Here is a 115,343-nt window from a genome sequence, read left to right on the forward strand (position 1 = left end):
GCATGCCGACTCCATTTCGGAGCTGCTGGCACTGCTCGAGCCGAAAGATGCCGATATGTAGAAACATGCAGGTTCGGCAAAAAGCGCGAGCCTCCGGTACCGACACCGGAGAATCCTACATAGGACAGCACGGATTTAAACCTTTTTTAAACGAAACCATCCGCTCGTTTTAACCTTGATCCGTTATCATACAAATAATTGCGATAACAAGGAGCGAGCGTGCGTATGAGAGTTCTGGAAATGTTGTGGGTTGCAGCCTGCGTTGCGATGCTGATAATACTGTTGAGCCGTGACACAATAAATCGGAAGGCTGGCGCGATCGTCGGCATCGCTGGCGGTTTGCTGTTCGCCGTGCAGCTGCTGGTCGAGGGATACAGGTGGCAGATGATTCCGGCCTACATCGTCACCGCGTTGCTCTTTGTGTTGGTTCTGTTCAGACGCCGAACGGTCAAGAAACCGCTGCGGTACACGATATGGGGCCTTTCGGTCGTTTTGCTGGGCGGATCGGCTGCCTTATCGGCACTGCTGCCGGTTTTCCATTTACCGACGCCCTCGGGCGAGTTCAGGGTGGGAACGGATACGCTCCATTTCGTTGATGCGGACCGGGAAGAAACGTTTACCGAACAAAAAGGCGACAAACGTGAGCTTATCGTTCAGGTATGGTATCCGGCCGCAGCGTCTGGCCAAGGCGCCGAGAAAGCTACGTTGTTTCCGAAGGATAAAAGGCTCTTTCACACCTATATGCAAGCATATTCCGAATATCTGGGCCTTCCCGCGGCCGCGTTAGACTATTGGAAATACAGCCGGGCCAACGCTAACGGCCATGCCGATTTGCGGCTGGCGAAGAATCCGTATCCGGTGGTGCTGTTGTCGCACGGCATGGGGGTCGGCAGAATTTTGCATTCGTCCCAGGCCGAACATCTTGCCAGCCACGGCTATATCGTATTTGCCATCGATCATACGTACAGCACGGCCGCCACCGCATTTCCCGATGGGCGCGTAACCGGTTTTCTTACGGAACAATCCCAGGAGCGATTATTCGAGGACAGCCGCACTATTTTGAAGGTGTGGAATGAGGATATCGCCTTTGTCACGGATCAGTTGGAGAGGCTTCAATCAGGCGCCGTCGCCAGCAAGTTTAAAGGAGCCTTAGATCTGGACAACATCGGCATGATGGGCCATTCCTTCGGCGGGGCTGCAGCCTTTGAAGCCGTTTATTCCAACCCGCGGATCAAAGCCGGCGTGAATATGGACGGAACGCTATTCATAACGAAGGACCGGGACGACATGGAGAAACCGTTTATGTTCATGGAATCGGAGGATTTTATGAAGGTGAACGAACAGCAGGCGAAGTATCGCCAAACCCCGGCTACGGAAGCCGAGCTCCAAGCACTGGGGTTAACGCGAGAACAATTCGACATGATTCTGGCGAATCGGGAATTGGAACTGAAGCTGATGGATCGCTTATCTCAACAGGGACTAGGACGGACCCTTTATATCGAAGGCGCAGGACACTATAATTTCACCGATCTTCAGCTGTACTCTCCGCTTACCCGCCTGACCGGCATGACCGGAAGCATGAATGGATCTAGGGGAGCCGAAATCGTCAACCGCTACGTGCTGGAATTCTTTAATCAGCATTTGCGCGGAATGGAGAGTAAGCTTCTAACCGGTCCCTCGGAGGAATATCCGGAAGTGAAGTATCCGGACCGGGTGTTTCTGGAAGGCTAGATTGCCTTACGCCCTATACGTACCTGATATGTCCTTCTTGTTGTTCATAACCAGCCCATATTTCCTTACGATCCACGAGTCAATCAGATCATTCACCGCTTGTTGACTTATGCGAACAGCCGGCTTCTGCTCCTGCATAGCGTCTGCGGCTTGTATCGAGAAACGAAGCGGCTTGGTCATTTTTTTCATGGATGCTGCCATTTCTTCGAAAAAAACATACGTCAACGGCCGGTGTCCCCGAATATCCTCATACAGATAATACTTTCCTCGTTCATCCTCTGCATCGATTCGAATTCCCTTTGGAAGGGAGAGCAAGATATAGGGTAATTCATCTTCTGCCCACTGACCCCGGTAGGGGAATGAGACACCTTCATTTCTGACAAAGAATCCGGAGCTTTCATCCCCCTCAGCAATCGAAATAGAATAGACAAAGAAAGGGTGGTAATCGGGCCGGTCCTGCGCCGTATAATACTGATAATAGGTACGATACGCCTCAAGCACCTGATCCAGATCATGCGGGGTCATGGCATGGTTCGTACGATGAAATTTGGCCTGTTTTTGCTCAAAGCGTGCCAACATTTGGTTGAATTCTTCCGGCGTTATTAAAAATTTCAGTTTATAAAATCCGCTGTTTTTCAATCTCTCCATTCATCTCACCGCCTGATATCGTTTTATCCCGAGGTTTAGATGCGTGCATGAAAAGTAACCCGGGTTCCTTCGCCTAACCTGCTCTGAATATGAAGCCCTGTTCCGAAGTGCCGTTTTAATCGCTGGTCCGTATTGATCAATCCGACCCCGGACTGATGATTTGCTGTTCTCTCTAGGATTCGCTGCAATTGAGCTTCATCCATCCCGATCCCATCGTCCTGAACGATTATCTCGGCATGCGTGGCATGGACGGAAATTCGAATATGTATGGTTCCCCCATAAGTGCGCTTCATGACGCCATGCCTTATCGCATTTTCGACCAAGGGCTGGATCGAAAGGAACGGAATTTGCAAGGCTCCGCAGTCGTCTACCTCCCAAACCACCTGCAGCCGATCTTCAAACCGAACCTGCTCAATATAAAGATACGAGCGCACCAGGCTCAGCTCCTCCTCGATCGGTACAAGTCCAGCCGTGTCTTGGAATCTGAATTTATATCTCAGAAAGTTGCTGAACTCCTCAAGCAGATTCCGCATCTTGTCCAAATCAACGTCGCTTAGGGCCGTCACCGCATTTAAAGCATTGAATAAAAAATGAGGCTGGATTTGCGCTTGCAGCCATGCCGCTTCCAGTCGGAGCTGCTCCCGGACCGTTTGTTTAATCGTCGTTAAGGCCTCAATCCTCGACCTGATTTCCAAGGCCTCCACCGGCTTGGTCACATAATCGTTAGCCCCCGCCAGAAACCCGCTTTGGATGTCTTTCGGTTGGCTTCTTGCAGTAAGCAGCAGCACAGGGAGCTCCGTGAGCGTAAACCGCTCGCGAATCCTCCGCGTCAGCTCATACCCGGACATCTGCGGCATCATAATATCGGAGATGACCAAATCCCACTCCTTCGCATCCAGTACAGCCAACGCTTCTTTACCGCTTGTTGCCATCGTCACCTCGTATTCGTCCGGCGGCAGTATGGCTTCAAGCACCTGAAGGTTGACGGGATCGTCGTCAACGATGAGCAATAGCGGTCGGTTACTTCTCCTTTCGGGTAGAGCTCCTTGTAACGCGGCTGGCGGGAAGATCTCCTCTTTTTGCAAACCGGCCCCAATGGTATCCTGCATCGGCATGGTCGGCAATGTTGGCGGTCCGTTAGAGTTCGAATCATGCTGCTCTTCCTCTGTTTCGAGCCCTGCCAGCTTTAACGAAAACGTAAATATCGAGCCCTCCCCTGGAACGGAGGCCACCTCAAGCGTACCCCGATGAAGCTCAATAAGCTGCTTGCTTATGCTTAGACCTAACCCAAAGCCGCCTTCGATCATGGTCTCGCTGGCGCTCGCCTGCTCATACGGAAGGAACAAGCGCCTCAGCATGGCTTCATCCATTCCGATCCCCGTGTCGGCAATTGCGATATAAGCTCTGTCATCCTCTGTAAAAGCTTGAATCGAAATATACCCTTCATTCGTATATTTTACGGCATTATGCAGCAGATTGAACACGACTTGAATCATCCGGTTCTCGTCCGCCAAGACGGGAGGGAAATCCTCCGGGATCTGATTGACGATGCTGACCGACTTCACTTCCGCGTTAAATTGCAGCATATCCATCACCCCCGTCACGATGGGCTGGATCGATACGGCCTTTTTCTGCAGCCTCGGATTGCCATCCCGCAGACTCATGACGTCCATCAAATCGTTTAATATTAGTGTTAGACGACGTCCGACGGTCAGAATCGTTTCAAGCTCTTTCACACTCCTGTCCTGCAGCAAAGGCCGTTCCCGGTTCAACACGGATTGCGACATGTTAAGCATGCTGTGCAGCGGATTTTTGAATTCATGGGACGTGTTCGCCAGGAATTGATCCTTATGGTCATTCACTCTTTGCAAGGTTGCGGCAATCTCTTTCGTGTTCGCATGCATCTTGAAATAACCCTTAAACCATACAGCGGCCAAGCATCCCATCGAAAGGATCAGGTCAAACGGATAATGGGCAACACTTAAGGCGCTTTCCCGCAAGAACAACGCCCACAGGAAATGATGGACCAACGCAACCATGGAAAAAAGCAACAGCAAATGGTCTTTAATTCCCTTCATTATGGTTTTGGTGATTGCAATAATCGTGATGACGGCCGTTACGCAGCCTAGCAGAAAATAAACCGGGAAAAGCATGATCACCTGAGACGGAGCCAAGAACAAGGTAATGCCGGCTGTTCCTAAGATCGTGACGGCATAAACGGGATGAACCCTGTTCCAATAAGAGAGTTCGCGATGATTCGTGCATTCCAGCAACGCATAGCATCCAATCATAAAGGCGGCGTTGGACAACCGAAAATCCCAATCGCTGCTGATGTATATGAATTGATGGAACAGCTTCTCATCCGTGCTCAATATGCTCGAAAGGGTTACGCAGAGGGTCAGCAAGGAAAAATACAGCAGCCTCTTTTCCCTATTCCCCAGTAAAAATAAAATGAGTGCATAAACGGAATGCATAAGGAAGATAACGGCTCCCAGTGTTTGCATCGAAACCGAGAGTTTCATTTCTTTGGCCACGGCTTCCTCTGAACCCAATTTAATGGATCTGGCTATGCCGCTGCTTCGGCTATCCACATAATTGGCCGCCTGAATCACTAATTCGATGACGCCGTTGCCGTCCGCCGTAAAGCTTGTAGTATACGGCAGGTTCTTCGCGGTATAGGCTTCCTTCGTGTCCGCCACCCGCCCGGATTTGGCAAGCAAACGTCCATTGACATATAATTCGGATGACGAACGTACGCTAGGCACGCGAATGCTATAATTCAGCTTCTCCTCGGGATTCACTAGAATACGCAGGCGATAGGAAGCAAATCCATATGGAGACGCTTTGCCATTACCATGCAGAGCTTGATTCCATCCCCCCGGAACCGCAATCAGCTTCGGCTTCGGCCCGCCTGATGCATCCTGCCCGCTCCCATCCAGCAGCCACTGCATGGGATAAAACTCCCACTCTCCGTCAAGCAACAGAATGCCGCCTTCTTCGGCATCCCATTCCCGCAAATCGAGATGCCCCTTCTTTATCGTCACCTGCTGTTGATCAGGGAACACTTCCACCCACAGCATGCGCATGCTCGATAGAATCACTATGAGTAATCCTATTAACCATAAAATGTGGCTCTTTTTTATTTGGTGACTTGGTGGGCTCTTTGCCAAGAGATATTCCTCTCCTAATCCACTTTAATGTAAGCATAGCTCCATTATTTACAATTGCAAACCCAAATGAAAGAACAACCATTGATGACTGCCATGCCATCAATGGTTGTTTGTTCTACTCATTATTTATCGGTCAGACCGGTCACTTTCAGCATTCTTGCCATCAATGCCGTCCTCAGCTTGTGTCATTTGCGCAGCATCCATATACTGTCCTACATCAGATTAACAACCCTATCTATACAAAATCTATACACGACACGCTGGCTCAGGGGCCTAAACGGCGCTTCTATGACGGATCGGGACGATATAAATAACCAAAAAAGAGTGTTCCCCCATGAAGGGAAACACTCTTTCTAGTCATCCGTACTATTTCAAGCCCAGCACTTCAACATCGTAAATCCGTGCAGCCGTGTCCCCGCCCTGTGTCGCCTTCTCGATCTGAAGACGCACGTACCGTGCGGAGGTAAGTTCGATGGCATGGCTGCTGATCCCTTGCGTGTTGTCTTTGACCGAGACGGCATCCTTCCACTCCTTGCCGTCCGAGCTTACTTGAATGGAGAAAGCCCGCGTGTTGAACGCGGCAGGCTCGCCTCCGGCTTCCGCGTGCTTGATCACGAATTCGCTGACTTTGTGCTCGGCTCCCAAGTCTACCGTCAGCCAGTGCGGCCCGTCTCCGACGGCACACCATTTGGTGGCGGCATTGCCGTCCACTGCAAATGGCGGCCCTTCCTTCTCGTTCACGAAGCTGGATGCGGACGCGCTTTTGCCAAGAGCAAGGTTGCCGACGCCATTCTCGGCTTCCTGTGTTACCGTGATGAGCTTCTTCTGGATCCGATCCTCGCCAACACTATTTTTAGCGGTCAGCGTGACCTCGTACGTTCCTTCCTCGGAATAGGTCACTTTAGGATGCTGGTCCGTACTGGACGCCGGCTGCCCGCCAGGGAAGCTCCAGCTCCAGGACTCCGTCACTTCCGAGGAAAGATCCGTGAATTGCACCGTTTCTCCCGGCGCAATCAGGGTTTTATCCGCCTTGAAGGCTGCCGTCGGCTTCGGATATTCCGGCCAGTCGAAGCTGGCGGATGCCGCCTTTCCTTGCTGGTAGTGGCGGTTTACCGGAATCACAACCATTTTGGTTGCCTCCTCCTTAAGCGAACGCTTCATTTCCGGTACGTAATAAACGGTATTTCCCGTCATGCCCATCAGTTCGTACTTGCCGTCCGGATGGATGCGATAAACCTGATAGTACAGTACGTCTTCATTCTGTTTCGGCGCTTCCCACGACAAGCGCGCATCACCATATATTCCATCGCGGAAATCATTCTCGATAACCTTCAAATCGGTTACCGCGTGCGGTTTCTTCGCCTTGTCGTTCACCTGCGTAACCGCCAGGCGGCCGATGTTGGCCCGATAATCCTCCTGATCCGCCGCGGACTCGAATTGAAGCGAGATTCCGGCAATCGTGCGGCCTTTATACTTGTTCAGCTTGACGCTTCCCTGCTTCCAATCCTGATTCGCGCCCGTGGCGGTCCACTTGCCAGGCTCGAAAAATTCGTACCGATCCGGCGCATCGGAAAATGCCAAGCCGATCTTCACCTTGGCGTCCTTGGCATTGTCGGCATACACGAGTGATACTTCCGTGGTCGCTTCCACCGGGATATTCGCCTTATACAGCTTGAGATGGGTGGAGGAGCCTTTGCTTACGGCACCCGCCACTTGAAGCGAGCTGCCGCCGTAATAGGACTTGCCGAAATCAAATCCCGGTTTCAGGGCCTCGCCTTTGCCGTTAGTCTCCGCGATCCATCGCCAGGTCGGCAAAATATCCTGCAGGCTCCGGTTGCTCCAATCGCGGCTTCGCATCACTTTGCCGTCCACCGCAAACAAATGGCCGTTGCCCGTATTGAAATGGGTGACGAATTCGGAGTCGGTCAGCACGGTTTTTGCAACGACATCATGGGCAATCCCTCTCCAGGTCCCTGCAGGCTGTGACGTGTTCGCTGGATTCATTCCGGGTCCCACCCAGAAAATCTGCTCCTTATTCATGTACTCCTCATGGGTTTCGGAGCTGTTGTACGCCCAATCCGGACGGTAAATGCCCAGGGAGGTCGTGGCTTTCTTCCCGTCCGGGAACAGAACCGGCCAATTGAACCTGCCTTCGTAGCCTTTCGCCTCCACGTCGATGCCGGCATATAGATCATACGGACTGCGGCCAAGCTCCGCCGCTTTGGCCGGGGAGTTCAAGAACGGAGTAATGTAATCGTATTGGCCGTTCTTCTCGTCTTTGAACTGCCAGCGGAAATCGATGAACATGTTGTCGGAAACCCGCTGATTTCCCTGTTGGAAGAACATTTCGTTCTTATCCGTCAGGGCCCCCTGCCACTTCACCGGTCCCTCCTTGATCATGGAATCGTACCAGATCACTTCCATGCCGGGTCCTTGGTTCTGCTGCAAGTAAGTCAGAAACTTAGCCATCTTGGCCGCATCTTCCGGCGTTCCGCCCTGCGTTTCCTGATTGATGAACCAGCCGTCGAATCCGTAGTACGCCGCTACCTCGATCAGCTTATCCGCAACCGGGAAAGAACCGTCCTCCCGCTGCTTTAACAGATCATGCAGCCACTGGATTTTGCCTCCGTGCTCGGTTTGCGGCAAGAAAACGGTTCCAAAAACAGGAACCCCATTCTTATGGGCCGCATCGATGACGTCGCTGCTTGGCGGAACGATTAATCCTTCGCCTGCGGAGCCGCCCCACATGACCAGCTTGTCGATGTACTGCCAATTGCTGAACGTATAGGTATGGAACTTCTCCGAGCCTTGCGAAGGAGCTCCGCTTGTGCTCGGATACATGGAAGCGATCGATAGCACCTTTACTTCTTCCTTGGCGTTGCCGTTTACTTTGCTTCCTTGGATGCGCTGATCCTCCAGCTTCACCGTTCCCCGGTTAAAACGGGCATCCTTGTCCTTGGACGGCGACCATTCCAGCAGCGTGTTCGGATACCAATACGACGAATGCGGCTGGGCCGCTTCGGCTTCTCCGGCAAAGCCCGTCAGGGATGCGGCAAGCAAAGCCGTGCTCATCCATGCCGCCATTCTGCGCTTCCACTGGGTTCTTGCGTAATAATCCGGTTTGATTCGTTTCATGGGAAAACCTCCTATTATTCGAAGATCATTTCGCTTACGGACATTGGAGCCTTTTTCGGTGAAGAAAGAAAGGACAGAGAGAAACGGCCGTAAGGAACAGCCGCTTCTACCCTTCATACCCTTTACGGATTACTTGTTTTGAGCCTTCCACTCATCGAACTGCTTTTGAGCTTCGGCGATCACTTTGTCGATGCCGGCATCCTGGAACTTTTGTTTAGCTTTCGGCAGATATTCTTCAGGATCGACGGAGCCGGTGTACAGCGCCGGAATAAATTCCTTGGCTACGTTCGTGATGGCCGCGACCTCCGTTTTGACCGGAGCCGTGTCGAAATTAAAGCCGAACGTAGGCGCCACTACGGCAGAGGTGTTGAATTTCTCGAATGCTTCCCATTTGTCCTTCGGCTCGCCTTCGTGAAGGTACGTCAGGAACATGTTGCCGAGCGCGAAACCAGGCATCGCGTAGTTCTCCTGCATGGCAGGCATATCCTCGATATACGGCTCTTCAAGCTTCTTGTAGTGCGTTCCTTCCAAGCCGTATTGAATCATGTTCCGGAGTTTCACGTCCGTGTTCAGCAGGTTCAGGAACATCATCGCCCGCTCCGAATTTTTGGAGTAAGAAGAAATGGCCATCATCGAACCTGCTGCGGAGCTGGTGTAAATGACAGGATCATGCATCGGTCTGGTCACGATGTCATAGCCCGCGTTTCTGGACCAGCCAAGCTCTGCGTATGGCTGCGTAATTTCGCGGTCCACGAGCCATTTGCCGGTTTTGATGTTGTCGATGCCGTCCAGCGTTGCAATGTCCTCACGCACATAGCCCGCTTTATAGTATTTGCGCATGGTCGTCAGCGCCGATTTCAATTCAGGCGAATCCAGCAAATTCACGAATTTAAAGTCCTCGGTGTCCAGATACATGCCGATCGGAATTTCATCGCCGAGCGGGTAGTCAAACGGCATGTACGGTTTAAAGCCTTTCGGTACGGCAAGCGGCGTAATTTCCGCAGGCTCGTTCTCTTTAATCGTTTTGAGAAGCGGTTCCAGATCTTCAAGCGTGGTCACCTTGGAAATGTCCAGGTTGTACTTATCCAGATACTTTTTGTTGAAGCGCCATACAAATTGCTGTGCCAGTTCCTTGTTGGCCGGGATGCCATAGTTGACGCCGTTAACCTTCGTTCCTTCCAGGAAACGGGGATCCAGTACTTCCTTAATGCCTTTTCCGTACTGATCGAGCAGTTCGTTCAGCGGCTTAAACGCGCCTTTTGCCGCATTTGGAAGGTAATCGAACGCCCACGAGCTGGTGAAGGCGATGTCGTAATTCTCGCCGGAGCTCGTAATCACCTGCATCCGCTGGCTGTAATCGCCCCAGTCGATCATGCTGATTTCGATCGTTGCATTGATTTTTTCCGTCAAATATTTATTGATTTCCTCTTGAACCATAGGCAGGTCTTTCTGATTTGGCCCAATCATGTACATTTTCAGTTTGACCGGATCCAGTTTGGAGGCATCAATGGTGCCGTCGCTTTGGACAGCCGCCTCTTCCTTCGCTGGTTCACTTGGCTTACTGCCGCCTTCCTTGCTGCCGCAGGCCGACAGTACAACGGTCAGCAGAAGCACGAGAGCAAGGGACAGTAAAGAAATCTTCTTCTTAAACATGAGTTTTTCCCCCTGTGTCACTTAATGGTTATTGCTATATTGATACCGCTTACACACCCGGGACATGAAAGCCGGATTTCTCCGGCAGTGTGCGCTTGCGGGTTCAACCTTATGAAATTATCCTTTGACCGAGCCTACGGTCAGACCCTGGACAAAATACCGCTGGAAGAACGGATACGCCATGACGATCGGCAGCGTGGCCAATACGACCATCGCCATCCTTACCGTCTCCGTCGGCAGGCCGGCGGCCACATCGAACGAGCCGATATTCTGCGCATTCTTCGTTAGGAAGTCCATGTTCTTCTCGATCTGCATGAGCATGAACTGCAGCGGTGGCGTCGCCTGCGGATTGTTATAGTACAGCAAGGCGTTAAACCAGTCGTTCCAGTAGCCCAATGAGCTGAACAAGCCGATGGTGGCGATCCCCGGCAGCGAGACCGGCAGGACGATACGGATAAAGGTCAGAAATTCGCCGGCGCCATCGATTTTGGCGGACTCGATAATCTCATCCGGAATCGTCGTTTGAAAAAAGGTCCTCATGACGATGATGGAGAACGCGCTCAAGGATAGCGGAAAGATCAGCGCCCAGATCGTGTTCTGCAGATGCAGGAACTGGGTCATCACGATATAACCCGGTACCATGCCGCCCGAGAACAACATGGTGAAGAACGCCAGAAAGCTGAAAAACCCTCTAAATTCAAAGTTTCGGCGGGACAAGGCATACGCATAGGTCGTAACCAGCGCCAGACTCACCAGCGTTCCCAGCACCGTGACCAGGAGCGTCAAGCCGAATGAGGACAGCAATTCGCTTCCCGTTTTGAAAATATACTCGTACGCGGCCGTGCTGAACTGGCTCGGCAGCAGCCTAAAGCCTTCCAGGACCAGCGTCTGTTCGTCCGTCAGGGAAATAATGATAACAAATAGGAACGGAAAGATACAGGAGAACGAGAAGAGCCCGATCACGATATTGAAAATCGTATTCCACAAAGGGGAGATGGCATTATAGTCTCTCTTCCTTGAACGCTTGGCCGACTGGCGGGCGGTTTGCGTTGATAGCTGCGACATTGAAGTTACACCTCCCTCGGATTAGAAGATCGCATGATCTTTTTCGATTTTTCGAACGATATAATTGGCAACCAGAATCAGAACCAGTCCGACAAACGATTGGTACAAGCCCGCTGCCGTGCTCATGCCGATGTCTCCCATGTTGATCAGACCGCGGTAGACGAAGGTATCGATGACGTTCGTAACCGGGTACAGCGCGCCCGAATCCTTCGGAAGCTGGTAGAACAATCCGAAATCGGAACGGAAGATGCCGCCGATCGCCAGTATGGTCAGGATGATCATGAGCGGCTTCAGCAGCGGAATGGTGATGTACCGCACCTGCTTCCACTTGCTGGCGCCGTCGATGACGGCCGCTTCATAATAAGACTTGTCGATCCCTGTGATAGCCGCAAGATAAATAACGCTGTTGTAGCCTACGCCTTTCCAGATGCCGACAAAAATGATGATGAAGGGCCAATACTTCGCTTCCGAATACCAGCTGATCGGCTCTCCTCCGAAATAGGTAATGATTTGGTTCAGCGTTCCTTTGTCCACGCTCAGAAAGGTGAACGCAAAATAACTGATGATGACCCACGACAAAAAATGCGGCAGAAACATACCGGTCTGATATACCTTGGCCGTCCGCTTGTTGACAAGCTCGCTTAGCATGATCGCAAACCCGACCGCAATGACCAGGCCCAGAATGATAAAGGCGAGGTTATAAAGAATCGTATTTCTCGTAATGATATAGGCATCATTGGTCGTAAACAGATACTCGAAGTTTTTGAATCCTACCCATTCGCTGTTGAACACGCTGGCGAAGAAACCGTCCGGGCTGATGCGGAAATCCTTAAACGCGAGCACGGTGCCGAACATGGGCAAGTATGCAAAGATCAGAAACCAAATGGTTCCGGGCAGTATCATCAGCAGCATGAACCGGTTGCGTATAACCTTTTTGATGAACCCCGACATGGGCACTCCTCCTCTTCCCTGTTAAATGTAAGTGATGCGACCGAAGCTTTAAAATGTCCCATGATCGTTGTCAATGCGGCTTTATCCAAGAGCCGGCCGTTATCTTCTCACTCGTCCTTTAACTACTTTTATTGTGCCAAGTAAGCGCTACCGCCCTCAAGTTGAAAAATACTAGAACGGGATGGATAAATTAAAGAATCCTTCACAAACAACAAGAAAAACAGGCCAAAGCGGATTCGCCTTGAGCCTGTCGCAAAGAGAAACGTTGGTGTTAGATCCGATACATGGACCTCATCTCGGTTGGAGATACGCCCGTATATTTTTTGAACTGCCTGTAAAAGTACGAGCTGTCCGTGTAACCTACGCTGAAAGCGATATCCGCCGTCTTCTGATCGGTATGCAGCAGGAGCTGCGTCGCTTTCTCGATGCGGTAATGGTTCAAATAATCCGAAAAGCTTGCGCCGACCTCCTGCTGAAAGAGCTGCCCCAAATAATTCGGATGCATCTGCAGCCGCTGGCTCAGCGTCTTCAAGGATAGCTCTTCCGGATAATGGTGCTGCACCTGCTCGACAAGGAACGATACATGGGGGCTGTACCCCTGTTCCGCTTCCTGCAGGCGCTGGAGGCTGCGCTCGACAATGCGCCATACATGGCTTCGGAGCCCCTGGAGCGTATTAATCCGGTGCATTGGCGTGAACACTTCGCTGTAGTCGGGGCTTTTCTCCACATCCTTTGCCGCTATCATCAATTGGACAGCCGCATTCATGCAGGCTCCCCTGGGTACCGTCTGCGCCCCGCTGCCGCCGTCAAGAACGGATTCGATGTAGGCCTGCAAGGACGAAACATCGCCTTCGATCAGCAGCTTCGCGAAGGCATCGGGGCGAACCGACGGCGAAGATGCCGGATCGGACTCCGGTTCCGCAGGCGGATGGTACAAGGTCTCTTCATCTCCTGCAATCAGGCGGGCGTTGAAGTGGCCTTTCGCTAGCCTGTAGCTCTCCTGAATATCTTTAAAATCATGGACAGCCGCATGACCTTCGGCGCACCACATGCGCAAGCCGGTCAACTGCCGCAGCTTGGCCATGGCTCCTCTCATCCCTTCCCGCGCAGCATCCTTCCGCTCCTTCATCGAGGCCGTCAAAACAACGATGTCGTCATCCGCATCGGGAAAACAAATGACCTCATGATCTCCCCCGAGCTCCTCCGAAAGAGCCCGGCAGCATTCATCCGCCAGGCTGGTCAGGCGATAGAGCTGCGATACCGAGCGCTCGTCGGATATGAGCCGCAGCACGTTAACCTGGTAAGACGGATAATGCAGCGGAATGCCGAGAAGTTCGGCTCTTTGCTTGAGCTCCGAGCTTTTGATTTCGCCACTCACCCATCGCTGCAAAATATTGCTGCGGAGAATCTTCCAATCCTCCTCGGAGCGAAACCGCTTCAGCTCCTCGCGTTCCCAATCGCCCCGAATATGCTTGATCGTCGCTTCCAGCTCCTCGATGTTGATCGGCTTCAGAATGTAATTTTGGATGCCGAGCGTGATCCCTATCTTCACATATTCGAATTCCTCATACCCGCTGAGCACAATGAACTTGGTGCGGGGATGCATGGCTTTCACCTTCTTAATGAGTTCAAGTCCGTTCATTCTTGGCATCATAATATCCGTGATCAGCAGATCCACAGGCTCTTCCCTCAATTTCTCCAGCGCCTGCAGCCCATCGTTGGCCGAACCGGACACGTGCAGATCGTATTCCTGCCAATCCACAATCGTGGCCAATCCCTGAGCAATCAAAGGCTCATCATCAACAAAAAACACGCTCCTCATGTCGTCTCCCCCTTGCGAAGCTTCGGTATTTCCATGCGAACCTCGGTTCCCTGCCCCTCCGTGCTGCGGATGGTCACTCCGTAATCGCTTCCGTAATTCAGAACGATCCGTTCATGCACGTTCATCAGCCCGATCGACCGGTAGCCCTTGTCGGGAGGCTGGAGAACCTTGTCCAGCGTCTGGCGGATCTGGATCAGCTTCTCCTCCGGTATGCCCGTTCCATTGTCCGAGACGGTAATCACGACCCGGTCCTCCGCCCCGTGGGCACGGACTGAAATTTTATTGTTGTCCTCAAGCGGACGGAATCCGTGAACGATATAGTTTTCCACGATCGGCTGGACGAGCAGCTTGATAATGCTGAGGTTTTGGATTTCCGGATCGACCTCGATTTCCGTCTCCAGTCGCCCTTCATAGCGGATGCGGAACAAGTCGAGGTAAACCGAGCACATATCGATCTCCTCTTCAACGGTAACCATCGTGCTCTTCTTCACCATGTTCTTGAACATGACCGACAGGCTGTATATCATTTGGCCCACTTCCTTCGCCCCCACGAAATACGCCTTCATGCGAATAGACTCCAGCGTATTGTATAGAAAATGGGGATTGATCTGCGACTGCAGGGCAACCAGCTCCGCGTTTTTTTGCTTGATTTCCGAGGTGTACATCTTATCGATATATTGCTCCAATCGGTCGCCCATGTCGTTGAACCGGCGGGAAATTTGCTGAAGCTCGTCTTCGCCGGACATCTGGATGCGCGTCGACAGATCGCCTTCGCCGATGCGGTTCATCGAGCGGATGATCCGCTGCACTTTTTTGGAGAATTTTCGAACGATCGTGAACGTAATCGCAAAGCTGGCCGCCATAAACACAAGCGTGACCAGGATCAGTCCGGTCCTCAAACTCTCCGTGTTCTCCTCGATCGAGGATTTCGACACGATTCCCACCACCGACAAGCCCGCATTCCCGACATTCAACATGTTCACCTTGGAGGGTTCATCCAGCTCCACCCAGTCTCCGGCCTTTTCCGGTTCCAAGTGGTAGGGATAGGTTTGACCGTAATACACATCCTCCGAGTCGTAAATCACGGTTCCCTGGGCGTTCAACACCATGATCCGGCCTTTGACCGAAGCTCTGCTCTCGAGCCAGGTCGATATTTGCCGGGCGTCGAACTCCACGTTCAACATGCCTACCCGTTCCAGGGTCCAAGGGTCCTTCAGCTCTCGCGAATAGGAATAGGACCTTGCACCGGAGCCTGCGGCTGAACCTGAAAGCTCGTTTAGCGGCATGGTATCCCAGCTGTGCTGCTCCCGGCGGGCGAACCAGTTCTCCCACTTGCTTTTGGAACCGGATTCATTATTCAGCTGCTGGTTGGTCCGGCTGATGTGCATATAAAAATCGTTCGGATAACTGTAGATGGACACGCTTTTGGCGCTGGGCTCCTGCTCCAGGTAATTCTTCAGCAGGGTATTGAAGGACCGCAAACGCTGCTCCCCCGTCTTTGTGTACAAATCCAGGCGGTATTTGAGGTAACTCTCATATTCGTTGTTCAAAAAATAGATCAGCTCGTCGCTCAGCGTGGCGTCGCCGTAAATCTGCTGGAATATATTCTGGATGCTCTCATACTGCCGGCTCAAATAGATATTCAGGACATGCGCGGATTTGAGATTCGCATCCGTCTGCTCACGGAGTATGCGCTGCGTTTGGTATTGATAGACCAAGGTCGCCGCAATCGCGAACAGCACGATCATGACGGCCGAATACAGCACGACGATTTTGTTGAACATCTTTCGCTTCAGATGGTTTAAATAAAATTGGCGCAGTCTGAAAATATGTAACACACCCTGTTCTATAATGGTCACTTCGGCACCCAGTGTACACCGTTTCCGTAAACCCGGCAATTGCATTCTGCAGCTCTGTGAACGAGCACTGCTGTACCAAGACGGCATGGATGGGCTGTGCCGGAAACGGCAGGCTGGATTCCGTTCGTCCCCACCGAACGTGTTGCAGAGTCGCTAGGCATGGGAGTGGATGTGCCGAATCCTTCAACTTGCCCGCATAGGAGATCCAGAGGCAAACAAGAGGTTTTGCTGAAGAGAACGCGCAGAACCGTATCGCAGGTTTTCGAGGATCCGTCGTTTATGAAAGAAGGCTTGGCATGTCGCTGCTTAGATAACGTCCACCTGCCGCGAAACTAGAGGAATGCCCTGCTGGATGTTGAATATCTATTAAGGATCCGTGTTAGCTACTGCCGTGTTCCTGATGAATGAAACCTTTACGAACCGAGGATATGACCGATGAAACTTCAATTCCTATATAACGAATATCTCAATCTGAAATTCAATAGAGGATTACCGTCCACTCCGATAGGCGGCTTTGAATACGGCCTTCTTGAGGACGGTGGCGCTGCATTATTCTTTGCCGAGCGTAACGATGAGGCTTTTGTGGAGTGGACGCATGAATTGCAGCCGAGGGACGCCCATTATGTTGCGAGTCCGGACTGGAAGCCTGTGCTGTCCGACTCTTTTAAACAGCTGGACGTCTATGATGAATTGGTATTCTATTATCTGCTGTTTACGATCAATGCAACGACGTCCATAGCCAAGATCAACCCGTACAATGCCATGAATGATTTCATGAAGAGCTATGGTTTCTTTCAGTTGTCTCAATTGAACGGTGTCACCGGCTTGAACGAGGAACAGAGGCTGCAATTAAGAGACTTTTTCTTCTTTTTCTACCTATACGCGCACCCGGTTAATGAGGAGACCCTCTACGCCTATTCATTCCGCGGGCAGGATTTGATCCATACCAAAACCAACATTCATGTTGAGCATTATGTAACTGCATATCACGATTACTACAGCGAGCATCTCGACAAGCACAAAGATCAAATATTCATTGCTCCCCGTGAAATCCAGGCATGCCAAGATCTTACGTTGGAGCTGTTAAGGTCCATCGAGGGCAAATCGGCCAAGCTGGAGATGCCACCGGAAGAAGGATTAGAGGCCCTATTGCGGCTGATCAATGACGTTGATGGTTTTATGCACATGCATTCGGTGGATAAAACGACGCTATTCGGGATCATGAGCGATTTCCTCTCGGACGCTCGCTCCACCCCTTACCGTGATCATTGCTTCCGTATGCTGCTTCAGAATTATACCTGTTATGTCCTTTATTTTGAGTTTGAGCAAATTCATCATTTGGTGGATTATTTTAAAGATACGCCGGTATGGTGCGAGAGAATGATTAATTCCCTTTTTACGGATGCTATCTTTATGCAGAAGATCCTGCGGCATCACCGGATCGAGATTGCTGATTATACCAACGTGATTGCGTTCTTTAATGAGGAAGCGCGGAGGATTTATTTGTAATCGCTGAGGGAGCATTTTATGGAGACCTTGATGAAATAAACTGCAGCAAAAGGAGCGAACGCCGGATGCGTTCGCTCCTTCTTATGTCTCCCTCCCTGCTCTCTCCTCCCACTTCGCCATCAAACCTTTCAAATCCTCGACAAAGAATCTTAGCAAATTGGGTCTTCTTCTAACGGCCAGCGGATGATAGGTAAAGCCAATCGGGATTCCTTCAAATTCATGCCAGCTCCCCCGCAACTCCTTGACGGTGGCATTCTCCTTCTGCGGGAATAATCCTTCGACTACGACATTGCCAAAGCCAAACAATACGAGCGGCTGCTTCTGAAGGAGCTGCGACTGCAAATGCGGAAGGCATGCCGCTCGGGTTGCAGGCTTATCATAAGCACGGGTTGGCCGGCGTTTCAGCAAATAGGTGACGTAAACCGAGTGGATATCCATGCCCGCTTCCCTCATGCCGAGTTGGAGGGTTTCCCGGGTCCCGCACAAGAACGGGTTACCCTCCCGATCCTCCCGGGCTCCCGGATTATCCAGGATCATCATCAGCGAGCCTTGCGGATTGCCTTCCCCCCAGATGACGCGATTCCGCTGTCTGCACAATTCGCAGCGTTCGCAATGCTGCATATCTTCGGGCGCTTGCTCTTCTGGCAAGATGACACAGGGATGATTCGTTTCCGTAGACATGCCATTTCTTCCTTTCTATCGCATGCAATGGTTCCATTATGCCCACCTGCCACCTAATGTAAAAACTTCCCTCGCGTATATTCGGTCAGGTCGCCAGCAGAACGAACACGGAATCCAGCGGGATCGGCCTTTATCTGTCTAAACAGTTAGTTGAGAAGATGAACGGGAAAATGGATGCAGCGTTACAAGACGGCTGGTTTATTCTTAACATCCATCTTCCCATCCATCGAAGTCACATACGATGAAGGTCCTCGTTCTAAACGTTATGCATGGTATGGTCCAAGGGTTGATTATCCGAGAACAAGTCCGGATTGTCCTTGAGCATTTCCGTTATGACATCCGCCACCGCGGTCGCATCGCATACCCGGACGACGGCATCGCCAAGATGCCCCTTATGCATCGCGCCCCGACTTTCCAGGACCTCATCGACCTTCCAAAAATGCTCCGACCACGACAACCCGCAATGTCTGCGGGAAGGCACCGGGATTTCCGTTCCATCCGGTAAAACCGTGTACAGCTTCTCATGGCCATCCGTTAACCTGCCCGGGATGTCCACCCACTCCTCGACTCCATGAATAAAGGTGTTGCGTTTTAAATCGACACCCACTAACAAAATCGTCGCCTTGCGGTCAAGCAGCTTGCCCCAAGCGGATCCTCTAGCGCATGGCGTGTCGAAACGATGGTCGTCGTTTGTGAACGGGATGGCATCCTGGCCCAGTGCCGCCACGGAATGCGTGGGGTGCAGCGAACGCACCACATCCGGACGTTTGCGAAAAAGCTCCGGCAGGATTCCGACGCAGGATGGAGATTGGTCTACGTAAAATTTCGGATTATCCGCATTGATATAAGACCACGTGTGGGTGGGCAGCACCAGCAGCCCCTCTTTCATATACGCTGTCAGCGCATCGAGGACCGTGTCCGCGCCGCCTTCGACCGGCCCCATGCTCTTCATGGAAGAATGGACCAGCAAGGTCCCTTTTCCGTCAATGCCCAGCTGCTCTAATTGCTTCATTAAGCTTTCCCATGTATGCATGTTCTTCTCCTCCCGGCCAGGATATCTAAACTGGCTGTCACTAATATTTTTCGATGATTTCCCAGTGCAGTTCCGCGGATGTATCTCCTTTTATAGGCATTTACATACGATACGTCCATGATATAGAGGACTGGGGATATTTGCAATGAATGCACGTTGGTTCTAACGTTCCAAGCTTTACCTCTTGTGCCTGATCGGTTACAAATACTTTCTTCTATACATCAAGGTAATCTGATCCGCAATGTATTCTGCGCTATGCTCGGTACCATCCTTAATCCACCACATAATAATCCCCAGAAGTGATGAGGCCACAATATCAACGGAGGCAACCCGACTTGTGGAATGGATGTTTCTTGCGTCTCTGCGTTGTTCTATCGTGTTTTTCAATAGGTTCGACAAGTGGGTTTTGAAGCCCGTATGCTCAACCAACACGACGAAAATTTTCCGGTATTCATAAAAATAATGTAAGTAACAGATTTATCTGAATCGACCACGTATATGTATTTGATGATTCGTACCATTGGCCTGCGGATCGGATTAAGCTTCATTACCATGCCGCTCAATACGGCCGGACTCAATGCGCTGCCCAAACACCTCGGTACGCACGGTACCGCGGTGAACAATACCGTTCGCCAAATAGCCGGCGCCATTGGTACTGCCGTTGTGATCACGATTTATACCGTGCAAGCAACCGGCCATGCAGCTGATGTGATGCAGAACAATCCTACAACGACTGCTGAGCTCCTTAAATCCCTTACTTCCATTTTAGGGGCAAGCGACGCCTATTCCTTCATGATGATCCTGGCCGTCATCGCGTTAGTTATCACATTATTCATGCCGATGAAAAGCAAAACCAGGATCGAACAAAAGCAAACGCTATAAACCAAAAAAAGCTCTTCGAAGCCCGCCCGCATACGAGAATCGAAGAGTCTTTCTTATTGGCTTCTCAGGGCATGCTCGATTCGCTTATCGGGCATGAACCAGATTACGGCAACAAGTACGAAAAAGAAGCCGGATATCCAAACACTCACATATGCGGTCAAGGCCGCCGTCAAGTAGAGTAAAGGAGAGAGTTTCCCCTTCCGATTTTTACCCATCGTTCCAACGAATGAGGAATCGCCGGAATGCTGGTTCATAATCATGCGCTGAAGCAGCCAGTACGAGAGCGCAGCTAGGAATAGAATGATACCGTACAGCGCCGTCGGTGTAGGCGCAAAATGGCTTTCCCCCATCCAAGCTGTCGTGAAAGGCACAAGGGATAGCCAGAATAGCAGCAGCAAGTTGAGCCACATCAACCTTCCGTTCATCGTTCGAACCATATGCAGCAGGTGATGATGATTGTTCCAGTAGATGCCGACATAGACGAAACTGAAAATATAACTAATTATTTTGGGGCCAAGCTCGACTAGAGCATGCCAGTCATGGCCTTCCGGCACTTTGAATTCCAGCACCATGATCGTAATAATAATGGCCAACACGCCATCGCTGAATGCTTCCATCCGATTTGCTTTCAAATCGTCTCACCTTTCCCCTCGCAACATATGTCTCTTATTCCATTATAGAGATCGTTTGTCCTGAGTCTACCTACTTTTCACCTGAATTTTCAGGTCGGCGAACAATAAAGAAAGGAACTGGTCATAGCGCGAAGTTACAAAAGCCATCCTTGAGGGACGGCCTTTTCAGAAGTCATTCAGTCTCTATTTCAGGACCGACTTGGATTTGTATCATGGGGTCTTCAACTTGCTCATATCCCGTGGAAGAAAATCAGCTCACGATCACGTCCGCATTCAGGATGGTTAGGATGATGATCAACACAAGAAACACAACGGGCGTCATCGTTTTGCCAATCGCATCTTTGACCCTTATATGCGCAAGTAACGCCACCAGCATCGTAATTCCAAGCCAAATGCCGCCCCAAACTATCGCATCCGCATTCCAATAACCAACAACGAGTACAGCAGCTCCAACTAACTGGATCAAACCCGTAACGATACGAAACCATTGGGGTATCTTCAGGTTGCTGAAAATATCAACCCAGTATTTAGCCCCTACGACCTTGGCAAAACCTGAAAAAACATAGTACAAAACCAACAAGCTTTGAAGAATGATCGACATTACGGCCATGCAGGTATCCTCCTTTAATTGGAAAAAAAATCTGCTTACTGAACAAATGGTAAAATACAACTTTATTTTCGTCAAGTACAATTTTATATTTGTTAAGTTAAATTTGACATCAATTCAGTAAGCGATTACGATAATATTATTAGATTGGTTACGGAGGTACAGCCAAAATGGGTGAAATACGCAATGCGGAACGCACGCAGAAAAAAATTCTCGAGGCTGCAAGAAGGGAGTTTTTCGACAAGGGGTTTAAAGGGTCGCGTATCGAGTCGATTGCAGAAAACGCCGGGGTGAAGAAGCAGCTGATCTATCATTACTTCAAAGGAAAAGCGGAATTACTCGAAGCCGTTTTGACTGATTCGGCGACCGGTGAGCCAGAGTGGGTCTCTCAGATCCCAGATAATCCGCTCCATATCGCCGAGCATCGATACAGGGTCAATAACCAGGTGAGAGCGGATTTTATTAAGTTCACCGCCTGGGAAGCACTTGAGCTGCGGGCAGAGCCGACGTCCTGGAATAAAGGCGGAGAGGTCGCCCTTCAATCCTATGCTGCTTATTGGAAGGATCAAAAGAAAAAGGGGGTTGTACCGCAAGAGCTTGAGCCTGAACTTCTAGCGCTGGCATTAACCGCTCTAACGACGTATCCCATTATCTTCAGCAATATTGCCAACATCATTACTGGAGTCGAGTCGACTGACCCCGAATTTCAAGCGAGATGGTCAACATTTCTTACCAAACTAAGTGAATATATTTTAACAAGTAGCGACTGAAGGTTGCGATATCCGGCTAATATCGGTTATATAGACTCTTCGAAGCCCGGCTTTAAGCGAGAGCATTCAATTTCGGTTATGCTCACGGCTCAGCTTGACGGAGAAATCAGCAAAGGAAGATCCGCCTTGATAGATAGGCGCTACAAGTCTCCACCGGTGTCTTCCGTTACCAAAATAAAAATCGCCGTCCGATTCCCCGGCAGGGATCGTGAACGGCGACCATTTTAGAGTCATCACATAGGTAGCAGTCATTTCGGTTAATGCCGATATCAAATTACAAAGCTAGTCGGCCAATTCCGCCAGCACCTTGCCAAGTCGGTCAAGCTGCTGTTCATTCGCTTCTACGCAGATGGGCTTAGCTTTTTCAAAATCCTCTTGTTTCTTGAAACGTTGACGGAAGGTGACTCTGGTCCGGCCATCGAAGACCTCGAAGGTAGCCGTCACCCGAAATTCGTGAACGTTTAGATGATCAATCACGACCCTCTCCGTCGGCACGAACTCAACAAAGACATTATGGTTGGGATAATCCACGCCATCCGGTCCGTGCATGGTGAATTTCCACGTACCTCCCGTCCTCATATCGCACTCGTGAAACGTATTGCTGAAGCCTTTGGGCCCCCACCATTTTGCTAATAAATCAGGGGTTGTCCATGCCCGATACACAAGCTCCTGCGGGACATCGTACTCGCGGGAAGCAATAAGCTCATTCTCACCTATGGTCATGTTCCTACCTCCACTTCTACTACCTTGCCCAGTGTGTCCAGCATGATGTTAGTCCCGTGTTCCCGTATTTCTGGCGTATCGTGTCCGTCAAAGAATGCACCCTGCTCTGTGTAAATCAACTTCGTACCGCCCTCCACCTTGATAAGCTCGACCGTTGTGATCGAGACGGAGACACGTACGTCACCTGAATCCAATGTGTACGTATAGACAATACGCTGCTCTGGAACAAGCTCCTGGTAGCTGGCATCGAAGGTAAAGACCGGCCCTTCCGGCGGCCCGCCGCGGCTGTACTCCCGTCCCCCAACCTGGAAATCGAAGATCTCCGGCTTCGAAAACCACTTGGCTTTAGCAATCGGGTCGGCCCATGCTTGATATACCCGCTCCGGTGTAGCCGCATAAATCCGTTCTACGACGAAGGTTCCATGCTTGACGAATCGTTCGTTCATTCATTCTCCTCCTTATGTTTCGAAATTCCATTCTCTTCGGCAAGAAAATCTCCCAACAGATCCAAATGTCGCTCCCAACCCGTTTGCCGCTCAATGACCGGTTTCTCAAATCTCATCTTCATCGCCTGCAGAAGGCTCGTGAAATCTTCAACCGTTAATTCCGCCTTGCCCTGCATAAGCTTGGATACGTATCTTAGCTGCTCCAATAGTTTCTGCTGCAGTTTAATCTGTTCTTTGATTTGGTCGATCTGCAGTTCCACGATCTCAAGCGGACTGATCTGCCCGCCATTCAAGGCCGATTTAATCTCTTCCAGAGATAATCCCAGCTCCTTAAGCGATAATATCTGGTGCAAACGCGACAAGTCCCATTCATTGTACAGCCTGTGGCCGGATTCCGTTTGTCCCGACGGAGAGAACAACCCGATTTGATCATAAAACCGCAGGGTTCGGACGGTAAGCCCCGTCAGCTTGGCGAGATCCCCGACCTTCCAATGTCTCTTCATGAACCATCTCCACTCTTTGGCGCTAGCTATGTACCGGTATCTCTATTGTAAAACATTACGTTACGTAAGGTTCAAGTGAAATCGTGACGCTCTGCCAGAATTTTTCGACGTCCTAATTTTGAATGGTCCAAGCTTATGACAATCCTCCAGAATAGAAACAGCCTTTGCTAATTCCCAGTGTTAGCAAAGGCTGTCTATCTCATTTTCTACTTCCCTTACTTGGACTCAATACGCCCCAGCGGGATGGCGCTCTCTTCCAGAGCTGCACAAGCTGCCGACCAGCTGGAATCTTCAAGGTCGAGCGTGTTGCGAAGGTAGGCCACGGTGAGCCGCTGGATCAAGGCAACTCGTTCCGGGCTCTCATCCGTCGTCTCCGCGACGCTATAACCGGAGATCCCGCCGAGCGAGTGCTCCGCCCCGAAGAGAGTGAGCAGGCTCTTGCGGCCCGGGCTCAGGAAGTACGGGTCGGTGAACCAGTCCGGCCCCCGAGTGGACAGTCTGGACTGGTCATGGTCCCCCGCCACCACGAGGGTCGGCGTGCTCATCTCCGCGAAGCTCGGATTCATGAAGGGGAAGTGCTCTGCCGCGAACGGACTCAAGTCAGCTCCACCCTTGCCAGTCGTGGCAAGCAGCACGCCCGCCTTGATGCGCGAGTCGGACATATCCTCTCCCGGCTCGCCGTTGTGATCGAGGACTCGCGCGCCGAGTAGCATGCTCGCCGTCTGGCCTCCCCAGGAGTGTCCGGCAGCGGCGATGCGGCTCCGATCGAGGCGCCCACTAAGACCGGGAACGGAAGCTTCGATAACATCAAGCTGATCGAGGATGCGTTTCAGGTCCTCGACTCGGAAACGCCAGATCCGTGGCGTACGGGGATCTTCAGGAGGAAGGTTCAGCGTCCTCGAGTCGAGATGAGTGGGTTGAATGACCACGAAGCCGTGAGCAGCCCAGTAGTCGGCCAATGGGCCGTAGCCGTCCAGCGACCAGCCAAAGCCGTGAGAGAACATAATAATAGGCAATTCACTTCCTGCGGCGGGCGCAGACACTCGCACTTGCAGATCCTCGCCGCGCCCTGGGGCTGATAGAACTACCGGTTTCACCGAGACGACCGGAGCAGATACACTAATGTTGATTTCCATAATAAATGTTCCTTTCTTGGAGAAAGATTGACCCAACCGTTGCTGGGAAGAAGCGGTCGAGCAGTTTCCTGAACTAACCGAATTCTCAGGTTGATGTATCAACCAAAGCAACGATAACACATTGTGGTTGACACGTCAACCATGATATGATGTTTCTATGGATAAGAACGAGCTGAACGAAGAAGAAATGCGAATATGGCACATGTGGAAAGGCTCCTTTCAGAGCATTTTCGGCCGGGTAATAAAAGAGATGTCTGAGCACACAGGACTATCAGAGGGTGATTATGGGGTATTGGATCGGTTAGACCTTTTGGGGAACGGAAGCCTTCGCCAACAGGAATTGGCCGACTCGATGAACTGGGATAAGAGTCGATTGTCACATCATCTGACGCGAATGGAAAAACGCAGACTTGTGATGAGGAAACCATTAGATACGGATCGTGGTGTCCAAGTCGTCATCACTCCCGCCGGAAAATCAGCATTGGATGATGCCCGTCCCATAGTCTCCAAGGCAATACGGAAATATTTCCTTGACCAATTAACGGATCAAGACATTGAGTCGATTACGAAGCTTGCGGAAAGGACAAAAACAGGGCCTTCAGCGTCTTGTGAAGCCCCGTCGACATGACCGCGTTTTTGAGATTATTCATGAAGGGATAAGTGGATCGGTACTCCACGAAAGAAAAGAACTCTCCAGGTTTGGAGGGTTCTTTCGTTTTTTATCCACATAACATACTTCGCCCATAAGCGATCTCAGTTATCGGAAAGAGGGCTGTTCAAAAAATAATACGTTCACTTGCGGATATAAATGAAAATGAGCCCGGCATCATTACCGGACTCATTTCATTCAACTGCCTAATACATATGGTGCCGTTCAAACGATCTCATGGCTTGCTCCGCCATGAAGGCAGGAGGGTGCGGCATCTGGTTTGCACTCCACCACTCCCCCGTTCCGATTAAGGCTGAAGAAGTGGAAGGAAGCGTGCCTTCAGAATCCATGCCTGGGTCGACTCTCTCCATATCGATTTGCTTCGGAGTCAAGGTTTTTAGCTCATAGGATGAAACCAAGCCGTCATACTCTGCGGTGATGATTACGGTTCCTTCCGAATTCGCCTTTACTACACCGCTAACGCTGATCTCCGCAATCCTTGGATCACTGCTTGTCTAGGTGACGTTTATCTCTACCTTTTCACGGCTTCCATCACTGTAAACGGCAGTAGTCACCGTTTGATCACTCTCTCCAACGGCCAGCGTATGCAGCCCCTCGAGCTCAAGCCCAATCAGGCGAACCGGCTCTTCTCCGTTGCCTTCTGATATCGATTGTAAAACAGGTCGTTTACCCATACCGTCCCATCTCCAAATCGCGTTAAAGTCCCACCCTAACCTGTCTGTATAGGTGGATGGAGTCTCTATTTCAGTTTCAGCTAAACCTAAGCCTTTAAGGGTTGTTAATGCTTCCTCAGCGACTCCTTCTTTATCAACCATCATGCCGTCAAATGCATAATTATTTTGGAGCGTGGCGGTGTGCCCCGCAAGAACTCGTCCCATCACCCGGTTCGCCATCGTTGGCGCCGTAACCGAAGGGCCCAGGGCAATGACATTTCTGACGACCGTATCATTGTATCCGTATCCAGTCACTCCGCCCGCATTGCTCGTCATCGCCCGAACGGTTCCAGACGCATACACGTTTTCTGTTAGGCTGCCCGAGTTCGTAATTCCGATTAGGCCGCCGGCCTGACTTACCTGAGCGGTTACATCCGCGGTAGAATAGCTGTTTCTTACGATGCCATTGGAATAGCCCACTAGGCCGCCGACTGTGCTGGAGCCTGTAATGGAGCCTGTTGAAAGACTATTCTCTATCTCGCCATTGTTCGTGTTGACGAGTATGCCTATTCTGCTCCCGCCAGTGACGCCGGCATCGATCATGGCTATATTTTTAATCACTCCGCCATTAAGATGGACTAAGCCGCCGCTCGAGGAATTAAAGTTGACTATTTTCTTCCCGTCGCCATCCAAAACACCGGTGAACGAAACATCTTTAAAAAGTGGCTCAGCCGGTTGTCCTGCGTAATCCAAATCATGGTCCAAAATATACTTTTCTGCCGGGAAGGCTTCCATAACATTCAGATCTTCAATGGACTTGATTCGGTAATAACCAGCTTCATTTCTTTCCAAAGGCACGACAGGCTCGCTTGCCTCTTCAGGGTTACTGCTCAATACCGGACGCTTTAAAGCATCATTCCACATCCAAACCGACTCAAAATCCCAGTTCAGTCGATCGGTATACGTGTTAGGGTCTTCAACCTGCTGCTGAGAAAGCCCCAAACCCTTTCTGTTGTCAGCAGCGGCAATACTCTCGCCTTCTTTTTCCACAATCATGCCATCGAACGCATAATTATTCTGAAGCGTTGCCGTATGCCCGGCAAGGACTCTTCCTACCACGCGGTTCGCCATCGTCGGCGTCACGACGGAAGGGTTAAGAGCAATCACGTTTCTAACAACCGTATCATTATAACCGTAGCCAGTCACTCCGCCTGCGTTGCTTCTAAGCGCCTGAACGGCTCCGGATGCATACACGTTTTCCGTTAAGCTGCCTGAGTTCGTAATTCCGATTAGACCGCCAGCTTGGTTCAGCTGGGCCGTTACATCTGCCGTAGAATAGCTGTTTCTCACGATGCCATTGGAATAACCCGCTAGACCGCCCACGGTACTGGAACCTTCGATTGAGCCCGTGACATAACTATTCTCTACCGTTCCGTTGTTTGTATTAACGAGTATGCCTATATTACTTCCGCCAGTGACGCTTGCATCTACCATAGCTATGTTTTTAATGGTTCCGCCATTGAGATGAAATAAGCCGCCATTTTCTGAATTAAAATTGGTTAAGGATTTATTGTTCCCATCAAACGTGCCAAGGAATGGCGTCGCTTTAAATAGAGGTTCAAATAGCCGCCCTTCAAAATCAAGATCATCCTCCAATATATAATTCTCATTTGGGAATTCGGATATCGTTTGTAATTCTTGAATCGAGCGAATGATGTAGTACCCCTCTTCATTCCGATCAAGCTTCGGTTTTGGGATATTGTCTTCGTTAATTTGCTCCAAATTACTTTGCAGTAACGGACGTTTGGCATCTTCGTTCCAGATCCAGATCGTATCAAAATCCCAACCGAGAGTCTCAATGAAAAAGGATGGCTTCGAGAATGCTTCTGCACCGACACCCTGTCCTTTCTCATTGTTCGGATCATTCGCCGTAACGTTCTCACTGCTAACAAACATATTTTCATCGGCGTAATTATTGACTAAAGTTGCCGTCTCCCCAGCTAGTACTCTGCCGACGATTCGATTCGATGCAGTACCTGTAACAATAGATGGATTTAATGCCATACTATTTCGAATAACTGTATTGTTATATCCGTATCCGCTGATGCCGCCAGCATTTGATTCTTCTGCTATTACGGCTCCGGTTGCATAGACCTGTTCTGTTGTACTCCCCCGGTTCGTAATCCCGATCAAGCCGCCGGCTTGCTTGCCTCGCGCATGGACTCGAGCTGTTGAATAACTGTTTCTAACGATACCGTTCGAGTAGCCCACAAGACCGCCAACCGTAGAATTGCCTCGAATAGATCCGGTACTGTAGTCATATTCCACGATCCCATCGTTCTGATCAACCAGGATCCCAATATTACTTCGACGAACATCAATGTCGGCATTGATGATTCCTACATTACGGATCGTCCCTTCATTAATAGCAAAGAGACCCGCTCCGCCCGAGGAGACCATAACGCCTGTAATCGTATGCCCTTGCCCATCAAACGTACCCGTGAATGGAGTGCCATTCACGCCAATGGCTTCAAAAAACATGCCCTTACCGTCAATGTCTTGAGCTAAAACAAAATGTTTGTCCGGGAACTCATGCATTTTATTGAGTCCACTGGCACTTTTGATTTGATAGGGGTTGCCTTCCGAACCATCGCCCAGCATGCCTTCTTTAGCTATTAACGGTTCCGTTAACGGCTCTTGATCGATTGGATTATTAACCACTCTTACGACGATCGTATGTTCATCGCCAAATGCAAGCGGGTTGTCAAATAAGATGATTTGTTCACGTCCGAGATGTTCTAGCGTTGCTTCTTGAATAACCGTTTCCAGCAGCTGTTCACCTGTATGATCCCGCTTTTCCCCGATAACGGTGACACGTTCAGGCGAGTTCGGATAATTCAGGACCCCGACGCCCTTCAAGACGTTATTTTCTATTATTGCGCTTGTTAAGTTCATATAATTTGCAGGTTGTTTAATCGTAAATGAATCAATTACAACACCGTCGCTGTTGTAGGCTTTCAACGTGAGAGATTGATCGTTTGATTCTAAAATAACACCTGTCTGCTTATTTTCATCATATACGATATGATCCCAGTCAAACGATTTGTTATCATAGAACGTTGGACCTGATGAACCAACTGTCACAAAGGTTGTACCTAGATTCATCGCTTCTTCCGATATATCTTTTACACCGTTTCGTATGGTTGTCCGTTTATACACATGATCATGACCGCCAATATACAGACTGACACCAAGCCGTTCAAAGGCTTGAGACAATTTCACTCTCATCATGTCCATACCGGTCTCATCACCTGATTGACCGCCATAATAAGGATAGTGCCCCATAACGATTTTCCACTTCTTGTCGGTTGCCCGCAAATCTTTTTCCAGCCATGACAGCTGCTTGTCGAAATCCACCACGGAATTCAGAACAGCAATGTGCATATCGCCATAATCAAACGAATAATTCGTTTCCCGATAACTGCCTTCGCCATTCTTCGGCAGGTTGAAAAACCCGGAGAATGGCCCGAATTTCCGCTCCGTCGCATGTTCACGATCCCCGACGATATGAGCAGATACTAGCCCCATATCGTTGTTGTAAATGTTGTTAAACACATCATTCCAAGCATTATGATTGCCGCCTAGTTCGACCAAGTCTCCGACTTGAATCACCGTCTGTCCGTTTGAATTCTTCTCCTGCAGAACGTCCAGCATATTGTTAAAGAGCTGGAAGCTTTCCGGATTTCGATCCGGAACTCCAAGATCGCCCATCACATACATCACAGCTTCCTCTGAAGCTGGTGCGGTCCTAAAGCTATAACTGTCGCTCCAAGGTCCAGTCGGCGACATTCCATACCGATAGTCATACGTAGTCCCTAAGCCGAGATCTGTTACATTCGCTTCATGAGCTGCAAGCACCCGATAGTTACTCTTGGCAAACGTATCACCATAGGCGACTTGAAAATAAGAGACTTCCGCTTGTACTACTTCCGCATTGTCCCACGTCGTCTCGGACTCAGGTTTGTACTGAACATACGACGTTTCTAATGCCTTATCCGTCACTACATTTATTCCTACTTCACGTTCATTCCCACCTACATTAACAATGGGTTGAAATTCATTGAAAATTTGTTCGGCATCCAGATTCTGCTGATCAACAAGGATTCGAATAAGTTCAACACGGGTATTTCCTTGAGCGTCGGTTGCTACATACTTAATGAAATACTCTCCATACATGTCGACCTTGAAATGCTGATTTAGAGCCGCTACTTCTCCCTTATCATTTAGAACGATGGCTTCCACCGATAAAGATTGACCGCTGTGATCTGTCGCCGAAGCGCCCAGCACTTCTATTTGATCCCCAAGCTTAATAGTATCCGGATATTGTCCATGAACCTTAATTTCAGGCGCATGCACCGTGCCCCTCGTTTCATCACCAATCCATATTGGAGCACTTATAGCCTCTTCACCGTCCACTTGGAAAGCTCTCACGAGGAAGTAGTCCCCATCTTTACTTGCTAAGGATACTTCCTGATTAAATTGATTGCTGGCAATATTGCCGTACTCCTTGATGATTTCACCGCTGTTTTTGTAAACAACGACTTTATCCAACACATCGTTAGCATCAGGGTCACTTATCTGTATCTTGAGATTAATTTTCTTTGTTTTGGCCGGAAGAATCGACCCCATCATCTGACCTTTGGCTGAAACCGCCATTTCTAAGTTGCGATCAAATGATACATAGGTGCGGTGGTTTCGCATCGCCTCGTAAAGACCTTCTCTAGTAAGCTTTTTTCCCCACATACCGGTCACATGGGGTTGAACCATTCCCCAATTTCCTTTGTGCTCGTCCCCGCCAAACACAGGAGAAACATGCCAGCCTCGATCTAATGCCTTGGTATAGATTGCAAAATCATTGGACGATTTGTATTCCATCAGATTAAGGTTTCTGTCAACTTCCCGGTTATAGTGTTTAAATTCATTGAAACTCCAATTTCCTGATGATCGTGGATGATTAAATTGCGCAATCGCATTCGGATCTTGGGCAAGTCTTGCGTAAAAGGTTGGCAGATCATATTTGATGTCGCTCCAGCCCCAAGTGCCATCCGCACCTACTCCATGTGTTCTTGCAAACCATGGGGCATTAAATAAATTGATATGGCCTGCTTCATCATACCAAGTCACTTCCGTACCCGGCAGCGTAATAAATTCGTTATCATGATTGTGAGCATCTGATTGCTCATGCAGCAGCTTGTATTCTTCTGAATAAGAGTCTTGAACATTCGTAATAAAGTCACTGCCCGTACTGATGTCATAGGTCACGTCGTGTTCCGTCACTGCAAAAAAATCAAAATCTGTATTACTTTTCACAAAATTATAAGCATCATTAGGCAGCAAGATCCCGTCACTGAGAGAAGTATGGGAATGCATATGACCTTTGAACAGTGAATTTCCTAAGTACTTAGCTCTATCTTTTTTAGAGACAACATTCTCTGTCTCTGAAGACGCCGCGAATACATTAATGCCGTAATAAAGACTAACAACCCCCGCAATCATACAAGCCATCACAATAAAAGGTAGCCTTCTTCTTTGGGACTTCACTCAAAATCCTCTCCTTTTTCGGCTTAAAGTGTCTGACTGATAAACAAACAGCCCCTAAACCAAAAAATGCAGTCTGAAGGCTGTTCTATCCTCTATCTTGTTAATCACAGTTGCAACAATGGCTTAATGATTGGTGCAAGCGACTGTGCCATGCGCAAAAACCCGAGGTCCGTTGGATGTGTTCCGTCAACCGTACAATCATTTACAACGAAATCATCGCCCAGCAGCTTAAAGCCGTCAACGAAATGGATATTACGGTCTCCTTCTGCCTGCCTCTGTTCCACATGCTCGATCTGAATCAGCCTGCGGCGATCATGAAGCCCCCTTCTCTCCATATAGAACTGGTCTTCCGCAGTGTAAATCCTAGAGACTACTAATATAGGAACTTCGGGATGCCGCTCTCTCAAAATTTGGATGAAGGCAGGCAGCGTTCGTGCAATGTTACCAGCCTCGCCCGTATTCCCTTCATAATCAAGAATGAATAGCGCCGGATCATCGATTTCCGACATGATATGCGCGAGCTCCGGCTCGCCCTTTCCATTCCCCGAGAAGCCAAGATTGACGAACTCCACCGGAATCATACGGCTGAGAATATTAGAATAAGCCATACCCGGCCGGGAGGCGCATCCCCCTTGCGTAATCGAAGTTCCATATATAATAACGGGTCTACTGCTTGCATAGGCAGGTGCATCGCTTATGACAGCATCCTTATCTACACCGATCCACACCTCTTCTACCCCTTGATAGAGCGGTAAATTTAAGGTGACGGCCACATCTTTTTGGGAATCCCACTGATAAAGCTGTGATTCATATTCACTTTCCGTTGGTTTGAATTTAGCCGTGGTGATAAAGCTCTGCTCTCCCGGCTCCCCAAGATAGCAGTCAACCCCGCACTGCCCTGTAGGCGGCATATGGTACATATTGGCCGGTCCGGCAAGGCGTACCCTTATGACCAGCCTTGAAGAATTCGTGCGAAAGCGAATTTGCCCGCCTGCCGTACAATAAGCAAGCGTATCAACCGCGGGAGGCAAGACCGCCTCGGAAGCCAAGGGCAGGCGTCTGTATATCCCATCCTGTGCAAGCCAAGGGAAGCCCGCGATGTGAAAGGGCGCTTCCAACGGAGAATGCCATCTCAACTCTTCGCCATTAGTTGTCTCCTGGTGTATAGTTCCGCCCAGTTGATCTAAGTTTATCTCTTTCGATTGAACGGTCATCTATTTCTACTCCCTCATTATATTTACTAGCAAAGCTGCGTTTACTCCATTTGGAATACATACTTCCGAATCGCCAGAGCAACGCCGTCCTCGTTGTTGGTAGCCGTGATTACGTCCGCTATGGATTTGATATGCTCCTCACCGTTGGCCATCGCCACACCGAGACCTGCCGCCTTCAGCAGCTTCGCGTCATTATCACTGTCCCCCATAGCAATGACATCGGACATCGAGAAGCCCAGCGTCTGACAAACCTCGCGCACTCCGCTTTCCTTTGTAATGCCTTTAACTGAAATCTCCATATTAGTAAGAGCCGAATGGGTAACCTCGAGCGTGCCCCAACTGAGCAGCTCTTCCTTAATTTCCGCAAGCTTCCGCTGATCATTGCTGCCAATGCCGAATTTCATCCAATCCCGTTCGAACATCTCCGGCGTCCATTCCTTGTCGCCCGTCAAGCTTTCCACGCTGTAGCCCCAGTACCACTCGCCCCGCTTGGCAGCAATGGCGTGCATATCGCGGACCGTGTCCCGAGGGAGGAAGACTCGCTTTTTAAGCCTGCCCGGTCCCTCCCAAACTTCTGCTCCATTGAGCAGCACCATGGGGGAATCGAGCCCAAGCTCATCCCAGAAGCCCTTGGCAGTTTGCAAGCCTCTCCCGGTGGAGAACATGACTTTAACACCCTGATCTACTGCATATTGAAGCCACTTTTTGGTCTCATCCGTAATGTGCTTTTCATCCGTCAGAAGCGTCCCGTCCAGATCCAATGCAATCAGCTTATATTTCGCCTTCACTTGCTCTGCAGTATTCATCCCTTCACCGCCCCCATGGTCGCGCCTTCCATAAGAAGTTTTTGGAATAAGATATAAATAATAATGGACGGTACCATCGCAATGGTTACACCGGCAAACAAAGTCACCCAATCCGCAGTAAACTCCATTTGCTTATTCGCAGAATACATTTGCACCGCAATGGGATATTTCTTGGGATCGCTCAAATAGATGAACGGCGCTAAGAAATTGTTATAGAACCCTAAGAACTTGAATACGCCAACGGTTACAATTCCCGGTGTAGACAAAGGAACGATAACACGCCAAAACTTTTGGAATAATGTAGCGCCATCCATCGTTGCGCTCTCTTCAAGCTCCATCGGCAGAGAGCTCATAAACCCTCCGAGCAGCATAAGATAGAACACGCTTTCACCCAAACTAGACAGAAGAATTAATCCGGTCAAGCTATTGGTCAAACTCAGTTCCCGCATAATGACATACTGGGGTACAAGCGCATTGATGCCCGGCAGGAACAGGGACAACATAATCAAGCCCCAAATCAATTTTCTGCCTTTGAACTGCATTCGAGTAAGCGCATAGGCGTTAATTGTCGTAAAGAAAAGCCCAAGCACCAGACTTCCGCCAACATAATAAAGGGTATTTAAGAGTGATTGCCCAAAACCGTATTGATTCCAAGCCTTCGAATAATTCTGCCATCTTAGTTCCGAAGGCAGCGCCCATATATCTTTAAAAAACTCAGGATTGCTTTTTAACGATTCATAGATAACCCAGACTAAAGGAAATAATATGGTCAGCGACCAAGCATAAAGCAGCACACGCCACACAACGTCCATAAACGTTCGTTTTTCCTTCAAACTTTATCCCTCCGAACTTCATATGGAAACTAATACTCGTAGCCTTTGTTCGGCACAAATTTATCGATTAACAGCTTTGCCGTTACTAATATGACGAACAGGATCATACCGACTGCGGAAGCGTAGCCGTAATTCCGATACTCTACGCCAAAAGCCAAGTTAAACATGTAGAGGCCGATGACATCCGTCGACCCGAATGGGCCCCCGTTTGTCATAATGAGGATGATTTCAAAACCCTTCATCGTGCCCACGACCAGGAACAAAGCGCTGACCCGAATAATTGGCGTAACAAGCGGCATTGTAATTTTAAACAAACGCGTCATATGTCCGGCCCCTTCAAGAATCGCCGCCTCGTACAATGACTTTGGAATCGCCAGCATCGCATTGGCAAAGATAATGACGTACAAGCCGACGCCGCCCCATACCCATGCCGGGATAATCGACGCAAGCGCCGTATTTTCATTGCCCAACCAATAGAAATTACCGGTATCAATGCCAATGAACTTTAGTAGCCCATTCAGCAAACCGTACGATCCGTCATAAATAAAAGCCCAGAGGAGCGCGACTACGACCGTAGATAAAACATTCGGAAAGAAAAACAATATCTTCAAAAACTTATTTTCTTTATACGATTTATTTGTAATTAAATAGGCAAGTATCAAAGAGATGATAATAACAAAGAAGGGCACCGTTATCATTAAAATCAAGTTGTGGGTAAGCGCGCGCCACACGTATTTATCTTGAAATGCGTTGACGAAATTGGACAACCCGACAAACGTTGCATCCGTAAACCCGTCCCAATTAAGCAGCGCATAATAAACGGATAAGATGTTCGGAAACAACGTGAAAAGCAAATATCCGCCAAAGGGAGGCACAATGGCTATGAACAGAAATATCCACTTCTGCGTATTCGCTTTATCAAGACCCAGTTTGCGCAGCACAGAGGGCCTTGGTGTCTTCACAGCGGTTAAATCAGACACGAGAGATCAACTCCTATCTTACTGGACGTGAAAATCCGACTTTTTGAACACGTACTATGTGAAGCCTAAGGGTCGCAGAAGTTAAAACGGAAGAGCGGAGATGAATCCTCCCCGCTCCATCACGTCTTATTTTTTCTTTTCAGCCTCTACAGCTTTCTTCAGCAGCTCTTCGGCTTGCTCCAGAATCGGTTTCGGATCCTGCATACCCATAGCAAATTTAACAATATTCTCATTCAATAATTTTTCCGCTTGAGCAAGATTCGGATCGGAAATACTGATAGACCGGCTTGCTTTATAAGTTTGAGCATTATTATCCGCAATGTACTTCAGAACAGATTGGGCGGAACTGGAAAGGTTAGCCGTTCTGGCAGGGTCTTCCGTCAAATCCTTGCGCATTGGCAAAGCGCCTGCCTTTTCAGCAGCAAATTGTTGATTTTCAAGCGTAACCATCCATGTGATCAATTCTTTGGCCCACTTTTTGTTAAGCTCCGGCTTAGCTGCCCAGATATAGTTGAAGTTTGAAGTTCCGCTTCGAATCCAAAGCGTTTGATTTGTGTTATCTCTGAAAGGAACAGCCATGAAGCCCCAATAGAAATCCTCGGGTGTTGCTTCCTTCATCTCATTCTCGACATGAGTCCCTGTCGATACCATCGCCGCTTGCCCCTGAATAACCTGCATTTGCGATTGCGTATGGTTCAATGCCGGAAGTCCTTCTGCAAAATATCCCAGCTTCCCAAGCTCATAGATGCGCTGCCAGGTTTCAACTGTCTCCGGATTTGTGTATTGCGGCAGACCATAGGTTCTATAATTTTCGATAAATTCATCCACATGGCCATTGATATCAGCCAGCTCAAAATTTTTGGCTGTTCCGAAAGCCCAGTTATGGTAGCTTGGATGAATACCCGGGAACGTTATGGGAGCAATGCCGTCCGCTTTAATGTCTGCTAGAAGTGCTTTAAATTCATCCCATGTGTTCGGGTTTTGGTTCCAGCCATGCTCTTCGAATAGCTTTTTATTAAAAAACAACCCGCCAAAGCTGCTCGCCGTCGTAAATTCATATCTTTTCCCATTGATCAGCTGCGTTGACTCGTACATGCCCGGCATCATAAGATCCTTGACCTTTTTGTCCGGCACGTCTGGAAGAGGGTATTCCCAAATGTCATCCATTGGTTCAAGCTTGCCGGCTTCAGCGAGCCCCACAATACCTCCCGCTGGATCGGTATTAAATAGATCAAACATGTCATTATCATTGCCCGCAGAGATTTTTGTAGAAAGAATCGTCTTCATATCAGCTGAAGCCGTGATGTCTACTTTGACATTTGGATACTTGGCTGTAAACGATTCAACTGCATAATCGAACCACTCCCGGCCATATCCTCCTACAAAGAAGCCTACCTTTAGCGTTACTTCCTCATTCTTCGGCAATCCATTCTCATAAACTTCTACTTCTGCAGATACACCCGGCTTATCCGAACCAGCAGGAGTTGTACTTGGACTAGCCTCATTCTTACCGCTGTTTCCACCGCAACCAGCCAGCATGGCTAATGATAATGCCGCTGCAACACCCGTGCTCATGAATCGTTTCATTTTTCCATTAAACATTATTTCGCTCCCCCGTTAATTAATAAATAAATTGGATTAACTATTTAAGCATAACTATGATTTGTTAATCAGCAATCAAATCAGGGTAAATAATTTGTAAATAAGTACTGGCTTTGGCCTTTTAAGCCTCACCTCCCATATATTCTGGAAACGCTTACATTTTAATTATTAAACGGCCAGTTGTCAACCTTTTTGTCAATCGTTTTGATCATTGATGACCCTCTTAATAATAGGGAGGGTTAATCGAAATGCCCGAATCTCCAAAAATGTTAATTTAAGCTGGAATCCCACGATGCTTCTAAGGCTTCGATTGGCGCAGAATCCGCCCTTTATGCCAAGACGATGCATAATATACTTCGTGCGGCGGACATGAAATAAATTGGTTATGATAACGAAAGATTTTAGCTGGTACTGCTCCATCAATTGCTTACTAAAGATTAAATTTTGAACGGTGTTGTTTGACTTGTCTTCTTCTAACACTCTTTTTGCTGGGACGCCCTTCTCAATCAGGTACTTCTTCATCAGCTCCGCTTCCGAGCGACGTGAACCAACCGCTCCCCCCGATACAATGATATATTTGGGCCCATACTGCTGAAACAGTTTGTAAGCCTCATCCAGTCTTTCTTTAAGCAACGGGTGTATTCGGCCGTCTTTAGATACATAGCCAAGTACAATAAGTGCATCTGCTTTACCAGGTTGTAACATAACTGCATGCAGCCAGCATATGTAAGTCAGCACCGTCATCGCTGCTATTGCAATGATCCATCCAATCCATACCATTAATTACTCCTCTAGGCGTCAAATTATTGTATTTAATCAAATCAGTTTACAAATATAATATCCTTTTTTATCACAAAGTCAATACAATTGGCTGCGTTTTTTTCATTGTTTTTGGATTGAAAGTTTCCGTACTGATTGTATCATGCTGCATAAAACCGCCATCTATCATCGTTTTTAAGAAATTTAAAAATGACGTTCGTTGAATTAAACGAACTTGCAACTTTTATTCGCCTCGTATTAATGCTACACTTGAAGCAAAGTATGTTCCTAATTTGTCAAATGTTTTGAATCTATATTATATAAAACGTTGTTGGAAAGAGGATGCATATCGTGAGTGATTCGGTTAAACAAACCAGCCATATGTTATTAAAATCAATAAATCAGCAGAAGGTTCTTTTTCTCATTTATTCAGAGGGGCCGATCTCTCGCGTAGAGCTTGCGGAAAAGACTGGACTAAGCAGACAAACGGTAACCAACATCGTGAATCGCCTGTTGAAGGAAAAAATAATCGTGACAGGGGAGCTTATGGACTTGGAGGCAGGCAGCGGAAGGAAAAGAGTCGGCCTTCATATCAACAGCGGCCATTTTTATGCCATCGGGCTTGAGCTCGCCGGCAAATACATTCGCGGAAAAGTGTTCAACCTGCGTCAAGAAGCTGTCGCATCCGCAGAACGCACGAGCAACAAATATGGTTCTATAGATGTGCTGATGCAGCTGTTGCATGAAGTTATCGATGAGCTGCTCACCCAGGTGCCCAACGCCTCCAAAGTAAAAGGGATCGGAATCAGTATGCAGGGCCTGGTAGATTCTCAGCATGGCATCGTTCTGCGAACACCCGGCATAGGCGTTCATCGCCTGCCGCTCAAGCAGCTGCTTGAAGACAAATATGACATACCCGTGTATATCGAGAACGATGTCAATCTTCTCTCTGTCAACGAGAATATGAACGGCTGCTTGAAGGATTCCAATAACAATATCACCATCAAGTTTGATTATGGTACAGGCGGCGCGATCGTCCATGATAAACAAATTATTGCAGGATCAAGCTTTGTTGCAGGTGAATTCGGGCATTATAAAGGCTTCTATGGAGAAGATGCCTATCCATGCCATTGCGGCAGATCCGGATGCTTAACGACGCTGGCTTCCAGCAGCGGACTTAGTGTTTCCATCAAATGCACACTAGAGGAGTTCGCAGAAGGCATAAGAACAGGAGATCCTAAGTTCCTTGGTTTATACGAAAAAATTGTCGATGGCATCGCGATCGCCGTTACCAATATCATTACATTTATCAATCCAGACAGCCTGCTTATGACTGGCCGAGTCATTCCTACCATCAGTCCCGAAATGTTCAACGAGATTAAAGCTAGGGTGATGCACCAGTTGCCTGTGACAGTTAATAACGTACAATTAATCCACCTTCAGGACAAACCGGATGAAACCAAGCTTGCTGCCGGGTTAGTTATTAAACGCGCATTTGAAATACCGCTGGATACTTTATCTCTTTAATTGCGCCCCTTCATGAATTCTCTCCCCCTTGGATGGAGTTCTTCCGTTAGATTTTTGCACGGTAGGATACCTTGATTTCTGGACTATAAGTAAAAGCAGGCCCTCTGTAAACTTGCAGATGGCCTGCTTCAATAACCTTTATCCTTATGCCTTTTTCTTCAGATCAGGAACAATCCTGCAAGCGGCAGGATGCATCAGCCAACAAATAGCTGTGCATATTCGTAGCCGTATTTGGTACCTTGTTGTTCTTAAATACGATGTTATTAAAGTACGGTAATCCCACTCTCAAAAATGACTTTCAAATAGTCACCTTCAACGTGAAACTCAACGCTCAAAGTCAAATCATTAGGTTCGCCATCGGTCGTCAATGCATATTCGTAAGCAATTCCGCTTCCATCGTTAAAGTGATAGAAAGATTCTTGTTGATAAACACTGCCATCTTTATAAACAGGCCTAAAGGTGCATGCTACATCAAACCTATCGATCTGTTCCAACTCATTATCTTCCTTAAAACTCTCGATGACCTCTTTTAATAGCTTAACGTCCCAATTCTGCATATCATCAACGTTTCGGGCAATTTCCTCATATCGTCCATCTGCGATGGAGTCAACAATCTCTTTTGCGAACGCCCGAATAACATCTTCCTCTTTGCCTAACACCCGTTTAAGCATACCATGTGCTCCTTTATCTCCAGAATCATATGTATCTTTCGGAGACCGTCCTTTCACTGCTCCATCACGATGTCTTACTCACCTGCAGCAACTCGTCCCGCGCTTCGGTCAGCGCAAACCCCAGCAGGTTTCGCCCCCGCCATTTCACGGGATTCTCCGCATCCGGATTGGACTGGCCCATGCCGATCCCCCATATGCGGTCCCGCGGGCTGGCTTCGACGAGGATGCGGTTCTTCGTCGACTTGAGATAATCGCCGAGCTCCGGATTCTGCGAAAACTTGGCCAAGCTGGCTCTTTTGACGATGCCGTAGCATTCCTTGTCCCAAGCATCCTTGTCAAAGTTACGGACCGCGCGCCCATAAGCCTTCATTTCCTTGGGATGCTTAGCCGTAAGGATCGACTCCAGCATTTCGTTGTCGCCGAACAGCCTTGCCTTCTCGGCCATCATAAACTGCTCGGCACAGGAATACTCCGTCCCCTCTACCGTGAACGGGCACATCCACCACTGGCTGAAGCAGCTTTTGTCGACGCTCCCGTCCTTAGGCGGCGTATGGCCCCAAAAGAATACATACTTGAACGTTTTCCCTTCGTTATAAGCTTTTCTTAGCTCATTGAGATTGTAGATCATCCGTTAGTCCTCCAGTTTTCTCCGATACAACCGGGATGGTCGATGTCCCGCATTTTCGGTGTAATGATCGGTCTCCGCCACGAGATCGGCTACCTTGCGCCGGAAGGCCGCCTTCAATAGCTCTTTATCCATAATGACCTCATAAACCTGCTGCAGTTCCGTCAAGGTAAAAAGCTTTGGCATTAAGTGCAGCGCAATATCGGTATCATTCACTTTTCCCCGCAGCCGCTCGATCGCGCATGCTATAATCTTTGCATGGTCGAAGGCCAACCCGTTATTCGATACGATCTTATACTCCGTGCTAGTCGATGTCGTCTTCACCGTCAACGTTCTGGCCACGACCGCCGAAAGCTCCTCTTCACCGCTTAGCTTGAGTTCATACTCCAGCGTCTTGACGTATCCGTCCTCCATCAACTCTTTCTGCTCCCGCAGCTGCCGATAGGAGACCTTGAACCAAGAGGCGTCGGCCGCATCGTCTCCCGCTCTAAGCTCCAACTTATCACTGTTGATCAGCGCCATGTAGCTGCAGCTCATCACCCAGGTTCGGGGATCTCGCCCGATATCGCTGAACGTATATAGCTGCTCCAAATAAACGTCGTCCACGCCGGTTTCCTCACGCAATTCCCTTGCAGCGGCCTGCTCAGTCGTCTCGCTCGGCTGGACAAAGCCGCCAGGCAGCGCCCATTTCCCCAGGAAGGGGTGACCTCCCCGGCGGATGAGCAGGATGCGGAGCTCTTTTTCCGGTAATTTGCGATAACTGTCAGCCACCCCATTCGTAACCGTGAAGATCACCATATCGGCTGCCACCGAAGGCCGCTCGTAATCTCCTGCCCGGTACTGCTCCAAAAATTCGCGTTCCGTAAGTCCGTTCCGATCCAACAAATCCAATGGGTGCGCCTCCTTGTTTTTTGATTCTAAATGAGCTGTGGTTATGGGTTCATTTTACTCCCTGCCTGCATCCAATTCTAACCGTTCAGCTCCCCGAAATAGTTTCGATAGGGCTCGAACTTCGCCAGCACCTCGTCTACCTTGCGCATGCGTTCCTCCAGGCTTCCTCGCAACGTAATGTAGGGAATGCGCCGCTCCTTCAAATCCGCGATGATCTGCTTATGAAAAACATGCCGCTTCTGATCCCCGCTTCGATCCCACGTATCGTCGTAAGGAATATCGTCGTCGCACAAGAAGAACAGATCGTAGCGCTGCGCATTCTCCAGAGCAATCCGGGTCAATAGCTCCGGGGCCTCGCCGTGGTAATCCATAGCGAACATATACGTCGTAATCGCATTGGTATCAACGAACAGAAATCGGTTCGCCGCAAGCAAAGCCTGCTCTTCGCGCTCAATATGACCCACAGCGATTTCATCGAACGCTTCCAGACCGATTCTGCGGTCCACCTGATGCTCGGTCCAATAATCGCGTCCGTATTCGCTCGCGTAGGCCGTGTTATACCGTCTTGCCAGCGCTTCGGTGATCGTCGACTTCCCCGTCGACATCGCCCCAACAAATACCACCTTCGTGATTAAGTCCCGGTACACGATATCACTTATGAACTCCCTGTACTTATATGGGTCGGAACGGATCATCGTTGCAGAGATCGGAACCCGCTCGCGGGCATCATCGACCCGCCGGTCGACCGAGCCCAAAGCGAGACTCATATGACTGCCATAAAATTCGCTCGAGTAAAAATGCGTGACTTGCTCGCCGTTCAGTAAACCGAGTATATACTGTTCTTCCCGAATCTCATGCGCTCTGTCATCCGAATACCCGTCCGGTCCGTCCCAAGCTTCGATGACCCGGACTGCCGGGTATAGTCGCCGTATCCAATTCGCCCGGATATGAAGCGGGATCGGAGTGACCGTCGTCTCGTAAATGACCACGATTAATTCATCGACCTCTTGCAGCGCCGTTTCGATCATGAACTGATGGCCTTTATGCAGCGGGGCAAACTTCCCCAGCGTTAATCCGAGCGTTTTCATGCCGCCACCTCCTTGGCCCCTTTGTTCCAATTGTAATACCCGTATACCGCATTGACCAAATACGCGCTCCACATGACGATCATCAGCATGCCTTCGCTGCTGCCCTCCAGCAATCGAATCGCCCACAGCAGCACCGTAAACAAATTCAACACAATATAGACCAGCCATTGCTCCTTGAATCTACGGACCATTAATAAGGTGGCTACAACAGACAGCACCGTCGTAGTCGCATCGATGTAAGGCGAGTTCTGTCCGGGGATGAACGAAAGCCCATATCCCAGCAGCAAACAGCCCAATACACAGACGGCCCCAACGAGAAGCAAGCCTCTAAGCTCCATTTGGCGCATGATCAGCTTGCCGTCTTGGCGGTTATTTTTCCACATGTAGAAGCCAATGACGTTCATCGGAACGAAGAATAGCAAATTCAGCATGACCTCTCCAAACAAACCGTTAATGTAGGCAAGATAAGCGTAACCGACGGTATTGTACATGCCGAAAACATAGCTCATCAGGTTGCCCTTCGCCGCAAGCACCACGCATAGCACCCCGGTAATAAAAACGGTAAATCCGAATAAAGAGTCCTTTGAAATCACCGTAAACAAGGCGGCAATCGAGGTAAACAGCGCCAACCACGCTATTTCGAACAGGCTCCAGCCACTCGCAACCTTCTTCACATTGCATCCCCTCCGTCTTCTCCACTGAGTTTACAGAGCGAAAACGCCCAATCAAACTTAGTATCATTTTGTTAATAACAATTTGTTACTATCAAAAATAACAGAAAATCCATCGTAGGGCAAGTGAAATCTCCCCATTTATCGCAGGCTTGATTTTTACCTTCTGTAGCCCGGTCAACAGATAACGAAAAACATGGGAGAGGACGAACACCACTTGTTACAACACGGAATATACAAATATATAGGCACTTATCCCAATCATGCTTATTCTGTACACTTTGCGAATCGGAATAGGCACAAAGGAGTGTGTAGGTTGGTACTAAAATCATCTCACTATTTTGCCCACGGCAACACTGCGCGCGGGGCTCATTTCTTGTATACATCCGCATTTGATGGGTTGAACAAGATCTTTGTCCTTACGGGGCCCCAAGGCACGGGGAAATCGACGGTCATGCAAAGCTTGGCGGATAGCCTGCTGGATAAAGGCAACCATGTGCAATGCTTCCACTCCCCTCTCCGTCCCGACGAACTGGATGGCATCATTTGTACGGAATTGAAGGTTGGTATTGTCGACGGGCGAGTCTGCAAGGGGATTTCGGATAGCGGGGCCGGTGACATCGTCTTTATCGATTTCGAGGAAGCGTTTGATGACAGCCTTGTTTTACCGGGAGACTTCATCACGATAGAAGATCTTAGAGTCAAGCTTGAGAGTGCCTACTCCAATGCGTATGAAACGTTCGCAGCAGCATTGCGGATTCATGACGAGTGGGAAAAATTTTATATCGATAACATGGATTTCACGAAGGCTGACCAGATTGCGCTGGAATTGATTCAAGAATTATACGCCGGTCATGAAAGCGATACGTCAACCACTTCGCGTCACGTATTTTTCGGAGCTGCGACTCCGAGGGGGCTTATGATTTTATTCAAAGCTTGACCGCTCAGCTGGAAAGACGGATTTTCATCAAAGGAAGGGCGGGATCCGGCAAATCGACGCTGCTGAAAAAGCTTGCCTCCGCTGCCGAACAGAAAGGAATCGACGTTCAAGTGTTTCATTGCGGCTTTGATCCGAATAGTTTGGATATGTTGATATTCCCGAAGCTTCAAACAGCCATCTTCGACAGTACCGCTCCGCATGAATACTTTCCAGATCGGGACGGGGATGAGATCCTTGATATGTATATACGGACTATAGCTCCTGGAACAGATGAAGCCCATGCTGCCGAAATAGCCGGTATCAAAGCACGCTATTCGGAAAAAATGAAAGAGGCCACCTCCCATCTGGCCGAAGCCGAAGCCATCGATTCTCAAATTAAGGCCTACTATGTTGCGGCCACCGATTTTTCGATTGTAGAGAAACTCCACCTGCAATTACTGTCCGAATTGAATGAACTGATCGGCTCCATTCAGCCTTCATAATAAGATACCACCCAAAAGCGTTCGATTTCAGACGGGGCTCAGCAGTCTAAAACAAGCTGAGCCCCGTTTGAGATTGAATCTGCTTCCATTTATCCTATTCCCTTCTCCATGCCTTACTGCCCGTCAATGTCTACCTTTGAACCGTTTAATCGCTTCCTCGGTCACCGGCTCGAAGAGGTTAAGAAGGTTGCCATCGGGATCGCGGAACAGCATAGAACGGTTCCCCCACGGCATCGTGGTCGGTTCCTTTACCCAATTATCGACAAATGGCTTCAAGCGCACATATTCGGCTTCGACATCGTCGACCCGGAACTCGATAATGACCGTGCGATTATTGGCGCCCACTACGGAATCGGCACCGAATAGCTGCGTCGTCTGGGAGTGGCCGATGGCAAGGGTGCATGATGGCAAGGCGAGTTCTGCAAATACGGGCGCGGGTCGCTCCGCCGAAACCCCCATGACTTTCTCATAGAACTCAACAAGACGATCCACGTCGTCCGTAATGATGCGTACAGAAGCGAAATTCACAAGATATCATCCTTCCTAATCATAGGTTTGGCTGTGTCCCACAGCCGTTGTAAAACATACTTTTTACTTATCTATCTCCTTTACATTTACATGTCCAATATAAAAAAACGCTACTGACAACGTTATGTCAGTAGCGTTTTAGAATTCTTTGGGCATCCTCACGAATTCGACTAAAACTGATCGGAGGTAGAAATTATCCTTCCTTTAAGGAAGCACGAAGGCCAACAAACGAACTGTTTTGTTCATTGACTGCTCCCTTGAAACGTAATACTGTCCAACAGAAACCTACCGCTATTTATGGTACGATTCACCGTATCACTCTAAACGGTGAATATGTCATATCTTTCATTCGCACTTCATCTCCAAGTTTCCGTCGCGGAGCTCAGCGGTCAATCGCCCGTTCATCTTCAACATGAGGCTAGCGGCAATGGATAAACCCAATCCTGTTCTTCTTCCTGATCTTGACCGATCCGCGGTGTAGAAGCGATCAAACAGCGCGTCTATGTCCTTCTCGTTCAGATTGTTCGCTTCATTTTTGACGATAAGTACAATGTTCTTATCGTCTTTTTTCAAACTTATGGCTGTCATTCCAGTCGCATGCTGGATCACATTGCCGATAAGATTTTCGAATACGCGCTAAGATACGAGAAGCAGCTCGTGAACAGGCAATCACAGCAGCGATTCTGGAGTTTGCCCCGGTGGAGCAGCATGATGCTGTGATCGAGCTTATGGAAAAGGTAACACGGGAATATTACGAATCCATCGGCCTTGGCGAAGCCTATGCGCAGCAGTTAGCACGGGAGGCAATGGAAGATAATGCATGACGAAAAGGAGAACGCCTGTAGATGGACGTTCTCCCTTATGTTGGGCATGATGAAGCTTGTGGTTTTCAATATCAAAGTAGTCTTTTTATGAATATAACTTTATTGAATATAATAACCTGTTAATAATCACCTATCGTAGGAGGCCGATATGTTCATTCAAATGTCTATTGATGAAATTAAATCTCTTGAGCAAAAGCAAGTGGCGATTCACATCTCTTTATGGGATAGTCTTGAGAAAGCAGAGAAATTCTATTCGCCCCTTAATGGTTTATATACTGCTTACAAAGAGGAAAACAAAAATCTTATATCTGCTTTTTCAACACCAGTTAAAATCTATAGATTATATACCCCTGTTGTTACTTCTCCATTGCCCTTGAAATCCTAAAGTAACGCCTATCTAATGCGTCTTTTCCACCCTCCATGATGTTACAAACAGCTTCACGAACGTCGCTTTTTTGTAGTGCTCCGCTCACCTGATTATAAATCTGTCCATTTTCAAAGTTCATTTGAATTATATTTTCAGCTGCTCCATTAACAGGAATATTGGGATTATGTGTTACAACGATGACTTGTTGCTTTGTTTTAAATCTTCTTAATTCAGTAACCACTAGATCAGTGATTCTTTTTGTATCCAAATCTTCTTCTGGTTGATCAATAATAATTGGAGAGTCGTCTAGTAATAACATCAAGGAAAGCATTGCTGCTGTTCTTTGACCAGCAGAACCAGTTTCAATATCTTCTTCCTTACGATTGGTAACTAACTTCAAACTGATTTTATCTTCAGGGTACCAGATAAATAGTCTATCCATATCTTCTGGTGTATTAAACTTCAGAGATGTAAGGTGTTTTACAAATGGCTTATTAAAGTTTTGAGTTTCCTCTTCACTTGCCTTTAATATCCTAACTATTAATTCTTCCCTAGATCTCCATACAGATGTAGAACTTGTGATGTTCAACAAAAATCCCTTCATTGGATTTCCTTCATCATCTCGTTCAAGTATGTCTCTTGAAAATTCTGTCCCAGGTTTTCTTATTAAGCTGCGAAAGCTCGTTTCCGCATTATCTATATCACCCATTATTGAAAGATGCATCTTAACATTGGAATTTGAACCTTGCCAACGACTAATTACATTATTTCTTTGTGTTCTTAATTCGATTTCGTGTGCATGAATTTCGTCTAAATATTGTTTAACTATTTCATCCTGTTGTTTCAATTGCTCCTCAAGGGTTGCAATATCTTTAAGTTTCTGCTGAAGAAAATGTGATTTTGAAGATAACTCCCCATAAGCGTTAGGGTTTTTTTCTCCCTGTTCTTCTAGTTTACGAACAAACTCAAAATATTTCTGTTCATTTTCCATCCTTGTTTGTTGCCATGGGATATCATCTACAACTTCCTTTGTTTTTTCAATCAGTTGGTTAGTTCTAGAAACCAAATCAACCATTGCATTCTTAATCACTTCGTATTCCATCGATTGTACTCTCAGCATGTCTATAGAAGCTTGATCTAGTAAAGAAAAACACTCTTCATCAAAGAGATTGGAGGGAATATCCTTAACAATATCTTTAAGTTTTACACTAAATGTATCGATTTTTGTTACTGACTTAACGATTGTATTATTAGTTGCTTGCGTTTTTTGGTATTCTTCAAGCAAAGTTTTATGTCCTGACTCCTCAAAAACCTTCATTTTTGCCAAGGTATCTTCAAACTCCGCTTTTATATTCCCCTTTTCACTGATTTTCGATTTCAGATCCCTCTGCTTAGCTCGAGACTGCATCCATTTTTTTGTTAATTCTTCTCGTATCTCTATCCATCTATTTTTGTCAAATTGTTCATCAATAATTTTCAATATATGGTTGGGATCTTCAGTTAGAGAATAAAGATGCTTCTGACTAAATATTCTTACAGGAAAACGAGATTCTACATTACTACTCTCTTCTTTCCTTTCCCATACTCCGTTTTCATTTAGTTGTTCCTCGATAATCTTATTGTTTTCCCACTTTAGCACAATCTCCCTTCCATCCTTTTGCATCTGAACACGAATGACTGTTGAATCGGTAAGCATCCCTGTTTTACCACGCTCTTTGGGAACCTTATTGAATTCATTAAATTGTTCATCAATTTTCTCAGGTAGACCATTTACCTTACTAAAGGGAAGCCTCATATATTCAATAATACTGGATTTTCCTGATCCTCTTCCTCCAATAATTGTATTTAACCAAGGACTAAAATTAACGTTTAATTTTTTTCCTCTCCCTGCTTTCGCCCCATTAGTTATCTCTATTGATTGAATATAAAATCTTTCCCTGACTTCATTTGGATTTGTTGCTAAAACATTATTTCTAATGATACCGTCTTCACCATCATGCAATGCTAAACGTAGCGCCTCTAAGTCAGGGCTTTCCATTTTCACCCATGTATAAGAAGATCCTGCCGAATCAGGATGGTGACTATCAGAGCCAGCAACCTCAGCAAACATCAGTTTAGAATCAATATATATTTGTGGTTTACTATAATTTTCATCACACACCTGTATAGCAAGCAGCCCATTCGTATTTAAGCAAGTTCTTAGTGAATTCCCTTGCTCTTCAACAAATAACCCCCTTACTGTATCTACATGAGCTGGTATAGGTAAACCTTTCATTTGAAGAATTATCTCAACAACTTCATTGAAAGACTTTCTAGTACATTGATCGGAGTCCCCCGGTTGACCGAAATATTCACATCTAGCAAGTAAATTGCTTATATATTCAGAAGTTTCACTTGGATCAAAAATAGCCAAAAGATGTATATTTCCATGAACGGTAATCTCGACGCCCGGAAATATAGTTATTTCTCTGAAACCTTCCAATTGTTCTTCTCGCATAATAACTAATTCATTTTTTAATACATCGATCCAATGTCCAGAATTATGATCTGTCACGGCAACACAATCAATTTCTTTTCCCATATAATCCAAGAGCCATTCACGTGGAGTCCTTTGTTGAAGTACAGTATAATTTGTTCCTTTTCCATAATCTATGGATTTAGGAGTGTGAGTATGAAAATCAAATTTCCACCATTTTGCGCCGTGATAGATCAATTTGAGCACCCTTCCGTTTAATATGTATAGGTCTAATAGACTGAATGTTTAACTTCTTTTTGCTTCATTCCCTTCCATTATCATATCATATTATGGAAAATGGTGGGTACAAATAACTAAAAAGCCTCTAGACCTAATGAGGTCTCGAGGTATGTTCTCCAGGTTTATATGTCCTTGACACCCCCGTTTTTTTCGCCGTCATTTATAGCACTATTCCCCCGATTCATCTAATCGCCCTATACACCTGCTCCAGCAGAGCACATGCATCAGTTGGTTCAGATTGGCCATGCTGCCAAAGGAGAGCTCCTTGTCAGCGTTGGACAGGACGGTGGCGATTTCCAAATAGATTATGATGAGAATTACTCTGGACGGCAGGAAGCGCATTGACATCGTCGGGTTCACCTTTAACGAAGATAACGAAAAGCATGTTTAGCGTAGCCCCTTCCGTGACCTAACAATGGAAGGGGCTTCCCGTATTTGCGAGAAAGCCCCTAAATTAACGCAAAATCTGTAATCACATCATTCCACCAACGGACTTAAATATCATACGTAACACCAATATATAGTCTACCATCGGGTAAATCACTAGGATGGATGCCCACATTTCCCCAAGCAGTTAAAATGGTATCTGCTAACTTCTGAAATACCTCATGATCGTCCCATGATCCATAACTAGTATATAACTTTTGTAATTCCAAAGGAATTGCATCTATTACTCCTTTAAGGTATGGGGCAGACTCAAGAATCTCTTTATACTGCTCCTCTGAAAGACTCCCATTTATACTGTGGAAATAGCCAAGGAAATATGCATATGTTTTTAGGAGATATGAAATATGACCTTGAATTTCTCTAAAAAGCTTCCCTACGTCTAAATGTCCTTGATATTCTTCTTTGGCTTTTTACAACGGTTCAGTGTCTCAGGAATTGCTTCCAGAAATGATTCAATATACATATGATGATCAGATGGCTTAGAAGTTGATGATAATCTAGTTGCTATATACTCGCTCCAGATAAGATCAGCGTGTGTATAGGATACTTGACAAACAGTACTGTTTTTCCCAGCAAACAGATCATCTATCTCCGCCACATGGAACAGGTCAAATTTTAGAATGTCGTCATGCACATGACATAACTCATGATGGAAAATATGTACCGCATCTGAACTCGTTTCCTCGTTAAACATAGATAAAACAATACCAGGGTTGATGATAATGTTACAAACAAGTCTTTCATTTTCGACATAGGTAAGCATCTTGGCTACCGCAAGCCCCAAACCATTGTCAGTATATCCGGTACGCATTCCATTCTTCTTTTGAAAATCAATTAACTCTACACCGAAGTCATGTGGAATGAGTATGAGCTTGAGTGAGTCTAACTGAAGTACAGGTCTAACCGAATCGACTAATTTGATTATTCCTTCTCGGATAGTAGCTTTCTCTTCATCCGTCCATGGATAATTAATCTGTATCTCCATAACAATCACCTCTTTCACTCTTAAATTGATTTATCCATTATTTTGAAAATTGTAGTAACGATATATACCAATTTTTCGCTGTCACTTATTGCATTGTTCTCCCGATTAATCTATCCGCCCGGTAAATCTGCTCCACCAGCACCAGACGCATCGGTTGGTGCGGATAGATCATGCGGCCAAAGGAGAGAGTTTCTTCTCGGTACGGGATAGGGCCACGGGCGATTTCCGTATTTGATTATGATGAGAATCACTCTGGATCACAGGAAGTGCGTCGGCTGCATTGGTCTTGACTTCAAACGGGGGAGACTGTGCCCCTTCCGCTGGTAATATAGCCGAAGGCTTTCCCTTACCCAGAAGCCCCACAGTTGAAAAACCTCTGGGTTTGAAATATAACTATTAGACTTAAATTTCAGAACTTTGAAGCGTTTGTTCATCAAAAAACTTTAATGTATTGATGTACTTACTTGCAATAGACGGAGTTACTGGACCCATTTTTAAAAAGTTTTGAGTTAAGCCTTGGCGGCCATTTTCCCAAATTGTAGGCCAATTGACACAGTAGGTGTCGTAAGCTCCCATCCCTTTTATTTGAACATTATAACGAGTATAAATTCCAGTCTCACTTTCGAGATTAAATCGACTGCCAAAAAAATTAGCTGTATTTAATTGAAATAGCGCTGATGGAGTTAGAAATACACCTATCCAGTCTGATGCTTCATACCAAGAAGCTACTTCATCTACCGCTGGACCGATCATTATATTCTCACTGAGTTCTAATTCTCCATAAGCCGTTGCTCCTCTAAGAGGTATCTTTCTGGAAATTGAATTGCAAACTAAAAATCGATTAATAATACCATGAAATTCAATTGCTTTATTGATATCATCTCCATATGTAACCAAAGCGATAGTGTCTGAAATGCTCCTGATTTCTACTGTTAAATTACTCAGATGTGATGACATTATAGAATCTTCTTTATAGCTATCAATCCAAACTTGTGAAGCACCTATTAGGCTCTTGAGTACTGATATTGCATCTGTTTTTCGCTGCCATATTCCTTTCCATCCTAATACATCCATCAGTGAAATAGCACCATGCCTCATTTTTAGCCCCCCTAAATTATCCTCTGGCCAATGATTGAAAATAGATTTTTCGCCCTCACTTATGATACGGTTCCCCCCGATTAATCTTCACCGCCCGGTAAATCTGCTCCACCAGCACCAGACGCATCAGCTGGTGTGGCAGAGTCATCCGCCCGAAGCTGAGCTTCGTCTGGGCGCGCTTCAGGACGTCCTCGGATAGGCCGTTAGAGCCGCCGATGACAAAAGCCACGTTGCTGGTCCCGTACGTGCCCAGCTTGTCCATATGGGCCGCCAAGTCCTCGCTGGACCACAGCTGGCCACCGATCGCCAAGGCGATGACGTGGGTGTCCGGCTTGATGTGGCCGAGAATGCCGGCGCCCTCCTTCTCCTGCACTTGGCGCATCTCGGCTTCGCTCATGTTCTCCGGCGCCTTCTCATCCGGTACCTCGTGCACGGTCAGGCGCACATACGGCGCAAGACGCTTGCTGTACTCCGCAATGCCCTGAACCAGGTACTTTTCCTTCAACTTGCCTACGCATACGATCTGTATATTCATGGCGCTGTTTCGCTCCTTAAACTCGACTTTATGACGTTCATTCTAACATGGTGCCACTGCCAATTAAAGGACATACCATACGCATCCCACCTCCTAAGAGAGCTCTCACCCTCTTTCGAATCCACTAAACTCAAGCCGTATATTAAAAAAAGAGCCCTCTCCAACGGGAGCGACTCTTCTTCTCTTCCTATCTATTTTAAAATGACCGGCAGCTCTTTCAGCGCAAACATCATCGTGCTGTCCATCCGTGCCAGCTCTACGGAGCGGTCCCGGCGGTATTCGGGGTAACGGTCCAGCAAAGTCTGGAGGGCGATTCGGGACTCCATGCGGGCTAATTGAGAGCCCATGCAGTAGTGGATGCCGCTGCCCAGACCCAAGTGAGGGTTCGGATTCCGGTGAATGTTGAATACGTCCGGCTGATCAAACACATCCTCGTCATGGTTGGCCGAGGCCATCCAGATATAAACGAACTGTCCCTGCTTCAGCTCCTGTCCCCGCAGCACCGTGTCCTGCTTCACGCTACGGAACATCAGCTGAACGGGCGAGAAGTAGCGGAAGACTTCCTCAATGGCCCCAGGAAGCAGCTGTGAATCTCCAAGCACCGCTGCACGGACCTCCGGCAGGCTGTCGAAGGCGAGCACGGCCGAAGAGATCAGGTTGGTCGTCGTTTCGTTGCCGGCTACGAGAAGAAGAATGCAGAACCCGATAATCTCCAGTTCGGTCAGGTGTTCATTGTCGATACGGGCCTCGACCAGTTTCGTGATCAAATCGTCCTGCGGATGCCGGCGACGGTCTTCTGCGATCTCGGAGAAGTATTCGCTCATCTCGCGCTGGCATTGGAAATAGGCATCGGCATTGTCGCCCACCAGAGCATCCGACCAGGCCTTGAACCGTTCCCGATACTCCATCGATACGCCGAGCATTTCCGCGATCACCGTGATCGGTAACGGACTTGCGAGATCGGCCACGATATCCATCTTCCCCTTCTTCTCGGCTTCGTCCAATAGGGATGTCGTGATCTCCTGGATCTTGGGGGCGAGCGATTCGATCATGCGAGGCGTAAAAGCATGGGATACCAGCTTGCGCAGCTGGCGGTGCTTCGGCGGATCCTGCCGCAGCACACTGGATTCAATAGGGTCATCGGAGGATGAGGAGCCCTGGGAAGAGAACACTTCGTAATTCGTGAAGACCGCTTTGACATCCTCGTATTTAAATACGTTCCAGGCTCCGCCACCATCAATCGCCGCCACCGGAGATTCCGTCCGCATCTGGCGGAACCATTCCAGCGGGAGTAAACCGTTCTTATTCCATTCCATGCTTAACACCTTCGCTTTCCTCATCAAATTTGAACTGACTGGTCAGTTATAGGCATGTAAAAAAAGAAGGCCTTGCTTATTCAAGCGATATAAACAGGCCTTGGGTAATCATCGTGAATGCAAACCGCTCCAGATCCTCACGCGAATACCGATCTTGATGATTCAAGTAGTAATTGCAAGTGCTCTCCAGCGTACCGACGATGCTGGCAGCGGCCAGGTTGGGATCCACGGCACGGCACAGGTTCTCCTCACACTGTCCTTCTTCAATCATGCTTGCCAAAAAGCTTAAATAATTCCTCTTAAGCTCCTTTAACTCATCCAGGACATCCTGCTCGATACCGTTCGAAATCTCATTGAATACGATATGCGAGAAATGTCGGGATTCAAGAAACAAATCCAAATGATGGCGAATCGTCCGCTCAATCTTCTCCTTCATCGGCAGCGAGGAATTCAGATCCGCTTCCGTCCGCTGCATGATATCCTCAAGGCCCTGCTTCACCACCGTCTTGAAGAGCTGGGATTTGCCCGGGAAGTTGTAGTACAGCGTCCCCTTGGCAACCTGGGCGCGGGCGGCAATCTCGTCCATGCTTGCGCGGTGGTATCCGTTCTCGGAGAATACTTCAATGGCTGCTTGGATAATTTTTTCTTTGCTCACAATAGGGTCGGCCCTTTCACGGCTAAATTTAGTTCACTGCTCTTGTTCTGACTGGTCAGTTCAAAAATAAGATACCATGCTGGCAAAAATTAGTCAACGGATACGCCTTTCCTCCATATGAATGTTGGATTCCATCTCGATCTATTTCGATTCTTAGGTTTATTTCCGTGGTATCCTATACAAATGGACAAATACGGTGTATATTTCAACAGGGCTGGTAAAGAATCAGCATATAGGAACAAGAATATACCGTAACGGAGTGATGGGTTGAGTAAATCCAAGGGCAAGGGCGGAACAGGCAGAGGCACGGGCAAGAAAGGCTGGAGCCGATGGGATGCAAGCGCAAGAAGAGCCAAGAGTAAACCCAAACCTTATACCAGTAAAGGGACCAAGCAGGCGGACAATACAGCGGACGCCGATAATCATAGAGGTACCCCATAATGAACATATGGTTTTAAGAACCCCTGATACAACCTAATGAAGGAGATGAACGGATTGGACAATCAAGAAGTTTTGACGGACATGCCGTCGAATTATGAGGAATTGAAAAGCTCCGCCAACCGAAACGCCAATTGGAGAGAACGCTTAAGCGCCGTTGAAGAGCTGGGAAAATGGAAAAATCAAAAATCCATCGATATTTTGCTGCATAGACTGAATACGGATGCGGTTCACCAAGTACGGGAGGCTGCCTATCATAAACTCCTGGCCTTTGGCGAGGACGTGCAAATGCCCGAAGGACGCAAAGGCGAGCTGATGAAAGACGTTTCGAAGGTGCTCCTGCGCATCAAAAAAAGCCTTCCCCGTGACCACACGTATGAGGACTTCAAAGAAAAGCTGAAGAAGATGAGAATCGACATCTACGATACGTACGAGGGTGACAAAGGCGCCGACTTCGACAGCTGGCTGGAGCAAACCTGGTCTTCCTTGTTAAGAAGATAACGGTGCGCTCAGCCTTCCGGATGCCCACCATGTATATGAGAATTCCGGTTATGTTATACTGAACACAAATATTAATTTATAGGAGTGGTACTCTGAGAAAGCAAAAGCCCATGTCGTTTGATGATCTGCTGAAGGAATTGCAAGGCCAAAAATCGGTACAGGAGGATCCGGATAACATCTCTCTGGAAAAGCTGTTCAATGAATCGTTTATGCGTAAGCATTCATCCCACAACAGCTTTGGGGATTTTGTCGTAAAAGGCAACTTCCAAGTGGAAACGCACGAAGATATCGATAACATTCCGGACGAACTGTTTGACCGTCATGTCTCCAGAGAAACCGATTTCCCGGATTGGAAATCGATGCTGGAGCAGGCCAAAGCCGATCATGCGGCTGCCATGAAGTAATATCGCTGCTATGACGCAGCTATGATCAGGGGCCGAAGGCCCCTTTTTCTATTCCATCCTTTTAACGTGGTATGCATTTCGACATCGACTTGCTTACTTCGACTCGGACTTGGATTCCGAATCCGGTTCCGTCTCGGCCTTCTCTCTGAATTTCTTATAGAGCTTTGTAATATTCGCCGTATTGATCTCGATGTTGTGCTCGTAAGCGTATTTCACTGCATATCCCAGCGCCAAGGTCGTAGCACCCGCTACCGTCGCTCCGGCGACCGATCCCGCGCCAGGGAACACCTTCACGATCTGCCGGAAAATGCTCTTCCCGATATTCCCGAATATCGTGGCAATGACGAGCTCCTTCGCCGTCTCCTTGCTGATCGGCTTATTGTACAGAACCGCAAGCCGGGTAAGCAGACTCACTTGAATGCCGGTAATCGGAATGATATCCGACCCCGGGATGGGGGATGCGCCTACCGCTCCCGCCGAGATCGAGGCACCGATGATCCACCCGTTGGCGGTCGCCGACTTTTCCTTGATGCTTTTGGCAAAGAGGATGTCTTTAGACTTTTTTTTAAGTATCTCCAGAATGCTGCTCCGCAGCCGATCGATGTTCTGGCCCGTCCGTGAGGACACCGGCACAACCTCATAGCGCCCTCCGGTCTCCTTCCGCACACGCGCCACCAGGCGATCGATTTCATCCGCGGCGTCGATTTTGTTCAGCACGATAAGGATGTTCGAGTTAACGCCTTGAATTTTCTGAAACGACTTCTTCTCCGCCTCCGAGAAGACGGTGCCTGCAGCGTTCAGAAAGAACAGCACGATATCCGCCTGTTTATAGTAATTCAAGGTCACCTCCGAATTGGCGGTGTTCACATCATTCAATCCGGGTGTATCGATAAAGGATATATGGTCCTTGTACTTGTGCGGATGAATTTCCGTCGTTTCCCCAGGCTCTGCCCCGACGCCGGCCACCTCTTCGCCCACGATCCGGTTCATGGTGGAAGACTTGCCCGTATTCACGTCGCCAATCAGCGCAATGAGGATTTCCTGCTTCAACTGGCGGTTGATTTCATCCATTTCCTTCTCGTAGGCCTCATCGGCTGCCCTCTTGATCTCTTCCTCCCAAGCTTTTCCGTAGTCATCCATGTCTGATCGTCTCCATTCACGATAGGTTTTCGCGCCTCCGTGCAATCTATACATTCATCATACACTACGCAGGACTGTCCACCGAAGCTGCGTTTCTTCGATTCCCTTCATGATTCTCTTAAACAAAAAAAGCGTGAATTCATCACGCTTTCCCATTCGCATTATTTATTGAATTAAAAAATTCACATTACACAATTAAAAATTCAGCATGCTTCTCGCACTCCGCGCACTTCACCGGTGGGTCCCAGTCCGAAAACTCGGTCTCCTTCAGATCAACAATATCCGGGGCATCCTCATATTCATCCACGAAATTTTCGATCGCTAGTTCCACATGTTCCTTGCATACGACGTACATTCTATGCATCCTTTCTATCTTTCGCCTCATGTTGTGTTTACCTTCAAACCAGTATAGCCACTCTTCTGTTCTACCACACTCTACGAGAAAAAGAAATGTTTTTAACCCAATTGCCCATCCCCGCTGTATTTCAACCCACAAAAGCTTCCGATCCATCCATGGATTTCACATCCAAGGCCTTCCGCACAACTTGAATACAGGTGTGAGCAGCAAAAAAAGAGCGTGAAACACGCTCTTCTTTCGCGGCCGTTTCAACGGCTCGTATCTAACCTTTTTCAATCTCTCTATATATGGATACTATTCCATGCTAACGATAATATATACCCGCTATTTGTTTCAATAAACACCGAACAAACACATCTTTGCGGGAATTTGCACACTTGCTGTGCAAAATCGTCCGCCAAGACAGCCTGCGTTATTCTCCAGGCTTCTCTTCCAGCTTGACCTTCAGCGACTGCAGCTTGCCGTCACGATAGAAGGTCACGTTCAGGTCTCCGCCCACCTTCGTGTTGTAGTACAGGTGCTTGCGGAGCTCGAGCGTCGTTGTAATCGGTTTGCCATCCAGCTTCACGATCACGTCGTTCAGCTGCAGACCGGCATCCAGCGCAGGGCCAAGCGCATCCAGCACGACCACGCCTTCGGTTACCGTCTTCGGCAGCTTGAGATCCTCCTTCTCCTTCTTGCTCAGCGGAGCATACGGATTGCTCAAGTCGACGGTGTATACGCCGAGATAAGGGCGGGCAATATGCCCCTTCAGCATCAGCTCGGTTACGACCTCCGTAATTTCGTTGACCGGAATCGCGAACCCGAGTCCTTCGACGCCGGTGTCGGCAATCTTCATCGTGTTGATGCCGATGACTTTACCGTTCAGGTCCACCAAAGCGCCTCCGCTGTTGCCCTCGTTAATGGCTGCGTCGGTCTGGATGACCTCCTGCTCCCAGTCGTAAATGCCGTCCTGGTTCAGGGATACCGGAATGATGCGGTTGGTATAGCTGACAATCCCGGAGGTCAGCGTATCGCCCAAACCCAGCGGGTTACCGATAGCGATGACCGTTTCGCCGAGACGAAGCTTGGAGGAGTCTCCAAATTCGGCAACCTCGCCGATGCCTTTGCTGTCAATTGACAGAACGGCAATATCGCTGACGTTGTCCGTGCCGACCAAGGTCGCTTTTTTCTTCTCGCCGCCTACCAGCACAACCTCCAGGGAATCGGCGCCTTCCACCACATGGTTATTCGTAATCACGAAGGCTTTGCCCTCGAGTTTCTTGAAGATGACGCCAGATCCAAGGGCATCCTCTTGCGAGCCGCCGAAATCTTCGCCGAAATCAAAATCATCGCCGAAGTCGAACCCTTCCGGAAGCTCAAAGTCGCCCTCATCCTCAGGCAGCGTGCCGGATTCCTCTTCCAGACCTTCACCCTCGATCCCTTCCTCTTCAGGCAGCGGAGTCTCTTTGTGCGTCAATACGCTGACAACCGCAGGACGCACCTTCTGGGCAGCGCTAATAATCCGTTCATATGGATCGCCATCCGACGTGGACAGCTGATGACTGCCATTGATCATGGTAATCGGTGACGACGTCGCAGGATGACCTGTAATGAAGCTGAACAGCATCACCGCAATCAAGGCGCTGCACACGGAACTGATCGCGGAAATCTGGAATGTGGATAAACCCTTCCTGCGGCGGGTGGACCGCCACTTCGTTCGCTCAGATCGGTCCTCGCTGGTATTTTTGCTCCGTCTGGAAATTTTAGTTGAATAGAAATCATCGTCAAACAATCCCATTGCGATCCCTCTCTCCCCTTGGTTGCTACGCGTCAAGATACTTTACCAGCTTCAGACCTACCGCCATTACCGACTGACCTACTAAAATCATCTTGTCGTCATAACAACCGCCTTGCACCGCATGTATCTATCTTTCTATGAATCGGCAGCGTGCCACCTGTTAAATATCTCTCTATTGTATGACTCTTCTGCGGCTCAAAAAGTTGCATTTTTGAGCTCTGTCTTTGAACTTTTAGTGAAATATCGCTCCTTATCCAATATTTGAACCCACAGCCAGAAATCTAGTTCCAGAAAAGGTATGTATTGACACCCGACCGTTCAAAAAAGACCCTGTATCCTTCTATTACCACAAACAGGGCGTTTTAAGCGCGAAACATCCGTTTTTTTCTAAAAAAGATGGGAATACCTGGGTTGGCTTCATTTGGCGTATACAAGCACCCTGTCCTCTAGTTCGTTGCAGGTGCTTAACCACAGCCCTCAGACCTTCCGGTGCTCCTATTGTACCACACGAACACAGGTTCACGTCAGCTTTCTTTGGTAAAAACAAATGCTAAATTGATGGCAATTTTAAGAGTCTGTGTAACGAGAGATTTTACATTCGATTCATAGCGATTGTCCAGGTGAACACAATACCCTTGTATACGAGACAGACAGCCAAAAGGTTCCATTTTTCGAGGATATTCCATGACCCCTTCTTCCGGCATTCCCGCAATCCTGGCAGCGGCAGCCCTTGATTCGTGCATTCCCCCTTTAAAGACTATACCGAACAAATGTGTTAAGAAAATGGCAACACGGTTGGTCTTCCAGGCCAAATATGTTCATTTCGGAGTACCGCGCTACATCTCTCCGGCGACCCACACATCATTCCTATTTGGATTCACCGTCACTTATTCTTTCCTAAGCTCTCCGCTGCAAAAATACTTCCCCGTCCCCTCTGCAGTATGCCTGCAGACAAGGCTCGTCTGCCCTGTTTGGCCTATCAAAAAAGCACATTGCCTGCTTAAGCCATAGGATTTCGACCTGCTTCTCCGCTTTCTGGCACTGGTTAGGTTATCCATTCATCTGCAGGTTGCCCGCAGGGAATGTTATGAAGGGGAAACCATATGCAAGGAGGGTTAAGGATGGCAAGAAGGTCACGGCGGCACCGGAGTCCCGAAATGCAGCAGTTCATGACTAACGTGATGCGAAACGAAGGCTATCAAGTCGACCCGCAGCGGCAGCAGGACCTCAAATATGAGGTGGCCAAATCACTCGGCGTACCGCTGAAACCCGGCGACAACAGAGACCTGACCACCGAACAGGCGGGTAAAGTCGGCGGTGCCATCGGCGGTGCCATGGTTCGGGAAATGGTTCGTATGGCGCAAGAAAGCCTCAGCAAGCGTTAGAGACGAGCCGTTTCTCAGCATGTGATGCGTCCGTCCGCAACAGCAAAAACAGCCCCACGTCATCATGGGGCTGTTTTGCTCATGCCTATTTTAAGATATCCATGTTATGAATGCTGAATTCGTCCAAGGCAAGCTGTCTCACTAAACTATTCCCCGACTTTATCCCAAGGGGTCGGACGGTCATAATACGTATCGCACAATTTAAACTCGCTGTCCTTGAAGAAGCAGCCGCGGTCTTCCATCGTATCGCGTACGGTCATTCTTGCCAGGTCCATCATGTTATGATCCAGGCTAAGATGGGCCAGATACGTCCGTTTGGTATCGCCCGTCAGCAATTCGCTTAACGCATCGCCTGCCGAATTATTCGACAAATGCCCCATATCGCCGAGAATCCGGCGCTTGGTATTCCACGGATACCGTCCCATCCGGAGCATCTCGATATCGTGATTGGCTTCCAGCACCAGCACATCCGATCCATCCAGCGCTTTCTTCACCTTGTCGCTGACATAACCGAGGTCCGTGGCAACGCCCAGCTTCTCGTCGCCGTCATAGAAGCAGTAACCGACCGGTGCCGCAGCGTCATGGGATATTTCAAACGGCTCCACCCGCAGCGTGCCAAAATCCTTGACCTCATGACTCTCCAGCACAATCCGGTTCTCTTCCGCAATCTTGCCCAGCGACTTGCTCATCGCTTCCCACGTTTTCTCATTCGCATAGATCGGCAGATTGTATTTGCGCGCCACCGCGCCAAGCCCCCGGATATGATCCGAATGCTCATGCGTGACCAGAATTCCGTCGATTTCTTCTCCCATCATTTCGCGTTCCTTCAACAGCTCATCGATGCGCCTTGCACTTAGGCCCGCATCGATCAGCAGTGTCGTATCCTCATTGCGGACAATGGTCGCATTGCCCGTTGAGCCGCTCGACAGCACGGAAAATGAAATCCCCATAGTCTTGTTACTCCTTTGTCGTATCGCTTTTTGGCGTCAGCACATCCCCGCTGATGCCCTGCACATAGATCATCTCGCCATGATCCAGCGTAAACCGCCAGGTCGGTGCTGCCAACTGATCCTCTGTATTAAACAACTGCCCATAATAACCAAGCTGAATATCGCGTACCGCCGAATCAGGCGGGATGAAATTACGTTCGATAAGGGTTTCCAAAGCCTTCGATGCAGGCAGAACCTTCTGTTCCTCCATATCGCTGCTTGGCAGAATCTCAAACACGGGTTCGCGAAACGCATGAATCTTCTGGGCTTCATGGATAAACTCCAACTCCACGTTAAACAGCGGCCATTCCTTCTGCACCAACGGCCGGAATATGAAGACATTCTCCTTGTCCGACGGCTCGTCATGGCGATAGTTCCCGAGATCCGCAATCTTGCCTTCCAGCGCATTGCGCAATTCCTTCTCATCGGCATAAATCAGCTTCGTGTCCACCGGCTGCTCCAGTCCTACCGGCTCGCCCTGGGCTTCCGCGCTGTAGATATAATTAATTTTGGGCAGCTGCGGCGTTTCCGTCGGGATCGGACTCAGCAATTGAATCCCATTCTCCTCCATCACCTGCTGGGTGCTCTCGGAAAGCGAGGTGAAATCCAGATTGGAGCCGACCTGCTCGCGGTAATCCATCCAGAGCTGATAGCCCAGTACCAGATTCAGCAGCAAAAACGCGTAAATCAGAACATTTTTGGCACGGCCCCAATCCATGAATATCCCTCCTTGTGATTCAATGTACCCCGTATGATTACTCGAGTATGACAACCGAGCCGTTCTGGAGCTTTAAAGCCCATACCGGCTTCAGCAGCAGCCCTTCTCCCGTCAGCACCGGTAAATAGGCGGGATCCAGACCTGTAACCACACTCTCCTCGTAAGGCTTCAGCTTCGCTTCCAAGGCCTCGCCTCCCGTAAGCTTTACCATCTGTTTCTTCAAAGAGGCCGGCTCGAGATATAACAGCGAGCGCTCATAGGAGGTTACCGTTCCCTGCTGCAAGTCCAATTCCATGACGCCATATTGGAAGCCTGGCGTATTCAGGATCGGAAATCCGCCGTAGTATTGCTGGAATTTCACCAGCGTCCGATCCTCGGATTCACCCGCTTTAGCCAGCCTGTATGTGCCGTTCCAGCCCCCGTGCTGATTCACGAAATCGATGGCGGACAGCACATCCTTGCCGGGACTGCTCTCTCCGGATGGCGGCGCAGCCGGATCGGTATAGCTGATCCATTTCTGTCCCTGGTCTACCTGGAGGCTCCGCTTACTGTCCGTATAAATCTCGGAGCCGTCTTTTTCCCGAATGTTGCGGGTGATGCTTGGGTCAAAAAACAGGCTGCGCTGCATTTGATCAACCGTATATTCCCCGATCGGCAGCTCAATGCTGACCATATTCAGCTCCTTCTCCGGAGTATAATACCGGCCTTCCACCATCTTATACGGCGTCCAGCTCAGCCCGAAGTCCACCAGCTGATCCACGTCCTGTACGGTCAAATCCGCCTGGGCGGCTTCATAGACGACATCGCCCTCCGTACTGAAAAACATGACATGGATCTTCGCTTCGCCTTCCACGCTGTACAGCCACATTTTGTTGATGCTTTCCCCTTCAAACAGGGTATCCGGGACGATTTGCATCACTCTCTGGAGCAGCGTTACCGGAATGCCTGAATCAAAGCTCAGCTCAATGCCTCGATTCTCGGAACGAACCTTGGCCCAATCGATGTTGCTGACCATCCGCCGCTGGAAATTATCAAAGGTCCGGCCTTTAAGCCGGTTATACACGAGATTATAGAACGTATCGTTCGGATAGAACACCGTATGCTTGTCTTCGCCCAGATGAATGACCATTTTGTCGGGAAAGAGCAGATTCTCGGGCTTCTCTTCCGGCCCCATCTCCTCGGTTCGGATATAGGCGTCCTTCGATTGCACAACCGAGTCGCTGCCCGGAAAACGGAAAATCAACACATAACTCTGTACCAAGCTGCCAACGACCAACAGGACCAGCAGCACGGTTTTCAATCGTTCCTTCACGCTAACACCCTCCCCTCATCGTCCAGGGGCAAGGTAAAGGTCACCGTGGTGCCCTTCTCCAATTCGGATTGAAGCGTAATGAAACCTCCATGTGCCCTGACAATTTCCCGGGCAATGGACAGACCGAGGCCCGTTCCGCCTAAATTGCGCGTCCGTGCTTTATCCACCCGATAGAAGCGCTCAAAGATCCGGTCCAGATCCTTCTTCGGAATACCGATCCCGGTATCCTTAACGGATAAGGATAACATGCCTTCCTCCGTTATGCTTGCATCCATGGTGATGGTGCCTCCGTCCGGCGTATATTTAAGGGCGTTGGATATCAGGTTATCGAGAACCTGGTCAATGCCGTCCCGGTCCAGCATCGCCGTGGATACGCCCGGCTTCACTTCGATAATGGTGCGAATATGCTTTTGCTTCATTTGGAAAGAGAATCGGTCCTCTACGTCCTCCAGCATTTCCACGATGTCCGTCCGCTCCTTATGCAGAGCGGCCTCCTTGGAATCCAGCCGGGACAAATGCAGCAGGTCCGTCACCAGCCGGATCATCCGGCCGGTCTCATTTTGGATGACGCCGACGAATCTCGGCCCCATCTGTTTATCCTCCAGTGCGCCATCCTCCAGCGCCTCGGTATAACTCTTGATGGTGGTCAGCGGCGTGCGCAGCTCATGGGATACATTCGCCACGAACTCCCGTCGGGATGCCTCCAGCTTCTCCTGCTCGGTGACGTCCTGCAGCACGGCAATCGTACCCGTGATGCCGATCTCCCGCCGGTGAATCGGCGTGAAGGTCACACGCATCATGAACGGCTCGCTGCCCTCGCGCGGCGTAATCTCAAGCAGCTTCGAATCATGGCCTTCGCCGCGCGCCAAGGCTTCGGATTCGGATTCTTCCAGGCCCAGCAGAGACACGATATCGTGTCCTGCCAGTTCTTCCCCCTCCACGCCCAGCATTTCGCCGGCGCGCCGGTTCATCAGGATGACACGCCCTGCCTCATCGGTTGCGATCACGCCGTCGCTCATATTCGTCAGGATTGAAGCAAGCTTCTCCTTCTCTTCTTCGTTCTGCGAGAGAGCTTCGCGCAGACGGCTGGTCATATAGTTGAACGCCTGGCTGAGCTGGCCGATCTCATCGCTGCCGAATACCGGCGTTTTCTCGGTAAACCGGCCATCCGCGACGGCCCGCGCGTGCTTGGTCAGCTCCTTGATCGGATGAGTAATCGTATGCGACAGGATGACGCCGAGCACCGCGGTCAAGCCGAGGGCCAAGAGAATGCCCGATATAAAAATATTGTTGATCCGCTGCATCGTGCTGTACAGCTCGCTCATGCTGGCTACGATATATATCGCGCCGACGATTTTCTCGTTGTACATGACGGGCTTGGCCACCACTTTTTTGCGGATATTATCATCGTCGATGATGTACTCTTCATTATCCTGTATTCCCTGCAAGGCCCGACTGACAACCGTCTGCGTGTTCTTGGTGCTCACATAATCGGCATGGGAGGGCAGCGAGGTAGTCAGTACCCGCCCGGTGGAATCCAGCACCTGGATCTCGGCGCCGTTCAGGTTGAACAGATTGTTCACCATGACGCGCAGGCTCTCGATCGGATCCTCCTCGGTATCGTTCTCGCCGCCAAGGGTTTTGGCCGCCAAAACCGACATCAGTTCGGCGCGTTCCTGCAAGTCCTTCGTGAAGTTGCTGGTCAGCGAGTTCTTCATCGCACTCACAAAATACACCCCGATCAGCTGCATCGCGATCAGAATGAGAAGGACATAAATGATGATGACCTTCGCCTGGATGGTGCGGAAGAAGGACAGCCACTTCATTACAGGCCTCCGTTTTTCGCGCTGCGCATCAGGTAGCCCAGTCCGCGCCGAGTCAGGATATATTCCGGTTTGCTCGGATTCTCTTCAATCTTCTCGCGAAGCCGGCGGATCGTCACGTCCACGGTTCGCACATCGCCAAAGTATTCAAAGCCCCATACCGCCTGCAGCAAATGTTCCCGAGTCATCACTTTGCCGGCATTACGGGCCAAATAATAAACCAATTCATATTCGCGGTGCGTCAGATCGAGCGCTTCCCCGCTTTTATATACCATGTACATGTCCGTATCAATAAACAGCTCAAACAGCCGCAGGCCTTGTCCGCCTGCACTTGTGCCGCCTGTGTTATCCGCCGAGTTGTCCGGCTTCTGCTGACGTCGCAGATGCGCCTTCACGCGTGCGAGTATTTCTCTCGTGCTGAACGGCTTCGTCACGTAATCATCCGCCCCGAGCTCAAGCCCAAGCACCTTGTCGATCTCTCCGTCCTTCGCCGTCAGCATGATGATCGGGATCTGCAGGTTAGCGGCACGTACCTCGCGGCACACGTCCATTCCGTCTTTGCCGGGCAGCATCAAATCAAGCAGCATCAAATCCGGCCGCTGCGTGAGCGCAATCTCCACGGCGCTGATGCCGTCAAAGGCGCAGATGACCTCATAGCCCTCTTTTTCCAAGTTAAACTTTAAAATATCGGCGATGGGCTGTTCGTCATCCACCACCAGAATGGTTCCCTGCATCTTCCTGTTCACCTCATACCTTCTTAAAGAGGATGTTCAAAAAGTCCCTTTTTGAACTCACACTTAAACGGTCTTCTTTCCATTTTACCACACCTGCCGCCGCTACACACCCACTGGTCCGCCATTCGGAGAGCGGCAGCGATCGCCTTTGGATTCGGAAAATCTCATCATAAGCGGCATTCCTATTTTCCGAATTCAACAGCGACGGAGGAGGATACCGCTTGCGACACCACTGCAGACTATTTTCCCGTTCTGCCCCACTCACACCGCCTCCCCTACGGCCGCCCCGATTCAGGGGGCGGCCATCCGCTTCGCAGCTTAGCTGGAGTACACGGGGATGGATCCGACAGATAAGGGAAATACCCTCTACCGCAGCATGCGGTGTCATTCGGAGAGCGGCAGCGATCGCCTTTGGATTCGGAAAATCTCATCATAAGCGGCATTCCTATTTTCCGAATTCAACAGCGACGGAGGAGGATACCGCTTGCGACACCACTGCAGACTATTTTCCCGTTCTGCCCCACATCCCCAAATCACCGCCTGCAAGACGCAAAGATGGCCGCCCCCGTTAAGGAGCGGCCATCTTCACTATTATGATATATGAACCAATAATGGCTTATGTCGCATTGGTTTACCTAGTATAACACAGAACTACAGATATTTCATCGGATTTTGGGCAACTCCATTTTTTTGCACTTCGAAATGTAGATGCGTCCCGGTGGAACGGCCCGTATTACCCATGACGCCCAGCTTGGAGCCTTGTCCAACAGACTGGCCGTTGCCGACGGAAATCTTGCTCATATGCCCATACAGCGTGCGATATCCATTGCCGTGATCGACAATGACGACGTTGCCGTAACCGCTCTGCTGACCCGCGAAGACCACTCTTCCGGAGGCCGCTGCCATAATGGTGCTTCCGCCAACCATATCAATGCCCTCATGGCTTCTTCCCCACCGATGTCCGAAGGAGCTTGTAATGCGCGCCCCGCTCACCGGCCAAGCGAACATGCTGCCGCTGGACTTCTGGGTCACCGCTGCCGCTTTTTTCTTCGGTGCTACCTTGGTTCCTTTGTACACCACTTCCGGCAGGGATTCCTGAACCACCTGTTGGCCTGTCCACTGCTTGGAGATAACCTTGCCGTTCTCTTTGGTCACGATGTAATCCACCGTCTTCACGCCGTCCCGTCCGGGACGGACGACCTTCCGCTTGCCCAGCGGGAGCTCGCTGCTCTTGCGAACAATCGTCTCTGGTTTGCTCGGCTGCTTCACCGACACCGTCTCCACCGTTCTGACCGTCAGCGGCGCTTCCGGCTTCGTCACCTGCAGCTCGGCCCCGATCTGAACGTATTTCTCTTCGAGCCCGGGATTGAGCGCCATGACGTCGGCAGACTTCATGCCAAAATGCTGTGCGATCGAGGAAATCGTATCTCCCTCTTTCACCGTGTACACCACCGGCTTGTCCTTCGTGCCGGTCAGCACCTTGACCGCTTCTTCCACGTCCAGCACCTTGTTCGGGTCAGCCTTCGTGTTGGCAAGCGAAATCTTCTCCTTGATGTCCACGGACTCGAGCCCGCTTGCGTCATCCTTCTTCTTGCTCGATGCCGATGCGGACGTTTTCGTGAAAGCGACTCTCTGCGTCTTCTCCCTCTGCGCAGCAGCCGGAGCGAACTTCAGCTTAGCCGCTTCGACGGCAGCCTTGGCCGTCTGTTGATCCTTCACGATCGCCACCGTCTTGCCATCCACCTTCAGCTCCACGCCGCGGGCATATGCTTTCAGCATGCCATCCAGCTTATGAAGCGTCTCCTCGCTGTTCACGACCGGTTTATAGGAACGGTCGGCCTTCGTGGTGATGCCGTCGGTATGAAGCACCATGGGCACATCAGGGTACTTCTCCTGATATTCCTTTTGCTTCGCTTTCAGCAGCTGGTCAAGCTGGGCATCTTCTTGAATGGTACCGATCGATTTCCCATCGACATACACATGATAGAACGGAATTGTATTCGCATTCACGTAAGCTTTTCCGCCGGTATATATCGATCCTGCTATGAGCAATACCCCTGCCGACATCCAAATCCATCTGCGCGGTGATGTCCACCCCCGCTTTGGCGGATTCGACGACATCGGGGACTCCTGATTTGAGTTGTGATTGAGGGTAGACTGATCGGCCGCTTGCTTGCGCAAGATGCTGTCCATCCACCGTTTCCCCTTAGAACCTTTCATGTCTCTCTCCTTTAAGCCTTGTCCATATGTAAGAATCCGTTATTCGTTCATCTGAACTTGCTGACTTAGCATTGAATGTGACACAACCTGTCAAAAGGTATCAAAATTTTAACCTTTTCGATCTTCGTATACTTTAACATAGCCTTTACAATCATTTCAAGTTTACGAAAATAGCGAAAAAACCCGCGTCCCGCGCGGGTTTCCTGATATTTTCCAATATGGGGCTTTTGCATGTCGGTGACAAAACGGTGACAGAGCCTGCCTGAAACCCGTCATACCGTTATTCTTTGAGCATGGTGATCAGTTTATCGAATTCTTCCGGATTCAAATATTTGGATATGCCCTGCTCGATCTCCGCAAGCTCCGCAGCGGTCAGACCGTCCTCCATCGCCTCAGAGATCTTCTGCATTTCGGATTGGGGCAGCTTGTTCATCAGCATGGCGAAAATCTCTTCCTTCTCCTCCGTTGGCAAACGGTCCTTCCGGTCCACGATGTCCCCCGGTGTCATGACAATCTCCTGATCTTCCAGGGAGGAGTCGCCAGACTCTGTCGTATTCATGCCCATGACGGGCAGGGAATTATCCGGTGCTTCTTCATCGTTCAAAGTCTCCCCTGACGTTCCCGTTGATCCTGAACTCGTCTCTTCGTCCTCCTTGGCCCCTCCATTCGTTTGGGTGCCGGCTTCCGATTCCGGTTCATCGTCCGCAGCGCCCTGATCTTCTTCCAATTGGCGATTGTCCTTCGCGGCATTGACGCTGCCTGCATCCGGCTTGGTGCCGGAGCCCACGCCCAGCATCGACTTCATAATACCTCCCACCCCCATTGGCTCCGCTTCCAGTTGAATGTTAAAGCTGGATAACACCGATTGAATATAGGCATTCACGACGATGCCCGTGGTCACAATCGTAAGCGTGCTCACCAGAATGGCGGTCAAGCTGATTTTCAGCAGCCATTTCATCCACTTCATCCGTATCTCCTCCTTCCTCATGCACGCTGCAATGACATGACGATTATTGCTTTCTTTTTCCAGTATTGACCACTCGGTATTGCTTCAATCGTGGGAATCGCCAATTTTTCTACTTCGAATCTGATATATTTCATGATTCGGTTCCTTTTAGGCCACACTACTTCCATGCGATAGAGCGCTCCATCGACCGCACCAGGGAATGTATGATACATATATAGTCATTGGAACGCTTATGAAGGAGGTCAATCTAGCAATGATTCATATATTGATCGCAGATGACGACGCGCATATTCGAGAGCTCCTGCTATATCATCTTCAAACCGAAGGATACACGGTATTCACTGCAGCTGACGGGGAAGAAGCTTCTGCCCTTTTGGCGGAAGAACAGGTTCACCTGGCTGTCGTGGATGTCATGATGCCGAACAAGGACGGGTATCAGCTCTGCGAAGAAATCCGGCGTTATTATGATGTACCCGTCATTCTTCTGACCGCCAAGGATCAGCTTGTAGACAAAGAGAGAGGTTTTGCCGTCGGCACGGATGATTACTTAACCAAGCCGTTTGAACCAAGGGAGCTCCTGTTTCGAATCAAAGCCCTGCTGCGGCGATATCAAATGGTCAGCGCGGACAAAATCCGTCTGAACGAAACGACCATCGACCGCAAAAGCTACGAAGTTCAGGGACACGGAAAAGTACTGATGCTGCCGATGAAGGAGTTTAAGCTGCTCTCCCAGCTTGCGAGCTATCCGGACCGGACGTTCTCGCGCGAGGAGCTGATTCAGCTCATCTGGGGAACGGATTTTGACGGAGATGACCGGACCGTGGACGTTCATATCAAACGACTCCGGGAACGCTTCGCGGACCGAAGCGGCGATTTCCGAATACGGACCGTTCGGGGCGTAGGATATAAATTGGAGGCGGCGCCGCAGTGAAAACCCTCTATTCGCGCATCGTCCTCACCACCATCGCCATCATGGTGATCAGCAGCTTGATTGCTTTTGTGCTGTCTAATCTGTACTACCAATACAATCTCAAGCCCTTTAACGATCAGAAGGTCACCACCATGGCCAAGGATATCGGGGACTTTTATGACAGCCACCCGGAGACGGACATCCATGATTATCTCCATCACATCGGCCAGCTCGGTTATCAATTCTATTTGGTGAATGATCAAGGCAAGGAGTGGTTCTACGGCGGCATGTTCCGTGAACAGGACCTCTCGCCCGAAACGGTGCGGCAAGTGCTGAACGGGAAGGTGTACCATGGCATTGCGGAGTTTCCGTCGGAGCTGTTCATTACCGGCTTTTTCGACAATGTCCTAAGCAACTCCATCGGCATCCCCATACAGGTAGAAGGCAGCCCTCACGCACTCTTCCTCAGGCCCGATATTACCGTCCAGTTCGGGGAGATGCGTATCTTCTTCTCCATCATTATGGTCATTGCCATCCTGCTGAGCATCCTGCTTGTCGGCATTATTACGCGCTATATCGTGAAACCGATCGTGAAGTTAACCGAGGCCACCCAGAGCGTGGCGCAGGGCCAATATGACATTAAGCTGAACGTTACCCGGCGTGACGAGCTGGGGCAGCTTGCGGACCATTTTTCCCAGATGGCCAAAGGACTAGCGCAATTAGAGCAGATGCGCCAGGAGTTTGTATCCAATGTCTCGCATGAAATCCAGTCGCCGCTGGCCTCCATTCAGGGTTTCTCGCAGACGCTGCAAACCAAGCGCTTGTCCGAGGAACAGCAGCAGCATTACTTATCGATCATTGAGGCGGAGAGCCGCCGGATGTCACAGCTCAGCAAACAGCTGCTTATGCTGGCGTCCCTGGATAAGGAAGAGAACATTCTCGATAAATCCACCTTCGACGTGGCCGAGCAAATCAAGCAAGTGCTGCTCCACACCGAATGGAACTGGCGCAGCAAAGATTTGACCATCGATATGTCGCTGCCGCCGACCTATGTTTACGGCGATCAGCAGCTGCTGCATCAGGTATGGACGAACCTCATCACCAACAGCATTAAATTCACCGCACCTGAGGGCGCCATCTCCCTGCGTGTGATCGAACACAACAAACAATGCCGCATCGAGATCTCCGATACGGGCATTGGCATTCCGCAGGAGCACCTGCCCCACATCTTCAACCGGTTCTACCGCGTGGATGAGGCCCGTGACCGCTCCGAGGGCAGCAGCGGATTGGGTTTATCCATTACCCAGAAAATTGTCGAACTGCATGGCGGACGTATTGAGGTCACGAGTCAGCCTGGAAAGGGAGCCACCTTCACCGTGATCCTTCCTAACGTATAATGCAGCCTAATCTCAAGTTCATGCTCTGTTCATATTCCATTCCTATACTTGGGGCATATCCCGCAGAGATTAATAACCGAGGGATGTGCTGCTTAATGATCAGGAATGGAGATGAGAAACATGTTTCTTGCACTGCGTGAACTTCAACATGCGAAGCTGCGCTATCTGCTGATTGGCTTCATTATGGTACTGATTGCCTGGCTCGTCCTGTTCGTCACGGGATTGGCCCAGGGGCTTTCCTCCGATAACGCCTCTTCCATACAAAATATGAAAGCCGACTACCTGGTGCTTCAGGAGGAGTCCGATCATCGGATCAATCGTTCCGTACTAACCGGCGAGATCTGGAAAGAAGTGCAGAGCCGCCCGGGTGGAAACCCGGCCACTCCGCTCGGAGTACACATGAACACCTTGACCAAGGAAGGCTCCGCAGCCAAATTCGATGCGGCTTTTTTTGCCATTGATGTGGAGAGCATGCTGGCACCCCGAGTCGTTGAAGGCACCATGATTAGCAATACGGATGCCGACCTTGTGATGGCCGACCGCTCCTTGAAAGAGGACGGGTACCGGCTGGGCGACCGGATCGTGGATCAGGCTACAGGCGCCACGTTTACGATTGCTGCCTTTACGGAGGGACAATCCTTCAGTCATGCCCCGGTCATTCACATGAACTTTGAGGGGTGGAAGGCGCTTCAGCCAAACCCGTCGAAGCCAGCGCCTATCTATAATGCCATCGCTTGGAATGGAACTCCGGAGCAGAAGGAAGCCTTGGTCCGGGACGTATCCGGCATCGAGATGATCACGAAAGAGGAAGCCCTGCAGGGGATTCCCGGTTTTCAGGAGGAGCAGGGTTCTCTCATCATGATGATTGTGTTCCTGTTTGTGATTGCAGCCTTCGTGCTGGCCGTGTTCTTCTACGTCATGACGATTCAGAAAATGAATCAGTTCGGAGTCCTGAAAGCCATCGGCGCGGGGACCGGCTATCTGGTGAGGAGTCTGATCTTTCAGGTCCTGACCCTCACCATCGTCAGTCTTGCGATCAGCATCGGCTTGACGTACGGGGTTTCGCTCCTGTTGTCCGGGATCGTGCCGTTTTCGTTAACGCCTTCGGTCGTTCTGCTCTGTTCCTTGCTGTTCCTGGCGGTTTCCCTGATGGGATCGCTATTATCGCTATATCGGGTCATCAAGATCGATGCAATCGAAGCTATCGGGAGGGCTGCATAATGACATCATCCAAGCTGTTGATGGATCAGGTAAGCAAAGAATTCGGTGACGGGGACACCTCAGCTAAAGTACTGGACAACATTTCACTGGATATCAAGGGTGGGGAATTTGTCGCGGTGGTCGGACCTTCCGGTTCGGGCAAAAGCACCTTTCTCTCCATTGCCGGGGCACTGCTATCCCCTACCCGGGGACGAATATGGATGGGCGATCAGGAGGTCACCCGGCTCCCCGCCAAACAAATGAATCAGCTGCGGCTGCGCCATATCGGATTTGTCTTTCAATCTTCCAATCTCATTCCGTATCTGACGGTCCGCGATCAGCTGCTCTTGATGGCCAAGCTGGCTAACCAGCACGGCCAGGAGCCGCATCGGCGGGCAGATGATCTGCTTCACCGGCTGGGCTTGTCGCATCGCAAGTCTCGGTATCCCGAGAGCCTGTCCGGCGGCGAACGGCAGCGGGTTGCCATTGCCCGGGCATGGATGAACGATCCGGAGCTCATATTGGCAGACGAGCCGACGGCAAGTCTGGATTCCGAGCGCGGCCGGACGGTCGTTCAAATGCTCGCCGATGAAGTGAAGCTGCGCCGGAAAGCTGCCATCATGGTCACGCATGACAAGCGCATGCTGGATCTATGTGACCGGGTCGTCTATATCGAGGACGGCAAGCTGTCCGAACGGACGCAGCCGATTGTGTTGTAGCATGACAAAAACCGGATTCATCCCTAGGCAACCTAGTCGATGAATCCGGTTTTTTACTATGCTGGACCGCCGTGTGCCTTGTCCAGCGCTCAAGAAGGCCATACGTCTATTCGAAGGTTCGTATGGCTTCTGTCCCCCCTACATGGATCTGACTGCATTCATCCGCTGTTTTTAGCCCCAATTCCAAATGATCAGCGTGCTGCCCTCTATGTCTATCTCCATTATAGGGTGGATGGGCGGATGACTAGGGGATAATATTCTTTAGCTGAAGGGACAAATTCTTCTACCTATTGAACAGCTATGGTATGCTCGAAAGCCATCTCCTATCCCGGATCTCCTACAGCCATAAAAAAGCCCGCCGACCCCTATCTTCGGCGGGTGTATTTCACATAACTTAAAGTTGAACTTTCACTCTCTCTATTCTTGGTCCAACGCTTGATTACTTCTCATAAATCGGCAGCACTTGATTCGTCTGCTCCCGGTTGCGGCCGACGGAGAAGATGGCAATCGGAATGCCGGTCAGCTCGGATACCCGCTCAACATAACGGCGAGTGTTCTCAGGCAGATCCTCCAGCGTCTTCGCGCCGGTTATGTCTTCGCTCCAGCCTGGCAGCTCTTCATAGATGGCTTCGCACTCGGCTAGCATTTTCAAGCTGGCCGGGTAGTGCGTAATCTCCTCACCGCGGAATTTATATGCGGTACAAATCTTCACGGTCTCCAGTCCGCTGAGCACGTCCAGCGAGTTCAGGGACAGGCCGGTAATTCCGCTTACGCGACGGGCATGGCGCACAACTACGCTGTCGAACCAGCCTACGCGACGAGCACGCCCGGTTACCGTGCCGTACTCATGTCCTTTTTCACGGATATATTCGCCGATTTCATTATCCAGCTCCGTTGGGAATGGTCCGTCTCCTACACGCGTCGTATAGGATTTGGCCACGCCGATGACTTGTTGAATCTTCGACGGCCCTACGCCGGAACCGATGCAGACGCCGCCTGCAGAAGGATTCGAAGACGTAACAAACGGGTACGTCCCTTGGTCGATATCCAGCATGACGCCCTGCGCGCCTTCGAACAATACCTTTTGATTCTCATCGATGGCATCATTCAAGACAACGGAGGTGTCGCGCACATATTTACGAATAACTTCGGCGTACTCCAGGTATTGCGTCAGGATCTCTTCAACATCAAGCGCTTCCCCGCCGTACACCTGGGTAATCACTTGGTTCTTCTCCTTCACCAGATGGCGAAGCTTCAATTCGAACTCTTCCGCATCCATCAGATCTGCGATCCGGATGCCGTTGCGTGCCGCTTTATCCATGTAGCAAGGGCCGATCCCCTTGCGCGTTGTACCGATTTTGTTCGGACCTTTGCGGTCCTCTTCCAGAGCATCCAATACCATATGATAAGGCATGATAACATGAGCACGATCGCTGATTACCAGGTTGTCTGTGCTGAACCCGTTATCATGAATATAATTAATCTCTTCAATGAGTGCAGCCGGGTTAACGACCATACCGTTACCGATTACACAGGTTTTGTCTTTATAGAATACTCCGGATGGAATCAAGCTAAGCTTGAATTTTTTACCGTCAATCAGAATGGTGTGGCCGGCATTGTTGCCGCCTTGGTAACGGGCTACCACGTCGGCGCTTTCCGCCAAATAATCCGTGATTTTCCCTTTCCCTTCATCTCCCCATTGTGTTCCCACAACGACTACCGTTGACATATTCATTCCTCCGCCCGGGCTGTTACACCCTTATGATTTCGCGTAACACTGATGAAATAAATCTCTGCATGCTGATTAAAGTTCAACCTCACTGCACTAAAGCAGCAATACCAGTGTAACAGTCCCCATTTTTAAAGTCAAATACAAAAACGAACAATCGCACATCAGTGTGTACGATTGTTCGGAATTAGGACGAGATTATAGATGGATAACCGTATTATTCGGGGAACTGCCATAAGAAAAACGACTGTCGACGTACTTTCTCAGAAGACAGACCGCGGTTAGAGAAAGTTTTTCTTGCGATATCAGGAAGGCCCAAGCTTCGAAGTGTATACTTGATATCTTAAGAAATGCCCTATACTTACAGCGAGCGGCAGGTATTGGCCCGATCTCCGAACTTTAGTTTAGAAGCTTCCTGTTTCATTAAGCAAACATGAAAGCCCGACTAAGGGTGAATACCGTCGCTACCCGGCGGCAAAGGCATCGGCATGCGTTCGCTCGTAATTGACGAATTTATTAAAGTTCTTCAGGAAGACCAATTCCACTGTGCCTACCGGACCATTACGCTGTTTGGCAATGATGATCTCGATGATATTCTTCTTCTCGGTTTCCTGATTGTAATAATCATCCCGGTATAAGAACGCAACGATATCGGCATCCTGCTCGATCGAACCGGATTCCCGCAGGTCACTCATCATCGGACGCTTGTCCTGACGCTGCTCCACGCCCCGGCTGAGCTGTGACAGCGCGATGACCGGCACTTCGAGCTCACGGGCAATTTGTTTGAGCGTACGCGAGATCTCGGATACCTCCTGCTGCCGGTTCTCTCCGGGCTTGCCGCGCCCATGAATGAGCTGGAGGTAATCGATCAGAATCATGCCGAGCCCCTTCTCTCTTTTTCAAACGGCGGCATTTCGCACGGATATCGGCTACCGTGACGCCAGGTGTATCATCAATGTAAATCTCCGCCTCGGATAAAGCGGCGATGCCCATCGTTAGCTTGGACCAATCTTCGTCGCCTTTGAAATCGCCATTCCGCATCACGCCCGCATCGAGGTTTGCCTCGGCACAGATCATACGCTGAACGAGCTGCGGCGCGGACATCTCCAGACTGAAGATGGCTACCGTTTCTTTGGCGCGAATGGCCACGTTCTGGGCGATATTCAGTGCGAAGGCCGTTTTACCTACGGAAGGACGAGCCGCCACGATAATCAAGTCGTTGCGCTGGAATCCGCTTGTCATTTTGTCCAGATCCACAAAGCCGGAAGGAATCCCTGTCGTATTCCCCCGGTTCTGATGAAGGACCTCCACCTTCTCGAAGACTTCCATCAGCACGTCGCGGATCGCAATAAACCCGCTGCCCGTGCGTCGATTGGAGATCTCGAGTATGCGGCGCTCCGCCTCGCTGAGCATACCGGATACATCTTCTCCTCCGGTATAGCCTTCACTGACAATCTGGGTTGCCGTTCGGATCAAACGCCGCAGCATCGATTTCTCTTCGATGATTTGGGCGTAATAATCCACGTTCGCAGCCGTCGGGACGGCATGAGCCAGCTTCGCTAAATAGCTGACTCCACCGATCTCTTCCAGCTGTCCTTTATCTTGCAGAAGAGATGTAAGGGTCACCAGATCGATCGGTTGATTGCCTTCCCCGAGCTGCACCATGACTTCATAGATCATCTGATGTGATTTATCGTAGAAGTCCTCAGCCTGCACCCGCTCCATCGCCGTGATCAGCGCTTCACTCTGCAGCAGAATGGCACCCAGTACGGCCTGCTCTGCCTCAAGGTTCTGCGGGGGGACCCGATCGAAATAGAGTTCTCCTCCCATATTACTCCTCCGTAATTTGAACCTTGAGCGTCGCCTTGACGTCAGGATGCAGCTTCACCGGAACCTGGGTAACGCCCAGGCTGCGGATCGGATCGCTAAGCTCAATTTTGCGTTTGTCGATTTTGATCTTCTGTCCTGCCAATGCTTCCGCAATTTGTTTGCTGGTAATGGCGCCGAACAGACGTCCGCCCTCTCCAGCTTTGGCTTTCAGGACCACCGTCATCTCTTCCAGCTTCTTGCCGAGCGCCTGCGCCTCTTCCTTCTCCTGCGCCTTGCGCTTCTCCTCGGAGGCCTGCTGCTGCTCCAGCGTTTTCATGTTCCCGTCGGTAGCCGGACGAGCGACTCCCCGCGGAATCAGGAAGTTTGTTGCATATCCTTCCGAAACTTCCTTCACTTCGCCTTTCTTGCCTTGGCCCTTCATATCTTTTATGAAAATGACTTTCATTCAAATAACCCCTCTTTCGCTTCGATGTCCTTCAGTACCTCCATCAACTTCTCCTCGGCTTTCTCAGGCGTCGTATCCAGTTGTACTGCGGCGTTCGTTAAATGTCCGCCTCCCCCGAGACGTTCCATAATCATCTGAACATTCATCTTGCCCATCGAACGGGCGCTAATGCCAATCTTGCCGTCGGTGCGCTCGCTAATGACAAAGGATGCCTGCACATCCGTCATATTCAGCAGCATATCCGCCACTTGAGCAATGAGAAGCTGCGGCATGGGCTCCCCGCTCTTCGCCACCGCGATAGCGATATGGTCAAATACCATTTTAGCATGTTTCACGATTTCTGCCTTCGCTATAAATTCTGTCAGATCTTCCTTGAGCACCCGCTGGATCATCATGGTGTCCGCTCCGTGACGCCGCAGGAACCCGGCCGCCTCGAACGTTCTCGATCCCGTATGGAGGGCAAAATGCTTGGTATCCACCGTAATCCCTGCCAGCAAGGCCGTCGCCTCAACCGGAGTAAGGGATACCCGGTCGTGAATATACTGCAGCACCTCCGTCACCAGCTCGCAGGTTGAAGAGGCATACGGCTCAAGATAGATCAGCACCGCGTCATTAATAAATTCTTCGCCGCGCCGGTGATGATCCATCACGACCACCCGGCTTGCGCGATGAACCAGCCTCGGCTCCATCGTCATGGAGGCTTTATGGGTATCCACGACAACGAGCAGCGTGTGCTCCGTCATCATCTGCATCGATTGCTCGGTCGAGATGAATCGGCTCATCAAGGCTTCATCCTTGCGGACCTCTTCCATAATCCTCGAAATGGACGGGTTCATTCCCTCCATCACGATATAAGCCTCGACTTTATACATTTGGGCTGCTTTCAGGATGCCGATCGCAGCGCCGACCACGTCCATATCCGGCAGCTTGTGGCCCATGATGATCACTTTGTCGCTCTCCTGCATCAAATCGCGCAGCGCATGGGAAATGACTCGCGCTCTTACGCGCGTTCGTTTCTCTACCGCGTTGGATTTACCGCCATAGAAGGAGAGCCTTTGGCCGGCTTTGACAGCGGCCTGATCTCCGCCCCGGCCCAGTGCCATATCCAGACTGGATTGGGCAAGCTGCCCCAGCTCCGTGATATCGTCTGAACCGAAGGCAAGACCGACGCTCAGCGTAAGCGGTACCTTCAGATCGGCGGTCATCTCCCGGACTTCGTCCAGGATGAGAAAACGGCTGTTCTCCAGCGCATCGAGCGACCTGTGGTTCAGCATCATCAAATAGCGGTCCGAGGAGAGCCTCCGTAAGTAGACGTTGAACTCCCGGGCCCAATTCGTAATCTCGCTGGTGACCTTTGCAATGAGTGCCGTCCGCTGCTGATCATCCATTCCCTGCGAGGCCTCATCGATGTTATCCATCATGATAATGCCCAAGGCCAGCCGCTCATCCTCGTACCGCTGCCTGAGCACCGCCAGCTCGGTGATCTCATCCAGATAAATGAGTCGCTCATCCGGAATTACCGTGGCTCCGTAATACTTATCCTCATGGGAAATCTCCAGCCGAATTTCCTTCGGCGGCTTCTCTTTGCTATCCTTCTTCTCCTGGATTTCCTTTAGCGCTGTCACCAGCTCGGGGAACAGCTCCTGCAAGGAAGCGCCCACCAGCGGCTGTTGGGGAAACATATTGACTACGAATCGGTTATGCCATTCCACGGTCTTATCCTCGCTGTACAGCACAATGCCAAATGGCAGCACGCTGACCGCTTCGCCCTCGACCCGCTGAATCCGAAACGACAGATCTCCGATATAATCGACCAGCTCGCGGCGAAACTTCATCTCCGCCTTCAGCATCGCGTAGCCGCCTACCACCGCAAGCAGCAGCCCGACCAGCCCCAGAATCGTATTGTAGAACGACAGAAAAATAACAAGCAGAAGCACCAGCGCAAACGCCCAGACGGTATGATAGCCGTGCCAGCGTTTCTGCAGAAATTTAGGCATGACTCATCACCCTATCTTTTGTTTTTACTAAATGCCTGACGAAGTGGGAACGCCAGATCCAGGATTCCGATAATCATTGCCGGCGGGAACAAAACAATCGGTATGGCCGTCAAAAGCGGCGCGATCGGATGCCACTTCCGCTCGTGTGCCAGATAATAGAAGAAGCTCAGCGCTTGAATCATGAAGCAGATCTGCAGCAACGGCGTAGCGTTGGCTACTATCATCTTCATGAAGGTATTGTCCGAATTGACGGTTGCTATGTTGATGAAGAAAATGAGCAGGTAGTACCAGATCAGGGAACGCGGGAGCATCCATTCTCTGGCCGGCTTCAGCCGCGGCACGGATAAGCCCATGCTGTTGAGGGTGGGCCGTGCCAAAGCATGAGTGACCACCGTCATAAGGAACGAGCTGATAATCATCGCGAACGGAACCAAACGCATCGTTTGATCTTTAATGAGTTGTGTATCGAGTTCGGTGCCAAGGAACTGGCCGCCCAGGCCGCCTTCAACACCCATCTCGGTGAGCGGAGCGGTCGTCATCTTTACGATCTCATCCACATATTCCGACAGATTCAATTGGAAGAAGGCCGTGCTGATCATCAGCAGGACAAGCAGTTCCACCAGCATGACGGCCATGCCATACTTCAACACCTGCATGGCTGCCTTCCGTTTCCGGTATAAATACCCCATCACGATCCCCGGAATCGCAAAATAGATCGCAAGCAGTAAATAAATGGGATGAATCAGAAGAGCAATCAGCCACACCGGCACCACATGCATGATAAATGATTTTGTATTCAAAGCCGTAAACAGAATCGCAACCGGCAGAACCAGCAAGAAAGCCGTTACGATCGAAAAGGGTGTGAGTAGTGACAGCAGCAGCAGCAAATATACAACGCTCCATACCGCCGTAGTCCAGCGCAATTTCAATATGTTCACCTCTTACGCAAATGTTCTTCGAGCGCGGAAATATCCTGGTACCAATCCTCCAGCTGATGTCCTTCCTGCTTATGCTTTTTCAATTTCTCCAACAAGAGATCGTCCAAATCCCGATAGGTCAAGCCGAGCCTTCGGCCCAGTATGTAGGAGCTCATCATCAGGCTTGCCAAACTGTCTCCAACCTTTGTAGTGCTGCCTTCCCATAGAGCTTTGAATAACCGGGATACATGATCAATTACTTCGGTTTTAAGCCACTCAATCACTTTGGCGCGTTTCGCTACATCCAAGTCCTTCGGCATATTCGGCATATCCATCTCTCCCTGAAAACAGCTTTATTCTCCATTATAGCATAAAAAAAAGCCGCCCACACAAAGGCCCCGGGGCACCCTGTCCAACCTTAGTCCCCATGGCGGAGATAACTTACCTTCTCTTTGTACTCCAAATGGCCACCGGTTATTCCCACTGCATGCCGGCTGCAGCCCCGTCTCTATAGAAATAGGACGTGTTACCCACGGTGTCCCCGTGGTCCCACGCCCTTTGTTGTTTGCGTTCCTACATGATTATGTTGCCCCTTGGGATTCCATCGTCTCCTTGGAAACAAAGCGTTCACAGTACTCGATGATAAGGCTTCTGCGGACAATCCCGATAAATCGGTTCATGTCGTCCACCACCGGCACAAAGTTCTGTACCTTGGCCAAATTAATCAGATCCTCCATCCGGGCATCAATCGATACCGGCTTGATATCCATACGGAACGGAACATCCTTCAGCAAAAATTTCGAAGCGTTCTCAAAAGTGATTTTGCCTTCCGAGTTCTTCATATGCCATAATAGATCGCCTTCGGTTACGGTGCCTGCGTATTGCCCGTTCTTATCCAGCACGGGCACCGCCGTGTACCGGTGAAACTCCATCCGTTCCAGCGTCTGCCTGAGCGTGGAGTCCAGCGTTAAACAAATCACTTCCTGCTTCGGTAATAGAAAAAAAGCGATATTCATAATGCATTATCCTCCTTATGACTCCAACCTCATGGAGTCATGTTAAGTAACCTTCCTGATCCAAAAGCTTGGTATGCAGGTTACTCCTTCCCCTATCCATACTCATACATACGTTAACTCCGTCGTTTCGATTCCCTTGTATAGGGCACAAAATCAGCAGCCAGGCAATCCGGACTGCTGATTGAGATGAAGCAACGTACTATGACATCATCCGGATGTACCGGTGTTTATGTTATTGCAATTTCTGTTTCTCTGCATCTTTAGGCTGCAGCAGCTGGTCTGCCGGCGTATCCGGGTTCATCCAGTTGTCGATTAGGTCGCGGGCTTCCTGCACGTCCTCCATGTCGGCCTCATTATAATAGATGCCGTTAATTTTCATGCCTTCTCCCATAATCGTATAGCTGGTCATATCCACTTTGCCCCCGGTCAGCATCTGCTTCGCCAGGTCGATAATGAATTTAGGCTGCATATCGGTCTGGAAATTATCTCCCATAATCTCGATCAGTTCAGGCACCTTGCCGATCTGATCCAGCTTCATGACCCGCTTAGCCGCTACATCCAAAAATACCTGCTGTCTCTTCGCCCGATTAAAGTCGCTATCTTCACGATAACGGACATAATTCAAGGCTTCCTCGCCATTGTAAATCGGTTTGTTGGCTTCAATCGTGAACTTCTCATGATCCCTGCCTTTGTTGACGATATCCTTGCGGATCGGCAGCTCAACGCCGCCAAGGGCGTCAACGACATCCTTCAATCCTTGAAAATTAATGGAGGCATAATAATCAAGTTCCTCATCGAAAAATGCTTCCATCGTATCTTTCGCCATTTGATGACCACCATATGCAAACGCATGGTTGATCTTGTCTTTCTTGTCCTTGCCGATAATATCGACGTACGTATCCCGCGGTACCGAGATTAGGAGCACTTTGGACTCCATGGGACGTACAACCGCATAGATCAACGTGTCCGAACGGGCCGGCTCGTCTTCCCGTTGGTCGCTGCCCAGCAGCATGACCGAGAACGGCTTGCTCTGGAGTACGACCGGTTCAGGCGTCTTGTCGCTCTGGAGCGGCTTATACGATTTCTGTAACGATTCCTCTACGTCCTTTGCCATAAACAGATCAAATGCCACGACCGCAAGCTGCGTTCTGAACAGAAATGCGGAAGAGCCCAGCAATATGACAACAGCGAGCGTAATATATAATGATTTCCTCTTCATGAGTTCAATTCCTTCTTTATTATAAAATAAATTAATGGATAAGTCAGATCGTTAAAGGCCTTTGCTTGCACCCTAAGCTGCTTGGCTCACCCTCCTCTCTTATTAAACGGGAACTCCTCCCGTTGACTCACTTCATACTAGTAGGCCAGTTGCAACACATCATCTATTGTAAACCAGAATATTGTCAAATGTGAACCCTTCACGGGCAGTTCTATAAATCTACCAAATCCTCATTGATCCGTTAAACCGGCCTGTTCTCATGCTGAAGAGCGGCTGCGGTTCCCGAATATTGGAACCAGTCGTCCAGCCGCTCTCTCCACGTCAAAGTCTTGGAAAATCCGTAATCGAACAGCTTTCGTGTCTCTTCAAACCTTGCTTCTTTGGATTCGGTACCCATGACAACGGCAATAAGCCGGCTGCCTTGCTTCTCGGCTGTTCCCGTAAAGCAGTACCCTGCATTCGCCGTGTACCCTGCTTTTAATCCATCGGTGCCTTCGTAGGAATAAGGGCCGCCAAGCGAGGGCAGCATCCAATTGGTGTTGCTCAAATATAAATTGCGTCCGCTTATCTTCGTCTGCGTTTTGCTGGAAGTGCTTAGAATATCCGGATGGCTTCTAATGAGATGCGCGGCTAGTTTAGCCGTATCTTCTGCGGTCATTACCGTTTCTCCATCCGAGGACCAGGCGTGACCATTGGCATTGGCAGTGCCCTGCTCGACGCCTGATGCGTTCACGAAACGGGTCGCGCTGGATAAGCCAATCTCTTTGGCCTTGGCATTCATCTTCCGAACGAACGCTTCCTCGGAGCCCGCAAAATGCTCGGCAAGCGCCACGGACGCATCATTGGCGGAATAAACCGTTATGCTCTGGAACAATTCGCGAACCGTCAAAATTTCGCCGGACTTCAAAGCGATTTTAACGCCTCTGACGTCGCTTGCCGTATCGCTTATCTTGACTTCATCGTCCCAGGATCTCCTACCGGTCTTAATATCATCCAGAATGACCAATTCGGTCATCAGCTTGGACATGCTAGCAGGCGGTAACGGTACGTCGCCATTCTCGCTGAGCAAAATACGCCCGGTGTTTAAATCCATTAAGACGACGGCTCGCGCGTCGACCTTCGGTTTAAACCCCGCTCGTTCTATATTTCCTATGACAACCGCCCCTATGGGGACGATAATTAGCAACATCATGACCAGCCAAAGCCACCGTTTTTTCATAGAATTAGCCCTCCATAGTTATAGACGGTTGAAAGAGGCATTTGGTCTGCTTTTTTTTGAATTTTTTTTCTGTAAAAATTTACAATCTCGGAATGAGAAGGCTCGTCTTCGTCACTTACACGACGGATCTATCGCTGTTGGTTCAGGTAAGAGAAAAGCCGGAGAAGATCAACGACATTCTACATAAGCCGCAGCCAAGCCGAGAGGCATTTTTTAACCACCCCTCCATGAAATTCGCTTAACTTGTATTCACGAAACACCCCAGCCTAAGATAACTCTTATCTTAGGCTGGGGTGTTCCTAAACTAAGCTGAAAAGGTTGATTATTCGTTACAGAACTACCGCTAACTGCTCCATCATAAATCGCAACAATATAAACTCATTACCGAGATATAATATGAAGTTTTACACCAAGGCTAGATCACCATAGTAGCGTCGATAATAATCTGACTTTTCCAATAATTGTTCATGCGTCCCTATAGCACTGATGCGTCCTTGATCCAATACAAAAATAACATCACTATTCATCACAGTACTTAAGCGATGAGCGATTACAATGCGCGTGCATGCAATATCAGACAAATACCGATCAATTCTCTCTTCATTTAAATGATCAAGTGAACTTGTCGCTTCGTCAAGCAATAAGACTGTTGGTTTATTTAGCAGTGCCTTCGCTAATGCAATCCGTTGCCGTTGGCCACCTGATAGATTCATCCCCATCTCGCTTATCATCGTATGATACTTCATCGGCATCTGCATAATTTCATCATGGATTTGAGCAGCTTTTGCTGCCTCCATCACATCTTCTATTGTTGCTTCAGCTGCAGAGAATCTAATATTATCCAGGATACTGCGATTAAATAGATATATATTCTGAGGCACAGTACCAAACTGCTTGCGTATATGTTGCATGTCTAATTTTTTTGAATCAATGCCATCATAGCAAATACGTCCTGATGTTGGTTCAAATAAGCCTATCAACAAATTGACTAAGGTCGACTTTCCTGCACCAGATTGACCAATAATCGCTACCTTCTGACCAGGCTTAATGCTCATACTAATATCATTCAGTATTGGATCGGAAAACTTCGAATATGCATAGGATACATTCTCCAATTCGATCTTCCCTGTCAATTCTATTTTTTGTCTGCCATCATAATGTTCAGTTGGAGCATCAAGTACATCTTGAACTCGTTTTAAATAGGAAGTTGTGAGAATAAAGCTATTAACTGTCCCCACCAAACTACCACTTACTCCAAAAAATTGACTTGCTATGGATTGAATCGCAATCAGTATTCCTAGTGATATTACTCCATCAAAGACTCGATATGCACCCACCCATAATATGATAAGTGGTGCTGTTAGTTGTAATAAACTGGTCATTGTTACAAGTACGTTAGTAATTCGTTCTTTACTGCGATAAATATCAAGCAGATTCATAAAATGTTGTCGCCACTTCTCAAACATACTCTCTTCAACACCACTGGTCTTGATATGAAATATACCCAATAGCATTTCCGTTTGTACAGATTGCACATTCGTTCCTGCAAGAATCTGGCGCTGATTCCATTCAGCGATTACCTTCTTAGTAAATACTATGGCAATGATATTGATTAGTGATAGAGCAACAACGAACAATGCCAAAGAGGTAGATTGTATCGACATATATATGAAGAGAACGATTAACATCAATGCATCTAATATACCGCGAATGATACTACCAGAAATAAGTTCACGTATCATAGATAACGAGTTAGCCCTAAATAGCAGATCACCAATAGACCGAAGCATAAAGAAGCTATAGGGAAGTTTAAGCAAATGTTGAAAGAATGAAGTCTGTAACAAGGAGTCCAAAACATTGTGCATTGTAATTAGTATTCTGCCCCGAATATAGGTAAACACGGATGAAGTGACTAACATGATCATAATACCCAATGCCATAACACTCATCATGGTCGTATTAGCCGGCATAATTACCTTATCGATCAATTGCTGAATTAATATCGGCATTGCTATGGCACACAATTGTAGTACAGCAGTTACTAAAAATACAAGTAGGAACATTTTTTTGTTTTGAAGTATAAGTCTGAACATCGTAGCCCAAACATTGGTTGCCTTGACACGTTCAAAATTCACCGTAGGAATAAGCTCTAATACGTAGCCATGAAAGTAGCTCATAAAGGATTCTTCATTCAAATGCTTTCGTCCAATAGCAGGATCAATAATCGTATACTTCTTCTCGTTTGAATCTTTCTTATTTTTGATTCGCTCCAAAACTACATAGTGATTTTCATCCCAAAGAATAATAGCTGGTAACCGTAAAGTCTCTAAGAATGACAAGTCAGAGCTATAACATTTTGCTGTAAACTGAAACTGTTCTGCTGTATTCTTCAACTGGTACATAGTAGTCCCATCACGGCCACTGCCTAATGCTTCGCGTAAATCATACATACTTATACTGCTTTTATAGTAATGCATAATCATTGCCACACAGCAAGCCCCACACTCTGTCTGCTGCATCTGTTCAATGAATGGTACGCGCCATCGGTGATTTTGTTTATCTCGCCTCTCATCATTCATACGTATCATCTCCGTGTCCAACTGCCACAATAACTGTACAGTTATTGTGGCAATTCAAGTGCAAGTATAGAAGGCACTCGCACATCTAGTAATCGTAAATATCCGTACCCCATCCCAACAGTTCCTGACATCAATCCATCACATTCCAATCTTGCAATTAAGCTGTCAGATGACTTATATGATTCAAAACCTACAAGAGCTTGTGATGCCCAATCGTTTGCAACGCTCACTAGTTCAGGATTATCCATCAGTTTACTTAAATGTAGTAAAATATCCGCATTGCCTAAGATACCGTGACATAAACAAAAACTATTATATTTATTTCCTCGATTCAATAAAGTCTTCAGTGCATTCTTATAGTCTTGAGTAACAAATTTCCACTCTTGTGCTTGCAGGAGATCCATTGCTTCAAGGTGACGCATAATCTCTGCGCGAGCAAGTGCGATCCCTGGTGCCCCATGACACCAAAAATCAGCAAATTCATGTCTATCTGTTTTGCGCAAATCTCTCCAATTTTGTTCAATTTCCGAATAGTGTTGATTTTCATATACGAGCAAACGATTCGCCATTATTAAGTACTGATCCCAGTTTGAATGATTACTGTGATAATAACTTGACCTAGCAAGCCATGTGAAAGCCCATGCTAACCCGGCTGCACCATGAGATAAACCCGTCAACAATATATTGCTTTTTGTTGTGTTATGATTATTATCTACTTGTTGATTCGTCATTCCATCTGGGTCTATTATAGAATCAGCATCAAAGTTCATTTCATCCATTAATGTACGAAGGCGTCCTCCGGCCGCTTGAGCCACATGCAAATAAGCTACATCATCCAAGGCTTCGTAGGCACGAAGCATAACGATAATACAACCTGCAAGTCCCGCGATAATATCATATTCAGTTTCTTGTTCTATTGCCCTCATCAATAGGGGTAACCTATCCTTGGCATCTTCAAGCAAGGTATTGTCTTTCCATAGCAATCCACAATAAATGAGTGCATAAATATGTGTGCTTTCCCCTAAAAAAGCTGAAGTAGAAATCGTTATCTCTTTACGCAATTTACCATCTTCATCAAGGTTCGGCTTATTAGAAGACTGCATAGCATTCAAAAGCTGTCGTGCCATTTCCCGATACTGCTGGTCGCAAGTGATATTCGTTAGTTGAGCGAGATATAGTACATAACCGCCTAGACCACTATACATATTATGCTCTAGCCATACTGGTTTATGTTTATCCTCTTCTCCAACTATAGCAAAACCAATACACATCACATTACTATCGTTTGTTATGACAATGCGACGCATTATACTATTACCTATTGAAGTAGCGCCTTCCTGAAATTGTGTACCCCTATTCTTATTATTAATAAAATCTTGGGAAAGTTCGGTAGTATGGCGATTATACTTATCTGAATGCTGACTATATGAATGACCATCGCTATGATGATTACTATCCTCCAAACTGGACAGAGACCACCGCAAATATTGTAATTGTATACTAAGATCATCTTCGGATAGCTGCATCAGGTAATGTTCAACTAACTCAATAATCGACATTGGATAAAAATCACGTATACAGACTCCATTCATATCATACAAATCACAGCTATTAAGTGAGAACATAAAGTAAGGAATATCTTGGCGTTGCATTTGTTCCAATTCATGTTCAATAACAGTTTTTGGAGGAAACGCCGAGTTATTAGAAATAATTTGTAATAAGCGATCACGATCTGATTCATTCTGTAAATAATCTGGATGCATGCTATGTGTCAGTAACTTTCCATACAAGGCTGTCGCCCTTATTACATGACGGCCCATTGCATCAGAATATGGTAAGAGTATGTCTTGGACAAAGGTATCGCGATGAGTAAGTATTAAGCGATACAAATCACAGAAACCTTCGATCATATGCTTCGTAAACATTGATACGTCCATATATTCGCCATTTATCATGGGGCGATTTTGTCTCTCATCTGTCGTATAAGATTCGTCAATCAAAAAGGCTTCATCTGTGCCAAAATTATTAATACGTTGTATCTTCATTAATTGCGACTTCTGCCCACCTCGACCACCTACTGCACTTAAATCAATATCCAGTAGTGGACTAGGAGAATAAATTCCTGGGATCATAAGAGATGAAAATACCGTCCGCAGACTTTGTTCTCCTAGCATATACTGCAATTGGGTCTCTGTTAATGGGGTAAATATTGTCTCCAAATCAATTAATACCGGCTGAGCTCCGCTTGCAATTATATTCTCGGAATGATAATCGGTAGCACCACATGCATAACATAATGCAGTTAATGCACCCAGACGATAATAGAACTGTTCTACTTCCATAATGGATTGGCATGGATGATGACTGATAAACTCATGATATCCATAAGTCCCACAATTGAGGGCATTTGGACTGGTCAACAAATACTTAATGCCTCTCTGATTAACCCAATCAAGCATAGCACTATAACATTCATCGATACGTAAGGAATGGGGTTTATACACTAGTTTAGCACCACTGTTAAATTTTAAAATTGCAACTGATTTACCTTTGTTATGGGTATCTCCTGCCCCAATCTCTATCCCAGTTAAACAATCATATTCGCAACCATTTCCCAACTTCGACTTAAATTTGTTCCAATCCGAACTGTAATGAATAATAATTTCACATACATATGTGCCAAACATCAATGTGTACTCTGTCATGCATCTAGCTAATACTGGGTATGTATCGAATAACGCTCTTAAATGATCTGGATCTTCTAACAGCTTAAAATACTCTTGATATCGCTCGTTCGGCGATTCAGCTGCTAATTCACCTAACCGACTAGCAATGGATATCTCAAGCATCGTTGTTTTGTACTGCAATGAAGACAAACGTTGTACACACACTTGCATGAGTTCTTGTTCAACTTGTAGTTTATCAATAATATCTTCATTAACATTATTCAGAGAATCCTGAAGATTGCGCCAAAATTCTGCTAGAAATGGGCGGATTACGGGGCTAGATTTTATATTAATGAACTCATTAACATTAGAAGCACTTAATATCCTGCCCAAATTCTCCTCCCATGTAGTAGGATTAACACTGCGCTCATCTAATTGAACTAAATTTCTACTCATTAACTAGTCCCTCCTTGAATTATCAACATTTTATGATCATCAACTATCATACTTATACGAGACATTTTTAACTCAAAAATAATTGATTTAATTACTTATCTTGCATAGTACACATAACCTGCACTATAATATCGCATCAAAGAAATAGCACCATTCATATTTACACATATAGATTGCACATTTTTCATAGCGATCTTATACGATTGTTTGCTGGACTTACAAAAAAGATAATCGGCATTAATTATTCCAATTGAATGACGTTGGCATCTCTTGCATACGGCAAATTGAGTCCAACATTTCACGAATCTTGCAACTCTATGTATTTGAACGAATATATCAATTAACCCATTTTTTTCAATAAAAGTTGTAGCTATATAACATTACAGTTCACTTGCATAAAAACGGAAAAGAAACTATCATAAATTCGCTTTCTCACATTAAAATCAGAAGTGAGAAAGTAACATTTTACCTTCTCACTTCTGATTAGTTACTTACAATTTGCTAACATTGTGGAATATCACCAGGGCGGTACGAAACTCCACATTGGTTTTGGGTAACACAGTTCATGGTTTGACAGATGTTTTGGGTAGCACAAAGTACTGGACCTGAGGCACATTGATCAGAACAATTTAAAGCTGCTGAAATTATTGTTGTAGTAGAACACGTCGAGTTAGGTCCAACCGAACTACCTGCAACTAACTCCATTAACTGTTGCTCATCCACTTCACCGACCGGTGAAATAAATCCTTGCTTCGCTCGCCCCTCAGAAGAACGATATTGAGCGCGTAGTTCATTGATTGACATATACATTTCCTCCTTTCTACTTAATTAGTAGCACTATATAATATCCTTCTCTGTAGAAGAGAAGAAGTGCTCACAAAGTGAGTCTGCTCTGAGCATGGCGCTTAAGTAGAGTTAGCAGTATGGTATATCATCAGGACGGTATGTAAATCCGCAGTTTCTTTGAGTAGGAGGTTCAGGACAACCTATTAGACTTGTGGCACATTCATTAGAACAACCAAAATCTAATGAAATGTGTGGTGGAGTATAGCACGTCGAATTAGGTCCAACCGAACTACCTGCAACTAACTCCATTAACTGTTGCTCATCCACTTCACCAACCGGCGAAATAAAGACCAGAATTTCGACATACTTCTTTCTTAGAGGTTAATATATCTAGCAAATTGGCACATCACCAGGGCGGTACGAAAGTCCACATTGGTTTGTGAAACAACTACCACATGCACTAATCATAGTGATCATGGTGATACCAGTTGAATGTGGTTCAACCCCGCTACCTGCAATCATTTCCTTTAACTGCTGCTCATCAACTTCACCAACCGGCGAGACAAACCCTTGCTTCGCTCGCCCCTCAAAAGTACGATATTGACCGCGCAATTCATTGTTCGACATATGCATCCTCCTACTAGTAGCACTTATACCATATCTCTTCCTCAAAAAAGAGGAACATAGTGCTCACAAAGATAACTTCAATATGTCTCTTAAATTAACGTCAGTGAGTAGCCGCGCTTAAAATATCCACATAGGGCATAGTTCCCAGATCTCTAATTCCTCCTTTCAATTAAGTGCTTACATTTTATATCATAAACCGGGTATAATGTTAATAATGACCAGAATTTAGACTTATTTCTTCTTGAGGGGGTAATTTCATGAAGGCGGGGCCACTTTTGAAAAAATTGAGGGTGGAACGAAATATTAGTCAGTCTACATTGAGTTGTGGCATTTCTAGTCGAACTACTCTTGCTTCATACGAAAAACAAACAAATGATATTCCTCTTGGAAATCTACTTCTGTACTTGGATAGAATGAACGTTAGATTAGATGAGTTTCAATATTTCTTAGGTTTGGAGTTAACCGAGAAGCATAAGCTGTCAGCACAATTGTTTGAGGATTTTTACTCTAGTAGAACGATCCATGATAAACGTTTAAGCGAAATACTCCAAATTTATAAAAATACAAATGACATTTATTATCTAGCTCTTTATATGGGAGTAAAAGGGGCGATCATTAAAACATCAGGAAAATCCATTGACGATTTTCTAAACACACATCAACAATATGCTTGTACGCTAAAGAAACATATTGCAAAGGTTGAGAATTGGAGTGCATTTGAACTATCTCTGCTGATGAATTGCCTGTACATATTTGATGATGATTTTATACTAGTTGCGTCTAAACGTTTAATAAGAGATTTGAATGGTTATAGCCAAATTCGCTTATTCGAAAAAGCTTTATTTACATTTTTCATAAATGCTATTTCTCATTATTTATCGCTTGGGAAGCATGAACTAGCACAATATTTTGTGGAACAATTGGGGCTACATGCGAAGTTATCTACTCAATTATATGAGAAAACCATATTATTATATTTTCAAGGAATTTTAAAATATAACAGTGGTAAAAGAATTGAGGGTGAGCGTGATATCAAGCAGGCAATTCAGATTTTCAAGACAGTAGCTGACGATAAAAAAGCTGAACAAATGGAACGTTTCTTCAAGGATGTCAGAACTACTAATGAAAACGTTACTGATTCTAGATCATTTCTTTCTGATGTAATGTCAGTTTAGTTGACTCTTCATTGAACAATGAACCGCCAGGAACTACTTGCCAATTGTTCGATTGATGCTTGGATACTCCGCCTATAGTGGGCTTGTTGGTTTTCATTCTCTGTCATTGAGTTCTTCCCTTCAAATATAATACGTCAACAGAGCCTTGCTCTATCGGCAATATATCTTAAATTCAGTTCAATCTAGCAAAAGGCAAATGTTATCTGTTCACGAAACTCCTCAGGCAACCAAAGGGAGAATGCTCCGCAGTAGGAATGTGATGTTAGATGAGTTCATTGCTTCTCTGCTATCCATACTGTCCTTCTGCCTTTCTTCTCTTTCTGTGAAAATCTACAACGCACGCATGTTGAAGCTCGTCTTTAAAAGTCGCAGATTTTTTGAAAAATGGCAACATCATACCTCGCCTGATGATTCTGTCGTTAATACACAAACAACAATGGTCTCTTGGTGGCATCCATCCCTGCATAACTGTCAAGCTATACTCCCATGCAAGAATACCTCCATATAGGTTTGCGAGTGAAAACTCATGAAAGTTTATTTAGAGATATTTATAAATTGGATCGCGTAGAAAAGACGAAAAGGACTTTCTCCGTCGGCCAGACGGAGAAAGTCCTTCTATGAATCTGTAAATCTTCTAATCATCACACTGATTGCTGTCAAAAAAACTGGATATGATGAGTCGTATTAAGCATAGTGACAAGCAACAAAGTGATCATTTCCTACATTGCGGTATTCCGGTACTTGCTGTTTGCACAAGTCTGAAGCCAGCGGGCAGCGTGTGTGGAATTTGCAGCCTGAAGGCGGGTTCGCCGGGCTTGGAATGTCGCCTTTCAGTACGATCCGATCACGCTTCAGCGTTGGGTCCGGTACCGGTACGGCAGACAGCAATGCTTTCGTATAAGGATGCAGTGGGTTGCGGAACAGTTCTTCCTTGCTGGCCATTTCTACCATCGATCCCAGATACATTACCCCAATTCGGTTGCACAAATGCTCTACAACACTGAGATCATGAGAAATGAACAAGTAAGTCAGCTGCTTCTCGCGCTGCAAATCACTTAATAAGTTGATGATTTGTGCTTGAATCGATACGTCCAATGCAGATACCGGCTCATCCGCGACGATAAAGTCGGGATTCAGAATCAATGCGCGGGCAATCCCGATCCGTTGTCGCTGTCCGCCGGAGAACTCATGCGGATACCGATCGTAATGATAGGCAGCAAGGCCGCAAATTTCCAGCGTTTCAATCACGCGGTCTTTAAGTTCCTTACGATTAACTAACCCATGGTCAATGAGTGCTTCGCCGATGGCTTCGCCCACTTTGATTCTTGGATTCAGCGAGCTGAATGGATCCTGGAATACGATCTGCATCTTCGGACGCAGGGCACGCATCTTCTCCTTGGACAAGGTATGGATGTCGGTACCGTTGAAGATGACCTTGCCTTCCGTTTTTTCCAGCAATCGAAGAATGGTTCGTCCTATGGTGCTCTTGCCGCAGCCCGATTCACCTACGAGCCCGAAGGATTCGCCTTTGTTGATGGTAAAGCTGACTCCGTCAACGGCCCTTACATTGCCCACGGTTCGTTGAAATACGCCGCCGGTGATGGGAAAGTATTTCTTCAAACCGTCTATTTCGATCAGTGCTTGACTCATTAGGCTTTCCCCTCCTCTTCATACAGCCAGCAAGCGACCTTATGGCCGTTAGGATCCGTACCGAGCGGAGGTGTTTTCTCCTTGCAGATCTGCATGCAGAATTCGCAGCGATCATGGAAATGACAGTTGTCTCCAAGATCTACCGGGTTAGGAACTTGTCCCGGAATCGAATACAGACGTTCTTGCGTCTGATTAATGACCGGCTTCGCTTTCAGAAGACCTTTGGTATATGGATGCTTCGGCTGTTTAAATAGCTCGATGACCGGAGCCTCTTCTATGACTTTGCCTGCGTACATAACGACAACATAATCCGCCATTTCGGCAACAACGCCAAGGTCATGCGTGATGAGCATAATTGAAGTGTTGAGTTTACCCTTAATGTCACGCATCAAATCCAAAATCTGGGCCTGAATCGTAACGTCAAGCGCGGTCGTAGGCTCATCCGCGATCAGCAGCTTCGGATTACAGCTAAGGGCAATCGCGATCATGATCCGTTGGCGCATACCGCCGCTGAGTTCATGCGGATAAGAATCGAAAATCTTCTCCGCTCGCGGGATTCCAACCAAATTAATCAGATCGATGGCGCGTTGTTTTGCTTCTTTACGGTTAACGAGCTGATGAAGCAGGATCGGCTCCACAATCTGCTCCCCGATTGTTAATACCGGGTTAAGCGAGGTCATGGGTTCCTGAAAAATCATGGCGATATCGTTGCCGCGAATCAAGCTCATCTCGCGCTTGCTCATCTTCAGCAGATCCTTGCCTTCATACAGGATTTCTCCCCCTACCGGAGGCGTATCGATCAAACGCATAAGAGACATGGCTGTAACGCTTTTACCACAGCCTGACTCCCCCACCACGCACAATGTTTCACCTTCACGGATTTTGAAGCTTACATCGTCGACGGCTTTCACGGTGCCTGCGGAGGTTTGAAAATGCGTTTTTAAATTGCGGAATTCTACTATTTCTTTTGCCATATTCGCATCTCCTACTTCTTCATTTTCGGGTCAAGTGCGTCGCGAAGCCCGTCACCGATCAAATTGATTGCAACTACGGTAACAAGAATACACATGCCTGGCGGTATCCATAGCCACGGCCGTTTACGGAAATCAATGAGATTGTTGGCAGCAGAGATCATATTTCCCCATGACGGCGTCGGTGGAACAACACCAATTCCGAGATAACTTAGTGCAGATTCATAAATAATTGCACCTGCTACCCCTAAGGTTGCAGATACAATAATGATCGGAATCGTATTAGGAAGCAGATGACGGAAGATTTTCCGGCGATCTTTAAGCCCTAAAGCTTCTGTTGCTTGCATGAACTCCTGCTCGCGGAGTCCCAAGATTTGACCGCGAACGAGACGGGATATACTACTCCACCCGAGCACACCGATAATCAGCATCAAGAAATAGATACGATCTGATGGCTCCACCTTGAGGTCCGACAAGATCGCACCCAGGATAATCAGGATCGGTAGTGTAGGTATTGCCATAAAGATATCAGCTACACGCATGATCAGCGTGTCTACCCATTTACGATAAAAACCCGCTAAAGCTCCCAAGGTTGCTCCGATGATAACCGAAATGCCAGTCGCAACAAGCCCAACCAAAAGAGATATTCGTCCAGCAAGCATCATGCGCAGCAGAATATCGCGCCCCAGCTTATCGGTACCCAGCCAATATTTCGAGCTAGGAGGTAAGTTTTTATCAAGCTTATTGTAATCGTACAGGTCATAAGGTGAAAAGAACGGACCAATAAAACAGAGCAAAAACATAAATACAACTATAAAAAGTCCGATGACAGCAAGACGGTTTCTGGCAAAACGGCGAATCGCAATTCGCCATGGGGAATCCGGCCGCTTCTTCGGAACTGGTAGATTCGTTTTTAATGGTGCAGTCTCTGTGGACAAGTGAATCTCCTCCTACTTTAAGCGAATTCTTGGATCTGCAGCTCCATATAGAACGTCAGACAACAGGTTACCCAAAAGTGTCAGAACGGATATGAATACTGTGAAACCAAGCATGAACGGATAATCCCGCATATTGATCGATTCCAGATAAACTTGACCGACCCCGGGCCAGATGAAAATCTTCTCCATGATGATGGCGCCACCAAATAAGGATGGAAGCTCAAAACCCATGAGAGTAATAGCAGGAAGCATGGCATTACGCAGCGCATGCTTGAAAATAACCGTACGTTCCTTCAATCCCTTTGCACGGGCTGTTCGGATGTAATCCTGACGGATAACCTCCAGCATGCTTGTACGGAAGTATCGCGTCAAACTGCCTGTGCTCAGCATTGTAAGCACCGTAACCGGCAAGGCCATATGCCATGCGATATCGATCAGTTGATCCCATGTGCTTCCATTCATTCCTGAAGTCTTCATGCCGCCAACAGGGAACCATCCTAAATCCAAGGCAAAAAACTTGATCAGAAGGAGTCCGATAAAGAAAGAAGGCAGTGACATACACAAGAAGATTACCAGAGTTACGATCTTATCGAATAATGAGTACTGAAACCTCGCCGAGAAGACACCAGCAAAAGTAGCTATAATCCAACTGAAAATCAAACTGAAAATCGCAACAAAAAAGGAATTCCATACGTAATTATTCATTACGGTTGTAACCGGTTGTTTGTGCACAAGGGAATCTCCGAGATTACCCTTTAACATATTACCAGCCCATGTAAGATAACGTTCTACAGGCGGCTTATCCAAACCATAAATTTCCCGAAGCTGAGCTGCCTTCTCAGCAGTCATCGTCGGGTTGTTCACTGCAGTGATATAATCACCTGGTACCAAAGATGATATAGCAAATATAATAATCGAAATCCCGATCAATGTCGGGATGATCTGCAGCAGCCTCCGGATAATGTACTGCTTCATAATATTCCTCCCGGCTTATAAGTGCATATGCCCAGCTCTTGCGAGCTGAGCATAAGTTTCTTGATGCTATTGTTGAATTTCTGCTTTGTACAGGTCAATTGCAAAGTTTTTGTAAGGTGTGATGTCAATTCCGTTCAATCTGGAGTTAATCGCCCACATATCACGTCTTTGGTAGATCGGAAGATCCGGAACGTTTTGGTTCAGCGCTTGATATGCTTCTGCATAAGCCGCTTTACGCTCTTCCAAATCGAAGGCATTCAGACCTTTCTTCATAGCTGCATCATAGTCAGGGTTGGAGAATCCGATATCGTTTTGCTGTCCATCCGTGATGTATACGGTGGAGTCTGGGTCTGGAGTCAAGCCCCAAGCAGCAAAGAACATTTCAAACTCGCCTTTATCCTTCTTATCCATGATGGCGTTGAAGTCCAATGTTTCAGACGTCAATTTGATGCCCAGCTCTTGGTAGTTCTGTGTCATAATCGGAATCAATGCATCAATTACCGGGTTGTCAGCAGTTGCAGAGAAGTGAATATCGAATTTCTTGCCGTCTTTTTCACGGATGCCGTCAGCACCTGGAACCCAGCCTGCTTCATCAAGAAGCTGCTTCGCTTTCTCGGGATCGTATTCATACGGTTCAATACCTTCATTCGTATAAGCCCATGATTCGCTGGATTGTGGAACATTGATTACGTTCGCATATGGACCATAAATGATTTCAACAACTTCAGCACGGTTCAAACCGTACATCAGAGCTTGACGAACTTTAACATCTTGGAATTTAGGATCTTTATGGTTCAGAGCAACATAGCCGTAACCATTGTATGGGAAGATGTTAATATCCAAGAAGCCCATTTCCTTCACAGCTTCTACGTTATCTTCACTAACGGAAACCATATCCATATCGATTTCACCGGATTGGAACATAGCCAATTTGGTTTCGTCGGTTGTAGTCTTGTAGATGACGTTCTTAATTTTTGGCGCACCCAAGAAATAGTTAGGATTAGCTTCCAATACTACCTCTTGTCCAGGAGAGAAGCTCTTCAGCACATATTGACCACTGCCGACTGGTTTGGCATGCAGGTCTTTCATGTACTCCAGGTCGCCGTGCTTGTAACCTTTGCCATAAACGGATTCTGGAACAAAAAATACAGTACCCAGATTATCCTTCGTCATAGCATTTGCTTCTGTAACTTCGATTTCAACGGTGTGGTCGTCGATGATTTTAATACCGGAAATCTCGTCAGCTTTACCATCGTAATAATCTTTTCCGCCTTTAATGTTAACGGACAGAATGTCGGATTGACCGTCGTAGCTTTTGTCATGTAAAACTTTCATGGCGAAAGCATAGTCTTTTACAGTAACCGGATCGCCATTAGAGTATGTCACACCCGACTTCAATTTGAATGTGTATTTCAATTTGTCTTCGGATACTTCAACGCTCTCAGCCAAGCGATTATTATAAGTACCATCACCGTTCAGGGAGAAGAAAGAATCGAAAATTGCGTCTACAACATAACGGTCATAAGCAGTCTGCCAGTAAAACGGGTTAAATACCCCTTTAGGTGCAGTCATACCGACAACAAGCGTGTCTTTACGATTCAATGCAGTTGCTGGATTCAAAGATGGGTCTTCAGCTTCAAAATAGCCTTGGCTTTCGTCACCAGATTCAGCTGGCGGTTCTGTAGTTTCTTCGCCATCGCCTTCAGCTGGTGGAGTTTGCTCCGTTTGATCCCCTTGACTTGGTGGCTGTTCTGCTGTTCCTCCGCCCGAGCATGCTGCCAATACCGTGATGGCCAAAAGCATGATTGCAAGCAGGAGTGACATTCTTTTCTTCATGCGAATCCTCCTCTTAAAAAATGTTGTTGCAATATAAATTATCAGGACGAATATTGAAATCATCCTTAAATAATTTCGGTACTGAACGTTACGTTCTCTAGGATGTCATTGCATGATGTGAAACAACTTGAAAGTTTTACAGAAAATATACCATTGGTCAATTAGTGCCAAAGTCTCTAGCAATATCTTCTTGCCTATAAAATTAATGTTATGATACGTGTAAATTTAGGTAACGTCAATTACTTTTTTTCATATTTCTCAAAAATCATGTTTTTATCGTCGTTTTCGAGGTTAATAATTAAGTTTATCTCCGTTGTATATCCTTAGTTTACTGAAAATGTATGTAATATCAAGATTTAATTACAATTTATAACTATAATCGCTTTCGGTTTTGTTGAAATTATGTAATGTTATATTACAAATAATTTGAATTCAGATTTAAAACCTTGATTAAAAGTGCTAAAAGTTAAGTTTCATGTTAAATTATATCACACCATCCTAGTCTATCTCTGCTCAATCTAAATAAAGCCCATTTTTATGTAATATTTCATCCTAACCGTATGCTTCAATTCCGTATTAGGTGACGCCTGTTTGAAGGTATTGCCTTTCATGGTTTCGTCCCTCTACTGCATTAAAGTCTAAAAAAAGCAATCCGGGGGCATCTTCCGGATTGCTTTCATGTTCTGTTTTATGTCAGATCAATCAACCTCGTTCTTTCATACTTACGAACTACAGGTTCTTCACCCAAGCAAGCTTCAAATCCATTTCTTCAATGCACTGCTGATGATCATGCGTATCGTCGGCCACTAAAGGCGTTACCGGATATATGCGCATCTGTCCGCGGTAAGTATGGAGCAGCGGATGAACCGCATGCCTTCCCTGGATTTCCGGGTCCAGCCACTTGGCCATATTTTCTTCTGACAAGATTGCCGGCATCCGTGTTTCGAACTCCGATATCGCTTCATTAGCATCCGTCATCAGAACTGTGCAGGTTCTCATTTCATTTCCTCTGGCATCCCGCCATGTCTCGTATAGGCCCGCCATACCGAATATTTCATTATCTCCGATCACGGTCCGTACGGCATAACTCCGTTTGCCGACCGTCCTCCAGTAATATAGTCCGTTGCAAGGTATAACGCAGCGTCTCGTATCAATCGCTTTTCGATAAGTGGGATTCTGATCAACTGTCGTAATATCGGCGTTGACCGCATCTTTCCCCCAATACGGAACCAAGCCCCACCGATACTCATCGAGTACCCGCTCCCCCTGTTCCTGTACAATGACCGGCATGGTTTGGGTAGGACTAATGTTGTATCGGCTCTTGTAGTAATACATGACCCGATGGATGCCAAAGCGTTGATTCACTTCTTCGAGCCCTGCGGACAGCGAAAATCTTCTGCACATACGACTACCTCCTTTTTCCTTTATCGTTTGGATAATGGAGGAGGAATATGCATAATAAGACTAACATCATGGAGCTTCCACTCTATGTACGCTTGTATCCCTGGAGAGGACATCATCAGATTGAAAAATTTCTGCAATTTTAATGTAATCGCATTATTAAATTTTCCTTACCTCACGGTTCGAAGCCATGTTCGTATACCATGTTTGTACACGATAGACATCAAACTTCATACGAGAATAAGAAATAGGCCCGTACCAATCTCTTTTTTCGATATATGAAAAGGATCGCATTCTATATACTAGACAAATATCATTCCACCCTTCATGCAGAAAGGCTACAGATACCTATATATAATAGAAGGAATTTTTTTAGCCTACTTTGCGATCGGCCCACATTTATGGATTCTTTTATAGCAGGAACATTCATTGTTCTTATCGTTGTATTGCTTACAATAGACACTGTCCTTTCGAAGCAGACATGATTTCAGGGCTTTAAAACTGGAAAGCTTTACACCAGGCTTGTATTTATCGATCGCTGCTACTCTTTAACAATGTACACTCTGAGGAGACACGATTCTTCCGTGAAGACATTATATCCCAACATTTGGTTAAGCCTGTTTGAAACCGAAGTGGTCTGTCCCTGCTCTTGTTTCATATATGATTTAACCTCTGCCACTCAACATGGATGCTTTTACGATTTCGCAATGGACAGCGACGTGGTCTTGCAAGCATCTGCCGACATTGCTTACTCGACGACAGACCGCATATGGCCGAGGTATCCCTTGCGAGATGTTGAAGTAAGCACTTGAGTTTGTACCTAATAAAAAAGCGGCTCAGCCTATGATTAGGCTGAACCGCTTTACACACAAAGGATTACTCCGTTGTGTATGGAAGCAATGCGATTTGACGGGAGCGTTTGATCGCAATCGTCAGGGCACGCTGATATTTAGCGCTAGTACCTGTTACACGACGAGGCAGGATTTTTCCGCGCTCGCTGATGAATTTCTTGAGCAGGTCTGTATCTTTATAGTCAATGTGAGTAATTTTGTTCACAGTGAAGAAACATACTTTACGACGCTTGTTGCGGCCGCCGCGGCGTGCCGGTCTTTTGTCGTTGTCTCCGCCTTCTCTTTGTTTAAAAGCCATGTGTTATCAGTCCTTTCCGTATTAAAATGGCAAATCATCATCCGAAATATCGATCGGTTTTCCTTCATCGGAAAAAGGATCCTGATTGTTGTTTCGCGAGTAGTTATTGTTCCCCCGGTTTCCGCCACCGCTATTGCCGTTGCTTCCTCCGTTAAACGATGATTCCTCACGATTTCCTCCGCCACCGCTTGTTTCACGGTTTGACTCCAAGAAGCGAACATTATCGGCAATGACTTCGGTGACGTATACACGCTTACCTTCGTTATTCTCGTAATTCCGCACTTGAATGCGCCCTTCTACAGCCGTCAGACGGCCTTTGCGCAGATAGTTTGCACAAGTCTCCGCAAGCTGTCTCCAGGTCACGACCGGAATGAAATCCGCTTCGCGCTCCCCGCCTTGTCCGGTAAACGGACGATCAACAGCAAGTGTAAATTGCGTTACAGCAACACCTGAAGGAGTATATCGCAGCTCGGGATCCTTAGTCAGTCGGCCAATCAAAATGACACGGTTCAACAATCCAATCCCCTCCTTAGAACGAAATCAATTACAAAGTTTGGTCCGTATTAAGCAACGTCGTTCGTGATGAGATAACGAATGACTTCGTCAGAAATCTTCATGAGACGCTCAAGCTCAGCTACAACTTCAGGTGTTGCGTTGAAGTTTACCAGAACGTAGACGCCATCACGGAATTTCTTGATCTCATACGCAAGACGGCGTTTACCCATTACGTCATGCTTTGTAATTTCTCCGCCGTTGGAGATGATGCCTTGGAATTTATCGACTGCAGCTTGAACAGCTTCTTGTTCAATGTCAGGACGAATAATGTACATCACTTCATATTTGCGCATATATTTCACCTCCTTATGGACTTCGGCCCTCAATCGATGTTGAGAGCAAGGAGCGAGTCTAACTCGCACCATAATACTATATCAGAACGGATGATCGGATGCAAGTTTCTTTTCGAAACCAAACATGCCCTCTTCCCTTTATTACCGCGCCTTTCTCTCTTTCCCTGCAATGATTTAAGGTCTGTTGGCGCATGATAATACATGCAGTCCATCCATCATAATGAGGAGGAATTCCATAATGGGAGAACAGACCGAATTTCGTGCAGGCGACAAAGCGCCAAACAACGGCATTTATATGGAAGTTGGCGTTAGAGACCATATTATGGGCATCGAGAACCCGCGTCAAATTAAAATGAGCAAGGGCGACACCTTTCCTGAAACTCAAAATGATGATCGCGTATGGTTAAACAAGCGTCGGGTGCAGCCTAAGTAACAGCCTGGAATGTTCCAGACGCATGGTATTGTTCGGCGTCCGTCCTATGATCCTGAGCACTGCCCCACGATCGAGCTTTGCCTATATGGCTGTCGTTCAAGCAATGAAGGCTGACCATTTACTCTAAATTGTCATTCGTTGAAATTAGCATGTATACAAACAGCCCTTTATGCGCACATTATAATCAGGCGGTGCATGAGAGAGGTGTGGTTCCGTTGAACGTTGCAACTGAACAACGCAGAAGGTTTCTGATCGTCGCACGAATTGCAAGCTGAGGAAATGAGCCGAGTGCTTGACCTTTAGGACAAGTGAAGCTGTTGACAAGGTTCGCAGAAGTGCTGATAAAATGATTCCAATTCACAAGCACCGCCTACCCAGAAGGAAGGGCCCATTAGGGCCCTTCTTTTTTTATATCCGCTTCTCGACAACGAAAAACACCCTCGGCAGGTCATCTGTCCTGCATGAGGGTGTTTTATTCAAAGGCGTCCGTACAGCTTAACGCCTCGGTTTATGTAACAATATCGTCTGCATCCATAACAGCGGAACTTAGAACGATTGGTGGCGGAAAGGGTGGGATTCGAACCCACGCACGCCTTGCGACGCCTAGCTGATTTCGAGTCAGCCCCCTTGGGCCTCTTGGGTACCTTTCCACAGCAAGATTGATTATATCATGGAAACGTTATCTGGTCAATAGCTTGTCTCCACATCTTTTTAGCTGCTCGATCAGATTCGCCTTACCGGCTTCATGAATACTGGCCTGGGAAGCTTCCGGGGAGGAAATATTAAGGTGTATCCCCTGCCCCTTCCGATTCCTGCGCCGAACGTAAAACCTTCTTCATATTCTTCTCGAACTTTACACGGGGGATCAACACGCTGTGCTGACACTTCGTGCATTTAATCCGAATATCCATCCCCATGCGAATAATCTCCATCTCATTATTTCCACAAGGATGGGGCTTCTTCATCTGAACGATATCCCCTAACTGAAAAACCTTGCGCTCCATGGTTACCGCTCCCTTTTGTTTCGTCGCTTCATTATCTATTATATAACATCGGATCACCGAATAGATCAACCCTGAGCGCGTTCTTGCCCCAGCTCGCGTGCTTCAATGGCCTGTTTGATATCGGTAAAAATCTGGCGTTCCACGGCTTCCCTGGCATTCGGATTACACTCGGCTACGATGCGAACCACATATTCCGACGTTGTCAAAGACTGGATCCCAAGCACATCCGGCGTACGCTGCACCTCGGGCCGGCGGTCCATGATTCCCGTAAGTGCCGATTGAATCAATGTAATCGTATCCTTCACCTGCTGATCGTTTTTCACTGGCAGATCCACTATCGCAAGCGAGTTGGAAAGAGAGTAGTTCGTAACGCTGGTAATCATCCCGTTCGGAATGATATAGGTTTCTCCGTTCAGGCCCCTGACACGCGATGTGCGCAGCCCGATCATTTCGACCGTTCCCCGGTACTCGCCGCTCTTAATCACGTCACCCACGGCGAACTGATCCTCGAATATAATGAAGAATCCGGTAATAACGTCCTTCACCAAGCTTTGTGCACCGAAACCGATGGCAAGACCCAGTACACCGGCACCAGCCAACAGCGGCCCTAGCTTGAAGTTGAACTCCGACAGAATGATTAAGATCATGACAAAATTACATACGACGGAGGTTACATTTTTTAACAATTCCCCTACCGTGACAAAGCGTCTTGAGTTCACCTGGATTCGGCTCTTCTCCTGCCGGAGCAGAAACTGATCAATCATTTTATACACAACCCGGATCACGAGACGCGTCAGAATAAATATGATGATTACCCGAATGCCGGATGACAGAATATTCATCCACATCTCCTCATTCGTTAACCAGCCCCAGATCTTATCTTTCAAGCCCTCTGCCTCCTCAGCTATCGTTTGCAAGTCTACATCATCTTCTGTAGTTTCCCCAGACAAGTAACCAAAGTCCCTCATCCCTGATGTCCTCCCTTACTTACTCTTCGATGTTGATATACCTCTCGTTGTCATCAAGCGCAAAAATGCCCCGGATCTCCACATGCTCCAGCCGGATGATCTCTTGAACATCCTTTAACGCATCAGGGGGGAATTGAATCGATAATGCACAGCCAGCCGTGATCTCTTTCGGCGTAGGGAACAGATCTATTTCGATATCCGCATACTCCAGCAGCATTTCCGCGCGCAGCGCCTGCTGGGTGGAATCGAATGCGATCACCATCGCACCTTCCACTGCCCAATCCTCCTTCATACTGCCTATCATTTTAGTAGTATGTATCTCTCATCATCATGTCCGTCAATTAAGGGTTTTATATAAAACTATTAAAATAAATTCAACATTTCATAGAACTTCTGCAGGTCCATGTCCTATTCGTATCAAAGCACGGCCACCGCTCAAAATGATTAAATCGCATTTTAAGCAAAACGCAAAGTATAAAAACAGTCTTTCATCCATATACTGATACTACCAAATGCAGACGAAAGGAAGATTCTATGAACCGTCTATCTAAAATCACGTCTCGCCCGGAGGCTTCCAGCTTAAAAATACCACACACGGACCCTAATATCCATTCTGCTATTATACATCGCTTGCTCTTTCATCTTTCCGACGCCCGTATTCAGCACCGGCCGCTTGTCATTGTCTGCATCGGCACCGATCGGTCCACCGGTGACTGCCTGGGGCCGCTGGTCGGCACTTCGCTTGCCCGCTACAACAGTTCGCTGTTTCATCTTTACGGGACGCTGGACGAGCCTGTCCACGCCATGAATCTGAAGGATACGCTGACCGCCATATATGAGAAATTCGATAACCCTTTTGTGATCGGGATTGACGCCTGCTTAGGCCAATCAACCAGCGTAGGCTCCATTCAGATCGCCGATGGCCCTCTTAAGCCTGGAGCCGGCGTACATAAAGAATTACCGCCGGTTGGCGATATCCACGTCACGGGAATCGTCAATGTCGGCGGCTTTATGGAATACTTCGTATTGCAGAACACTCGATTAAGCTTGGTCATGCGGTTATCTGATATTATCGCAACCTGCCTGTTTGCAGGGATTAAAGAGTGGAACCGTTCTTCCCTTCTTGCAGCGCAAGAGTAACGGCCTCTTTTTCTTCCGGAGACAATGGATATTTGGATTGCCCATCCTTCAATGGTTTGGCGTACACATAGGAGCTCTCCCGGTTATGCAGACCGGTCAGAACGATCCCTTCCTCCTCCTCACTGAGGATAGCCAGGGAGAAGCTCATTTCGTTCCCCCGCTCGCCAAATGCATTATATCTGACGATGCCAACTTTGGATTTCATTCCTTTCAAGCTGCCGTTGATGGAATCCAGCATTTTTTGATGACTGGCATGCCCTTCTTCAATTTCATCCATTTGGATTTTCAACTGGACCAGCAGCGATTCGATATCTTCTACCCCGCTACCTGCCATCATCGCCTCGTATCTGCGCTTCATCTTGCGCAATTTTACCCCTTGAACAATTAAGGTTATCCATAAGATCAAGATGATCATGACCATTCCGACGACAAACCAATGAAGCTGCTCCATGATCAATTCATTTAATTCAGACATGCTTTCTTCCTTCCTCTTCTCCATCTTGATCTGTTTGTTTAACTGTGAATTTCCTTGATCGCTTTTCGCATGAATTCTATATCGTCATGGCTCGTAGAAATTCCAACGCTCGCTCTGACCGCACCCGTATGTTCCGTTCCTGAGGCCATATGGGCAAGCGGTGTACAATGATAACCGGCACGCACGGCAATCCCATATTCCCGGTCCAGTCGAAAAGCTATTTCGGACGCGTCGAATTTTTCAGACACAAAAGCCACGATGCCTGTCCGCGCTTTTCCAAGAGCAGGACCGAGTAAACGAAGGCCTCTCACCTCTTGCAGGCCCTCCATCATATATTGCGTTAATTCCCATTCATGCCGGTAAATATGCTGTGGCGTCCATTCAAGCACCTTCTGCACACCCGCTTGCAATCCCGCATATCCAATCGTATTCGGCGTTCCTGCCTCATATCGATCCGGACGCACCGTCGGCTGTTCAATAGCCTCCGATTGACTGCCGGTACCTCCATGCAGCAATGGTTCCAGATCAATATCAGGCGAGATATACAGCCCTCCTGTTCCTTGTGGCCCCAGAAGCCCTTTATGCCCGGGAAACGCGAGCATACCCACGTGCATCTTCTCCACATGAATACCCAGCATACCGGCACTTTGGGCAGCATCCACGAGCAGTATAGCCCCTTTCTTCTTCGCCAGTTCTCCTATCTCAACAAGTGGAATAATGGAACCAAGCAGATTGGAACTATGACTGCACACAACAAGCCTAGTGTTAGAACGAAAGGCTCCCTCGATTCGTTGCAGATCAAGCTGACCTTCCTCATCAACGGGAACATAGTCTACTTGTATCCCCCGGGTGCGCTTCAAATATTCAAGCGGCCTGCGCACAGAATTATGCTCAATCATCGTCGCAATGACATGATCGCCTTCACGCAAACACCCTTTGATGGCTAAATTAAGCGCTTCGGTTGTATTCGATGTCAACGCAATATCGTTGGGGTTCTTCACTCCAAACAAATCTGCCAACGTTTTCCGAGTCCCATAAAGGACACGGGATGCCTTCACCGCCATTCGGTGACTCCCTCGCCCCGGGTTTGCAGCCGCCTCTTCCATGGCCCTCTTCATTGCCTCAAACACTTCAGGAGGCTTGGGCCACGAAGTCGCGGCATGATCCAGATAAACGATCGGGTCCATGATGTTTCCCCTTCATTTTTCCGTAGTATTTTCCCTTTACAATACACATTCAAGCATCTTCAACTTCCGCTGCCAAATGAAGCGCCTCACGTTTAGTTAAATAAAGACATATCTCATTCCCTTTCAGGAACGTCGACATGTCTTTGGTTTTAATCTAACTCACTTTTTAACCAGCCACTCATCAACGGAGCCTTCAGATACCAAGCCTGCTCTTATTGAAGAAGTTCCAATAACCGCTCCAAATCCTGCTTGCTGTAATAATTAAGCTCAATCTTCCCTTTATCCTTATTGTGCTTAATTTTGACGGTCGTTTTAAATCGTTCTCTAAGATCCTCTTCCAGATGATCAATATAAGGATCGCGATTCTTGACCTTAGGCTTCGCTTTATCCGCTGGTTTGCGGTCCAGATTCTTAACCGCTTCCTCCAATTCGCGAACACTCCATTCCTGCTCCACGCATTGTTTCGCCAGCTGTTTAACAAGAATCGGATCCTTAATTCCCACGATCGCTCTGGCATGTCCCATCGACAATGTTCCACGTGAAACATTTTCCTTCACTTCTTCTGGTAATGAAAGCAATCGCAAAAAGTTAGCGATATGGGAACGAGATTTACCGACCTTCAATGACAACTCTTCTTGGGTTAAGGAAAATTGTTCCATAAGCCCTTGATAAGCTACCGCAATCTCCATGGCGTTCAGATTCTCGCGCTGCAAGTTCTCAATGAGGGCGATCTCCATTACTTGTTGGTCGCTGAAGGAACGAACCACCGCCGGAATCGTTGCTTTGCCGCAATATTGGGATGCCCGGAATCTTCGCTCCCCGGCAATAATCTCATAGCCCTTCAGTACGCTGCGGACAATAATCGGTTGAATCACACCATGCTGACGGATCGATTCCGCCAGCTCCTGGATCGCCTCATCGTTAAAAGTCTTTCGCGGCTGATACGGATTCGCTCGCAATTGACTGAGCGGAATTTCCACTACCTTGTCATCATCATGAATAGACAAAGATGGAATCAGCGCATCCAGCCCTTTTCCCAAACGTTTACTCATAAGAGATCACTTCCTTTGCCAGCTCCAAGTATACTTCCGCTCCCTTTGAACGGGGATCATACGTAATGATCGACTGCCCATGAGACGGTGCCTCACTCAAACGAATATTTCTCGGGATAATCGTTTTGTACACTTTTTCCTGAAAATACTTCTTCACTTCTTCAATCACCTGAATGCCCAGATTCGTGCGCGCATCCAGCATCGTCAGCAATACGCCTTCTATCTTGAGTGATGTATTCAGATGCTTCTGAACGAGGCGAACCGTATTCAGCAGCTGACTCAAACCTTCCAATGCGTAATATTCACATTGAATCGGGATGATGACCGAATCGGCCGCGGTCAATGAATTGATCGTTAAAATGCCAAGCGATGGAGGACAATCAATCAAAATATAATCATACTGGGGTTTGACTAATTGGAGTGATTTCTTCAATCGTACTTCACGAGAAATCGTAGGAACAAGCTCAATCTCGGCGCCAGCCAATTGAATGGTGGCCGGAATGATGTCCAAACCTTCGATATTAGTCCCACAGATGGCGTCCTTCGGGTGTACTTCATTGATGATAATATCGTAAATGCAATTTGCAACATCGGCTTTGTTAATGCCAACCCCACTCGTTGTGTTACCTTGGGGGTCTATATCCACCAAAAGCACCCGTTTGCCTAGCGAAGCCAATCCAGCTCCCAGATTGACGGAAGTCGTCGTTTTGCCGACACCGCCCTTTTGATTTGCTATGGCAATTATCTTTGACACTCATTTCACCTCAATGTAGGAAGACTCTTCTAAGTAGTCGCAATAGATGATATACAGCGAAAGGCTGTATATGTAATATGTGAACGATCCCGTAAAATACGGGATGCCCTGGATATAGCGCTCGATGATAATGAGTAATAATAAAATTACATATTTCTCATCTGCAGCATAAAACCTAATAAGCAAAGATATCGCTGCTGCAGAGAATCTTGATCTCTTGATCAACAGAAAAAGCGGTACGATGCATACCGCTTCACACCATATCTTAACGTTTAGGTATTTTTATAACGATTTCATAGTGATCATCGTGATCATTCTCCGTTGTTTTGATCGCCATCCCGGAACCGGATACCATATCAATCGATTGACGAATCGTATTCAGGGCCAGGCGAACATCCTTACTATACGATATGCGCTTCGCCTTCTTCATTGTCGTTACTTCTTTATAAAAGGCGATACGTGCTTCCGTCTGTTTCACATTCAGTTCTTTGGTAATGATTTCGTCCAGCACTTTAAGCTGGGTTTCTTCATTATCCAAGGAAAGCAGTGCACGCGCATGACGCTCCGTCACCTTGCGTTCCATCAAAGCCACTTTGGCCGCTTCCGGCAGCTGCAGCAAACGAATCTTGTTTGCAATCGTGGACTGGCTTTTGCCTAGTCGCTGTGCCAAGCTCTCCTGCGTTAATTGGTGAAGATCGATCAGCTTCTGGTAAGCTACTGCCTCTTCAATCGAGGTAAGACCTTCACGCTGCAGATTCTCGATTAACGCAATGGAGGCTGCTTGTGAATCGTTGAACTCCCGAACAATGGCCGGAATCGTGTCCAGACCCAGCTTCTTAACCGCACGCCAGCGGCGTTCCCCTGCAATGATCTCATACACGCCATTTCGAACGCGAACGACGATAGGCTGAATAACTCCATGGGTTTTAATCGTCTGAAGCAGCTCATCAATCTTCTCGTCATCAAAAATCGTCCGTGGCTGGTATGGGCTGCTGACAACCTCGTTTACCGGGATTTGTTTCACTTCATCCCCTTGGTTCCGCTCTGCCGCTAAGCCAAACAATCTCGAAAATTGTTCTTTCATTCCGTATATTACCACCTAATTTCATGATAGCACGGATAAGCCTCCGGTTTATCCCGGAATCGGTTAAACGATTGAACAACCACAATGTGAAGCATACACGGATCGTTCCAGCCACCATGTAGAACTAGTCATTTAAGTTGTTACGGTGCTGGCAATCATTGTGATGTCAGGCATTTCCCTGCAAAAACAGATTTCATGCTGATTAGAGAAAAACGTCTGTGTCATAGCCGTGTTTCCTCTGATCGAACCCGCTGCATGAAGCGGTTGCTTCTTGAGAGATAGATCAGGAGGCAATATCATGATGTTTACTATCAATCGATATCTCACAAACGGTATATATTTTGTTCTACTTCGTATGAGGCCAAGAACCCCCTTGGGTTAACCTGGCACTTCCAAAAAACAGCAGTCACAACAATCGAAGGTTGTTGACTGCACGAAGCAAGGATGGAAAAGTCACCAAACCAGGATTTATACTCTTTCATCCCTTCAAGGATCGGGCAATAGGGCCCGCCAGCTCAAATGGATACTACGATTCTATTCTACCACTTTTTGTCCTATAACTCTATTCTCCAATATCACCTTTTTTCCTGCATTTCTCGCTTGCTTTATACAGGATTTGTGCACAGTTCCAAAGTTTATCCGTCAAAATGATGCTCTTGAACCGCATCTCCCCTTCCATAGCCTTATCTATGATCACAGCATCCATAATAATTGTGGGATTTGCCAATTCAAGAACTCGCTTCTATCCTCATCTGCTAAGAAAGCAATCGACTCTCTCTTAAACGATTAATAAAATGGGAAGCTTTCATTCAAGAGAGTTCCACCTAACTTATTCCTTAAGAAATATCTTGGCGCAGATCACAACTCTAACAGGAAATATAATCCTACTATAATAATAGATATCATTTATTCAACGCACCTCAAACATTTGAAATGTTTCACGTGAAACATTCAAAGCTTAACAGATATATCCAAGGGACAAATGCTTAGTAGCCAATGTGTTACAACTGTTTTAGAAACAACACATTTCCGAACTCAGCCTTTCGCTACCCAACGAATGACACTCAGCCGACTAAACACCCGGAAATAAAGTGAGAGCCTCACGATATTACTCCATATAAGGATGAATGAATGCATCAAGTTCACTAACACGCCCTCTCTTCATCAATAATACAGTAAATAAAAAAAGAGGAGGACTCTTATAAGAGTCCTCCTCTTTAATCCGTTCGCATCTCATTTCCGAAGTCGCTGTTGCTTACACGATCGGCGTTTTGCTGGCCGTACCCGCCTTGCGAGGGTACTTGGTAGGCGTCGCTCCCTTTTTATCGATCACCACGATATGCCGGCCAGATTCCTCTACAGGCAAAGAGAACGAATGAACCTTGTTCAACGCCCCTCTCAGCTCTTTCAAACTGCGGGCCGCCTCCTTCACCTCTTCCGTAGGGTCACTGCCCTTCATCGCCGCGAATTGTCCCCCTACCTTCGTGAAAGGCAGGCAGAACTCATTCAATACAGCCATTCGGGCTACCGCTCTTGCCGTGACCAGGTCGAACCCGTCACGGTACCCATGTTTGCGGGCAACCTCTTCCGCGCGCCCATGGATCAGCTCAACCCCGGACAGTCCGAGGGTATCCGCAACATGCTTCAGAAACGTAATTCGTTTATTCAGCGAATCTACAATCGTCAGCTTGAGATGGGGAAAGCAGATTTTTAACGGAATTCCCGGGAAGCCGGCACCTGATCCGATATCCGCCAGATTGCCGACCTTGTTCATATCCACGTAAAAGGCAAGCGTAATCGAATCATAAAAATGCTTCGTGTAAACCTGCTCCCGTTCGGTTATTCCGGTTAAGTTCATTTTCTCATTCCACTCCACCAGCACTTCGTAATACATCTCAAACTGATGAAGCTGTTTCTCGTCAATCGTGATCCCGTGCTCGCCGAGCCGGTCTACAAAAGCTTTCTGAATGTCGTCCATTCCTTATCCTTTCGCTGCGGTTACCCGGTTATAATGCTCCAGGTAAACGAGAAGTATCGAAATATCCGCTGGCGTTACGCCGGCAATGCGCGATGCCTGGCCGATGGAAATCGGACGGATTTTGTTCAGCTTCTGCCGAGCCTCCATGGCCAGTCCGTTGATCTCGTCGTAAACGATATCCTCCGGAATGCGTTTCTTCTCCATCTTCTGAAGCTTTTCCACATGTCCCAGCTGTTTCTCAATATAACCCGCATATTTGATTTGAATTTCGACTTGCTCCTTCATTTCCTCATCCAGCTCGTAAGGAGACGGCGAGAGCGACTCAACCATGGCAAACGTAATCTCCGGACGACGCAAAATGGTCAGCATATTGCTTCCGTCCACGATCGGTGCTGACCCGGCGGCTTCCAGCATCGCATTCACCTCAACCGGTTTCACCTTCGTTTGGCGAAGACGTTCGATCTCCTGCTCAACGAGCTGCTTCTTCAGCACGAATCTGGCATAACGCTCTTCCGAGATCAGTCCGATGTCATGACCGATTTCGGTAAGTCGCAGATCGGCATTGTCATGACGGAGCAGCAGACGGTATTCTGCACGGGAGGTGAGCAAACGATAAGGCTCGTTCGTCCCTTTAGTCACCAGGTCATCGATCAGCACTCCAATATAACCCTGGGAGCGATCCAGAATGACTGGCTCTTTGCCCTGCACTTTACGTGCCGCATTGATTCCAGCCATAATACCTTGGCCTGCCGCCTCTTCATATCCCGAGGTACCATTGATCTGACCGGCCGTGAACAGGCCCGGCAGCTTCTTGGTTTCCAGAGATGGCCACAGCTGCGTCGGCACCATGGCATCATACTCAATCGCATAACCGTTACGCATCATTTCTACCTTCTCCATTCCAGGAATGGAACGAAGCACCGCAAGCTGAACATCCTCAGGCATGCTGGTGGATAGACCTTGCACGTAGTATTCTTTTGTATTTTTACCTTCAGGCTCCAGGAAAATCTGATGTTTCGGCTTGTCGGCAAAACGAACGATCTTGTCCTCGATGGACGGGCAATAACGCGGACCCGTTCCTTCTATAACGCCAGAGAACATCGGCGCGCGATGAAGGTTGTCATTGATGATCTTATGCGTATCCACCGACGTATACGTCAACCAGCAAGGAAGCTGCTCATTGTCGGAGGATTTCGTTTCGTAAGAGAAGAACTTAGGCTTCTCATCCCCAGGCTGAATTTCGGTCTTGGAGAAATCAATCGTATCCTTATGCACCCGCGGCGGCGTGCCTGTTTTGAAGCGAACAAGATCGAATCCAAGCTCGCGCAGGTTATGCGCAAGTTTTACCGAAGGCTGTTGATTGTTCGGACCGCTCTCATACATGAGTTCGCCCATAATGACTTTACCGCGCAAATACGTACCGGTTGTCAGCACAACGGCTTTCGCGCGATATTCCGTACCCGTCTGCGTCACGATCCCCACGCACATGCCATCCTCCACGATGAGCTGATCCACCATACCCTGACGAAGGGTAAGCTTCTCTTCCTTCTCCATCGTTTCTTTCATCGTATGCTGATAAGAAAACTTGTCCGCTTGAGCGCGCAGCGCGTGGACGGCCGGACCTTTACCCGTATTCAACATGCGCATTTGAATGAAGGTTTTATCGATATTGCGGCCCATTTCTCCGCCCAGTGCGTCGATTTCGCGTACGACATGTCCTTTGGCAGGACCTCCAATGGACGGGTTACAAGGCATAAAAGCAACCATATCCAGGTTGATGGTAACCATCAACGTTTCAGCACCCATACGCGCGGACGCCAGTGCAGCCTCGCAACCGGCATGGCCCGCACCGACTACAATCACGTCATAAGTGCCACCCATATAACTCATAGCTCACCCTCCTGTTCTTATTGTGTTATATACGTTATCAAGGGGCATCCACCTCGGATATCCCTGAAATTGTTGAACTGTTCCTACTATATATAGTAAGCCCTGAAGCTTATTTACCCAAGCAAAACTGTGAAAAAATTTGATCGATGAGCGAATCGCCAACCGCCTCGCCCAGAATCTCGCTTAACTGTTCCCAGGCCATTCTCACATCGATTTGAATCATATCGATCGGAATGAGCTGTTCGGCCGCGTCGTAGGCATCCTGCAGGGACTGCTTGGATTTCTTCAACAAGGCGATATGCCGCACATTGCTCACATAAGTCAAATCCCCGCCTTCAATCTGGCCGCTGAAGAACAGGTTCGATATGGCCTCTTCCAGCCGGTCGATCCCCTCCTGCGCCTTCACCGACATCGGAACGATCAATTCATCGGGATAATACCGATGGAGAATGTCCAGATCGAGATTAGACGGTAAGTCCATTTTATTCATAATGACAATGCATTGTCTACCGCGTATTTGTTCCATCAATTCCAATTCATCCTGATGAAGCGGCTCGCTGGCATTCAGCACGAGCAGAATGAGATCCGCCTCGTTTACCGCATGCTTGGATCGTTCCACGCCGATCTGCTCCACCACATCCATCGTCTCCCGAATGCCTGCGGTATCCAGCAGCTTCAACGGAATGTTGTTAATGGTGACAAATTCCTCGATCACATCGCGAGTCGTGCCCGGTATATCCGTGACAATCGCCCGATTATCCTGGGCCAGCGTGTTCAGAAGCGAGGATTTGCCCACGTTAGGACGTCCGACAATGGCAGTCGTAATACCTTCCCGCAGAATTTTCCCTTCTTGCGCGGTCTTGAGCAGTTTATCGATTTCCCCCATCACCAGTTTGCTTTTCTCTTTAATGAATTCCGAGGTGAGCGACTCCACGTCATGCTCGGGATAATCGATATTCACTTCGATATGGGCCAACGTTTCGACCAGGGTATGGCGCAGCTCGTTGATTTTGCGGGATAATGTACCTTCGACCTGCTTGAGGGCAACGGAGAAGGCACGGTCCGATTTCGAACGGATCAGGTCCATGACGGCCTCGGCCTGAGACAAATCTATCCGGCCATTTAAGAAGGCCCGTTTCGTAAATTCTCCGGGCTCCGCCAAACGGATGTTTAATTGAAGCAGCAGGTCCATGACCCGCTTCACGGAGATGACGCCGCCATGGGCGCTGATCTCCACGACATCCTCGGTCGTGAACGAACGAGGGGCACGCATTACGGTCACGAGCACCTCTTCCAGGTTTTTCCCCGTTTTCGGATCCACAATATGACCATAATGAACGGTATGGGATTCCACCTGCGTTAGCTTGTTTTTACTTTTGAATATACGCTCCACTTCCCGAACGGAGTCCGGCCCGCTAACGCGAATAATCGCGATGCCGCCTTCACCGACTGCCGTAGAAATGGCTGCAATCGTA

General features: G+C 48.0%; 101 protein-coding genes, 1 tRNA gene and 4 pseudogenes (2 of these 106 cut by a window edge). 22 read left to right on the forward strand and 84 right to left on the reverse strand.

Features of this window, described 5'->3' with window-relative positions; all coding sequences use genetic code 11:
- Positions 1-61: the 3' end of a hypothetical protein gene (locus P0X86_RS32150; RefSeq protein WP_096777212.1), read on the forward strand. 482 nt of this gene lie to the left of the window's left edge; 61 of the gene's 543 nt are visible here — the last part of the coding sequence; its start codon lies beyond the left edge, outside the window; the stop codon is at positions 59-61.
- Between the two features lie 164 nt (positions 62-225).
- Positions 226-1,731, forward strand: coding sequence for an alpha/beta hydrolase family protein (locus P0X86_RS32155; protein ID WP_213580830.1), 1,506 nt, complete (start codon positions 226-228; stop codon positions 1,729-1,731).
- Positions 1,732-1,737: 6 nt separating this feature from the next.
- Here P0X86_RS32155 and P0X86_RS32160 read toward each other — a convergent pair whose 3' ends face one another.
- From P0X86_RS32160 to P0X86_RS32195, 8 genes are all read right to left on the reverse strand, one after another.
- Positions 1,738-2,379, reverse strand: coding sequence for a hypothetical protein (locus tag P0X86_RS32160; protein ID WP_277747378.1), 642 nt, complete (start codon positions 2,377-2,379; stop codon positions 1,738-1,740).
- A 35-nt stretch (positions 2,380-2,414) separates the two neighbouring features.
- Positions 2,415-5,480, reverse strand: coding sequence for a hybrid sensor histidine kinase/response regulator (locus P0X86_RS32165; protein ID WP_481858235.1), 3,066 nt, complete (start codon positions 5,478-5,480; stop codon positions 2,415-2,417).
- Positions 5,481-5,915: 435 nt separating this feature from the next.
- Positions 5,916-8,684 carry an endo-beta-N-acetylglucosaminidase gene (locus P0X86_RS32170; protein WP_277747380.1) on the reverse strand — a complete coding sequence of 923 codons (2,769 nt, stop codon included), beginning with the start codon at positions 8,682-8,684 and terminating at the stop codon, positions 5,916-5,918.
- A 129-nt stretch (positions 8,685-8,813) separates the two neighbouring features.
- Positions 8,814-10,337 carry an ABC transporter substrate-binding protein gene (locus tag P0X86_RS32175; protein ID WP_096777216.1) on the reverse strand — a complete coding sequence of 508 codons (1,524 nt, stop codon included), beginning with the start codon at positions 10,335-10,337 and terminating at the stop codon, positions 8,814-8,816.
- 117 nt (positions 10,338-10,454) lie between these two features.
- The gene (locus tag P0X86_RS32180; protein WP_009590967.1) at positions 10,455-11,402 is read right to left on the reverse strand and encodes a carbohydrate ABC transporter permease; all 948 of its coding nucleotides are present in this window, start codon (positions 11,400-11,402) and stop codon (positions 10,455-10,457) included.
- Positions 11,403-11,423: 21 nt separating this feature from the next.
- Positions 11,424-12,353, reverse strand: a complete 930-nt coding sequence (locus P0X86_RS32185) for an ABC transporter permease (protein ID WP_009590960.1) — start codon at positions 12,351-12,353, stop codon at positions 11,424-11,426.
- Between the two features lie 271 nt (positions 12,354-12,624).
- A complete protein-coding gene (locus P0X86_RS32190) occupies positions 12,625-14,175 on the reverse strand; it encodes a response regulator transcription factor (protein WP_277747381.1) in 1,551 nt (516 codons plus the stop codon).
- A complete protein-coding gene (locus P0X86_RS32195) occupies positions 14,172-16,034 on the reverse strand; it encodes a sensor histidine kinase (RefSeq protein WP_277747382.1) in 1,863 nt (620 codons plus the stop codon). Before P0X86_RS32195 ends, P0X86_RS32190 begins: the two co-directional genes overlap by 4 nt.
- Positions 16,035-16,469: 435 nt before the next feature.
- Between P0X86_RS32195 and P0X86_RS32200 the strand changes: the two genes are divergently transcribed.
- Entirely contained in the window at positions 16,470-17,543 is a 1,074-nt protein-coding gene (locus P0X86_RS32200; protein ID WP_277747383.1) for a hypothetical protein, read from the forward strand.
- An 81-nt stretch (positions 17,544-17,624) separates the two neighbouring features.
- Here P0X86_RS32200 and P0X86_RS32205 read toward each other — a convergent pair whose 3' ends face one another.
- The 3 genes from P0X86_RS32205 to P0X86_RS32215 form a co-directional block, all read right to left on the reverse strand.
- On the reverse strand, positions 17,625-18,224 hold the full coding sequence (locus P0X86_RS32205) for a uracil-DNA glycosylase (RefSeq protein ID WP_277747384.1): 600 nt from the start codon (positions 18,222-18,224) through the stop codon (positions 17,625-17,627).
- A gap of 256 nt (positions 18,225-18,480) precedes the next feature.
- The gene (locus P0X86_RS32210) at positions 18,481-19,257 is read right to left on the reverse strand and encodes an AAC(3) family N-acetyltransferase (protein ID WP_277747385.1); all 777 of its coding nucleotides are present in this window, start codon (positions 19,255-19,257) and stop codon (positions 18,481-18,483) included.
- 198 nt (positions 19,258-19,455) lie between these two features.
- Positions 19,456-19,734: a TetR-like C-terminal domain-containing protein gene (locus tag P0X86_RS32215; RefSeq protein ID WP_481858316.1), complete on the reverse strand. Its 279-nt coding sequence runs from the start codon at positions 19,732-19,734 to the stop codon at positions 19,456-19,458.
- On the opposite strand from P0X86_RS32215, the pseudogene P0X86_RS32220 reads away from it, so the two are divergent.
- Positions 19,726-20,139, forward strand: a pseudogene (locus tag P0X86_RS32220) (MFS transporter); the annotation flags it as partial. The gene P0X86_RS32215 and the pseudogene P0X86_RS32220 overlap by 9 nt on opposite strands.
- A gap of 53 nt (positions 20,140-20,192) precedes the next feature.
- On the opposite strand, the gene P0X86_RS32225 reads toward P0X86_RS32220, so the two are convergent.
- Positions 20,193-20,771 (reverse strand): TMEM175 family protein, encoded by a 579-nt coding sequence (locus tag P0X86_RS32225; RefSeq protein WP_015738060.1) that lies wholly within the window; start codon positions 20,769-20,771, stop codon positions 20,193-20,195.
- A gap of 250 nt (positions 20,772-21,021) precedes the next feature.
- Positions 21,022-21,381, reverse strand: a complete 360-nt coding sequence (locus P0X86_RS32230; RefSeq protein WP_277747386.1) for a DoxX family protein — start codon at positions 21,379-21,381, stop codon at positions 21,022-21,024.
- Positions 21,382-21,548: 167 nt separating this feature from the next.
- On the opposite strand from P0X86_RS32230, the gene P0X86_RS32235 reads away from it, so the two are divergent.
- Positions 21,549-22,148, forward strand: coding sequence for a TetR/AcrR family transcriptional regulator (locus P0X86_RS32235; protein ID WP_213580841.1), 600 nt, complete (start codon positions 21,549-21,551; stop codon positions 22,146-22,148).
- Positions 22,149-22,430: 282 nt separating this feature from the next.
- On the opposite strand, the gene P0X86_RS32240 is transcribed toward P0X86_RS32235, so the two are convergent.
- From P0X86_RS32240 to P0X86_RS32255, 4 genes are all read right to left on the reverse strand, one after another.
- Positions 22,431-22,871 (reverse strand): SRPBCC family protein, encoded by a 441-nt coding sequence (locus tag P0X86_RS32240; protein ID WP_192570187.1) that lies wholly within the window; start codon positions 22,869-22,871, stop codon positions 22,431-22,433.
- A complete protein-coding gene (locus tag P0X86_RS32245) occupies positions 22,868-23,317 on the reverse strand; it encodes an SRPBCC family protein (RefSeq protein ID WP_213580843.1) in 450 nt (149 codons plus the stop codon). Before P0X86_RS32245 ends, P0X86_RS32240 begins: the two co-directional genes overlap by 4 nt.
- Entirely contained in the window at positions 23,314-23,820 is a 507-nt protein-coding gene (locus tag P0X86_RS32250; protein ID WP_192570185.1) for a MerR family transcriptional regulator, read from the reverse strand. The genes P0X86_RS32245 and P0X86_RS32250 overlap by 4 nt, the downstream gene beginning before the upstream one ends.
- Before the next feature lie 215 nt (positions 23,821-24,035).
- On the reverse strand, positions 24,036-24,956 hold the full coding sequence (locus P0X86_RS32255; protein ID WP_277747387.1) for an alpha/beta hydrolase family protein: 921 nt from the start codon (positions 24,954-24,956) through the stop codon (positions 24,036-24,038).
- 157 nt (positions 24,957-25,113) lie between these two features.
- On the opposite strand from P0X86_RS32255, the gene P0X86_RS32260 reads away from it, so the two are divergent.
- On the forward strand, positions 25,114-25,584 hold the full coding sequence (locus tag P0X86_RS32260; protein WP_277747388.1) for a MarR family winged helix-turn-helix transcriptional regulator: 471 nt from the start codon (positions 25,114-25,116) through the stop codon (positions 25,582-25,584).
- Positions 25,585-25,811: 227 nt separating this feature from the next.
- Here P0X86_RS32260 and P0X86_RS32265 read toward each other — a convergent pair whose 3' ends face one another.
- From P0X86_RS32265 to P0X86_RS32300, 8 genes are all read right to left on the reverse strand, one after another.
- Complete coding sequence (locus P0X86_RS32265) at positions 25,812-25,997, reverse strand: hypothetical protein (protein ID WP_277747389.1); 186 nt, start codon at positions 25,995-25,997, stop codon at positions 25,812-25,814.
- A 123-nt stretch (positions 25,998-26,120) separates the two neighbouring features.
- Positions 26,121-31,880, reverse strand: a complete 5,760-nt coding sequence (locus P0X86_RS32270; RefSeq protein WP_277747390.1) for a CehA/McbA family metallohydrolase — start codon at positions 31,878-31,880, stop codon at positions 26,121-26,123.
- A 104-nt stretch (positions 31,881-31,984) separates the two neighbouring features.
- Positions 31,985-33,094, reverse strand: coding sequence for an SGNH/GDSL hydrolase family protein (locus P0X86_RS32275; protein ID WP_277747391.1), 1,110 nt, complete (start codon positions 33,092-33,094; stop codon positions 31,985-31,987).
- A gap of 41 nt (positions 33,095-33,135) precedes the next feature.
- Entirely contained in the window at positions 33,136-33,900 is a 765-nt protein-coding gene (locus tag P0X86_RS32280; RefSeq protein WP_192570179.1) for a Cof-type HAD-IIB family hydrolase, read from the reverse strand.
- On the reverse strand, positions 33,897-34,733 hold the full coding sequence (locus tag P0X86_RS32285; protein WP_015738071.1) for a carbohydrate ABC transporter permease: 837 nt from the start codon (positions 34,731-34,733) through the stop codon (positions 33,897-33,899). The genes P0X86_RS32280 and P0X86_RS32285 overlap by 4 nt, the downstream gene beginning before the upstream one ends.
- A 29-nt stretch (positions 34,734-34,762) precedes the next feature.
- A complete protein-coding gene (locus tag P0X86_RS32290) occupies positions 34,763-35,713 on the reverse strand; it encodes a carbohydrate ABC transporter permease (protein ID WP_096777234.1) in 951 nt (316 codons plus the stop codon).
- 126 nt (positions 35,714-35,839) lie between these two features.
- A complete protein-coding gene (locus P0X86_RS32295; RefSeq protein WP_277747392.1) occupies positions 35,840-37,315 on the reverse strand; it encodes an ABC transporter substrate-binding protein in 1,476 nt (491 codons plus the stop codon).
- A gap of 195 nt (positions 37,316-37,510) precedes the next feature.
- On the reverse strand, positions 37,511-38,095 hold the full coding sequence (locus tag P0X86_RS32300) for a YdcF family protein (protein WP_096777236.1): 585 nt from the start codon (positions 38,093-38,095) through the stop codon (positions 37,511-37,513).
- Positions 38,096-38,416: 321 nt separating this feature from the next.
- Between P0X86_RS32300 and P0X86_RS32305 the strand changes: the two genes are divergently transcribed.
- Positions 38,417-39,601 carry an ROK family transcriptional regulator gene (locus tag P0X86_RS32305; RefSeq protein ID WP_277747393.1) on the forward strand — a complete coding sequence of 395 codons (1,185 nt, stop codon included), beginning with the start codon at positions 38,417-38,419 and terminating at the stop codon, positions 39,599-39,601.
- Positions 39,602-39,864: 263 nt separating this feature from the next.
- On the opposite strand, the gene P0X86_RS32310 is transcribed toward P0X86_RS32305, so the two are convergent.
- The 5 genes from P0X86_RS32310 to pnuC form a co-directional block, all read right to left on the reverse strand.
- Complete coding sequence (locus P0X86_RS32310; protein WP_192570174.1) at positions 39,865-40,272, reverse strand: DUF7668 domain-containing protein; 408 nt, start codon at positions 40,270-40,272, stop codon at positions 39,865-39,867.
- 64 nt (positions 40,273-40,336) lie between these two features.
- Positions 40,337-40,900 carry a riboflavin biosynthesis intermediates N-glycosidase gene (locus tag P0X86_RS32315; protein WP_277747394.1) on the reverse strand — a complete coding sequence of 188 codons (564 nt, stop codon included), beginning with the start codon at positions 40,898-40,900 and terminating at the stop codon, positions 40,337-40,339.
- Between the two features lie 3 nt (positions 40,901-40,903).
- Positions 40,904-41,788, reverse strand: coding sequence for an NUDIX hydrolase (locus tag P0X86_RS32320; protein WP_096777240.1), 885 nt, complete (start codon positions 41,786-41,788; stop codon positions 40,904-40,906).
- Positions 41,789-41,865: 77 nt separating this feature from the next.
- Positions 41,866-42,876: an AAA family ATPase gene (locus tag P0X86_RS32325; RefSeq protein WP_277747395.1), complete on the reverse strand. Its 1,011-nt coding sequence runs from the start codon at positions 42,874-42,876 to the stop codon at positions 41,866-41,868.
- Positions 42,873-43,550 carry a nicotinamide riboside transporter PnuC gene (pnuC, locus tag P0X86_RS32330; protein ID WP_277747396.1) on the reverse strand — a complete coding sequence of 226 codons (678 nt, stop codon included), beginning with the start codon at positions 43,548-43,550 and terminating at the stop codon, positions 42,873-42,875. The genes P0X86_RS32325 and pnuC overlap by 4 nt, the downstream gene beginning before the upstream one ends.
- Before the next feature lie 313 nt (positions 43,551-43,863).
- Here pnuC and P0X86_RS33235 point away from each other — a divergent pair, with 313 nt between their 5' ends.
- Positions 43,864-44,487, forward strand: coding sequence for a hypothetical protein (locus tag P0X86_RS33235; protein WP_347177526.1), 624 nt, complete (start codon positions 43,864-43,866; stop codon positions 44,485-44,487).
- Positions 44,484-44,969: a hypothetical protein gene (locus P0X86_RS33240; protein ID WP_347177527.1), complete on the forward strand. Its 486-nt coding sequence runs from the start codon at positions 44,484-44,486 to the stop codon at positions 44,967-44,969. The genes P0X86_RS33235 and P0X86_RS33240 overlap by 4 nt, the downstream gene beginning before the upstream one ends.
- A gap of 123 nt (positions 44,970-45,092) precedes the next feature.
- Here the strand turns inward: P0X86_RS33240 and P0X86_RS32340 are convergent, their stop codons facing one another.
- Together P0X86_RS32340 and P0X86_RS32345 are read right to left on the reverse strand one after the other, a co-directional pair.
- A complete protein-coding gene (locus P0X86_RS32340; protein ID WP_277747397.1) occupies positions 45,093-45,497 on the reverse strand; it encodes a VOC family protein in 405 nt (134 codons plus the stop codon).
- Positions 45,498-45,842: 345 nt separating this feature from the next.
- A pseudogene (locus tag P0X86_RS32345) lies at positions 45,843-46,121 on the reverse strand (ATP-binding protein); the annotation flags it as partial.
- A 74-nt stretch (positions 46,122-46,195) separates the two neighbouring features.
- Between P0X86_RS32345 and P0X86_RS32350 the strand changes: the two are divergent.
- On the forward strand, positions 46,196-46,321 hold the full coding sequence (locus P0X86_RS32350; RefSeq protein ID WP_277747398.1) for a hypothetical protein: 126 nt from the start codon (positions 46,196-46,198) through the stop codon (positions 46,319-46,321).
- Positions 46,322-46,469: 148 nt separating this feature from the next.
- Positions 46,470-46,706, forward strand: coding sequence for a hypothetical protein (locus P0X86_RS32355; protein WP_277747399.1), 237 nt, complete (start codon positions 46,470-46,472; stop codon positions 46,704-46,706).
- Here the strand turns inward: P0X86_RS32355 and P0X86_RS32360 are convergent.
- The 8 genes and pseudogenes from P0X86_RS32360 to P0X86_RS32395 all read right to left on the reverse strand — a co-directional run bounded on the left by P0X86_RS32360 (position 46,678) and on the right by P0X86_RS32395 (position 54,479).
- Complete coding sequence (locus tag P0X86_RS32360; RefSeq protein ID WP_277747400.1) at positions 46,678-49,401, reverse strand: TrlF family AAA-like ATPase; 2,724 nt, start codon at positions 49,399-49,401, stop codon at positions 46,678-46,680. The two genes, P0X86_RS32355 and P0X86_RS32360, sit on opposite strands and share 29 nt — an antisense overlap.
- Before the next feature lie 210 nt (positions 49,402-49,611).
- Positions 49,612-49,791, reverse strand: coding sequence for a hypothetical protein (locus tag P0X86_RS32365; protein WP_277747401.1), 180 nt, complete (start codon positions 49,789-49,791; stop codon positions 49,612-49,614).
- A 478-nt stretch (positions 49,792-50,269) separates the two neighbouring features.
- The gene (locus tag P0X86_RS32370; RefSeq protein ID WP_277747402.1) at positions 50,270-50,875 is read right to left on the reverse strand and encodes a hypothetical protein; all 606 of its coding nucleotides are present in this window, start codon (positions 50,873-50,875) and stop codon (positions 50,270-50,272) included.
- An 85-nt stretch (positions 50,876-50,960) separates the two neighbouring features.
- Positions 50,961-51,068: pseudogene (locus P0X86_RS32375) on the reverse strand (23S rRNA (pseudouridine(1915)-N(3))-methyltransferase RlmH); the annotation flags it as partial.
- 209 nt (positions 51,069-51,277) lie between these two features.
- Positions 51,278-51,973 carry a hypothetical protein gene (locus P0X86_RS32380; RefSeq protein WP_277747403.1) on the reverse strand — a complete coding sequence of 232 codons (696 nt, stop codon included), beginning with the start codon at positions 51,971-51,973 and terminating at the stop codon, positions 51,278-51,280.
- A 55-nt stretch (positions 51,974-52,028) separates the two neighbouring features.
- Positions 52,029-52,508 (reverse strand): 23S rRNA (pseudouridine(1915)-N(3))-methyltransferase RlmH, encoded by a 480-nt coding sequence (gene rlmH, locus P0X86_RS32385; RefSeq protein ID WP_090909602.1) that lies wholly within the window; start codon positions 52,506-52,508, stop codon positions 52,029-52,031.
- Positions 52,509-52,699: 191 nt separating this feature from the next.
- Positions 52,700-53,824 (reverse strand): cytochrome P450, encoded by a 1,125-nt coding sequence (locus P0X86_RS32390; protein ID WP_255250696.1) that lies wholly within the window; start codon positions 53,822-53,824, stop codon positions 52,700-52,702.
- Between the two features lie 76 nt (positions 53,825-53,900).
- A complete protein-coding gene (locus P0X86_RS32395) occupies positions 53,901-54,479 on the reverse strand; it encodes a TetR/AcrR family transcriptional regulator (protein ID WP_277747404.1) in 579 nt (192 codons plus the stop codon).
- 267 nt (positions 54,480-54,746) lie between these two features.
- Between P0X86_RS32395 and P0X86_RS32400 the strand changes: the two genes are divergently transcribed.
- The 3 genes from P0X86_RS32400 (at position 54,747) to P0X86_RS32410 (ending at position 55,822) form a co-directional block, all read left to right on the forward strand.
- Positions 54,747-54,920, forward strand: a complete 174-nt coding sequence (locus tag P0X86_RS32400; RefSeq protein WP_277747405.1) for a DUF3934 family protein — start codon at positions 54,747-54,749, stop codon at positions 54,918-54,920.
- Between the two features lie 54 nt (positions 54,921-54,974).
- On the forward strand, positions 54,975-55,418 hold the full coding sequence (locus P0X86_RS32405) for a HEAT repeat domain-containing protein (RefSeq protein WP_481858242.1): 444 nt from the start codon (positions 54,975-54,977) through the stop codon (positions 55,416-55,418).
- A gap of 110 nt (positions 55,419-55,528) precedes the next feature.
- Positions 55,529-55,822, forward strand: a complete 294-nt coding sequence (locus P0X86_RS32410) for a hypothetical protein (RefSeq protein ID WP_090909598.1) — start codon at positions 55,529-55,531, stop codon at positions 55,820-55,822.
- Positions 55,823-55,915: 93 nt separating this feature from the next.
- Here the strand turns inward: P0X86_RS32410 and P0X86_RS32415 are convergent, their stop codons facing one another.
- From P0X86_RS32415 to P0X86_RS32425, 3 genes are all read right to left on the reverse strand, one after another.
- Positions 55,916-56,962, reverse strand: a complete 1,047-nt coding sequence (locus tag P0X86_RS32415; RefSeq protein ID WP_277747407.1) for a GTPase — start codon at positions 56,960-56,962, stop codon at positions 55,916-55,918.
- 187 nt (positions 56,963-57,149) lie between these two features.
- On the reverse strand, positions 57,150-57,317 hold the full coding sequence (locus tag P0X86_RS32420; protein WP_007129186.1) for a CxxH/CxxC protein: 168 nt from the start codon (positions 57,315-57,317) through the stop codon (positions 57,150-57,152).
- Positions 57,318-57,732: 415 nt separating this feature from the next.
- Positions 57,733-59,100, reverse strand: a complete 1,368-nt coding sequence (locus tag P0X86_RS32425) for a S1C family serine protease (RefSeq protein WP_015738095.1) — start codon at positions 59,098-59,100, stop codon at positions 57,733-57,735.
- A 1,121-nt stretch (positions 59,101-60,221) separates the two neighbouring features.
- Here P0X86_RS32425 and P0X86_RS32430 point away from each other — a divergent pair.
- Positions 60,222-60,485, forward strand: a complete 264-nt coding sequence (locus P0X86_RS32430; RefSeq protein ID WP_277747408.1) for an alpha/beta-type small acid-soluble spore protein — start codon at positions 60,222-60,224, stop codon at positions 60,483-60,485.
- Positions 60,486-60,631: 146 nt separating this feature from the next.
- On the opposite strand, the gene P0X86_RS32435 is transcribed toward P0X86_RS32430, so the two are convergent.
- The 7 genes from P0X86_RS32435 to P0X86_RS32465 all read right to left on the reverse strand — a co-directional run bounded on the left by P0X86_RS32435 (position 60,632) and on the right by P0X86_RS32465 (position 69,248).
- Positions 60,632-61,435: an MBL fold metallo-hydrolase gene (locus tag P0X86_RS32435; RefSeq protein WP_009591509.1), complete on the reverse strand. Its 804-nt coding sequence runs from the start codon at positions 61,433-61,435 to the stop codon at positions 60,632-60,634.
- A gap of 7 nt (positions 61,436-61,442) precedes the next feature.
- Positions 61,443-62,192, reverse strand: coding sequence for a two-component system regulatory protein YycI (gene yycI / locus P0X86_RS32440; protein WP_009591504.1), 750 nt, complete (start codon positions 62,190-62,192; stop codon positions 61,443-61,445).
- Positions 62,193-62,229: 37 nt separating this feature from the next.
- Positions 62,230-63,504 (reverse strand): YycH family regulatory protein, encoded by a 1,275-nt coding sequence (locus P0X86_RS32445; RefSeq protein ID WP_213580864.1) that lies wholly within the window; start codon positions 63,502-63,504, stop codon positions 62,230-62,232.
- Positions 63,501-65,330, reverse strand: a complete 1,830-nt coding sequence (gene walK, locus P0X86_RS32450) for a cell wall metabolism sensor histidine kinase WalK (RefSeq protein ID WP_277747409.1) — start codon at positions 65,328-65,330, stop codon at positions 63,501-63,503. Before walK ends, P0X86_RS32445 begins: the two co-directional genes overlap by 4 nt.
- The gene (gene yycF / locus P0X86_RS32455; protein WP_009591483.1) at positions 65,330-66,061 is read right to left on the reverse strand and encodes a response regulator YycF; all 732 of its coding nucleotides are present in this window, start codon (positions 66,059-66,061) and stop codon (positions 65,330-65,332) included. Before yycF ends, walK begins: the two co-directional genes overlap by 1 nt.
- 651 nt (positions 66,062-66,712) lie before the next feature.
- Positions 66,713-68,281 carry a peptidoglycan DD-metalloendopeptidase family protein gene (locus P0X86_RS32460; protein ID WP_213580866.1) on the reverse strand — a complete coding sequence of 523 codons (1,569 nt, stop codon included), beginning with the start codon at positions 68,279-68,281 and terminating at the stop codon, positions 66,713-66,715.
- 280 nt (positions 68,282-68,561) lie between these two features.
- The gene (locus P0X86_RS32465; RefSeq protein ID WP_277747410.1) at positions 68,562-69,248 is read right to left on the reverse strand and encodes a hypothetical protein; all 687 of its coding nucleotides are present in this window, start codon (positions 69,246-69,248) and stop codon (positions 68,562-68,564) included.
- A gap of 253 nt (positions 69,249-69,501) precedes the next feature.
- Between P0X86_RS32465 and P0X86_RS32470 the strand changes: the two genes are divergently transcribed.
- The 4 genes from P0X86_RS32470 to P0X86_RS32485 all read left to right on the forward strand — a co-directional run bounded on the left by P0X86_RS32470 (position 69,502) and on the right by P0X86_RS32485 (position 73,474).
- On the forward strand, positions 69,502-70,179 hold the full coding sequence (locus P0X86_RS32470) for a response regulator transcription factor (RefSeq protein ID WP_277747411.1): 678 nt from the start codon (positions 69,502-69,504) through the stop codon (positions 70,177-70,179).
- Positions 70,176-71,555, forward strand: coding sequence for a sensor histidine kinase (locus tag P0X86_RS32475; protein ID WP_096777257.1), 1,380 nt, complete (start codon positions 70,176-70,178; stop codon positions 71,553-71,555). The genes P0X86_RS32470 and P0X86_RS32475 overlap by 4 nt, the downstream gene beginning before the upstream one ends.
- A 120-nt stretch (positions 71,556-71,675) precedes the next feature.
- Entirely contained in the window at positions 71,676-72,776 is a 1,101-nt protein-coding gene (locus P0X86_RS32480; RefSeq protein WP_277747412.1) for an ABC transporter permease, read from the forward strand.
- On the forward strand, positions 72,776-73,474 hold the full coding sequence (locus P0X86_RS32485; RefSeq protein WP_096777259.1) for an ABC transporter ATP-binding protein: 699 nt from the start codon (positions 72,776-72,778) through the stop codon (positions 73,472-73,474). The genes P0X86_RS32480 and P0X86_RS32485 overlap by 1 nt, the downstream gene beginning before the upstream one ends.
- Before the next feature lie 439 nt (positions 73,475-73,913).
- Here the strand turns inward: P0X86_RS32485 and P0X86_RS32490 are convergent, their stop codons facing one another.
- The 13 genes and pseudogenes from P0X86_RS32490 to P0X86_RS32550 form a co-directional block, all read right to left on the reverse strand.
- Positions 73,914-75,203: an adenylosuccinate synthase gene (locus P0X86_RS32490; protein ID WP_009591501.1), complete on the reverse strand. Its 1,290-nt coding sequence runs from the start codon at positions 75,201-75,203 to the stop codon at positions 73,914-73,916.
- A gap of 464 nt (positions 75,204-75,667) precedes the next feature.
- Positions 75,668-77,033 (reverse strand): annotated as a pseudogene (dnaB, locus tag P0X86_RS32495) (replicative DNA helicase).
- 1 nt (position 77,034) lies between these two features.
- The gene (rplI, locus tag P0X86_RS32500) at positions 77,035-77,478 is read right to left on the reverse strand and encodes a 50S ribosomal protein L9 (RefSeq protein WP_015738107.1); all 444 of its coding nucleotides are present in this window, start codon (positions 77,476-77,478) and stop codon (positions 77,035-77,037) included.
- Positions 77,475-79,475, reverse strand: a complete 2,001-nt coding sequence (locus tag P0X86_RS32505) for a DHH family phosphoesterase (RefSeq protein ID WP_036659567.1) — start codon at positions 79,473-79,475, stop codon at positions 77,475-77,477. The genes rplI and P0X86_RS32505 overlap by 4 nt, the downstream gene beginning before the upstream one ends.
- Positions 79,476-79,486: 11 nt before the next feature.
- The gene (locus tag P0X86_RS32510) at positions 79,487-80,404 is read right to left on the reverse strand and encodes a DUF2232 domain-containing protein (protein WP_009591515.1); all 918 of its coding nucleotides are present in this window, start codon (positions 80,402-80,404) and stop codon (positions 79,487-79,489) included.
- Positions 80,405-80,409: 5 nt separating this feature from the next.
- Positions 80,410-80,712 carry a MazG-like family protein gene (locus tag P0X86_RS32515; RefSeq protein WP_175320760.1) on the reverse strand — a complete coding sequence of 101 codons (303 nt, stop codon included), beginning with the start codon at positions 80,710-80,712 and terminating at the stop codon, positions 80,410-80,412.
- 261 nt (positions 80,713-80,973) lie between these two features.
- Complete coding sequence (locus P0X86_RS32520; protein ID WP_009591456.1) at positions 80,974-81,408, reverse strand: CBS domain-containing protein; 435 nt, start codon at positions 81,406-81,408, stop codon at positions 80,974-80,976.
- Positions 81,409-81,640: 232 nt separating this feature from the next.
- Positions 81,641-82,627, reverse strand: a complete 987-nt coding sequence (locus P0X86_RS32525) for an LCP family protein (RefSeq protein WP_009591478.1) — start codon at positions 82,625-82,627, stop codon at positions 81,641-81,643.
- 241 nt (positions 82,628-82,868) lie between these two features.
- Positions 82,869-83,846, reverse strand: coding sequence for a D-alanyl-D-alanine carboxypeptidase family protein (locus P0X86_RS32530; RefSeq protein WP_096777262.1), 978 nt, complete (start codon positions 83,844-83,846; stop codon positions 82,869-82,871).
- A gap of 404 nt (positions 83,847-84,250) precedes the next feature.
- Positions 84,251-86,425 carry a peptidase domain-containing ABC transporter gene (locus P0X86_RS32535; protein ID WP_277747413.1) on the reverse strand — a complete coding sequence of 725 codons (2,175 nt, stop codon included), beginning with the start codon at positions 86,423-86,425 and terminating at the stop codon, positions 84,251-84,253.
- Between the two features lie 41 nt (positions 86,426-86,466).
- Complete coding sequence (locus tag P0X86_RS32540; protein WP_277747414.1) at positions 86,467-89,547, reverse strand: type 2 lanthipeptide synthetase LanM family protein; 3,081 nt, start codon at positions 89,545-89,547, stop codon at positions 86,467-86,469.
- A 501-nt stretch (positions 89,548-90,048) separates the two neighbouring features.
- Positions 90,049-90,351 carry a hypothetical protein gene (locus P0X86_RS32545; RefSeq protein WP_277747415.1) on the reverse strand — a complete coding sequence of 101 codons (303 nt, stop codon included), beginning with the start codon at positions 90,349-90,351 and terminating at the stop codon, positions 90,049-90,051.
- Positions 90,352-90,723: 372 nt separating this feature from the next.
- Positions 90,724-90,960 (reverse strand): hypothetical protein, encoded by a 237-nt coding sequence (locus P0X86_RS32550; protein WP_277747416.1) that lies wholly within the window; start codon positions 90,958-90,960, stop codon positions 90,724-90,726.
- A 257-nt stretch (positions 90,961-91,217) separates the two neighbouring features.
- Here P0X86_RS32550 and P0X86_RS32555 point away from each other — a divergent pair, with 257 nt between their 5' ends.
- Entirely contained in the window at positions 91,218-92,135 is a 918-nt protein-coding gene (locus P0X86_RS32555; RefSeq protein WP_277747417.1) for an Rgg/GadR/MutR family transcriptional regulator, read from the forward strand.
- Between the two features lie 684 nt (positions 92,136-92,819).
- Here the strand turns inward: P0X86_RS32555 and P0X86_RS32560 are convergent.
- The 9 genes from P0X86_RS32560 to rpsF form a co-directional block, all read right to left on the reverse strand.
- Positions 92,820-93,785, reverse strand: coding sequence for an ABC transporter ATP-binding protein (locus P0X86_RS32560; protein ID WP_090909581.1), 966 nt, complete (start codon positions 93,783-93,785; stop codon positions 92,820-92,822).
- Positions 93,785-94,759 carry an ABC transporter ATP-binding protein gene (locus P0X86_RS32565; protein ID WP_277747418.1) on the reverse strand — a complete coding sequence of 325 codons (975 nt, stop codon included), beginning with the start codon at positions 94,757-94,759 and terminating at the stop codon, positions 93,785-93,787. The genes P0X86_RS32560 and P0X86_RS32565 overlap by 1 nt, the downstream gene beginning before the upstream one ends.
- 11 nt (positions 94,760-94,770) lie before the next feature.
- Complete coding sequence (gene opp4C / locus P0X86_RS32570; RefSeq protein ID WP_277747419.1) at positions 94,771-95,694, reverse strand: oligopeptide ABC transporter permease; 924 nt, start codon at positions 95,692-95,694, stop codon at positions 94,771-94,773.
- Between the two features lie 12 nt (positions 95,695-95,706).
- Positions 95,707-96,669: an ABC transporter permease gene (locus P0X86_RS32575; RefSeq protein WP_277747420.1), complete on the reverse strand. Its 963-nt coding sequence runs from the start codon at positions 96,667-96,669 to the stop codon at positions 95,707-95,709.
- Between the two features lie 66 nt (positions 96,670-96,735).
- Positions 96,736-98,505, reverse strand: coding sequence for an ABC transporter substrate-binding protein (locus P0X86_RS32580; protein ID WP_277747421.1), 1,770 nt, complete (start codon positions 98,503-98,505; stop codon positions 96,736-96,738).
- A 729-nt stretch (positions 98,506-99,234) separates the two neighbouring features.
- A complete protein-coding gene (locus tag P0X86_RS32585; protein ID WP_096777264.1) occupies positions 99,235-99,909 on the reverse strand; it encodes an SOS response-associated peptidase in 675 nt (224 codons plus the stop codon).
- Between the two features lie 873 nt (positions 99,910-100,782).
- Complete coding sequence (gene rpsR / locus P0X86_RS32590) at positions 100,783-101,055, reverse strand: 30S ribosomal protein S18 (protein ID WP_006207333.1); 273 nt, start codon at positions 101,053-101,055, stop codon at positions 100,783-100,785.
- A gap of 21 nt (positions 101,056-101,076) precedes the next feature.
- Positions 101,077-101,571 carry a single-stranded DNA-binding protein gene (ssb, locus tag P0X86_RS32595; protein ID WP_015738118.1) on the reverse strand — a complete coding sequence of 165 codons (495 nt, stop codon included), beginning with the start codon at positions 101,569-101,571 and terminating at the stop codon, positions 101,077-101,079.
- A 47-nt stretch (positions 101,572-101,618) separates the two neighbouring features.
- The gene (rpsF, locus tag P0X86_RS32600) at positions 101,619-101,903 is read right to left on the reverse strand and encodes a 30S ribosomal protein S6 (RefSeq protein ID WP_009591503.1); all 285 of its coding nucleotides are present in this window, start codon (positions 101,901-101,903) and stop codon (positions 101,619-101,621) included.
- Between the two features lie 238 nt (positions 101,904-102,141).
- Between rpsF and P0X86_RS32605 the strand changes: the two genes are divergently transcribed.
- Positions 102,142-102,336: a YjzC family protein gene (locus tag P0X86_RS32605; protein ID WP_015738119.1), complete on the forward strand. Its 195-nt coding sequence runs from the start codon at positions 102,142-102,144 to the stop codon at positions 102,334-102,336.
- A 559-nt stretch (positions 102,337-102,895) separates the two neighbouring features.
- On the opposite strand, the gene P0X86_RS32610 is transcribed toward P0X86_RS32605, so the two are convergent.
- The 4 genes from P0X86_RS32610 to P0X86_RS32625 form a co-directional block, all read right to left on the reverse strand.
- Positions 102,896-102,986: transfer RNA gene (locus P0X86_RS32610), tRNA-Ser, on the reverse strand.
- Positions 102,987-103,118: 132 nt separating this feature from the next.
- The gene (locus P0X86_RS32615) at positions 103,119-103,340 is read right to left on the reverse strand and encodes a DUF951 domain-containing protein (protein ID WP_090909575.1); all 222 of its coding nucleotides are present in this window, start codon (positions 103,338-103,340) and stop codon (positions 103,119-103,121) included.
- Between the two features lie 65 nt (positions 103,341-103,405).
- A complete protein-coding gene (locus tag P0X86_RS32620; RefSeq protein WP_277747422.1) occupies positions 103,406-104,308 on the reverse strand; it encodes a mechanosensitive ion channel family protein in 903 nt (300 codons plus the stop codon).
- Positions 104,309-104,327: 19 nt separating this feature from the next.
- Positions 104,328-104,582 carry a putative Se/S carrier protein gene (locus tag P0X86_RS32625; protein ID WP_096777266.1) on the reverse strand — a complete coding sequence of 85 codons (255 nt, stop codon included), beginning with the start codon at positions 104,580-104,582 and terminating at the stop codon, positions 104,328-104,330.
- Between the two features lie 260 nt (positions 104,583-104,842).
- Here P0X86_RS32625 and yyaC point away from each other — a divergent pair, with 260 nt between their 5' ends.
- Positions 104,843-105,448 carry a spore protease YyaC gene (yyaC, locus tag P0X86_RS32630; RefSeq protein WP_036659575.1) on the forward strand — a complete coding sequence of 202 codons (606 nt, stop codon included), beginning with the start codon at positions 104,843-104,845 and terminating at the stop codon, positions 105,446-105,448.
- Here yyaC and P0X86_RS32635 read toward each other — a convergent pair.
- The 8 genes from P0X86_RS32635 to mnmE all read right to left on the reverse strand — a co-directional run.
- Positions 105,405-105,923 carry a DUF4446 family protein gene (locus P0X86_RS32635; protein ID WP_277747423.1) on the reverse strand — a complete coding sequence of 173 codons (519 nt, stop codon included), beginning with the start codon at positions 105,921-105,923 and terminating at the stop codon, positions 105,405-105,407. The two genes, yyaC and P0X86_RS32635, sit on opposite strands and share 44 nt — an antisense overlap.
- Before the next feature lie 38 nt (positions 105,924-105,961).
- The gene (locus tag P0X86_RS32640; protein WP_277747424.1) at positions 105,962-107,110 is read right to left on the reverse strand and encodes an aminotransferase class V-fold PLP-dependent enzyme; all 1,149 of its coding nucleotides are present in this window, start codon (positions 107,108-107,110) and stop codon (positions 105,962-105,964) included.
- A gap of 212 nt (positions 107,111-107,322) precedes the next feature.
- Positions 107,323-108,162, reverse strand: a complete 840-nt coding sequence (locus P0X86_RS32645; RefSeq protein WP_009591559.1) for a ParB/RepB/Spo0J family partition protein — start codon at positions 108,160-108,162, stop codon at positions 107,323-107,325.
- Positions 108,155-108,916 (reverse strand): ParA family protein, encoded by a 762-nt coding sequence (locus P0X86_RS32650; RefSeq protein WP_009591460.1) that lies wholly within the window; start codon positions 108,914-108,916, stop codon positions 108,155-108,157. Before P0X86_RS32650 ends, P0X86_RS32645 begins: the two co-directional genes overlap by 8 nt.
- Positions 108,917-109,181: 265 nt before the next feature.
- Positions 109,182-110,000 carry a nucleoid occlusion protein gene (noc, locus tag P0X86_RS32655; RefSeq protein WP_192570157.1) on the reverse strand — a complete coding sequence of 273 codons (819 nt, stop codon included), beginning with the start codon at positions 109,998-110,000 and terminating at the stop codon, positions 109,182-109,184.
- Positions 110,001-111,255: 1,255 nt separating this feature from the next.
- Complete coding sequence (gene rsmG / locus P0X86_RS32660; protein WP_277747425.1) at positions 111,256-111,978, reverse strand: 16S rRNA (guanine(527)-N(7))-methyltransferase RsmG; 723 nt, start codon at positions 111,976-111,978, stop codon at positions 111,256-111,258.
- A gap of 3 nt (positions 111,979-111,981) precedes the next feature.
- Entirely contained in the window at positions 111,982-113,868 is a 1,887-nt protein-coding gene (gene mnmG / locus P0X86_RS32665; protein WP_277747426.1) for a tRNA uridine-5-carboxymethylaminomethyl(34) synthesis enzyme MnmG, read from the reverse strand.
- Between the two features lie 109 nt (positions 113,869-113,977).
- Positions 113,978-115,343, reverse strand: partial view of a tRNA uridine-5-carboxymethylaminomethyl(34) synthesis GTPase MnmE gene (gene mnmE / locus P0X86_RS32670; RefSeq protein WP_277747427.1) — the 3' portion only. 11 nt of this gene lie beyond the right edge of the window; 1,366 of the gene's 1,377 nt are visible here — the last part of the coding sequence; its start codon lies beyond the right edge, outside the window; the stop codon is at positions 113,978-113,980.

It is taken from the genome of Paenibacillus sp. BR1-192, from assembly GCF_029542445.1.
Classification (GTDB): Bacteria; Bacillota; Bacilli; order Paenibacillales; family Paenibacillaceae; genus Paenibacillus_AQ; species Paenibacillus_AQ lautus_A.

What these genes read in the sequence shown, in the direction of transcription:
- P0X86_RS32155 (WP_213580830.1), top strand. Translation starts at nt 226, where the DNA reads ATGAGAGTTCTGGAAATGTTGTGGGTTGCAGCCTGCGTTGCGATGCTG.
- P0X86_RS32160 (WP_277747378.1), bottom strand. Translation starts at nt 2,379, where the DNA reads ATGGAGAGATTGAAAAACAGCGGATTTTATAAACTGAAATTTTTAATA.
- P0X86_RS32170 (WP_277747380.1), bottom strand. Translation starts at nt 8,684, where the DNA reads ATGAAACGAATCAAACCGGATTATTACGCAAGAACCCAGTGGAAGCGC.
- P0X86_RS32175 (WP_096777216.1), bottom strand. Translation starts at nt 10,337, where the DNA reads ATGTTTAAGAAGAAGATTTCTTTACTGTCCCTTGCTCTCGTGCTTCTG.
- P0X86_RS32180 (WP_009590967.1), bottom strand. Translation starts at nt 11,402, where the DNA reads ATGTCGCAGCTATCAACGCAAACCGCCCGCCAGTCGGCCAAGCGTTCA.
- P0X86_RS32185 (WP_009590960.1), bottom strand. Translation starts at nt 12,353, where the DNA reads ATGTCGGGGTTCATCAAAAAGGTTATACGCAACCGGTTCATGCTGCTG.
- P0X86_RS32190 (WP_277747381.1), bottom strand. Translation starts at nt 14,175, where the DNA reads ATGAGGAGCGTGTTTTTTGTTGATGATGAGCCTTTGATTGCTCAGGGA.
- P0X86_RS32200 (WP_277747383.1), top strand. Translation starts at nt 16,470, where the DNA reads ATGAAACTTCAATTCCTATATAACGAATATCTCAATCTGAAATTCAAT.
- P0X86_RS32205 (WP_277747384.1), bottom strand. Translation starts at nt 18,224, where the DNA reads ATGTCTACGGAAACGAATCATCCCTGTGTCATCTTGCCAGAAGAGCAA.
- P0X86_RS32210 (WP_277747385.1), bottom strand. Translation starts at nt 19,257, where the DNA reads ATGCATACATGGGAAAGCTTAATGAAGCAATTAGAGCAGCTGGGCATT.
- P0X86_RS32230 (WP_277747386.1), bottom strand. Translation starts at nt 21,381, where the DNA reads ATGGCCGTAATGTCGATCATTCTTCAAAGCTTGTTGGTTTTGTACTAT.
- P0X86_RS32235 (WP_213580841.1), top strand. Translation starts at nt 21,549, where the DNA reads ATGGGTGAAATACGCAATGCGGAACGCACGCAGAAAAAAATTCTCGAG.
- P0X86_RS32240 (WP_192570187.1), bottom strand. Translation starts at nt 22,871, where the DNA reads ATGACCATAGGTGAGAATGAGCTTATTGCTTCCCGCGAGTACGATGTC.
- P0X86_RS32245 (WP_213580843.1), bottom strand. Translation starts at nt 23,317, where the DNA reads ATGAACGAACGATTCGTCAAGCATGGAACCTTCGTCGTAGAACGGATT.
- P0X86_RS32250 (WP_192570185.1), bottom strand. Translation starts at nt 23,820, where the DNA reads ATGAAGAGACATTGGAAGGTCGGGGATCTCGCCAAGCTGACGGGGCTT.
- P0X86_RS32255 (WP_277747387.1), bottom strand. Translation starts at nt 24,956, where the DNA reads ATGGAAATCAACATTAGTGTATCTGCTCCGGTCGTCTCGGTGAAACCG.
- P0X86_RS32260 (WP_277747388.1), top strand. Translation starts at nt 25,114, where the DNA reads ATGGATAAGAACGAGCTGAACGAAGAAGAAATGCGAATATGGCACATG.
- P0X86_RS32275 (WP_277747391.1), bottom strand. Translation starts at nt 33,094, where the DNA reads ATGACCGTTCAATCGAAAGAGATAAACTTAGATCAACTGGGCGGAACT.
- P0X86_RS32280 (WP_192570179.1), bottom strand. Translation starts at nt 33,900, where the DNA reads ATGAATACTGCAGAGCAAGTGAAGGCGAAATATAAGCTGATTGCATTG.
- P0X86_RS32295 (WP_277747392.1), bottom strand. Translation starts at nt 37,315, where the DNA reads ATGTTTAATGGAAAAATGAAACGATTCATGAGCACGGGTGTTGCAGCG.
- P0X86_RS32300 (WP_096777236.1), bottom strand. Translation starts at nt 38,095, where the DNA reads ATGGTATGGATTGGATGGATCATTGCAATAGCAGCGATGACGGTGCTG.
- P0X86_RS32305 (WP_277747393.1), top strand. Translation starts at nt 38,417, where the DNA reads ATGCATATCGTGAGTGATTCGGTTAAACAAACCAGCCATATGTTATTA.
- P0X86_RS32310 (WP_192570174.1), bottom strand. Translation starts at nt 40,272, where the DNA reads ATGCTTAAACGGGTGTTAGGCAAAGAGGAAGATGTTATTCGGGCGTTC.
- P0X86_RS32315 (WP_277747394.1), bottom strand. Translation starts at nt 40,900, where the DNA reads ATGATCTACAATCTCAATGAGCTAAGAAAAGCTTATAACGAAGGGAAA.
- P0X86_RS32325 (WP_277747395.1), bottom strand. Translation starts at nt 42,876, where the DNA reads ATGAAAACGCTCGGATTAACGCTGGGGAAGTTTGCCCCGCTGCATAAA.
- P0X86_RS32355 (WP_277747399.1), top strand. Translation starts at nt 46,470, where the DNA reads ATGTTCATTCAAATGTCTATTGATGAAATTAAATCTCTTGAGCAAAAG.
- P0X86_RS32365 (WP_277747401.1), bottom strand. Translation starts at nt 49,791, where the DNA reads ATGTCAATGCGCTTCCTGCCGTCCAGAGTAATTCTCATCATAATCTAT.
- P0X86_RS32370 (WP_277747402.1), bottom strand. Translation starts at nt 50,875, where the DNA reads ATGGAGATACAGATTAATTATCCATGGACGGATGAAGAGAAAGCTACT.
- P0X86_RS32380 (WP_277747403.1), bottom strand. Translation starts at nt 51,973, where the DNA reads ATGAGGCATGGTGCTATTTCACTGATGGATGTATTAGGATGGAAAGGA.
- rlmH (WP_090909602.1), bottom strand. Translation starts at nt 52,508, where the DNA reads ATGAATATACAGATCGTATGCGTAGGCAAGTTGAAGGAAAAGTACCTG.
- P0X86_RS32390 (WP_255250696.1), bottom strand. Translation starts at nt 53,824, where the DNA reads ATGGAATGGAATAAGAACGGTTTACTCCCGCTGGAATGGTTCCGCCAG.
- P0X86_RS32410 (WP_090909598.1), top strand. Translation starts at nt 55,529, where the DNA reads ATGTCGTTTGATGATCTGCTGAAGGAATTGCAAGGCCAAAAATCGGTA.
- P0X86_RS32415 (WP_277747407.1), bottom strand. Translation starts at nt 56,962, where the DNA reads ATGGATGACTACGGAAAAGCTTGGGAGGAAGAGATCAAGAGGGCAGCC.
- P0X86_RS32420 (WP_007129186.1), bottom strand. Translation starts at nt 57,317, where the DNA reads ATGTACGTCGTATGCAAGGAACATGTGGAACTAGCGATCGAAAATTTC.
- P0X86_RS32425 (WP_015738095.1), bottom strand. Translation starts at nt 59,100, where the DNA reads ATGGGATTGTTTGACGATGATTTCTATTCAACTAAAATTTCCAGACGG.
- P0X86_RS32430 (WP_277747408.1), top strand. Translation starts at nt 60,222, where the DNA reads ATGGCAAGAAGGTCACGGCGGCACCGGAGTCCCGAAATGCAGCAGTTC.
- P0X86_RS32435 (WP_009591509.1), bottom strand. Translation starts at nt 61,435, where the DNA reads ATGGGGATTTCATTTTCCGTGCTGTCGAGCGGCTCAACGGGCAATGCG.
- yycI (WP_009591504.1), bottom strand. Translation starts at nt 62,192, where the DNA reads ATGGATTGGGGCCGTGCCAAAAATGTTCTGATTTACGCGTTTTTGCTG.
- walK (WP_277747409.1), bottom strand. Translation starts at nt 65,330, where the DNA reads ATGAAGTGGCTGTCCTTCTTCCGCACCATCCAGGCGAAGGTCATCATC.
- yycF (WP_009591483.1), bottom strand. Translation starts at nt 66,061, where the DNA reads ATGCAGGGAACCATTCTGGTGGTGGATGACGAACAGCCCATCGCCGAT.
- P0X86_RS32460 (WP_213580866.1), bottom strand. Translation starts at nt 68,281, where the DNA reads ATGAAAGGTTCTAAGGGGAAACGGTGGATGGACAGCATCTTGCGCAAG.
- P0X86_RS32465 (WP_277747410.1), bottom strand. Translation starts at nt 69,248, where the DNA reads ATGAAGTGGATGAAATGGCTGCTGAAAATCAGCTTGACCGCCATTCTG.
- P0X86_RS32470 (WP_277747411.1), top strand. Translation starts at nt 69,502, where the DNA reads ATGATTCATATATTGATCGCAGATGACGACGCGCATATTCGAGAGCTC.
- P0X86_RS32480 (WP_277747412.1), top strand. Translation starts at nt 71,676, where the DNA reads ATGTTTCTTGCACTGCGTGAACTTCAACATGCGAAGCTGCGCTATCTG.
- P0X86_RS32485 (WP_096777259.1), top strand. Translation starts at nt 72,776, where the DNA reads ATGACATCATCCAAGCTGTTGATGGATCAGGTAAGCAAAGAATTCGGT.
- P0X86_RS32490 (WP_009591501.1), bottom strand. Translation starts at nt 75,203, where the DNA reads ATGTCAACGGTAGTCGTTGTGGGAACACAATGGGGAGATGAAGGGAAA.
- rplI (WP_015738107.1), bottom strand. Translation starts at nt 77,478, where the DNA reads ATGAAAGTCATTTTCATAAAAGATATGAAGGGCCAAGGCAAGAAAGGC.
- P0X86_RS32505 (WP_036659567.1), bottom strand. Translation starts at nt 79,475, where the DNA reads ATGCCTAAATTTCTGCAGAAACGCTGGCACGGCTATCATACCGTCTGG.
- P0X86_RS32515 (WP_175320760.1), bottom strand. Translation starts at nt 80,712, where the DNA reads ATGCCGAAGGACTTGGATGTAGCGAAACGCGCCAAAGTGATTGAGTGG.
- P0X86_RS32520 (WP_009591456.1), bottom strand. Translation starts at nt 81,408, where the DNA reads ATGAATATCGCTTTTTTTCTATTACCGAAGCAGGAAGTGATTTGTTTA.
- P0X86_RS32525 (WP_009591478.1), bottom strand. Translation starts at nt 82,627, where the DNA reads ATGAAGAGGAAATCATTATATATTACGCTCGCTGTTGTCATATTGCTG.
- P0X86_RS32530 (WP_096777262.1), bottom strand. Translation starts at nt 83,846, where the DNA reads ATGAAAAAACGGTGGCTTTGGCTGGTCATGATGTTGCTAATTATCGTC.
- P0X86_RS32535 (WP_277747413.1), bottom strand. Translation starts at nt 86,425, where the DNA reads ATGAATGATGAGAGGCGAGATAAACAAAATCACCGATGGCGCGTACCA.
- P0X86_RS32540 (WP_277747414.1), bottom strand. Translation starts at nt 89,547, where the DNA reads ATGAGTAGAAATTTAGTTCAATTAGATGAGCGCAGTGTTAATCCTACT.
- P0X86_RS32545 (WP_277747415.1), bottom strand. Translation starts at nt 90,351, where the DNA reads ATGTCAATCAATGAACTACGCGCTCAATATCGTTCTTCTGAGGGGCGA.
- P0X86_RS32550 (WP_277747416.1), bottom strand. Translation starts at nt 90,960, where the DNA reads ATGTCGAACAATGAATTGCGCGGTCAATATCGTACTTTTGAGGGGCGA.
- P0X86_RS32555 (WP_277747417.1), top strand. Translation starts at nt 91,218, where the DNA reads ATGAAGGCGGGGCCACTTTTGAAAAAATTGAGGGTGGAACGAAATATT.
- P0X86_RS32560 (WP_090909581.1), bottom strand. Translation starts at nt 93,785, where the DNA reads ATGAGTCAAGCACTGATCGAAATAGACGGTTTGAAGAAATACTTTCCC.
- P0X86_RS32565 (WP_277747418.1), bottom strand. Translation starts at nt 94,759, where the DNA reads ATGGCAAAAGAAATAGTAGAATTCCGCAATTTAAAAACGCATTTTCAA.
- P0X86_RS32575 (WP_277747420.1), bottom strand. Translation starts at nt 96,669, where the DNA reads ATGAAGCAGTACATTATCCGGAGGCTGCTGCAGATCATCCCGACATTG.
- P0X86_RS32580 (WP_277747421.1), bottom strand. Translation starts at nt 98,505, where the DNA reads ATGAAGAAAAGAATGTCACTCCTGCTTGCAATCATGCTTTTGGCCATC.
- P0X86_RS32585 (WP_096777264.1), bottom strand. Translation starts at nt 99,909, where the DNA reads ATGTGCAGAAGATTTTCGCTGTCCGCAGGGCTCGAAGAAGTGAATCAA.
- rpsR (WP_006207333.1), bottom strand. Translation starts at nt 101,055, where the DNA reads ATGGCTTTTAAACAAAGAGAAGGCGGAGACAACGACAAAAGACCGGCA.
- rpsF (WP_009591503.1), bottom strand. Translation starts at nt 101,903, where the DNA reads ATGCGCAAATATGAAGTGATGTACATTATTCGTCCTGACATTGAACAA.
- P0X86_RS32605 (WP_015738119.1), top strand. Translation starts at nt 102,142, where the DNA reads ATGGGAGAACAGACCGAATTTCGTGCAGGCGACAAAGCGCCAAACAAC.
- P0X86_RS32615 (WP_090909575.1), bottom strand. Translation starts at nt 103,340, where the DNA reads ATGGAGCGCAAGGTTTTTCAGTTAGGGGATATCGTTCAGATGAAGAAG.
- P0X86_RS32620 (WP_277747422.1), bottom strand. Translation starts at nt 104,308, where the DNA reads ATGAGGGACTTTGGTTACTTGTCTGGGGAAACTACAGAAGATGATGTA.
- yyaC (WP_036659575.1), top strand. Translation starts at nt 104,843, where the DNA reads ATGAACCGTCTATCTAAAATCACGTCTCGCCCGGAGGCTTCCAGCTTA.
- P0X86_RS32635 (WP_277747423.1), bottom strand. Translation starts at nt 105,923, where the DNA reads ATGTCTGAATTAAATGAATTGATCATGGAGCAGCTTCATTGGTTTGTC.
- P0X86_RS32640 (WP_277747424.1), bottom strand. Translation starts at nt 107,110, where the DNA reads ATGGACCCGATCGTTTATCTGGATCATGCCGCGACTTCGTGGCCCAAG.
- P0X86_RS32645 (WP_009591559.1), bottom strand. Translation starts at nt 108,162, where the DNA reads ATGAGTAAACGTTTGGGAAAAGGGCTGGATGCGCTGATTCCATCTTTG.
- noc (WP_192570157.1), bottom strand. Translation starts at nt 110,000, where the DNA reads ATGAAAGAACAATTTTCGAGATTGTTTGGCTTAGCGGCAGAGCGGAAC.
- rsmG (WP_277747425.1), bottom strand. Translation starts at nt 111,978, where the DNA reads ATGGACGACATTCAGAAAGCTTTTGTAGACCGGCTCGGCGAGCACGGG.
- mnmG (WP_277747426.1), bottom strand. Translation starts at nt 113,868, where the DNA reads ATGAGTTATATGGGTGGCACTTATGACGTGATTGTAGTCGGTGCGGGC.